At 66.7% G+C, this 103,519-nt stretch carries 102 protein-coding genes and 1 pseudogene; 58 read left to right on the forward strand and 45 right to left on the reverse strand.

From position 1 onward, the window contains the following. Positions 1-60: 60 nt before the first annotated feature. The gene (locus ACI8U3_RS10590; protein WP_415014841.1) at positions 61-357 is read right to left on the reverse strand and encodes a DUF736 domain-containing protein; all 297 of its coding nucleotides are present in this window, start codon (positions 355-357) and stop codon (positions 61-63) included. Between the two features lie 583 nt (positions 358-940). Between ACI8U3_RS10590 and ACI8U3_RS10595 the strand changes: the two genes are divergently transcribed. The 8 genes from ACI8U3_RS10595 (at position 941) to ACI8U3_RS10630 (ending at position 13,444) form a co-directional block, all read left to right on the forward strand. Continuing rightward, the gene (locus ACI8U3_RS10595) at positions 941-2,146 is read left to right on the forward strand and encodes a hypothetical protein (protein WP_415014842.1); all 1,206 of its coding nucleotides are present in this window, start codon (positions 941-943) and stop codon (positions 2,144-2,146) included. Positions 2,147-2,150: 4 nt separating this feature from the next. Further along, entirely contained in the window at positions 2,151-4,490 is a 2,340-nt protein-coding gene (locus ACI8U3_RS10600; RefSeq protein ID WP_415014843.1) for a hypothetical protein, read from the forward strand. A gap of 318 nt (positions 4,491-4,808) precedes the next feature. Further along, on the forward strand, positions 4,809-5,828 hold the full coding sequence (locus ACI8U3_RS10605; RefSeq protein ID WP_415014844.1) for a hypothetical protein: 1,020 nt from the start codon (positions 4,809-4,811) through the stop codon (positions 5,826-5,828). Between the two features lie 527 nt (positions 5,829-6,355). Further along, positions 6,356-7,480 (forward strand): hypothetical protein, encoded by a 1,125-nt coding sequence (locus ACI8U3_RS10610; RefSeq protein WP_415014845.1) that lies wholly within the window; start codon positions 6,356-6,358, stop codon positions 7,478-7,480. 6 nt (positions 7,481-7,486) lie between these two features. After that, positions 7,487-9,391: a hypothetical protein gene (locus ACI8U3_RS10615; protein WP_415014846.1), complete on the forward strand. Its 1,905-nt coding sequence runs from the start codon at positions 7,487-7,489 to the stop codon at positions 9,389-9,391. A gap of 2 nt (positions 9,392-9,393) precedes the next feature. Further along, positions 9,394-10,497 (forward strand): hypothetical protein, encoded by a 1,104-nt coding sequence (locus ACI8U3_RS10620; RefSeq protein WP_415014847.1) that lies wholly within the window; start codon positions 9,394-9,396, stop codon positions 10,495-10,497. A 20-nt stretch (positions 10,498-10,517) separates the two neighbouring features. Continuing rightward, complete coding sequence (locus ACI8U3_RS10625) at positions 10,518-12,467, forward strand: hypothetical protein (RefSeq protein ID WP_415014848.1); 1,950 nt, start codon at positions 10,518-10,520, stop codon at positions 12,465-12,467. A gap of 32 nt (positions 12,468-12,499) precedes the next feature. Further along, a complete protein-coding gene (locus tag ACI8U3_RS10630) occupies positions 12,500-13,444 on the forward strand; it encodes a PfkB family carbohydrate kinase (protein WP_415014849.1) in 945 nt (314 codons plus the stop codon). A 3-nt stretch (positions 13,445-13,447) separates the two neighbouring features. On the opposite strand, the gene ACI8U3_RS10635 is transcribed toward ACI8U3_RS10630, so the two are convergent. Then, a complete protein-coding gene (locus ACI8U3_RS10635) occupies positions 13,448-13,933 on the reverse strand; it encodes an NADAR family protein (protein ID WP_415014850.1) in 486 nt (161 codons plus the stop codon). Positions 13,934-13,968: 35 nt separating this feature from the next. On the opposite strand from ACI8U3_RS10635, the gene ACI8U3_RS10640 reads away from it, so the two are divergent. The 6 genes from ACI8U3_RS10640 to ACI8U3_RS10665 all read left to right on the forward strand — a co-directional run bounded on the left by ACI8U3_RS10640 (position 13,969) and on the right by ACI8U3_RS10665 (position 25,153). Continuing rightward, on the forward strand, positions 13,969-14,328 hold the full coding sequence (locus ACI8U3_RS10640) for a helix-turn-helix domain-containing protein (RefSeq protein WP_415014851.1): 360 nt from the start codon (positions 13,969-13,971) through the stop codon (positions 14,326-14,328). Positions 14,329-14,669: 341 nt separating this feature from the next. Next, positions 14,670-15,578 carry a hypothetical protein gene (locus ACI8U3_RS10645; RefSeq protein ID WP_415014852.1) on the forward strand — a complete coding sequence of 303 codons (909 nt, stop codon included), beginning with the start codon at positions 14,670-14,672 and terminating at the stop codon, positions 15,576-15,578. Between the two features lie 220 nt (positions 15,579-15,798). Then, a complete protein-coding gene (locus tag ACI8U3_RS10650) occupies positions 15,799-19,530 on the forward strand; it encodes an SIR2 family protein (RefSeq protein WP_415014853.1) in 3,732 nt (1,243 codons plus the stop codon). A gap of 147 nt (positions 19,531-19,677) precedes the next feature. Continuing rightward, the gene (locus ACI8U3_RS10655; protein WP_415014854.1) at positions 19,678-23,622 is read left to right on the forward strand and encodes a PIN domain-containing protein; all 3,945 of its coding nucleotides are present in this window, start codon (positions 19,678-19,680) and stop codon (positions 23,620-23,622) included. A 315-nt stretch (positions 23,623-23,937) separates the two neighbouring features. Next, complete coding sequence (locus tag ACI8U3_RS10660) at positions 23,938-24,849, forward strand: HEPN domain-containing protein (RefSeq protein ID WP_415014855.1); 912 nt, start codon at positions 23,938-23,940, stop codon at positions 24,847-24,849. A 25-nt stretch (positions 24,850-24,874) separates the two neighbouring features. Then, on the forward strand, positions 24,875-25,153 hold the full coding sequence (locus ACI8U3_RS10665; RefSeq protein ID WP_415014856.1) for a hypothetical protein: 279 nt from the start codon (positions 24,875-24,877) through the stop codon (positions 25,151-25,153). Positions 25,154-25,324: 171 nt separating this feature from the next. Here the strand turns inward: ACI8U3_RS10665 and ACI8U3_RS10670 are convergent, their stop codons facing one another. Then, positions 25,325-27,382 (reverse strand): ParB/RepB/Spo0J family partition protein, encoded by a 2,058-nt coding sequence (locus ACI8U3_RS10670; protein WP_415014857.1) that lies wholly within the window; start codon positions 27,380-27,382, stop codon positions 25,325-25,327. Positions 27,383-27,766: 384 nt separating this feature from the next. Between ACI8U3_RS10670 and ACI8U3_RS10675 the strand changes: the two genes are divergently transcribed. Beyond that, complete coding sequence (locus tag ACI8U3_RS10675; protein ID WP_415014858.1) at positions 27,767-28,021, forward strand: hypothetical protein; 255 nt, start codon at positions 27,767-27,769, stop codon at positions 28,019-28,021. 221 nt (positions 28,022-28,242) lie between these two features. Here the strand turns inward: ACI8U3_RS10675 and ACI8U3_RS10680 are convergent, their stop codons facing one another. The 6 genes from ACI8U3_RS10680 to ACI8U3_RS10705 all read right to left on the reverse strand — a co-directional run bounded on the left by ACI8U3_RS10680 (position 28,243) and on the right by ACI8U3_RS10705 (position 34,106). Further along, positions 28,243-28,860: a hypothetical protein gene (locus ACI8U3_RS10680; protein ID WP_415014859.1), complete on the reverse strand. Its 618-nt coding sequence runs from the start codon at positions 28,858-28,860 to the stop codon at positions 28,243-28,245. After that, positions 28,857-29,567 (reverse strand): DNA-processing protein DprA, encoded by a 711-nt coding sequence (locus ACI8U3_RS10685; RefSeq protein ID WP_415014860.1) that lies wholly within the window; start codon positions 29,565-29,567, stop codon positions 28,857-28,859. Before ACI8U3_RS10685 ends, ACI8U3_RS10680 begins: the two co-directional genes overlap by 4 nt. A gap of 282 nt (positions 29,568-29,849) precedes the next feature. Further along, complete coding sequence (locus ACI8U3_RS10690) at positions 29,850-30,296, reverse strand: hypothetical protein (RefSeq protein ID WP_415014861.1); 447 nt, start codon at positions 30,294-30,296, stop codon at positions 29,850-29,852. After that, positions 30,293-31,537, reverse strand: coding sequence for a hypothetical protein (locus ACI8U3_RS10695; protein ID WP_415014862.1), 1,245 nt, complete (start codon positions 31,535-31,537; stop codon positions 30,293-30,295). Before ACI8U3_RS10695 ends, ACI8U3_RS10690 begins: the two co-directional genes overlap by 4 nt. Position 31,538: 1 nt before the next feature. Beyond that, complete coding sequence (locus ACI8U3_RS10700; RefSeq protein WP_415014863.1) at positions 31,539-32,198, reverse strand: hypothetical protein; 660 nt, start codon at positions 32,196-32,198, stop codon at positions 31,539-31,541. Between the two features lie 606 nt (positions 32,199-32,804). Next, complete coding sequence (locus ACI8U3_RS10705) at positions 32,805-34,106, reverse strand: tyrosine-type recombinase/integrase (protein WP_415014864.1); 1,302 nt, start codon at positions 34,104-34,106, stop codon at positions 32,805-32,807. A gap of 348 nt (positions 34,107-34,454) precedes the next feature. On the opposite strand from ACI8U3_RS10705, the gene ACI8U3_RS10710 reads away from it, so the two are divergent. After that, on the forward strand, positions 34,455-34,664 hold the full coding sequence (locus ACI8U3_RS10710) for a cold-shock protein (protein WP_415014865.1): 210 nt from the start codon (positions 34,455-34,457) through the stop codon (positions 34,662-34,664). A gap of 64 nt (positions 34,665-34,728) precedes the next feature. On the opposite strand, the gene ACI8U3_RS10715 is transcribed toward ACI8U3_RS10710, so the two are convergent. Further along, entirely contained in the window at positions 34,729-36,141 is a 1,413-nt protein-coding gene (locus tag ACI8U3_RS10715) for a M28 family peptidase (RefSeq protein WP_415014866.1), read from the reverse strand. A 139-nt stretch (positions 36,142-36,280) separates the two neighbouring features. On the opposite strand from ACI8U3_RS10715, the gene ACI8U3_RS10720 reads away from it, so the two are divergent. From ACI8U3_RS10720 to ACI8U3_RS10730, 3 genes are read left to right on the forward strand one after another with little or no spacing between them, the layout of a single operon-like run. After that, positions 36,281-37,357, forward strand: coding sequence for a site-specific DNA-methyltransferase (locus tag ACI8U3_RS10720; protein ID WP_415014867.1), 1,077 nt, complete (start codon positions 36,281-36,283; stop codon positions 37,355-37,357). A gap of 57 nt (positions 37,358-37,414) precedes the next feature. Further along, positions 37,415-38,167, forward strand: coding sequence for an ABC transporter ATP-binding protein (locus tag ACI8U3_RS10725; protein WP_415014868.1), 753 nt, complete (start codon positions 37,415-37,417; stop codon positions 38,165-38,167). Next, entirely contained in the window at positions 38,164-39,738 is a 1,575-nt protein-coding gene (locus ACI8U3_RS10730) for a putative ABC transporter permease subunit (RefSeq protein ID WP_415014869.1), read from the forward strand. The genes ACI8U3_RS10725 and ACI8U3_RS10730 overlap by 4 nt, the downstream gene beginning before the upstream one ends. Here the strand turns inward: ACI8U3_RS10730 and mutY are convergent. Then, on the reverse strand, positions 39,680-40,753 hold the full coding sequence (mutY, locus tag ACI8U3_RS10735; protein ID WP_415014870.1) for an A/G-specific adenine glycosylase: 1,074 nt from the start codon (positions 40,751-40,753) through the stop codon (positions 39,680-39,682). The two genes, ACI8U3_RS10730 and mutY, sit on opposite strands and share 59 nt — an antisense overlap. A 20-nt stretch (positions 40,754-40,773) precedes the next feature. Here mutY and ACI8U3_RS10740 point away from each other — a divergent pair, with 20 nt between their 5' ends. From ACI8U3_RS10740 to ACI8U3_RS10765, 6 genes are all read left to right on the forward strand, one after another. Next, positions 40,774-41,328 (forward strand): DUF721 domain-containing protein, encoded by a 555-nt coding sequence (locus tag ACI8U3_RS10740; protein ID WP_415014871.1) that lies wholly within the window; start codon positions 40,774-40,776, stop codon positions 41,326-41,328. 96 nt (positions 41,329-41,424) lie between these two features. Continuing rightward, positions 41,425-42,051, forward strand: coding sequence for a DsbA family protein (locus ACI8U3_RS10745; RefSeq protein ID WP_415014872.1), 627 nt, complete (start codon positions 41,425-41,427; stop codon positions 42,049-42,051). A 2-nt stretch (positions 42,052-42,053) separates the two neighbouring features. After that, entirely contained in the window at positions 42,054-42,716 is a 663-nt protein-coding gene (locus tag ACI8U3_RS10750; RefSeq protein WP_415014873.1) for a DsbA family protein, read from the forward strand. A 6-nt stretch (positions 42,717-42,722) separates the two neighbouring features. Beyond that, positions 42,723-46,163 carry an AAA family ATPase gene (locus ACI8U3_RS10755; protein ID WP_415014874.1) on the forward strand — a complete coding sequence of 1,147 codons (3,441 nt, stop codon included), beginning with the start codon at positions 42,723-42,725 and terminating at the stop codon, positions 46,161-46,163. Positions 46,164-46,378: 215 nt separating this feature from the next. Beyond that, entirely contained in the window at positions 46,379-46,807 is a 429-nt protein-coding gene (locus ACI8U3_RS10760) for a hypothetical protein (protein ID WP_415014875.1), read from the forward strand. A 166-nt stretch (positions 46,808-46,973) separates the two neighbouring features. After that, on the forward strand, positions 46,974-47,465 hold the full coding sequence (locus tag ACI8U3_RS10765) for a DUF6789 family protein (RefSeq protein ID WP_415014876.1): 492 nt from the start codon (positions 46,974-46,976) through the stop codon (positions 47,463-47,465). A 77-nt stretch (positions 47,466-47,542) separates the two neighbouring features. On the opposite strand, the gene ACI8U3_RS10770 is transcribed toward ACI8U3_RS10765, so the two are convergent. From ACI8U3_RS10770 to ACI8U3_RS10800, 7 genes are all read right to left on the reverse strand, one after another. Then, on the reverse strand, positions 47,543-48,058 hold the full coding sequence (locus ACI8U3_RS10770; RefSeq protein ID WP_415014877.1) for a F0F1 ATP synthase subunit B: 516 nt from the start codon (positions 48,056-48,058) through the stop codon (positions 47,543-47,545). Further along, positions 48,058-48,603 carry a hypothetical protein gene (locus ACI8U3_RS10775; RefSeq protein ID WP_415014878.1) on the reverse strand — a complete coding sequence of 182 codons (546 nt, stop codon included), beginning with the start codon at positions 48,601-48,603 and terminating at the stop codon, positions 48,058-48,060. The genes ACI8U3_RS10770 and ACI8U3_RS10775 overlap by 1 nt, the downstream gene beginning before the upstream one ends. A gap of 83 nt (positions 48,604-48,686) precedes the next feature. Beyond that, complete coding sequence (locus tag ACI8U3_RS10780; protein ID WP_029416762.1) at positions 48,687-48,911, reverse strand: F0F1 ATP synthase subunit C; 225 nt, start codon at positions 48,909-48,911, stop codon at positions 48,687-48,689. A 58-nt stretch (positions 48,912-48,969) separates the two neighbouring features. Then, positions 48,970-49,764 carry a F0F1 ATP synthase subunit A gene (locus ACI8U3_RS10785; RefSeq protein ID WP_415014879.1) on the reverse strand — a complete coding sequence of 265 codons (795 nt, stop codon included), beginning with the start codon at positions 49,762-49,764 and terminating at the stop codon, positions 48,970-48,972. A gap of 3 nt (positions 49,765-49,767) precedes the next feature. Then, the gene (locus tag ACI8U3_RS10790) at positions 49,768-50,217 is read right to left on the reverse strand and encodes an AtpZ/AtpI family protein (RefSeq protein ID WP_415014880.1); all 450 of its coding nucleotides are present in this window, start codon (positions 50,215-50,217) and stop codon (positions 49,768-49,770) included. 57 nt (positions 50,218-50,274) lie between these two features. Beyond that, complete coding sequence (locus tag ACI8U3_RS10795; protein WP_415014881.1) at positions 50,275-51,549, reverse strand: DUF418 domain-containing protein; 1,275 nt, start codon at positions 51,547-51,549, stop codon at positions 50,275-50,277. A gap of 28 nt (positions 51,550-51,577) precedes the next feature. Further along, positions 51,578-52,327, reverse strand: coding sequence for a competence/damage-inducible protein A (locus tag ACI8U3_RS10800; protein WP_415014882.1), 750 nt, complete (start codon positions 52,325-52,327; stop codon positions 51,578-51,580). A gap of 218 nt (positions 52,328-52,545) precedes the next feature. On the opposite strand from ACI8U3_RS10800, the gene sfsA reads away from it, so the two are divergent. Next, entirely contained in the window at positions 52,546-53,256 is a 711-nt protein-coding gene (gene sfsA / locus ACI8U3_RS10805; protein WP_415014883.1) for a DNA/RNA nuclease SfsA, read from the forward strand. A gap of 8 nt (positions 53,257-53,264) precedes the next feature. After that, the gene (gene map, locus ACI8U3_RS10810) at positions 53,265-54,083 is read left to right on the forward strand and encodes a type I methionyl aminopeptidase (RefSeq protein WP_415014938.1); all 819 of its coding nucleotides are present in this window, start codon (positions 53,265-53,267) and stop codon (positions 54,081-54,083) included. Positions 54,084-54,248: 165 nt separating this feature from the next. Here the strand turns inward: map and ACI8U3_RS10815 are convergent, their stop codons facing one another. Then, positions 54,249-55,532: a hypothetical protein gene (locus ACI8U3_RS10815; protein WP_415014884.1), complete on the reverse strand. Its 1,284-nt coding sequence runs from the start codon at positions 55,530-55,532 to the stop codon at positions 54,249-54,251. 70 nt (positions 55,533-55,602) lie between these two features. Here ACI8U3_RS10815 and radC point away from each other — a divergent pair, with 70 nt between their 5' ends. Together radC and ACI8U3_RS10825 are read left to right on the forward strand one after the other, a co-directional pair. Continuing rightward, complete coding sequence (radC, locus tag ACI8U3_RS10820) at positions 55,603-56,328, forward strand: RadC family protein (protein ID WP_415014885.1); 726 nt, start codon at positions 55,603-55,605, stop codon at positions 56,326-56,328. After that, the gene (locus ACI8U3_RS10825) at positions 56,328-56,882 is read left to right on the forward strand and encodes a GNAT family N-acetyltransferase (RefSeq protein WP_415014886.1); all 555 of its coding nucleotides are present in this window, start codon (positions 56,328-56,330) and stop codon (positions 56,880-56,882) included. The genes radC and ACI8U3_RS10825 overlap by 1 nt, the downstream gene beginning before the upstream one ends. Here the strand turns inward: ACI8U3_RS10825 and ACI8U3_RS10830 are convergent, their stop codons facing one another. Next, the gene (locus ACI8U3_RS10830) at positions 56,883-57,539 is read right to left on the reverse strand and encodes a glutathione S-transferase family protein (protein ID WP_415014887.1); all 657 of its coding nucleotides are present in this window, start codon (positions 57,537-57,539) and stop codon (positions 56,883-56,885) included. A 92-nt stretch (positions 57,540-57,631) separates the two neighbouring features. Here ACI8U3_RS10830 and purB point away from each other — a divergent pair, with 92 nt between their 5' ends. Further along, positions 57,632-58,933, forward strand: coding sequence for an adenylosuccinate lyase (gene purB / locus ACI8U3_RS10835; protein ID WP_415014888.1), 1,302 nt, complete (start codon positions 57,632-57,634; stop codon positions 58,931-58,933). 107 nt (positions 58,934-59,040) lie between these two features. Continuing rightward, a complete protein-coding gene (locus ACI8U3_RS10840) occupies positions 59,041-59,622 on the forward strand; it encodes a fasciclin domain-containing protein (RefSeq protein ID WP_415014889.1) in 582 nt (193 codons plus the stop codon). Between the two features lie 154 nt (positions 59,623-59,776). Here ACI8U3_RS10840 and ACI8U3_RS10845 read toward each other — a convergent pair whose 3' ends face one another. Next, positions 59,777-60,100 carry a DUF1476 domain-containing protein gene (locus ACI8U3_RS10845; protein ID WP_415014890.1) on the reverse strand — a complete coding sequence of 108 codons (324 nt, stop codon included), beginning with the start codon at positions 60,098-60,100 and terminating at the stop codon, positions 59,777-59,779. A 297-nt stretch (positions 60,101-60,397) separates the two neighbouring features. Between ACI8U3_RS10845 and purC the strand changes: the two genes are divergently transcribed. Then, positions 60,398-61,156 (forward strand): phosphoribosylaminoimidazolesuccinocarboxamide synthase, encoded by a 759-nt coding sequence (gene purC, locus ACI8U3_RS10850; RefSeq protein WP_415014891.1) that lies wholly within the window; start codon positions 60,398-60,400, stop codon positions 61,154-61,156. After that, positions 61,156-61,398 (forward strand): phosphoribosylformylglycinamidine synthase subunit PurS, encoded by a 243-nt coding sequence (gene purS, locus ACI8U3_RS10855; protein WP_415014892.1) that lies wholly within the window; start codon positions 61,156-61,158, stop codon positions 61,396-61,398. The genes purC and purS overlap by 1 nt, the downstream gene beginning before the upstream one ends. Before the next feature lie 12 nt (positions 61,399-61,410). Here the strand turns inward: purS and ACI8U3_RS10860 are convergent, their stop codons facing one another. The 8 genes from ACI8U3_RS10860 to ACI8U3_RS10895 form a co-directional block, all read right to left on the reverse strand. Further along, on the reverse strand, positions 61,411-61,848 hold the full coding sequence (locus ACI8U3_RS10860; protein ID WP_415014893.1) for a DUF6173 family protein: 438 nt from the start codon (positions 61,846-61,848) through the stop codon (positions 61,411-61,413). 40 nt (positions 61,849-61,888) lie between these two features. Further along, positions 61,889-63,046, reverse strand: a complete 1,158-nt coding sequence (gene rodA / locus ACI8U3_RS10865; RefSeq protein ID WP_415014894.1) for a rod shape-determining protein RodA — start codon at positions 63,044-63,046, stop codon at positions 61,889-61,891. Next, positions 63,043-65,091 (reverse strand): penicillin-binding protein 2, encoded by a 2,049-nt coding sequence (gene mrdA, locus ACI8U3_RS10870; RefSeq protein WP_415014895.1) that lies wholly within the window; start codon positions 65,089-65,091, stop codon positions 63,043-63,045. Before mrdA ends, rodA begins: the two co-directional genes overlap by 4 nt. Then, positions 65,088-65,594 carry a hypothetical protein gene (locus ACI8U3_RS10875; protein WP_415014896.1) on the reverse strand — a complete coding sequence of 169 codons (507 nt, stop codon included), beginning with the start codon at positions 65,592-65,594 and terminating at the stop codon, positions 65,088-65,090. The genes mrdA and ACI8U3_RS10875 overlap by 4 nt, the downstream gene beginning before the upstream one ends. A gap of 8 nt (positions 65,595-65,602) precedes the next feature. After that, entirely contained in the window at positions 65,603-66,670 is a 1,068-nt protein-coding gene (gene mreC / locus ACI8U3_RS10880) for a rod shape-determining protein MreC (RefSeq protein ID WP_415014897.1), read from the reverse strand. 140 nt (positions 66,671-66,810) lie between these two features. Further along, positions 66,811-67,851 carry a rod shape-determining protein gene (locus ACI8U3_RS10885; protein WP_415014898.1) on the reverse strand — a complete coding sequence of 347 codons (1,041 nt, stop codon included), beginning with the start codon at positions 67,849-67,851 and terminating at the stop codon, positions 66,811-66,813. A 206-nt stretch (positions 67,852-68,057) separates the two neighbouring features. After that, positions 68,058-68,678 carry a glutathione S-transferase family protein gene (locus tag ACI8U3_RS10890; protein WP_415014899.1) on the reverse strand — a complete coding sequence of 207 codons (621 nt, stop codon included), beginning with the start codon at positions 68,676-68,678 and terminating at the stop codon, positions 68,058-68,060. 64 nt (positions 68,679-68,742) lie between these two features. After that, a complete protein-coding gene (locus ACI8U3_RS10895) occupies positions 68,743-68,973 on the reverse strand; it encodes a hypothetical protein (RefSeq protein WP_415014900.1) in 231 nt (76 codons plus the stop codon). 195 nt (positions 68,974-69,168) lie between these two features. Between ACI8U3_RS10895 and ACI8U3_RS10900 the strand changes: the two genes are divergently transcribed. Next, a complete protein-coding gene (locus ACI8U3_RS10900; protein ID WP_415014901.1) occupies positions 69,169-69,843 on the forward strand; it encodes a DUF1028 domain-containing protein in 675 nt (224 codons plus the stop codon). A gap of 9 nt (positions 69,844-69,852) precedes the next feature. Here the strand turns inward: ACI8U3_RS10900 and ACI8U3_RS10905 are convergent, their stop codons facing one another. Further along, positions 69,853-70,467: a hypothetical protein gene (locus tag ACI8U3_RS10905; protein WP_415014902.1), complete on the reverse strand. Its 615-nt coding sequence runs from the start codon at positions 70,465-70,467 to the stop codon at positions 69,853-69,855. 69 nt (positions 70,468-70,536) lie between these two features. Continuing rightward, positions 70,537-71,064, reverse strand: coding sequence for a GNAT family N-acetyltransferase (locus ACI8U3_RS10910; protein WP_415014903.1), 528 nt, complete (start codon positions 71,062-71,064; stop codon positions 70,537-70,539). A 63-nt stretch (positions 71,065-71,127) separates the two neighbouring features. Here ACI8U3_RS10910 and ACI8U3_RS10915 point away from each other — a divergent pair, with 63 nt between their 5' ends. From ACI8U3_RS10915 to ACI8U3_RS10960, 10 genes are all read left to right on the forward strand, one after another. Beyond that, on the forward strand, positions 71,128-72,045 hold the full coding sequence (locus ACI8U3_RS10915; protein ID WP_415014904.1) for a histone deacetylase family protein: 918 nt from the start codon (positions 71,128-71,130) through the stop codon (positions 72,043-72,045). Positions 72,046-72,086: 41 nt separating this feature from the next. Continuing rightward, a complete protein-coding gene (locus ACI8U3_RS10920) occupies positions 72,087-72,731 on the forward strand; it encodes a histidine phosphatase family protein (RefSeq protein WP_415014905.1) in 645 nt (214 codons plus the stop codon). A gap of 270 nt (positions 72,732-73,001) precedes the next feature. After that, the gene (locus ACI8U3_RS10925; RefSeq protein ID WP_415014906.1) at positions 73,002-73,625 is read left to right on the forward strand and encodes a glutathione S-transferase family protein; all 624 of its coding nucleotides are present in this window, start codon (positions 73,002-73,004) and stop codon (positions 73,623-73,625) included. A gap of 81 nt (positions 73,626-73,706) precedes the next feature. Continuing rightward, entirely contained in the window at positions 73,707-73,958 is a 252-nt protein-coding gene (locus ACI8U3_RS10930; protein WP_292104434.1) for an exodeoxyribonuclease VII small subunit, read from the forward strand. Then, positions 73,958-74,311: a tRNA-binding protein gene (locus tag ACI8U3_RS10935; protein ID WP_415014907.1), complete on the forward strand. Its 354-nt coding sequence runs from the start codon at positions 73,958-73,960 to the stop codon at positions 74,309-74,311. Before ACI8U3_RS10930 ends, ACI8U3_RS10935 begins: the two co-directional genes overlap by 1 nt. A 44-nt stretch (positions 74,312-74,355) precedes the next feature. Next, a complete protein-coding gene (locus ACI8U3_RS10940; protein WP_415014939.1) occupies positions 74,356-75,231 on the forward strand; it encodes a polyprenyl synthetase family protein in 876 nt (291 codons plus the stop codon). 102 nt (positions 75,232-75,333) lie between these two features. Next, positions 75,334-75,948, forward strand: coding sequence for a superoxide dismutase (locus tag ACI8U3_RS10945; RefSeq protein ID WP_415014908.1), 615 nt, complete (start codon positions 75,334-75,336; stop codon positions 75,946-75,948). 56 nt (positions 75,949-76,004) lie between these two features. Then, complete coding sequence (locus ACI8U3_RS10950) at positions 76,005-76,937, forward strand: MBL fold metallo-hydrolase (protein WP_415014909.1); 933 nt, start codon at positions 76,005-76,007, stop codon at positions 76,935-76,937. 159 nt (positions 76,938-77,096) lie between these two features. Further along, complete coding sequence (gene rpsD, locus ACI8U3_RS10955; protein WP_415014910.1) at positions 77,097-77,714, forward strand: 30S ribosomal protein S4; 618 nt, start codon at positions 77,097-77,099, stop codon at positions 77,712-77,714. Between the two features lie 119 nt (positions 77,715-77,833). Continuing rightward, a complete protein-coding gene (locus ACI8U3_RS10960; protein WP_415014911.1) occupies positions 77,834-78,250 on the forward strand; it encodes a hypothetical protein in 417 nt (138 codons plus the stop codon). Between the two features lie 4 nt (positions 78,251-78,254). Here ACI8U3_RS10960 and ispH read toward each other — a convergent pair whose 3' ends face one another. Continuing rightward, positions 78,255-79,223, reverse strand: coding sequence for a 4-hydroxy-3-methylbut-2-enyl diphosphate reductase (ispH, locus tag ACI8U3_RS10965; RefSeq protein WP_415014912.1), 969 nt, complete (start codon positions 79,221-79,223; stop codon positions 78,255-78,257). A 143-nt stretch (positions 79,224-79,366) separates the two neighbouring features. Here ispH and ACI8U3_RS10970 point away from each other — a divergent pair, with 143 nt between their 5' ends. The 5 genes from ACI8U3_RS10970 to ACI8U3_RS10990 all read left to right on the forward strand — a co-directional run bounded on the left by ACI8U3_RS10970 (position 79,367) and on the right by ACI8U3_RS10990 (position 84,581). After that, on the forward strand, positions 79,367-79,999 hold the full coding sequence (locus ACI8U3_RS10970) for a Tat pathway signal sequence domain protein (RefSeq protein WP_415014913.1): 633 nt from the start codon (positions 79,367-79,369) through the stop codon (positions 79,997-79,999). Then, positions 79,996-81,759: an arginine--tRNA ligase gene (argS, locus tag ACI8U3_RS10975; protein WP_415014914.1), complete on the forward strand. Its 1,764-nt coding sequence runs from the start codon at positions 79,996-79,998 to the stop codon at positions 81,757-81,759. Before ACI8U3_RS10970 ends, argS begins: the two co-directional genes overlap by 4 nt. Before the next feature lie 33 nt (positions 81,760-81,792). Beyond that, positions 81,793-82,806 carry an adenosine deaminase gene (locus ACI8U3_RS10980; protein ID WP_415014915.1) on the forward strand — a complete coding sequence of 338 codons (1,014 nt, stop codon included), beginning with the start codon at positions 81,793-81,795 and terminating at the stop codon, positions 82,804-82,806. Further along, complete coding sequence (locus ACI8U3_RS10985; protein WP_415014916.1) at positions 82,806-83,984, forward strand: vWA domain-containing protein; 1,179 nt, start codon at positions 82,806-82,808, stop codon at positions 83,982-83,984. Before ACI8U3_RS10980 ends, ACI8U3_RS10985 begins: the two co-directional genes overlap by 1 nt. A 66-nt stretch (positions 83,985-84,050) precedes the next feature. After that, positions 84,051-84,581, forward strand: a complete 531-nt coding sequence (locus tag ACI8U3_RS10990) for a hypothetical protein (RefSeq protein ID WP_415014917.1) — start codon at positions 84,051-84,053, stop codon at positions 84,579-84,581. Between the two features lie 51 nt (positions 84,582-84,632). On the opposite strand, the gene ACI8U3_RS10995 is transcribed toward ACI8U3_RS10990, so the two are convergent. The 5 genes from ACI8U3_RS10995 to ACI8U3_RS11015 all read right to left on the reverse strand — a co-directional run bounded on the left by ACI8U3_RS10995 (position 84,633) and on the right by ACI8U3_RS11015 (position 88,338). Beyond that, a complete protein-coding gene (locus tag ACI8U3_RS10995) occupies positions 84,633-84,806 on the reverse strand; it encodes a CsbD family protein (RefSeq protein WP_415014918.1) in 174 nt (57 codons plus the stop codon). A 93-nt stretch (positions 84,807-84,899) separates the two neighbouring features. Continuing rightward, the gene (locus ACI8U3_RS11000; protein WP_415014919.1) at positions 84,900-85,343 is read right to left on the reverse strand and encodes an NUDIX domain-containing protein; all 444 of its coding nucleotides are present in this window, start codon (positions 85,341-85,343) and stop codon (positions 84,900-84,902) included. Between the two features lie 9 nt (positions 85,344-85,352). Further along, positions 85,353-86,393 (reverse strand): sensor histidine kinase, encoded by a 1,041-nt coding sequence (locus ACI8U3_RS11005; protein WP_415014920.1) that lies wholly within the window; start codon positions 86,391-86,393, stop codon positions 85,353-85,355. Next, a complete protein-coding gene (locus ACI8U3_RS11010) occupies positions 86,393-86,815 on the reverse strand; it encodes a response regulator (protein WP_415014921.1) in 423 nt (140 codons plus the stop codon). Before ACI8U3_RS11010 ends, ACI8U3_RS11005 begins: the two co-directional genes overlap by 1 nt. Beyond that, a complete protein-coding gene (locus ACI8U3_RS11015; RefSeq protein WP_415014922.1) occupies positions 86,812-88,338 on the reverse strand; it encodes a sensor histidine kinase in 1,527 nt (508 codons plus the stop codon). Before ACI8U3_RS11015 ends, ACI8U3_RS11010 begins: the two co-directional genes overlap by 4 nt. A gap of 111 nt (positions 88,339-88,449) precedes the next feature. On the opposite strand from ACI8U3_RS11015, the gene ACI8U3_RS11020 reads away from it, so the two are divergent. Continuing rightward, the gene (locus ACI8U3_RS11020; RefSeq protein ID WP_415014923.1) at positions 88,450-89,154 is read left to right on the forward strand and encodes a hypothetical protein; all 705 of its coding nucleotides are present in this window, start codon (positions 88,450-88,452) and stop codon (positions 89,152-89,154) included. Here the strand turns inward: ACI8U3_RS11020 and ACI8U3_RS11025 are convergent. Both ACI8U3_RS11025 and ACI8U3_RS11030 read right to left on the reverse strand, forming a co-directional pair. Next, positions 89,142-89,789 carry a DUF4126 domain-containing protein gene (locus ACI8U3_RS11025; RefSeq protein WP_415014924.1) on the reverse strand — a complete coding sequence of 216 codons (648 nt, stop codon included), beginning with the start codon at positions 89,787-89,789 and terminating at the stop codon, positions 89,142-89,144. The genes ACI8U3_RS11020 and ACI8U3_RS11025 overlap by 13 nt on opposite strands. Before the next feature lie 53 nt (positions 89,790-89,842). Then, positions 89,843-90,136 carry a GNAT family N-acetyltransferase gene (locus tag ACI8U3_RS11030; protein ID WP_415014925.1) on the reverse strand — a complete coding sequence of 98 codons (294 nt, stop codon included), beginning with the start codon at positions 90,134-90,136 and terminating at the stop codon, positions 89,843-89,845. 97 nt (positions 90,137-90,233) lie between these two features. Between ACI8U3_RS11030 and ACI8U3_RS11035 the strand changes: the two genes are divergently transcribed. Then, positions 90,234-90,833 (forward strand): DUF3617 domain-containing protein, encoded by a 600-nt coding sequence (locus tag ACI8U3_RS11035; RefSeq protein WP_415014926.1) that lies wholly within the window; start codon positions 90,234-90,236, stop codon positions 90,831-90,833. 3 nt (positions 90,834-90,836) lie between these two features. Here the strand turns inward: ACI8U3_RS11035 and ACI8U3_RS11040 are convergent, their stop codons facing one another. The 4 genes from ACI8U3_RS11040 to ACI8U3_RS11055 all read right to left on the reverse strand — a co-directional run bounded on the left by ACI8U3_RS11040 (position 90,837) and on the right by ACI8U3_RS11055 (position 93,106). After that, complete coding sequence (locus ACI8U3_RS11040) at positions 90,837-91,229, reverse strand: hypothetical protein (protein ID WP_415014927.1); 393 nt, start codon at positions 91,227-91,229, stop codon at positions 90,837-90,839. Between the two features lie 10 nt (positions 91,230-91,239). Beyond that, on the reverse strand, positions 91,240-91,875 hold the full coding sequence (locus ACI8U3_RS11045) for a DUF4870 family protein (RefSeq protein WP_415014928.1): 636 nt from the start codon (positions 91,873-91,875) through the stop codon (positions 91,240-91,242). Positions 91,876-91,946: 71 nt separating this feature from the next. Further along, positions 91,947-92,336: a dihydroneopterin aldolase gene (gene folB, locus ACI8U3_RS11050; protein ID WP_415014940.1), complete on the reverse strand. Its 390-nt coding sequence runs from the start codon at positions 92,334-92,336 to the stop codon at positions 91,947-91,949. An 11-nt stretch (positions 92,337-92,347) separates the two neighbouring features. Beyond that, on the reverse strand, positions 92,348-93,106 hold the full coding sequence (locus ACI8U3_RS11055) for an SDR family oxidoreductase (protein ID WP_415014929.1): 759 nt from the start codon (positions 93,104-93,106) through the stop codon (positions 92,348-92,350). A 119-nt stretch (positions 93,107-93,225) separates the two neighbouring features. Between ACI8U3_RS11055 and ACI8U3_RS11060 the strand changes: the two genes are divergently transcribed. From ACI8U3_RS11060 to pgsA, 7 genes are all read left to right on the forward strand, one after another. Continuing rightward, positions 93,226-93,465: a hypothetical protein gene (locus tag ACI8U3_RS11060; RefSeq protein WP_415014930.1), complete on the forward strand. Its 240-nt coding sequence runs from the start codon at positions 93,226-93,228 to the stop codon at positions 93,463-93,465. Continuing rightward, on the forward strand, positions 93,462-93,932 hold the full coding sequence (locus tag ACI8U3_RS11065) for an NUDIX domain-containing protein (RefSeq protein WP_415014931.1): 471 nt from the start codon (positions 93,462-93,464) through the stop codon (positions 93,930-93,932). Before ACI8U3_RS11060 ends, ACI8U3_RS11065 begins: the two co-directional genes overlap by 4 nt. A 10-nt stretch (positions 93,933-93,942) precedes the next feature. Then, positions 93,943-94,389 carry a DMT family transporter gene (locus ACI8U3_RS11070; RefSeq protein ID WP_415014932.1) on the forward strand — a complete coding sequence of 149 codons (447 nt, stop codon included), beginning with the start codon at positions 93,943-93,945 and terminating at the stop codon, positions 94,387-94,389. Positions 94,390-94,594: 205 nt separating this feature from the next. After that, positions 94,595-96,466, forward strand: a complete 1,872-nt coding sequence (gene uvrC / locus ACI8U3_RS11075; RefSeq protein WP_415014933.1) for an excinuclease ABC subunit UvrC — start codon at positions 94,595-94,597, stop codon at positions 96,464-96,466. A gap of 10 nt (positions 96,467-96,476) precedes the next feature. Beyond that, positions 96,477-97,109, forward strand: coding sequence for a carbonic anhydrase (locus tag ACI8U3_RS11080; protein ID WP_415014934.1), 633 nt, complete (start codon positions 96,477-96,479; stop codon positions 97,107-97,109). Next, on the forward strand, positions 97,106-97,939 hold the full coding sequence (locus ACI8U3_RS11085; protein ID WP_415014935.1) for a glycosyltransferase family 2 protein: 834 nt from the start codon (positions 97,106-97,108) through the stop codon (positions 97,937-97,939). Before ACI8U3_RS11080 ends, ACI8U3_RS11085 begins: the two co-directional genes overlap by 4 nt. A 2-nt stretch (positions 97,940-97,941) precedes the next feature. Next, positions 97,942-98,577 carry a CDP-diacylglycerol--glycerol-3-phosphate 3-phosphatidyltransferase gene (pgsA, locus tag ACI8U3_RS11090; protein ID WP_415014936.1) on the forward strand — a complete coding sequence of 212 codons (636 nt, stop codon included), beginning with the start codon at positions 97,942-97,944 and terminating at the stop codon, positions 98,575-98,577. A gap of 125 nt (positions 98,578-98,702) precedes the next feature. On the opposite strand, the gene rpoC is transcribed toward pgsA, so the two are convergent. Both rpoC and ACI8U3_RS11100 read right to left on the reverse strand, forming a co-directional pair. Continuing rightward, positions 98,703-102,905 carry a DNA-directed RNA polymerase subunit beta' gene (rpoC, locus tag ACI8U3_RS11095; RefSeq protein WP_415014937.1) on the reverse strand — a complete coding sequence of 1,401 codons (4,203 nt, stop codon included), beginning with the start codon at positions 102,903-102,905 and terminating at the stop codon, positions 98,703-98,705. 98 nt (positions 102,906-103,003) lie between these two features. After that, positions 103,004-103,519 (reverse strand): annotated as a pseudogene (locus tag ACI8U3_RS11100) (DNA-directed RNA polymerase subunit beta); the annotation flags it as partial.

A 103,519-nucleotide genomic window follows, 5' to 3' on the forward strand; every position in this document is an offset into this window, starting at 1 on the left:
CCACTAATGGCTCTGCGGTACGACGGGCGCGGCGGGGGGTCGCGCGCGCCGCCGCGGGGGTCATCGGGACCAGATCAGGCTGTGCCCTCCATCGATCTCCACCAGGGAGGCGTAGATCGGAGCAGGGAAGCTGGGATCGTCGAGCTTGACCGAGAGGTACTCGCGGTTCTGCTGGCTCGTTCTCTTCCAGGCGGCGCCGAACTCGGTCTGACCCGCGAAGATGCGGAAGTCGGGGGCCTTGTCGTCGGTCTTCTCGTTCGGCCGGAGGGCCGCCGCCTTGACGTTGAGAGTCAGGGTCTTGATCGAACCGCTGTAGCTGCCGTCCGTTTGGGGGGTGAAAGCGCCGATGGTGGCCATGTCAGTCTCTCCTGTGTTTCGGGCCACGCCAATCGCGGCCTCGATGGCGATCGGACGACCGGGGACCGGACGGCGCGCAGGGGAGCGAAGCGAGCCCCGCAGCGAAGCGAAGGACCGCAAGAGAGGCTTTCTTGTCGCGCGAGGAAGGCCGCCAGGCCGGGGATGAAAGCCGAGCGCGCGGTTGCGCCCAGCCGTCCGGGCTTCGATCAGATCCGCCCCTCGAGAGGCCGCGAAGGCTGGCGAAACCACAGCGAGACACACCGCCTCCACGGCGGTTTACTCCCTCGTGCCAAGCATCAGGGATCGATCATACTTACCCCCGCGTACAGAAAAGCTTCATGCCCGGGCGGGAGAGTGAACTGACCGCGAGCGCTCCCCCAGCAGCGCCCGAAGCAACTCGAACAGCGCAGCCCCAGCCTGACCAGAAGCCCTCACCCGACCTGTCGCTCGACGCCATCAGGGGGCTGCAGCCGGTTCCTGCAACCTGGCTGGAGGTCAGCCAAGGGTCACATCCCTAGGCTGTACTCTCGATTGACGAGAACACCGTTCCGCGCGACGGTTCGCAGGAACGCCTGGAGGGGCCATGACGCATCTATTTTTCGCCCACGGCACAGGTGTGCGCCAGAGCGGCTATGAGCAGACACTCGCAGATATCGAGAAGGGCCTCGCGAACGCCGGTCGCCGCGATATCGCCGTGTCGGGCGTCGCCTGGGGAGAGCGGCACGGGGTCAAGGTGACCCCTGGCCACATCGCCGATATGCTGCCGCCGGAAGGCGCCGCCAAGGGCGCGACGCCGACCGACCCGGAAGTCGAGGCGGCCATCTGGGCGGAACTTATGAGTGATCCGGTCTTCGAACTCCGGGTCGTGGCGGCGCGCGTGGGCGGCCCCCCCTCGCCCCAACCGCCGGGACAGGTGCAACCCAGCGAACGGTTCAAGGCGCGGCTTCGCTCGATCAACATCCCGGACCCCGCTGGCGGCGTGACCCTTGAAGCGGTCCGGAACGCTGCGGCCAGTCTGGCCGATGGAGACTATGCACGGGTGGTGGTGGACGCGGTGCGCTCGGCCAGCTCGGCAGCCGACCCTACGCTCGTCTCCGCCACCGCTCGAGCCATCGTCGCCATCGCGCTCATCGACGCCCGGGGTCAGCCGGGCGAAGGTCCGGACGCTCTCTTCGTGCTTTCGGCTCGCGCCGACCTTGTGGCGCAGGTGGAAGACAGCTTGACCGAAGGGGTCAAGGGCGCAGTGGGTGACTGGTTCAGGTCCAGGATCCGGGGTTGGGCTCTCGGGCGCGCGACGGGCTACGGGCGTGATCGCCGCGACGGGCTTATGGGGTCGGTCAGTCCAGGCATGGGCGACATCCTGCTTACCCAGCGCAGAGGTCAGGATGTTCTGGGCATGCTCCGCGACGCCATCAACGCCCTCGAAGGGGACGTCGTGGTGATTGGCCATAGCCTGGGGGGCGAACACCTGGTCAATCTGATCTCCGGACCCGACCGGCCGTCGAACATTTCCAAACTGATCACCGTCGGCTCGCAGATTTCGTTCTTCACCGCCTGCGACGCCATGGCGGACCTCAGGCTCGGGGCGCCCCTGCCCGCCGACTTCCCCCCGTGGCTCAACGTCTATGATCGTAACGACTTCCTGTCATTCTGCGCCGAGCGCAGCTTCAAGGGCGGCCAGGGCGTGAGGGACATCGAAATAACGTCCGGCATGCCCTTCCCCGACGCCCACGGCGCCTACTGGCGTCAACCGCGGCTTTACGACAGTCTCGTAGACTTCATCGGCTGACGCGATGAACGCCGCCGCCATAATCGTCGGAATCGACGACTATCCGCACCTCGACAAGCTCGACGGCAGCGTCGCCGACGCCCTTGAGACCGTAGACTGGCTGTTGGGCATCGGGGTCGCCCCCGAACGCATTCGCCTGCATCTGGCGCCGAGAACGCAGCCGGTCGTGCCTGCCGGCGTCATCGTCCGGGACGCGAACCGGGACGCGATCTGGGCCTCCATGCGGCACCTGCAAAACAACGAGACAGGCGACATACTGTACGTCTTCCTTTCGGGACACGGCTACTATCTCGCCAGGTCAGGCCCGATCTTCCTTGCCCAGGATTGGTCGGCCGACGCGAGCAGCCGCAATCTCGACATAGGCGCCTACGCCGATTATCTGCGCGGGCTTCGGTTCCGCAATGTCCTGTTCGTGGTAGACGCCTGCCAGAACCGGGACGTGGATTCCGTCTACGTCAGCCAAATTCGCGGGTCGCCGCCCGACGACGCATCCGTCGATCCACGAGCCGAGAACGGCCTGCTTCTGTGCTGCGCCACAGAGCAGGATCAATATGCCCCCATCGTGCAGGGCCGCGGTCTTCTTACGCGAACGCTTCTGGCCGCGCTGAGGGACGCGCACATGAACCTGCCGGCCACGGCGGGCGACGCCCTCGTCTTCAACTGGACCAGCGGTGAAGCCGAGATCGATCTCATGCCCCTTTATCAGCACGTGGTGACGCCGAGGATAAGGCTCGCGGCGCAGAACGAAGGCCACGATCAGCGCCCCACCATGACGCCCTTTGGCAGCATTTCTCACCTCTGGCGCTTCGTCGCCTGTGCGGCTCCGGCCATGGACACGGTGCCCTTCGAGGTCGACGCCGAACCGCTGGAAGGACTGGACACGATCCGCATCGAGACCACACCGCCAATAGCGCCGCTCGATCTCCCATTGAGCACGACGCCGCCAATGCCCTTCAAGGGTGTGGCGCCCAAGGGACGGTTCATCCTTGCTCGCTGCAACCCTGCCACGGGGTGGGAAGCCGACCCGAGAAACCTGGATCAACCCTCAGCGCAAAGTGCGGTGAAATTCCTTTTCAACCTCCGTAAAACGCCGCCCGACCCGGATCGCGATGGCTACAAGGTTCGCGTCATCGATGTGGATGGAGCGGTCGACGAGACGCTGGCCTCTGAGGATCTTTCAGATTCTACCGGAATTGGTGAAGCGGGTGCGGGCTCGCCGCGCGTCGTCTTCAACAAGGGCGGCTTCGATGTTCTCGGCAACGGCGCGGGGGAGCCCGCCCTTGACCGCGCGGTGCGCGAGGCGCGGGCTCGGCTGCGGACCTCGCTTCAAAGACAAGGGCGTACAGCCGACCTTGTGATGGCAGCCCCGGGAGAACGCCTGGCGGATCGCATCCCGAATCTACGGGTGGACCTGCCGGAAGGGGGCGTCCCCGCGATCGCTGGCCTCCTCTCCGATGAGCCGCTTGTACATGTGGAGCGCCTCGGCGCCGGCAAGATCGACGACGAGCACGCCATCCGCTGGTCGATAAAGGAGCTATCGGCTCACCCATTTCTCCGGCTGGATCCGGGCGCGTACCGGATCGTGGTTCGCCCCCCCTGGGGTGAGGCAGCGGCAGCCTGCACCGTGACGGATGGCGCTGTAGCTGCCGTTCAACTGCCGATCCCGGTCGGGCGACCTCCCTTGCGGAACCGAGGCGTCGACGAGGATGTGCGCCTGATCCCTTCCCAACCCACACTCCTCGGCGTCGCGATCATCGAGCTGGGCGACAGCGTCGCTGTCGGCCCGCCAGGCCTCCCGTTGCTGGTCAAGGACGCTCCGGAGGCGCTGCGGGTTGAACCCTATTCCAATCTTCCCTGGTCTGAATGGGACATGCTGATCGGAGCCGGTCGTCTTCAGGCCGTCGATCTTCCCTTTGCCCTTCGCCGGCTGGAGCTGGCGTCAGAGACGCCCGAGATCCAGCTGCTCCGACTTGCGCTCGGTTATGCGGCCTGGGCCCAAAAGGATCTGCCCGCGCTCAGCGCGTTCATCGCGCCCCTGTCCGGAGGGCCTTACGCCGACTCAATGGATCTACAGCTGCTCTCGGCTGCACGCACGGACCGTCGGCTCGCAACCTTGTCGGGCGTTCCGTATCTGCGCTGGGCCTATCGGCTGGCGCAGTGTTACGCCCCCGGAGCCTGGCCCTTGAACCCACCGTCCGCAGCGTCTTCCTGGGCTGTCTACACGGAAGGAGCTCGGGACAGTGAGACCCTTGCAAGATTGGGCGCGGATGCGTTCGCAGAAGCCGTAAGCCAACGGGCAGACCTTCACGCCGCTCTGAGGTCCGACGAGGATCCTGTATCGTGACGGCGTCGGGCCCTGCCACGTCGACAACATCTAACGACAGGTCGGTAGACCGCCTGGCCCTTCTATCGCCTGGCGACTCTGCGTTCGCGTCTCTCAAGCGCCGGAACCGGAGTTGGGCACACGCGCGAAAAGCCGGCGCGTTCAGGGACAATCGTTACGAGGCGTGCCTCGCAGGGACGGCAGCGCCGGGCCCATGCTGAGCCGTCCTTGCCGACTCCAGCCTCGTGCGAAGTCCCAGACCGCGCCGGGGCTTTCCGCCCTTGGCGAACCGGCGGCGTCTGATCGCCACGGTCGCCCCGCCGCTCGGGGCGATAGCCGATGAGAGCCATCGAGAAACGCGCCGAGGTCCGGAGCGCCGGCGCCAGACTGAAAGCCGCCTTTTCTGATGGCGCAGAACGGATCGGTCGTCTGTCAGGCCTGGACGTCTACTGGCACGAAAGGCTCGGCATCTGGGGCGCGTTTGGAGCCACGCCGGGGCGGGGCGGCGTGCCGCGAGCCTGGAACCCGTTCGGGCAGAAGCCGCATGATTTCCGCAGCAACATGATCGTCGAGATCAATCCACCCAATCGAGGCATCGACCAGAACCTTCAAGGTCTGTTCGCCGTCACCGATGACGGCCAGCGCTGGCTCCTTCACCAGGGGCGCATGAGCGTGGCCGGAAGCCGGGTGACGGAGGCCGACTTCATCGCCGCCACCGGACTCCAGCCGGTCGCCGTCGATTTCAGCGAAGGTCCGAAAGGCCAATACCATCCCGTGGCTGCGCTCGACGCTCCGCCCATGGCGGTTCAGGAAAGCATCGCCGCCTTCGTAGCGCGATGCGCCCAGGCGCGGCTGTACAAGATGGGCGGAGCGGCGAGGCTCGCGACGCCAGACGCTTTGAGCGCCTGGGAGCATGGTCTCCGTCCCGAGGCGACCGGGGACATCATCATCCCGCCGCGCGAAGCCGCCCTCCGGCGGCGAAGGCATGCGCACGTCTGGAAGGCCTTGGCCGCAGAGCTGAAGAGGCGCAAGACGCCTCATTCCAACGACCGCCTAGGCCAGTACGGGCCTGATCTTTTTACGTACGGCGCGGGCCCGGCCGTGCTGTTCGAGATCAAATGCTATCCGGGGGCCCAGGACGTGTTCGCGGCCGTCGGTCAGCTTCAGATCTACGAAAGACTCTCCGGCAAGTCCTATCGCAAGGTCCTGGTCGTACCCAGAGGCGTCAGCAAAAACCTGCAGGGACCGCTCCGCGCCCTCGATATCCGGCTCCTGGAGTATGACCGCGTCGGCGTTCGCGTCAGGTTCGACGCTCGCGCTCTCGCCGCATGCCTGAAGGACAATTCAGATGCTGGCTGATCCGGGGACGCTTGAGTCTTTCGAGCTAACTGCGGGCCAATCTCCCAGAGGGCCGCGATAAACCGATGGCAGTTTTGTCGACTATTTGGGGGAGAAGGTCTACTTGGAATTGCTCGGCTCCGATCCGGCCGCCCTCAGCCGATATAGGTCGGCACTGCGCCAAAAGCCGACCTTGGCTCTCCTCTAGGAACCGGAAGGCCCTTTCTGCCAGCTTCCGGGTGACGATGCGCTTTGTTACCAGTGCGGCTTGGCTCGGCCGTCGGCGGCGACAAAGAACCGGTATAAACCCTAGGGTCCTCCAGCTTCGGCTGGCGCGGTGAACCATACGTTCATCGGGTATCTTCGACTGAGCGACCTTCGTCCTTCGGTCGGATCAGGTCTGATCCCCCATCAAGGCACCTGGCAGATTGGAATAACAGTGGTGCCTTTCATGCACGAGAATCGCTTGCTACTCTAAGCTGTTAGGGAGATCGTTCAGGATCGGCCGGTCGAGGGCCATCGAACGTCGAGCGCGTCGAGGATCAAGATTGAACGACCAAATGGCGCTTCAGCTCATCGCCAAGGTAATGGGCTGGCCGGAGGAAGATGACGGGACCGCCACACGCGAATACGCGTGGTTGCGATTCATGGCCTCCGCCAAATACGACGGCTATGCAGACTTCCGCGCCGGCTCCCGCTTCATCGAGAGTTTCGCCACTTGGTTGAAACAGTTCAATCCCGCGGACCGGCCGGCGGCCTATGACTTCGTGCGGCACCGGCTGGTTTATGTGTCGCCGCGCGAGTTGCAGTGCCTGATCGAAGCCTTCGTCCCGGAAGTGGTAACCCCCTATCTTCGGAACGTTGTGGCCGCTGAGCTGAACTGCGCGCCTTATGAAATCTGGAGCACCGCGAAGGGTAACGCGCGCTTTAACGCGCGGCTGAGACGCACCCTGTTCGTCGGCATGAGCGATGGGAGCCGGATCGACGTGCTGCGACGGGCGAACCCGAAGCGGGTGTCACAGGAGCAGGTCCTACCCATGCTCAACGTCGATGATGAAAAGTGGGAGGATCTCAACAAGACACTTCAGGAAGAGCAGCCCGGCGAGAAGTTCGACAGCGTCTATCTCATCGATGATTTCACGGCCTCTGGAACAACTTTCATCCGGCAGAAGGACGGGGTTTGGAAAGGCAAGCTGGCCAAGTTCAACGACCTGGTGAACAAGGCGCGCCAACGTCTGACAGACCGGTTCCCGATTAGCGAAGGATATGCGCTTCACATCCATCACTACATCTCAAGCCAAAAGGCGCACGAGACTTTGATGAAGCGACTCAGAGCCGCCGAGTCGATGGTCTCAAGGACCTTTGGCGACTGGCGAGTGACCTGTGGAACCCGCCTTCCCGCCGACCTTGAATTGCATCGGCCGCAGGACACCGGGATTCTGGACCTCTGCGAGCGCTATTACGATCACGATCTATTTGTCCGGCTCGAGAAGCATTGCCGCGAGGCGGGCCAAACGGACATGAAACTGGGCTATGCTAACTGCGCCCTTCCGATCGTGATGGACCACAACACCCCTAATAACAGCATCCCGCTATTGTGGGCGGAGACCGAAGGGAAGAACGACGCTCATCGCGTTCGCCCGCTGTTCCACCGTCGTGATCGGCATGGATGATCCGGCATGAATAACCCCTTCCTGCGCCGGGCCACCGAATACATCCGGGACGATTCCGCGTTTCTCGCCATCGTCAGTCCGGAAGCCTTGACCGCCTTCATCGGCGGACACCCCCGACGATCAGCTATCTTCGATCTGCCAGTCCGCGTGATCGGAAGCCCCGGCAGCGGCAAGACCATGATGGCCAGCATGGTGGAGTTCCGCCGGGTGGAGGCCATCCTCCGCGATCAGCGAAACCCCAACCACCGCACCCTTGCCGCCGCGCTCGCCGCCACCGGCTTCGTGCAGGACGGCAGGCCGGCGGTCGCGGCGGTGCGGCTGCCGATGGAGGCCGAGTATCGCGAGTTCTGGGAATTGCCCTACGACGCCGGGCTGAAGACGCGACTGGTCCTCTCCTTGATCCAAGCCCGATTTGTACAGGGCCTGATCCGCAACCTGACCGGCGCGGGACGACGCCACTCCAAGGACATCCGGTTCGTCGCGCGCGAGGACTCCGAAGCCTTGCTGGCCCAGATCGGGGGTCTCGACGCCGAGGCCATGCTCGATCGGGCGCTGGAGGTCGAACAGGCGGTCTACCGGGTCGGCGCCAGCCTGCTTCCGCCGGGCTTGGATGAAATTCCTGATGTGGTGCGGGAACCCTATCAGCCGTTCGAGGCGCTGCGGCATGTCGAAATCGAGTGGCAGGGCGAGACGCTAGCGCTGAAGCCCTTGGTCATCCTTGATGACGCCCACACACTCCATCCAGACCAGTTCGACGGCCTATTCCGAATCCTCCTGCGCCGGGAAATGCGCATCGCGCGATGGGTGATGATGCGGTTGGACGCTTTGTCGCCGAGCGCGGTGTTCAGGTCGCGTGATGAGGAGACCCTGCCTGGGGTCAAGCGGGACCGGGACTATCTCGACATCTTCATGCAGAGCGACGGCGAGCGGGATCTCGATCGCCGTCGGTTCCGCAGCATGGCGGCCGACATGGCCGATCGCTACCTGCCGCTCGTAAAAACGCTGCGGGACCGGAACTATGTGAAGTTCAGCCCCCTGCTGATCGAAGAGCCGCCGATGCTCAGCGACGCCAAACTGCGCGAGCTCGAGAAGGACGTGGACCGGGCCCAGAAGATGCTAGAGCTCACACCGGAGCGTCGCGAGAAGATCGACGCCTTGGTCAAACGGTATGTCAGAAGCGCCAAGGGGACGGACCTCGGCGTCGACGTACGACTGGCCATGGTGCGCGTCCTGATGCATCGCCACGCCGGGCGCGCCGCCAGACAGCCCTCGCTCTTTGGAGACGATCCGGATCCCAAACAGCCGATGAAGGTCAAAAGCGACGTTGCCGAAGCCGCCCGGCTCTTCCTTCATGAAGGGTATGGCCGCCCCCTGCACTACGGACTGGAGACTATCTGCGACGCCGCAGACGAGAATGCCGAACTGTTTCTGCAACTAGCCGGCGGACTGGTGGAACGCATGGAGACGCGCGCCATTCGGAATCAAGATCCGGCGCTCAGCGCAGCCCAACAGCAGGCGGTCCTCAAGGAGCGCGGCGATGAGATCATCGAGTCCTGGGCCTTCCCTTATGTCCGGAAGGTCCGAACACTGGTTGATGCGATCGCCGACGCCTGTCTGGAGGTATCGCTCAAACCGAACGCCAGCCTCGGCGCCGGAGCCAAGGCGGTTGGCATACCAGAGGACGACATGGAGCTTCTGCTCGGCAGCAAGACGGAGCTCGCCGAAGTCCTAAAATATGCCATCGCCTACAGCGGCCTGGTCGCCGTTCGGAACTACAATCAGGGCAACAAGCGGTGGTGCCTCCTCGAACTGCCCGGACCGGCCTGCCTGAAGTTCGGCCTGACGCTCAAGCGTGGCGGCTTTCTGGAATGGCAGGTCGAGGAACTCGCGGCCATCGTGGACCACAGCTGACCATGGCCCGTCCGCACTGGAACAACTGCATCATGCACGACGATGAGGCTGTCGACGGCTTCATTCGCGATTATTTCGGCGCGGCATACCGCAAATGCTTATTCGTGGGCGGTGCCGGCTTCGATCCGCGCGCGCGCAAAGTAGCCGAACAACTGGGTGCCGTGATGCAGGATCGCCTCTCCGGCATCCTTATCCGTGAGGAGCGCTCCGACGCGGTGGAAACCTTGCGCGATCGCGCCGACGAGAATGAAGCGGCCATGCGCCGGCTCACCGACACCTTCAAGGCCCTGAGCGTGCGCATCTTCGATCCAGCGGACAATGCGCCCGTGGGCGGCCAGAGGATCGTGGAAGCCTTGCGCCTACTCGACCTGCCCGGCGACGCGACCGACATCGTGCTGGACATGAGCGCGCTCTCGACCGGCATCGCCTTCCCGATCGCGCGATACCTGCTCGCCCTATGCGAGGCGCGAGACGACCTCAACTTCCACTTGATGATCTCCTCGAATCCCGAGCTCGATGCGCGCATCCTCGGGGAGCCCTATGCGACGCCGTCCATGGTCCGCGGTTTCTCGGGGCCGGGGAGGCAAGGCCGCCTTCCTGTCGCCCGGGTCTGGCTACCGCAGCTGGCGGCGGGGAGAATGCCAACCCTGCAGAAGATCATCGCAGCTCAGGACAGCCCGTACCGCATCTGTCCCATTCTCCCCTTCCCGTCGCGCAATCCGCGCCGCGCCGACGACTTGCTATCGGAGTTTAGAGAGTTGCTCGACGAGGGCACGGTCGACGCCCGGGACTTTCTCTATGTCTCGGAACGAAACCCGTTGGATACCTATCGCAAGCTATCGATGCTGAAGCGGCGTTACGACCAGACCATGGATCAGATCTACCAGCCCGAGCTCCTACTCTCGCCCCTAGGCAGCAAGGTAATGGCCGTCGGCGCGATGATGGCCGCCATCGAGCATGACCTGCCGGTCCAGCACGTCGAGAATGTGCGCTACGACTACGATCCGACCAGGTCTTCGACGGAGGAGGAGCCGGCCGACGTCACGGTGCACATCTGGCTTCACGGCCCGATCTACGCCGGCTACGCCGCTCCGGACCGGGTCTAGGCCACAAGACAGGAGCGATGATGACGGTCTTCGCGGACAAACTCGATGATCTGCCCCGATCCATCGAGGCGGCCGGGACCGGGACGGACCTGGGTCAACTCGGCGAGGCGCTCCGCACCGGGCTGAAGCACACTGCCGTGGCCGTGGGGTCCGGCGGCTCGGCTATCGCCGCCCACTATCTGGCGCTCTGCCGACAGACTCTGCAGGCGGAGCCGACTCTCGTTCAGACGCCGCTGCAGTTCGCCATCGACGAACAGTCACTCGAGACGACCGATATCTGGCTGTTCAGCGCGGGCGGCTCCAACCCTGACATCCTCGCCGCGTTTGAAGGCGCGCTGGCGCGCGGGGCCCGCAGCATCCAGCTGGTGACGGCATCCACCGAATCGCCGCTGGCGCGGCGCTGCAAAGGCGTCGGCCAAGCCCAGGTTCACTGGACGCCAACCTGCGGCGCTCGCGACGGCTTTCTGGCGACCCACTCCCTGATCTCCGCCGTCACAGCTCTTCTTCTGGCCAGCGACTACAGCAGTCCGGCTCCGGATCCCCCCCGCGTTTTGCAAGAGTGGCGCGATCAGGCCGGCGATCGGCTCGCCCCGGCGCGTCGAGCCGAGGCCACCGAGCGCTATCGATCGCTTCGCCGCACCGACACCCTGTTCCTGCTTCAGGATCCCCGACTCGACGCGGCGGGTGTGCTGATCGAGACCTGCGCTTGGGAAGCGGGCCTCTGCGCCGTCCAGCGAACCGACTTTCGCAACTTCGCCCACGGTCGCCACGTCTGGCTCGCGCACCGAGGTGCGGAAGCCTTTGTCCTGGCCCTGACCGGACGCGAGACCCGCGCGATCTGGGCCGACATCGACACCGCCATTCCAGACGACATCCGACGCGATGGGCTGGACGCCGGAGGGTGTGGCCGGTTCGAGAATGCGGCCCTGATTCTTGACGGCCTCGTTCTGGTCGAAGCGATGGGCGCTGCCGTCGGCATCGATCCGGGACGGCCGGGCGCGGGTGCCTTCGCCGAAGCGCTTTACGAATCCGACGCCCTGTATCGAGCCGTCGCGGCGCGGGAGCCGGCGGTGCGGCTCAAGACTGCCGCCACGCGCCTGAGCGATCAGCCTGACCGACGAGATCTCGACCTCGATGCCGCTTGGGTCGCGTTCCGCAACCGATTGGCGGAGGCCGAGTTCAGGGGTCTGGTCGTGGATTACGACGGGACCTTGGTCGCCGATGGCAAGGTCGAGGATCCTGTCTCCGGAGAGTTGGTGACCGAACTGGTGAGGCTGCTGGACGAAGGTCTGGCTGTAGCGGTGGCGACGGGGCGCGGCGGATCCGGCGGCGACGCCCTGCGTGGGGTCGTTCCGAAGGCCTATTGGGACTCCGTGATCATCAGCTACTACAATGGTGCTTACACCCAGCCGCTGACCACGAACATCGAGCAGGATCGGCCCGTCCGAGAAGCACGTCTGGATCCCGCGCGCGATTGGCTAACCGCGGTGGCGGCAGGCGGCGAACGCCTCGACTACAAGGACAGTCTCGTCCAGCTGACCCTCAAGGTCGCCAGCTTGGCCGACACCGATCTGTTCAGGCGGAGGTTCGACTCCGAGGCAAACAGCGCCGGACTACTGCGGATTGCCCGTTCCTCGCACACCCTGGACATCTGCTTGGCCGAGACCTGCAAGACGACCGTGGCCGGGGTTCTCGCCACGCGCCTGTCGTCTGGAATGGACAGCATCTTGTGTCTGGGCGACAGTGGCGCTGTCGCCGGTAATGACTATGCCCTGCTTGGCTTGCCCGCGGGCGTGAGCGTTGGTCGCGTCTGTGACCGTCCGGACCGAGGGTGGAACCTGTTCGGCTCGCGTATTCGCGGTCCGGACGCCGTTCTGCGGATTCTGCGCGCATTGCGGCCGGTGAACGGGGCCCATCGACTAGACGTTGAGACGCTGTTCAATCTCGACCTGAGCGCCGGAAGCGCGTAGCAAGGGCTGACACTGAAGGGACGGAGTCCGGCATGTCGATGAGCCTGCACGTGGCGGGTACAGGGTTCACCGTGATGGACCGTGTCTACGCCACCGGCGAGCCCCGTTACCAAGCGCTCGGCGGATCGTGCGGCAACGTCCTGCTGTCCCTGGCCATGCTGTCGCGCAAGGTGGCTCCGGTACTTCGCCTGGGAGACGACGCGGTGGGAGATGAACTCGTCCTGGAGTTCGCCCAGGCCGGGGCATGGACCCAGTTCATCCGACGCTGGCCTGGCCGGTCCTCGCCAGTTCTGGCTCAGCATCTGGATACCCGCTCCGGCCAGCACAGCTTCAGCTTCGTCTGTCCAGAAACCGAGCGCGACTTCCCTCGCTATGAGCCGATCGACGGCGTTGAGGTCGACGAGGCGCGCAGCGCCCTAGATGCCTGCCAAGTCTTCTACACCGACCGGGTGTCCCCGGGGATCGTGCAGGCCATGGAGACGGCTGCGGACGCCGGCGCAATGATCTATTTCGAGCCCTCCGCCATCGGCGACCGCGATCTTTTCTCGCGCGCTGTGGCCCTGTCGGACATCATCAAGAGTTCCTCCGACAGGCTCGACGATCTCTTGGCTTCGGCGGCGCTACGGGTGGGCGCGGTGGCGATCGTCACCCGGGGCGCGGACGGACTTGATCTCTGGCGCGATGGCGACCGGGTTCATTGCGCCGCGAGACGGGCACCGGTCATACGAGACACCTGCGGGTCCGGCGACATGGTGACTGTGGGCCTGATCGACCATATCCTGGATCAGGTCACGTCGCACCGGTTACCTGCGTTCGAGCACATCCTGGAAGGCGTCATTGCGGGACAACGTCTGGCTGCGGCGAACTGCGCCTACCCCGGTGCCAGAGGCCTGTTCCGGATGCATGGTGCAGAGACGGTCCGACGCTTACTGGACGATCCCGAATGGGACCTGGACATCCAGCTCGACCTCTTCTGATCGTCAGGCGGCCTCGCTGTCCGGGCGCGCCTCGCGAAGCTCGGTCCTCAGTTCCATCAGCATCTTGCCGAGCATGTTCTCGCCGACGCCGTTCACCTCGCCCCAGAGGCGATTGACGGGATTGTCTACCGTGGCGCTTTCGACCAGCCGGATGTCGCCGGTCGAGAGCAGCAGTTCCTGCAAGTCAGGATGTTGGGTAAATTTTGCCCTGAGCACGCCCCTCATCCGATCAAATTTGGTCTTCGACCAAGCGGGTGCGACATCCCAATAATAGAGGCCGTGCGCCGCCATCGCGAGCAATGCAGGAGAAGGTGCCGCCATGAGCCAAGCCTTCACCTCCGGCTTGCGGGGCTTCCCGGCTTGGTAGGCATGCTCGGAAGTCGGGTAGGTCTCGCCTTCGTACACGACCGGGCACCGATAGAGGTTGCTGAACGGACCGTAGGGCTTCTCGCTGGCGCGATAGAACCGAACCTCATCCTGCGCAGACATTCAGACCTCCTTGCGACGCTGTGATGCAAAGTGTAATGCAAATCCACATGAATGTCACCTTGGAATCAAGGCGCGCCCTCGTCGCGGAATTGACGAAATGTCGAGCCCATCTCGGGCTGACATATGCTGATATCGCTAGAGAAACAGGCGTTGATCCCGCGCAGGTCAGTCGAATCTGCAGAGGAGAGTTCAAAACACTGTCAGCAAATGTCATGCAGATTTGCATGTTTTTGGGCGTCCCCGAGCCTCATCACACACTGCCTGGAATGGACGTCAACCAACATCGGCGGCGGCTGGAGGCCGGCGTGCTGGAGATGTGGGATCGCACACCCCAAGATGCTGAACGCATCCTGCGCCTTCTGCGCCAATTGACCGAGCTACGTCGCACGGCCTGACGAGCACGGACACGTCTTTCAGGAAGCCCGCTTCGTTCGGTTGGAGCTGTTGATCGCTCGGATCGGCTGGGGGGGGGGGATTCGCGAGCTCGGCGTGCCGCTTAAAGCTAACGTCGTCGACATACACTTTGAGTCAGTTCCCGCCAGTATGGGTGGTGCTCACGCTCCGCGCCTAGAGCGGACGTTCCGAGCACCCGTAATGAGCCCTCTGCCTACGGGATCAGGGTCTGGATTGCGCCAGAAGCGGAAGTTGGCCTCGCTCCAACTTCAGGGCGATCACGTAGGCTCGATCGCGCCCCAAGCTTCGCCATAAGCTGCTATTATGCGTTGAGCGAGAGACTGTGAAGCACCACAACGAGTTGACGCGCATGACCTTGGCGATGGCTTGGATTCGAACTGTCGGCTCCCATGAGGAAATGGTCTTTGCCAGCGACAGCCGGCTCAGCGGTGGCTCCGACTGGGACTGTTGCCCTAAGTTATTGAGCTTGCCGCGAGGCGACAGCCTCCTCGCCTTCGCAGGCTCTACGTATGACGCCTATCCGATGATGTTGCAGTTTCGGAACTGGGTCGAGAACAACCCAGGGGCCCTAAACCGCGCCCGCGATATCACTGACCTCAAGAAGCGGATGCGCATGGTGTTCAACGATATGCGCAAGTTCATCAGCGACCTTCCCCACGGTCAGACACAACCTGATCCTCCCGACTGCGAGCTGATATTTGGCGGCTGGTCATGGAAAAAACTCAGCTTTCAAGCTTGGCGCTTTCATTACGTGCCATCTCGCGGAATCCTAGATTTCGAACCTGTCCAAAGCGGTCTCATCGTCGGCCGTGACCATCCAATCGTCTTTGCTGGTACGCGTGCGGCGGTGGAGGCGGCCCGGACCCAGATCGTCGAAATGCTGAAGGCGGGCGGCAACTTCAGGCCGGGCAAGCGCTACTTCGACATGGAGCCGTTCGAAGCGCTCCGCGACATAATCCGCAGCAATGTATACGCGGACGTGGGCGGGCCGCCGCAGGTTATAAAAGTGTACCAACATGGCAACAGTCAGCCCTTTGCGGTGAAATGGAAGATGCCTGGCGGACGCTACACAACGGTGCTTGGCCGCCCTCTGTTTCCCGGTGAGCAAACTCGACTGCCGCTTATCGACCCCGATGCCATCAACTTCGTACCTGCGAAGACGCTTGAGAAGCGCGCACGGTCTGCTGCGGCAGGGGCACGTGATTTACCGCAAGTCGACTCGGCCGGGTAGCGCCATCATCAGCAGACGTTGGCGTCTAGCCTGAAAACAGAAGTTCGCGTCCTAGCGAGCTACGTGCACGACTGCGGCAACAGCTATCCGTCGCAAGCTGTGCGCCGTTGCCCGAACACCGCTTCGTTCCGCGAATCCCCGAGGCGCGATAAGGTCACGCGCGCAGGGACAGGCGCATGAGCGCCGACCAGTCCCGCGCCCATAACCCGGAGAGGGCGCAATGAGATTTTCAGCCGACACCCCGAACCTGCCCGACGATTTGCTGCTCTCGCGCGATCTGGGGGATGTCGTCTTCTTCTGCGGGGCGGGTGTCTCACGGTCCCGGGCCAATCTGCCCGACTTCCGGGATCTGGCGAACAGGGTCATCAACGACCTCGGCTCCGCAACAGACAGCGCGGCGCGCGCCAACGCGGCCCAGCCCACAGGTATGGCGGTGGATCGTGTCTTTCGTCTTCTCGAGCGCGAGTTCGAGGCCGGCGAGGTCCGCGAGGCGGTGGCCCGCCATCTCGACGCCGGGGCGACGCCGGACCTCGCGGCCCACCGTATCCTGCTGGATCTCTCAACCTCGCGCTCGGGCGTCACGCGCCTAGTCACGACGAACTTCGATACGTTGTTCGAGCAATCGCGAGCCGGGCTCGCCTGGTCGGCGCCGCCGCGACTTCCCGATCCGCATAATGATCTCGACTTCAGGGGGGTCGTCCACATCCACGGCCGTATCGGTCAGGACAGGGGCGCGCCGCCAGAGCTGGTCCTGTCGAGCGCCGACTTCGGCCGGGCCTATATGTCGGACGGCTGGGCGACCCGCTTCATTCGCCGGCTTCTTGAACGATTTCAGGTCGTTTTCGTCGGCTATTCGGCCGAGGACGCGCCCGTCCAGTATCTGCTGGAGGCGCTGGACCTGCCTGCGGGCGCGCGCAATAAACTTTATACCCTGGAGAACGCCGACGACAGCGAGGCCATCGCCCTGTGGGAGCACAAGGGGGTCGAGGCCATTCCCTACGGCGGCGGGTTCCCGGTTCTCTGGGAGACTCTCGAGCTCTGGGCGGAGCGCGCCCGGGACCCTGACGTCTGGCTGGATCGCGTGCTCGCCACGGCCGCCGACGGTCCCTGCCGTCTTACGCCACATCAACGGGGTCAGGTGGCCCATATTCTCGGATCGGCGGAAGGCGTCCGGCGCATGGTGGGGCGTGGCGCTCCGCTTCCCGCCTCGTGGCTGAATGTGCTCGATCCGTCCGGACGCTATGAAACACCCGAGACACGCCACGCCGCGCCCGAAGCGGAGGTCTTCGATCCCTTTGAGGCGTTCGGCCTCGATTCCGACGCGCCGCCCCCTCCGGCGGATCCGACGAATTTCCTCAAGCGCCGCGAGGTTCCGGCCGGGGCCTGGAACGGTTTCGTCTCCTCCCGTGCGGATCGCCGCGATCCCCTGACCCAGACCCTCGTAGGCCTAGGCTCCGATTCGGCCCCTCCACTGCCGGCACGCCTCGGCATCCTCGGAGCCTGGATCCGCAATATCGCCCACCAGCCAGAGGTCCTCCTCTGGGCGGTTCGACGCGGCCGTCTCCATCCCGATGTCCTGCAGCGGATCGACTGGGCGCTCAGGGGCGAGGCGGCGCGGTTCGATCCGATCGTGCGCGACGGGTGGCGCTGGTTTCTGATGTCGCTCGCGGACCAGCGCAAGGAAGCAGACCGCGTCAATCACGAATTGCGCGCCCGAGCGGCGGCCGAGGGCTGGTCGCGCCCCCTCGTCCGGGCCTGGTGCGCGATGTTCCGGCCGAAGCTGACCGTGGCGCCGGCGCGCAGCCTCTCCGCCGAATCGATCCAAACCGTGAAGGCGCTCGGCGATCTGATCAGCCTTAGCGTCAGTTTTCCGAGACCACACCAAGTCGTGCCGCCCGATGACGCCTTTATGGGCTATGCGGTCGAATGTTTCCGGGAGAACCTCAATTTAGCCGTGGCGCTTCAAAGCGATGTTTGCAGTCGCTCAAGCCTCTATTTGACGCCGACCCGCGGTCCCGGCGGCGACCTTGTCGGAGGCGACGCCTACGGCGTGACCGGTGTCCTCGCCACTTTCCAGAGGATGTTCATCCGTCTGGCGGAGCTCGATCCGAGCCGGGCCCGGAGCGAGATGGCCACTTGGCCCTTGGACGACGAGCGTCTGTTCGCGAGACTTCGGATCTGGGCGCTGGGACTGCCAAACCTCGTTTCCGGGGAAGACACCGCCGCCGCCTTCTTGGCGCTGAGCGAACGCGTCTTCTGGGACACCACCCACCAGCGCGATCTGCTGTTCGCCCTGCGCGATCGCTGGCCGGACTTCCCGCCGGCCGAACGCAGAGCGCTGGAGACCCGCCTTCTGACCGGAACCTACCCCTATGCCGACGAACGGTATGACCGCGCGGCCGAGTTCGCCGCCTACGATCAGCTGAACCGCATCCACTGGCTGGCCGAGGCTGGCGTCGACTTCGGTTTCGACCTTGCGGCGGAAACCGCCCAGCGTCGGGCGATCAACACCGACTGGACGCCCGAGATCGCCGCCGACGCCGTCGACGCCAACACCGGCGAGGTGTTCTCGATCGAGAGGGACACCAACCCGGCGTCTCTCGTGGGGATACCAATGAACGCCATCCTTGCCGCGTCCCAGCAGGCGAGCGGCTTGCGTATTCGCGACCGGGTCCATCGCGACCCGTTCGCTGGTCTCTCGGACACGGCACCGCTGCGGGCGCTCGGCGCCCTGACCTTGGCCGGTCGGGCGCAAGGCGCGCCGGCTTGGGCGTGGGCTGACTTCCTGCGCAGCGACGCGCGGGCGCGCGACGGAGACCGACTATTGCGCACTATCGCTCTGAGGCTGACGCGACTTCCGGTCGGTCAACTGTCGGGGATCGCCTATCCGGCCTCGGAATGGATGCAGGCCCACGCCGCCCGCCTTCACAGCCTGCCGGAGATCGCCGACCGTCTTTGGACGAGTCTGGTCGAGACGCAGCGCCTTGAACCGGGTGATTCCGATCCGTGTCGGCTGAACAGGGCCTGGGCCGAAGACGCCCTGAACGGCCCCGTGGGGCGGCTCTTCCACTTTCTGATGGCCGACCCGGCCGGAAGTATCGTCGGAGTCGGCGACGGCCTGCCCTCCGATATGAAGAGACGCCTGGAAGAATTGCTGGCCTTGCCTGGCGATCTGCGTGGCCAAGCCGTGGTCATGGCGGCCTTCCAGCTGACCTGGCTGTTCGAGATCGATCCCGACTGGACGACGCGCGAACTGCTGCCGCTGATGGACCGCCCGCGTCCCGAGGCCGAGCCTTTCTGGCAAGGATTTTTGTGGCGGGCGCATGAGCCGCGCCCCGACCTGTTCGCCAGGATGAAAACCGCCCTGATCGGCGAAGCGGCCGTCCGGGCCACGACGCGGCGCCACGGCACTATCCTCGGCGACATCCTGCTCCTCGCCTGGGCGCGCGGGCTGCCGCCGGACAACACCGACTCGCACCTAACTTCCGCGGAGCTGCGCGAGATCCTGATCCACGCCGACGACGACCTTCGTCGCGGCATGTTGTGGACGCTGGGCCGCTGGGCCGCGGATGGCGACGGGCCGTGGGCGGATCGCGTGGTCCTCTTCTTGCGCGACGTCTGGCCCCGCCAGCGCGCGCTAAGAACGCCGGCGATGTCCGACCGGTTGGCCGATCTTGTCCTGGCCGTTCCCTCGCGGTTCCCCGAACTGGTCCAGCTGGTTCTCCCACGCCTCGTTCCGGTGCGGAGCTATGGGAGCCCGCTCGACGGTCTGGACGACCCCCTGATCGAGCGCCATCCGGTCGAGGTTCTCGATCTGGTCTGGGCCCTTCTGGGAGAGGACTCCCAGGACTGGCCCTATGGAATCTTCGACACCCTGGATCGTCTGGCGGAGCAGCCTTCTGTCCAGGACGACACCCGGCTTTCAGAGCTTCGCAGTCGCCTGCAATCCTGAAGCCGGAACACTCCATCGGGGATCATCTCTCACGTCCTTTCTGATGCGGATTGAGCATGCCGACTTGCGCGGGCGTTCGAACAAAACGAGAATGTCCCCCGCGACATCCGATTCCACCAGCGATGACGAACGCACGATCGAGTCGGAATGTCCCATCTTGCAGCGACCCAGATCCCCAAACCTGCCGACGAACAGGCGTTCGAGCGCGGCTGTCTCCCGTTGTGGCGCCACATCTTGGGCGACCCCAATGTCCAGAAGGTCGGCCGGCGCGGCCAGGCCCAGGCGGGCGTCGATCTCTGGGGGCGGCGCAACCGCGATCCAAATCACCTGGTCGGCGTGCAATGCAAGCTGAAGGGCCCAGGCGGACAGCTGACGGAGAAGGAGATTCATGAGGAGGTCTACAAAGCTTTAGGCTTCACACCGCCTCTGAAAGAGTTCTTCATCGTCACTACCGCGCCGGACAGCGCGCCGCTGCAGGCCTTGGCGCGCCAGCTCACCCTCGATCAGCAGGCGCTCGGCAGGGACCTGGAAGTCCACGTCTGGGGATGGAACACTCTCGAAGACCGCATTTCCGAAAGCACTGAGGCCCGCCAAGCCTTTGACCCCAGCTTCAGCCCCTTCGGGGCTCAGGTGGTCGCCCAGGTCACCGAGCTCCAGACAACCCATGCGACCTTCGCCGGCGAAGCTCTGGAGGCCTTCGACGAAATGCGTTCGCAACTCGGGCGTCTGGTCAGCGCGGGTCTCGCTGCGCAGGTCGGCGACGACACCCGGCGGAATGCGGTCGAAGCCGCCCTGGACGGGCAGATCGACGACATCCGCGCTCTCCTGTCGGCTGGCGACGCCGCAGTTGCCCAGGCGCAATTCGAACGACTGCTGACCCGCGTCGGCGAAACCGCCTCCGGACGGATCCGGTTCCGGATCGAGGCCAATATCGGGGCCTGTCAGCTGGCCCTCGGCGCCGACGCGGACGCGGCGGCCCGGCTCATCTCTGCCTTTGATCACGCTCCCTCCGAACCCAAGGCCGTCATCAACAAGATTCTCGGCCTGATGCTGCAGGAAGACTGGGCCGCAGCCTTGGCGATGGGAACCAAGGCGCTGGCGGCGGGAAACCACGACCCGACCTTGGGCTCCTACGTCATACAGGCGGCGCATTTCGACAATGCGGTCGAGGATCCATTGTCCCTTGTTCCCGAAGCTCTGTGGGACATGGCCGAGGTTCGAGTCGCCGCCGTCAACTTCATGCGCCAACGCGGCCTCGAGCGTTGGCGCGAAGCCGCCAGGAACCTGGTGGACGCCTTCGCCGACAGTGAGCACGCCCGCCGGATGGCGGCGGAAGCCGACCTCGAAGACGGCCTGAACGATCCCCTTTTCGAGACCCGCCGTCAGTTGCCGCCCGAGGTCCGTAAACGCGTGACGGCCGCCACGCACACGCTCCGAGAGCTATGGGACAAGACGCGGCAGGCCAAGACGCCACCGCGGGAGGAAAACGCCGGTCTGTGCGCCAACTTGATCCTGGGCCTTCACGTCCTGGACGATCTCGCTGCGGCCGTGGAGGTGGCTGGACAAGGCATGGACGCTTTCTCGAACGACGCCGAACTGGCCCGATACGCGGCGATCGTCGGGCTGGACGCCGGATCCGAGGATCTCGTCAACCGCGTCCTCCCCCTGCTGGAGCAGGAACCTGCGGGGCGGCTCGTCGCGTTTCGGCACTACGCCAACGAGGGACGATGGACCGAGGTCGAGCGACTGTTCGCCGACGCCCGCGCCGTCGCGCCGGCGTCGGAGGTCGCGGTCATCGAGGCGCTTGGCGGTCTGGCCGCCCTCAAGACCTCAGGCCAAGATCTCGCCGCCGGTCTCGGCGTGTTGCTGGGTAAGGTGAGCGAAGACCCGCGGGCCGCGATCGTCATCGCGAGCGCCGCACGGACCGCCGACTTCGAGGCCGTGGAAGACGAGGCCTTCGAAAAGGCGCGCCGTCTTCTGACGCCCGACAGCCATATCGCCCGCCGCCTGATGGTCGCGCGCCACGCCGTGCGGCGCGGCGACTGGAGCGTCGTCGCCGACGCCCTCGACGGCTGGGTCGAGACGACGATCGACAGCGAGGAGCTGCGGATCCTCGCTCGCGCCTATACCAACGAGACTCCGGTGCGCCGGCGCGGGACCCGGTTCTTCCAGAATCTCGATCAGGCGCTGAAAGCCCTGCCCGCCTACAGCCAGGCAGAAGGCCTGTTCCACTTTAACCGCGGCGCCCTGGGCCACGCCATCGAGCCTCTACAACGCGCCTGTCAGGCCGGAAAGCTCATAGCCACCCTCGCGCTCCTCGAGGCGCTTCGGCGGCTGGGCCGGGACGAGGAGGTCGCATCGACAGTTCGCGGCATCGATCCCGCGTCCCTGAGAGGGGATCCCGACGACAAGTTGCGCTTCGCCATCGCCATGCGAACCGCAGGCGACGTCGAAGGCGCCGCCCGGTTTGGCTATGAAGTCCTGAGAGCCCACCCGGACGACCCCGATGTCGCTATAGCCTATTTCGGCCTGATGGTTGGCGACAGCGGCGATCGCCTCATCCCCGCGGCGGCTGCCGTGGCTATCGACACCTGGTTCTCGGTGACAGCGGACAATGGAGACAAGGCCGAGTTCCTGATCGTTGCGAGCGGGGCCCGGGCGAGCGACCACGAGGCGACGCCAAGCCACCCGCTCGTGGAGCCCGCGCTCGGCAAGGGCGTGGGCGAAACCTTCGAGATCGACATGGGCCTGACCGGAGTCCGAACCTGGACGATCAAAGAGATCAAACACAAATACCTGCACGCTTTCCACGACATCTGCCAGAATTTCGAGGCCCGCTTTCCGACTGCGCGAGGATTGTGGCGGATCACTGTTCCCGAAGACGACATCACCCCCGCGCTCGATATGGTCAAACGCCTGGGTGAAGCGGATGACCGGAAAGCCGATCTGTACCTCGAACGGGGCCTGCCGCTCAGCATGGTGGGCGTGCATGTCACCGGCGGTAGCATCTCGTTCGCGGACTATGTGCGTAATCGCGATAGGGATATCGCGACCGCTGTGGGCCTCGAACGCGAGCGCGCCGTCGCCCTAGAGGCCATCGAGGAGAAACGAAGCCACGGCTTGGTCCTCGACACCTACGCGGTCTGGACGGTCGCGACGATGGGCGCGCTGGATGTGCTGGCGAAGGTATTCGGTACGCTGACCATCGCCCAGTCGACGATGGACGAACTGCGGCGGCTGGGGGACCGGATCACGCCCCAGAACGGAGAAAGCCTGAGCCTGGGGTGGAGCAACGGAAAGTTCACTGGCCACCGCCTCGACGCCGACCAGGCGGCCGAGCGCCTGAGCGCCTTCAACGAGACTGTCAGCGCGATAGAAGAAGCCTGCGTGATCGCGCCCGTCGATGCGCCGGACGCGCTAACGCCGCTTGAGGAAACCATCGCCAAGGCCTTCGGCCCCGACGTCCTCGATCCTGCTTATCTCGCCGGCGACTGTCTTTTGCTGTCGGAGGATCGCTATTATCGCGACGCGGTGGCGCAGATGCAGGGGGTCGCCTCGGCGTGGCTTCAGCCTGTCCTGATGTGGGCGCGTGAGCACGACCTCCTGTCTGTGAACGAATACGCCCGGCATATGGTCAAGCTCGCAGCGAGAAGACATGGTCATCTGGGTGTCGACGTCCTGACGCTGCGCCTCATCGCCGTGGAAGACAACAGCGAAACCCTGTCCGACTTCACTTCGCTTTGCCGATACCTAGGCGGCCCGCATGCGGAGATGATCTCCCATGTGTCGATCGTCGTGCATTTCATCAACGGAGCCTGGAGCGACCCCGACCTGAGCCCGCTGAAGGCGATGAAGGCGACCAGCATCCTGCTGACGGCGATGACGAGAGAGAAATCCCGGCCCTGGGCACAGGTGCTGGCGGTGCTGCGCCTCGAGCTACAGGCGCGACCGGCCCGCTTCGTCCTGCAGTGGGCGCAAGGGCATTTCCTGCCCCACGCGGAACTCGCAGCGGCGGAAGCGGAGCTGAGATCGCCGGCAGGTCTGGAAATTCGCGCGGCAATCCGCAACTACGGCCGTCGAGAGCCGATCTGAGGCTCCGGCGAACCTATTCAACCCTCCGTGGCCCAACACTACCCGCCCGAAGCCGCCGCTCCCGAGGTCCGCTTCGAGCCCAGAGCAGACATGGAAAAGGTGCGGGCGTTGGAACCTCTGTGGGGAGGCCCGGGACTTTCGGGCTGCGCCGCGACGATTTTCCGGAGAACCGGCCCTACGGCGAACAGACGACGCCCTATGGAACCGGCGCCCGCGACTGCTAGCGTAGCGATTATGAGCGCGGCAGCCTAGTTGTGTGCTGATCGGCTCGTTTCGACTCTTGCGTGTCGGCTCGGCATTTCGGAGACTCCGGGCATGAAACGTCCGCTGAAGAAACTGCCGCTCCCCAAGCAGCGCGAGCTCGACGCCGCCGTCGAGATCATCCAGGAGGGCTTCGCCAAGGCCGTCTCCACGCGGCGGGCTGACCGGCTGAAGAACGGCCGCATCCTCAAGATCGTCCTGTTCGGCAGCTATGCGCGCGGCGACTGGGTCCATGATCCGGTTGGGCGTTATTTCTCGGACTTCGACCTGCTGGTCGTCGTGGACCATGAAGACCTGACCGACTTCGAGTTCTGGGAGGACGTGGAGAAGCGCCTCCTGGCCGAACTGTCGGCGGGCGCCATGCGCACCCCCGTGAGCCTGATCGTCCATAGCCTGAACGACGTGAACTGGAAGCTGGAGCACGGGCGCGGCTTCTTCATCGACATCGCCCGCGACGGCGTGGTCCTGAAGGACACGCCGGGCGTCGCCTTCTCTGAGCCGCAGCCCCTGCCCCCGTCTACGGCGCTGGAAGAGGCTACGGAGTATTTCGAGGAGTGGAAGGAAAGCGAGGCCGGCTTCGCCCGTCTCGCGGCATTCGCGATGACCAACGGCGATCTCAAGCACGCCGCGTTTCTGCTCCACCAAGTGACGGAAACGCTCTATCAGGGCCTCCTGCAGGTCCTGACCTTCTACTCGCCCAAGAGCCACAACCTCATTCGCCTCCGCAACATGACAGAGCCGCTCGAGCCTCGGCTCCGCCAGGTCTGGCCCCACGACACCAAGTTCCAGAAGCGCTGCTTCGAACTCCTTCGCGCCGCCTATGTGAAAGCGCGCTACTCACGCCACTATCGCATCACCGACGAGGAACTGGCCTATCTGACCGAGCGGATTGACGTCTTGCGCGCGGTTGTCACGGAGGCCAGCGAAGAACGCCTCGCCGAGCTCCGGCGAGCGGCGGCACAGTAGGCACTCTCTCTCACACAGGCACCCCATGACGAAATCACGCAAACCAACCGACTGGAGCCGTTTCAGCACGGCGCAGGTGTTTATCCTTTGGGCCACCAACGCTGTGGTGGCGGCATTCTACGGATATGTCGTGGGCTCCACGCTCCCGTCCTATGCGGAAGCGCTCAATGCCGTCTCTAGTCCGGCCGATTTCGGGGGCCTGGGCTTGGCCGTGACGGCCATACTCGCGGTGCTCGTCACGGGGGCCATCGCCAGTGGATTCGTCTCGGAGAAGGCCCGAACCGTCCTCCTGGAGAGAATGTAAGAGCGCCTGCCAAAGGCCGGCGACGGATGCCGCCGTTCCAGCCATTCATCTTTTGCAGGCGAGCCGACTAAACACGCCGACAGTCTGGCCAGTGTTGTTTGAGCTACAAAAAAGAGCCGCGCGGCCCCAAAGGCCGCGCGGCGAGTTTTCCTCTGATCTTCGTCCGGACGGCTATTCCGCCGCGAACGGATAGGCGTCGTCATCCGGCGGCGCGGCGGCGTCGCCCGCCACCGCCCTGCCTTCCCTCCCGGACGCCGCCTCGACCGGCTGTGTGCGCAGCACCGGCGGCAACCATCCCCTGCCCTCCAGCAACCGCTCCGCCGCCTCGGCCATGTCCGCCTTCTTCATCCCGGCGATGCGCCCGGCCTCCTCGGCGCCGACCGCCTCGGTCACCGCCTCCAGAATGTGCGCCTTGGACACCCGCGAGAAATATCCTTTGGCCGTGGCCGACCAAGCCCCGCTCATGTCCAATCCAACCGCTGTCGCCAGCGTCTCGGCCTGCGCCAGCGCGCCGGGCCTGCGGTCGTGGGGGTCGCGCACGGCGTAGAGGCCCACGCCTGTGCACACCGCCAGCAGGTCCAGCAGATCGGCGCCGCCCATGGGCGCCAACACGGCCCACAGGTCTTGCGGGTTCTCCGGAAGTCGAGCGCCCCACGCCTCCAGCCGGTCGGCCACGCGGCGTCCGTCCTGACCGTCGCTGACGCCCGGCGCCAGCCGCTCCAGTTCGGTCACGGTCAGACGCAGCTGCAGGGGCGTCCACTGGCCATAGCCCGGATAGAACACCTGCAGGGCGATGGCGTGGACCATCACCGCCAGCGCGACGGCGGAGTCGGCCTGCACCGCATCACGCAGGCCCATGGTCCTGTGGGCCGTCAGGTCCATCACCAACCGGTCCGACAGAGGCGCTGGCGCGTCTTCCGCCCCGCCGTCCGGACCAGCATCCGCCGAGGACGCCGCCGCATCCTCGTCCGCGTCATCCCCGGCCCAGGGCGGCGGTTCGGGGGCGACGGCGTCCTCGGCCTTGACCAGACCCCGCTCGAAACGGACCTCTCCGTCATGGCCCAGCAGGATCATGACCCCGGCCCGCGCCCTGGCCTCGGGCGCATAGTCAAAGGCGGGACCGAAGGCCTGCAAGGCCCGGTCGATCTCCTCCAGCCGCGCGTCCACCTCCGGCGGCAGGGTTTCCGCCGCGTCGGTGTCGGAGACGAGCCGGTCGTATTCCCCGGACAGGGCCGCAATCTCGGCGGCCTCGGCCTCGGAGCGCACCGTCTCCACCGGATAGACCCGCGCGAGGGCGGCGACCTCGGCGTAGTCCGATCCGGCCTCGGCCCATTTCCAGCCCTCACGGACGCGCACGTCCTCGGCCAGCGCGGCCAGCTTCTCGCTGACCAGCCGGTCCAGCAGGGCCGGGTCCTCCAGCCAGCCGCCGCCGTCCTCGGTGAACAGGTCGCGCAGGATCGACCCGCCCGCCGTCTCATAGGCCTCGACGCCCACGAACACGGCCCGGCGGTCCCCCGCCGACACCTTGGCCTCGGTCATGGCCCGGCGAATGGTATAGGCGGGGGCGTGCGGCCCCGTCTGCGCCAGCACCTGCCGCTGCCGGTCCTGATCCTCACTGACGCAGAAGGCCGTCAGCTGGTCCAGCGCCAGCGCGCCGTCCCGGTACGCCGCCATCAACTCCGGCGCCGCCGCCCCGAGCCGCAGCCGCTGGCGCACCACATGGGCCGAAACGCCGAACCGCGCCCCGATCTCCTCGGGCCCGTAGCTCTTCTCGTCCGCGAGGCGCCTGAAGGCCTCGAACTGGTCGGCGGGATGCATGGCCTCGCGGGTGATGTTCTCATCAAGGCTGATTTCATGGGCGTCATTGTCGGCGTCCACAATCACCCGCACCGGATGGGTCCGCTTGACCGCCTTGCGCCGGACCAGCATGCGCAGCGCCTGCCGCCGCCCCTCGCCGATGGTGACGAGGTAGGCGCCCGTAGGCGCCCCCTCCCCGTCCCGCTCGACCTCCACCACGGGCGGCTGCAACACCCCCTTGGCCTTGATGGACGCGGCCAGCGCCTCCAGCGCCGCCGCCGAATGTTTCACCCTCCGGGCGTTGCGGGGCGACGCCTTGAGCCTGTTCAACGGCACGGTGATCTCCGCACCGTGCGTCAGGTCCGTAAAGGTCTCCGCAGCGGCGGCGCCAGCCGCCGCTGACGAACGGGATTGAGTGGATTGAGCAGTCATGTCTGCCTCCTTGGGTCAGGGTTTGCAGGCGCAAGGCGCGCCTGAAACCCTGCCCGTCGGCGAGACCGGGGTAGCAAGGGCCAGGGCGGACCGGCCGGAGGGGGATCGCCCGGGCTGCACAAGCCTCGCACCCGTGACCCTGGTGATCATCATCGCCGGCGCGGAAGCCCGGGGAGACCGGCCGGTCCGGCGCCGAAGGCGCTTCACCCTGGCCCGCGCGAGGGCGGAGCCCTTAGCCCTTCAGCGCGACCCGTGGCTTCGGCGCCCCCTTCCGAATCGGCGCTAAGGTGACCGCTCACGGGCCAGTTCTGGTCCCCCAATGGAGTCTGCATGACGCCCCCTGCCCCCCCAATTCGCCCGACCTGCTACGCCCGCGTGATCCTCATGGCCGCCAGTACCCAACTCCCGAAACAGCACTATCTGGTCGCCGGCTCCAGTCCGTCCCAGATCAATGGCGTGGCCGTCGGCCTGCGGGACGGACACCCTCAGGCCGACGATTTTCTGACAAAGACCGTTCAGGCGTCGGACGTGCCCGAGCACGTGCTGTTGCAGAACGGCGAGTCCCTTCCGTTGGGCGTGGAGTTGAGCTGGTTCGACAACGACCTGGGGAAGGTTGATTGGTCGAAGCTCAAGCCGTGATTCCTCCCAGCCGTCAGCTGGCGAAGAGCAGGTCGCAAGTGGGCGGACGTCGCGCCGGCTTCCTCACTGAGCGAACGCCGGGGAAGCCATGAGTCTTGTCGAACCGCCTCCCGCGGGACAGGCGGCGCCGTTAGCCGGCAAGTCGCCAGATTTGAAGAATTAATGAGCCCTAAGCCCTGTTCGTCATCCATGACGAATAGTTGGACCCTTCATGGCTGTGGTCACGTCGGAAAGACGCGTCGCGCCACGAAGAGACCGAAGATGGTGGCGGCCGGAAATCTTTGCGCCAATACGGTTCGCATGGCGCAATAGTGTGTTCCCGCCGTGAGGACATCGTCCATGATGCCGATCGTCACCGGCGCGGGTTCCGCGATCGTCTCATCGATCCGATACGCCGCAAGCAGTTCCTCCACGGAGACCCGCTCGCCGTCGCCGACCTCGTGGGAGGCGCGCAGGCTCTGCGTCTGGCGCACGAGAGGCCGGACATCGAGACCAGGCAGGATGGCGCGGGCGACCTGGGTCATGCGGTCGTCAAAGTCCGGATGATCCGCCGCCTTCGATCCCGGAATGGGCACGAGGGTGGCGCGCGCCAGCCAAGCTGGGTCCAGGCCTTCCCTGAAATAGCCCCCACACTGGGCGATGGCCTGGGCCTTGTAGCGGCGCTGGCTTTCCGAGCTAGTCGGCTTCTTCTTGAGATTGTTGATCAAGCTGTTCGTCGCGCTGAACGAATAATCCCGTCCGCTGGTGTACTCGAAGAGATAGAGGCAGCGGTCACCCGGGCCCAGTCGGGTGTGATCGGCGCGATTGCCGTCGTCGATCTCGCTGAACCGGACCGTCACTCGAGGGCGGCCCAGATGTCGTCCATTTTGCGCACCCGGATCGCCCCTTCAGCGGCGAAACGAGCCGGCCAGGTCAGATCGCCTCGGGTGAAGCACGAGTCGAGTATGAACAGCTTGCGGCCCTGATGAAGGGCGGCGCGCGCCTGCGTCAGGGTGCCGGACGTCTCACCGGCCTCGACGATGACCGTTCCTTCGGTCAGGGCGCTCATGGTGACGTTGCGTTCCGGGAAGAACAGCCGGTTCAGATTCGGGTTCTGCTTGCCGTACCGGAGCACGGGAACCTGGGAAATCAGTAGCTGTTCGGCGGCGATCCGTAGTTGGAGGTCGCGGTTGGCCTTGGGATAGAACTGGCCCAGCGGGGTGCCGATGACCGCAATCGTTCGACCGCCGCAGGCGAAGGCGGCGGTATGGGCGGCCCGGTCGATGCCCTCGGCCAGACCGGACACCACGGTGAAATCGCGTTCAACCAATCCCTTGGCGATCTGGGCGGCCCGCTGCTGGCCGTCCTCGCTTGCCTTGCGGCTGCCCACGACCGCGATGGAACGGGTTTCAGTCAGTTCCCAGGCGCCTTGATAGTAGAGCATCTCGACGGGATGGCGGGCGTCTCTCAGCTTCTTCGGATAATCGCCAGCGTGGTTGATGCGGACACCGAACTGATGAACGCCAGACGTTTTCAGGGTCGCCAGCACCTCGTCCGCGGCCGCCATGGCGCTGGCGGGCGACACAAAGTCCGAGGGCATGGCCGATGGATCGCGGGCGAACCGTTCCGCTAGGGTTTTGAAGGTCGCACCCTGCTCCAGCCACAGGGCCTCATAGGCGCCTAGTTCGCGCTTCGGCGAGATCGCCGCGATTGCCGGTCCATCGGTTCTGACGGCCAAATTCATAGAATCGACTTTCCCATCGGATCGAGAATGCGCCAAGGCCGTATGAGCTTCAACGCGTGATGCTCCTGCCTGATGCCGCGTGCTTGCGACAAAATGGGACGTCAATCAGCCGAGTTCGCCCAGGACTTCTTCGATCTTCAGCTCGCGTTCGAACAGACGTTTAAAGGCCTGATCGAGTTCCTTCACCCAGGTCTCGCTCTCCGGGGTGGTGAGGAACCCCAGGATCTTCGGCGAGAACGGATCCTTCTGGAAATGGAAGGTGGCGTTGCGAAAAAGCCTGAGGGTCTGGAGATAGTCGCCCCGACCGAGGAGATCGTCGACAGCGTCATCCCGCAGCTTGAGCGTTTGGTAGCCCTCCACGACCACATAGAGCAAGCTGTACCAGACGCGCAGAACCTCAAAGGCGGACCATTGCTCAGCCAGCGCGGCCAGGGGTTCGGGAAGGTCACCGGCCTCCAGCCGCTCCGAAGACTTCATCGACCGGCGCAGGTGTACATTGACCGCATCAGCTGCCAGCCAGTGTTTGTGCAAAGCCGCGAGTTCGATGCTCATCGTCCGACGTCAGGCAATCGTGGCGACGACGGCCACACCACGCTCTCGAACGCCGCCACCGCCACCTCCAGGGTCTGCCGGCTGATGGAGACAGCGCCGACCGTACCGTCCACCCGGGTCGAACAGAGAAGATCGGGCTCGAAGATGGAGGAGGCGATCAACCCTTGGTCGGCGCGTCTGACCACTCGGTCGTCGATATGCTCCGCGGTATTGCGAACCTGACGGTCGACGACGGCCTTGATCGCCTTCACTGCCTGCTCAGCCTTGGTCTTGATGTGCGGCGGCACACCACGAAGGCTGGCTAACTTCACGAGGCAGTTCTCGACCACGACGAGATTGGCCACGAAGGCCTGGGCGCCGATCAGGCCTTGGGCTGCCAGGGGTCCGCCCAGACTGCGTTCGAGCCGGCGACCGTCGATTACGAAGCCCCTGTCGTCGCCTTGGTGGATCACATCGGGCCTGCGCGCCTCAAACAGGTCCAAGGCGGGTCGACACAGATCGAGCGCGGCTCGGCCAGCCGCCAGCAGACCAAACACTTCCGCTTCGGGAACTGGTTCCGGCTCTCGCGTGCGGCGCCTCCATTCGTGAACCTTGACCAGCCTGGCGTCGAGCCAGTCGCCCAGTTGCTCAACCTCCTCGATCGCCTCGAACAGCCGGTCGCGCGTGATCTTCACCGACGGCGTCAGAAACGAGTTCTGGCCGCCGCTGTCCTGCCATGTCCTGGCCTCTTCAGGACTGGCGAAGAAGGGCTGGGGGTGTTGGCGCAGGGTCCTGGCGTCATGGGACCTATGGAAGGACGTCAAATGTCCGCCGTGCTGGCTGAGATTGCGGGCGAGCACCACCTGCTCGATTACCGCGAACCGGACCGGACAGTCCGACCAGTCGGTCTCGAACACCTCGCCCAACGCCTCCCGGTACGCGGCGACAAATCCCCTCTTCATGAGCGCCTTGCCGCCCTGTTCGAAGGCGAAGCCGATCTCGGACTGCAGGGTATTGAAATAGAGCTTGAGCGTATCGGACAGCAGGGAGACGCAAGTCTGGCCGAGGAGGTCCGCTCCGGTCTCGGCGTCAAGCCATTGGGTCAGGAAGGCCGGCTCTCCGTCCTCGCTGTAAGGCGGGTTGTCGAACGGCGGCGCCTTAGTCTCGATCCGGTGCTGGATGTCGTGGAACGGAGCGACGCCTTGATCGTAGAACCCGCGCACGAAGCGGGTCCGCTCCTTCAGGAAAAAGTTGACGTCCACCTTAGCCCGGGGTCCCTAACGGTTCGGCCTGATGCAGATAGACGCCGACGATTTCGCCCAGTTCGCCCCGAATTGGTTCGCCCCGGAGGCGGTAGGTCTGATTGTCGATCAACCCGTCGCGGACGCCCGAAATCGGCACGAGCACGCCTCGGCCGCGCAGCAGCCGCGCGTACCATTCGCCATGTACGTTGAGCGCCGTCCCGTCCAGTCCGGGACCGGCCAGGGATTGGGACTCGCCTGCGGTCAGGACGTCTGCCGTCCGTCGGGGCTTCGGCGGCCTTGTCGCTTGGGCGAGATTTGCGAGCAGATCGGGAGCATCCTGTTGCCCGATGGTGACGTGAATCTCGCCATTGTTGACGATATTGATCTGCTGGGCGCGGCCCTTGGCGACAGGCTCGACTATCGACTTGACGAACTTCGCCTCCGCCGGTTTCAAAGAGGCGACACCGCCGTAGCGCAGCGCCTGGATCACCTGGCCGATATGGGCGGTGAAGGGCGCAAGCAGAGCAGAGGCGGTCTTGAAGGCGTCCCAGGTGTCGATCGCCCCCAGAATGATTTCAACGCTGCCCGGCTGCACAGCCTCTACGGTCAAGATCGGCTTGACGCCGCTGAACCGCTCGCCGGCAAACTGGACAAACGCTTTGTCGGCCGTGGTCAGCATGGCCGCCACATCGGTCGCGCGTGCGCCCCTGCTATCGATGACAATCCGCAAAGCCGCCCCCTCAAATTCGCCGGAAGCCTCGAAGGCCAGCCCGCGCCAGACTAGTTTCTTGTAGCCTGAGGTTGCAATCGATCCTATCCGGAGCGCGGGAATTGGGAAATGAATGCAACACCCATGGTCGCGAAGAGCCGGAGGCTGCGGCCGCTCTTCGCCGTGTGCGTATTCGAAACGAGAGGAAGACAAGATTGGTGCGGGCGGCCGGACTCGAACCGGCAAGGGCTTTCGCCCGACGGATTTTCGTACCACTTCGACTTTCGCCGCCGCCGCCAGAGCGCTCTGGGGACGTTCGTGGTCTGGACTATCCCTTCGCCATGGCCCTGAGGCTTTAGGCGCCGCCCGTCTAGTCTCTACACCTTCCCGTCCGAAGACGGGCTTGGCTCGGGATCGCCATCTGACAGGGTTCCCCGACTTTGAGCGGTTCTACGTCCGGGGTTTCCCCCGGCGCACTCAATCCTCAGCTTAAGTCCGTTGCGTCTACCAGTTTCGCCACGCCCGCAGGCTGAACCGGCTGTATAGCTTCGTTCAGATCGCAGCGCCAAGACGGGTTCAGTCGACGTCCGTCGCCTGAACCTTCGCCGCCCGCCCTCTGGCGGGCTTAGGCTTGCGAACGTTGATGGCCGAGGCGTCGAGCACGTTCTTGATGTGCGAGGCGTAGTATTTCTCGATCATCTCCACGCTGGTCCGGCAATTCTTGGCGACCTGATAGATGTCGGCCCCCTCCATCAGCCGCATGGAGATGTAGGTGTGGCGCAGACTGTAGGCGGTTCGCGGATTGCCCTCCCGATCCTTCTTCAAGCCGAGCTCGTCCAGCACCGCGTTGAGCAGTTCGCGCTGAACCAGGCCGAACACGAGATCGGTCGGCTGGCCGTTCTTGCGCTTGCGCACCCGCTCAAAGGGAAGCACCGCGCCCGGCATGCTCTTGCAGTAGCCGGTGCCGCGCTTGCCGCGCACCTCGATCTCCAGAATTCGCTCCCCGGTGGCGTCATCCTCGACGATGGAGACATCCCGGAACTCAAGGCGCTGCGCCTCGTCCGGCCGAAGCCCCGTGTTGACCATGAACAGAACGAAGTCGTGGAAATTCTCGCTCTGCGCGCGCCACCGCTCCTTCTTGGGATTCTTCGCCCGCTCGCGCGTGGCCTCATACAGCCGCCGGTACTCCTCGGGCGAGAACCAGGCGCGGTGGCTGACCTTGCCGGAGGCCCGATAGGGGCTCGACATGTCCGGAAGCGCGGCGATCCATGCCTTCCGGTTCGCTGTTTTCAGCACCTGCCGCAGACAGACCATCTCGTTGTGCAGCGTCTGCCGGCTCGGCCGTTTCCATTCGCGGACCTTTCCGATGCGCTCCCGGCCGTTCCTGGAGTATCGGACGCGCTGCGGCTCACTCGGAGGCGTCACCCGATGCACCCGGTACTCCTGAATGCGCCCGGCGGTGACCTGGGAGATCGGCAGGTCTCCGAAATACGGCAGCAGATAGAGCCGCAGGATGCGAGCCTTGCTGGCCACGTACTCGGCGTTGCGCTCGCCCAGAGTCATCGCCTCGAACTCCAGAAGGAACGCCGACGCGGCTTCGCGAAAGGTCTTCTCGCCCGGCTGGGGCTTCGGCGCTTCCACGGGGATCGCAGGCTGTCCGGCTGGAAGGACAATGCCGCCCCGGCGGCGCAGCCGATCCTCGGCGACACGATCCAGATACCACTCGCGGGCGTACTCCAGCGCGTAGGCGAGGCTCTCATGCCGGGTCGATTGGCGATGATTTCGACCGTTCAGGAAGGTCGCGCACTGCCAGAAGCGACTTTTTTCTCTGCGGTAAACATGGACCTTGCCGTCCATGAGCGTGTGGGATTCCGACACAACACCCCCTTGCCTTTCCGGCAGTGTGTAAGGAGTGTGTAAGTCTATAAATCGTACAACCGCTTGTTTTTAATACGTAAATTTACGGTGTTACGGTTTTAAGTCCCTTGCGTCTACCAATTCCGCCACGCTCGCGCGGGACCGTCCCGTAGCGATAAAGCCCGTCGCCGTCGAGATTCGCCTTGCGCCTTGCTTTCGCCCTCGTTTTCCCCCACCTTATGCCGGTCGATCTCTTTGCGTAACGCCCCGTTCTTCTATGCGACGCATTGAGGCCAGCCGTTTCCATTCAGACCCGACAGGCCGAACAGGGATGTCCCCTGCGGCCAATGCCTACTAGGAGGTCATGATATGGCTACCGGCACCGTTAAATGGTTCAACCCCACCAAGGGCTTCGGCTTCATCGAGCCCACCGACGGCGGCAAGGATGTGTTCGTGCACATCTCGGCCGTTGAGCGCGCGGGGATGGCCTCGCTGAACGAAGGCCAGAAGGTTTCCTATGAGCTGGAGCGTGACAATCGCTCGGGCAAGGAATCCGCGGGTCAGCTGCAAAGCGCCTGATCCTTCACGGATCGGATGAAGGGGCCGGTGTCGCAAGACACCGGCCCTTTTTCGTGGCCGAAGCCTATTCGGCGGACCGGAAGTCCACGTCGGAGTCCGCGATCAGCCACAGCAGCGCGGCCCAGGCGGCGACGTTCTGGTCCAGGTTCTCCGGCTCGATCCGGTCGATCACATCGTCCACCGTGTGGTGGGTGTCGAAATAGTCCGTGCCGTCCTGCGCCAGCCGGAAGGCGGGAACGCCCAGGGCCACAGTCGGGCCGGTGTCCGGTCCGCCGCCCCGCGCGGGCGCGCCGTCCCAGACGATGCCCAGCGGCGTCAGCACCCGCATGGCCGCGCGCTGGAACTCTGTCCCGCCCATGCCCGCGGGCAGGCTGAGCGCATAGATCGGCCCGGCGCCGAAATCGCTTTCTGAAATCGCCACATGGTTCGCGGCTTCATCGCTGATGGAGTCCGCATAGGCGCGCGCGCCGGCCAGACCTTGCGCCGGAGCCGGCTGGCTGACTTCCTCGGCGCCCCACCAGACCACGCGGATCGTGCGGCGCGGAGCCTCGGGCAGGTCGGCGATCAGCTTGAGGGCGGCGGTGGTGATGCCGATGCCCGACGCATCGTCGATGGCGCCGGTGCCCAGATCCCAGCTGTCCAGATGGCCGCCGATGGTGATGACTTCCTCGGGCCGCTCGCTGCCCACCACCTCGGCGATGACGTTCTGGGAGCGCGTCGGCTCGGCGAAGGCCGCCGTGGAAAACAGGCGGATGCGGATCGGCTCGTCGGTCATGGCCGCCATGCGGGCCAGCTGGTCCGCGTCCGGCGGGCTGATGGCGAAGGCGGGGACCGCGTCGTCGCTGACGGACGTGGCGCCGGTGTGGGCGAAGCGATGATCGTGGGTGCCCAGCGAGCGCAGCAGGAACCCGACGGCCCCGCGCCGCGCCGCCTCGGTCGGTCCCTGGAAGCGGATCACGGAGGTGGAGCCGTAACCGCGCCCGTCCTGGGCCCGGGGGGTGTCCTGCAGCACCACCGCGATCTTGCCGTCCAGCGCGCCTTCGGGCTGGTCCAGCAGGTCCTGATATGTGCGGAAGATCACGGCCTCGCCGGTGACGCCCTCCGCAGGGGTGGCCATGGCGCCGCCCAGGGCGGTGACAGTCAGCGGCTGCGGGAACGGCGACAGCACCTCGACCTGCTCGACGCCCCGGTTCCAGACTGACAGGGGAAAGTCCTCGATGCGGACGTTGGCGAAGCCCTGGGCGTTCAGAAAGCCCTCGCCCCATTCCGCCGCCGCGCGCTCGGCGTCCGTGCCGGCCATGCGGGGACCGAAGCGGGTGGTGATCTGTTCCACCACGTCATAGGCGATGGTGCCCTCCAGCGCCCGGTCGCGCAGGGTTTCTGCGGTGCGGATCGCCTCGGCGTCCTGGGCCATGGCGGGCGCGGCGATCAGGCAGGCGGCGGCGACGGACGTCGCCAAACGGGAAAGAACGGACAAGGACGCACCCTATGAGAGTCGAAACAGGCCGCGGACCCTAAAGCGTCGGCGCGAGGGCGCAAGCGCGCGGGAATCAACCGGTCCTTAACCGTGATGATTCACCAGTGTCAGCGTTACAGTTCACGCGGGGCCCTTCACCATGAGTATCAAGACCGATGTCGTTCTGAGGGGCGACTGCATCGAGATGTTGAAGGGCCTGCCCGACGCCAGCGTGGACATGGTCTTCGCGGACCCGCCCTATAATCTGCAGCTGGGCGGCGACCTGCTGCGGCCGGACAATTCCAAGGTGGACGCGGTCGACGACGACTGGGACCAGTTCGAGAGCTTCGCCGCCTATGACGCCTTCACCCGCGCCTGGCTGAGCGAATGCCGCCGGGTGCTGAAGCCCGAGGGCTCCATCTGGGTGATTGGCAGCTATCACAATGTGTTCCGGCTGGGGGCGGCGATCCAGGACCTGGGCTTCTGGGTGCTGAACGACATCATCTGGCGCAAGTCCAACCCCATGCCCAACTTCAAGGGCACCCGCTTCACCAATGCACACGAGACCCTGATCTGGGCCGCCCGCAGCCGCGAGCAGAAGCGCTACACCTTCAACTACGACGCCCTGAAGGCCTTCAACGAAGACACCCAGATGCGCTCCGACTGGACCTTCGCCCTGTGCACGGGCGAGGAGCGGATCAAGGATGAGGACGGCAAGAAGGCGCACCCGACCCAGAAGCCCGAGGCCCTGCTGCACCGGGTCATGCTGGCTGCCACCCGGCCGGGCGACGTGGTGCTGGACCCCTTCTTCGGCACCGGCACCACCGGCGCGGCGGCGAAGCGTCTGGGCCGCCACTTCATCGGCATCGAGCGCGAAGAGACCTACGCCAAGGTCGCCGAGAAGCGCATCAAGGCCGTGGTGCCGGCCAATCCCGAAGACCTGGCCGTCATGGGCTCCAAGAAGGCCGAGCCCCGGGTGCCGTTCGGCGCCCTGGTGGAGGCCGGCCTGCTGCGGCCCGGCGACCGCCTGTATTGCCCCAAGGGCGAGCGCGAGGCGCGGGTGCGCGCCGACGGCAGCCTGGCCCACGGCGAGCTGACCGGCTCAATCCACAAGCTGGGCGCCCTGCTGGACAACGCCCCGGCCTGCAACGGCTGGACCTTCTGGCGCTACAAGACCGACCGGGGCTTCCAGCTGATCGACGACCTGCGCACCCAGATGCGGGCGGGAATGCAGTGACGCGTTGACGCCCCGCCCCGCGCGCGCCACCGTGGTCGCGTGACAGGGGATGCGTAAATGAGTTCATCGGACACCGCCGCGCTTGAGTTGCGCGGCCTGAGGAAGGTCTTCAGCCGCCCGGCGGTGGATGATCTGGATCTGACCGTGCGCGCGGGCGAGCTGTACGCCCTGCTCGGCCCCAACGGCGCGGGCAAGACCACGACCCTGCGCATGGTGGCGGGCCTGACTCAGCCCACGGCGGGCTCGATCCGGGTGTTCGGCGTGGACGCCGTGGCCGATCCGGTGGAGGCCAAGCGCATGATCGCCTGGCTGCCCGACGAGCCCATGCTCTACGACAAGCTGACGCCCATGGAGTATCTGGAGTTCGTGGCCGGGCTGTGGGGCGTGGACGCGAAGACGGCGCGCAAGCGGGCGCAGGAACTGCTGGAATGGCTGGCCCTGTGGGAGCATCGCGGCGAGCGGTGCGAGGGCTTTTCGCGCGGCATGAAGCAGAAGGCTGCGCTGGCCGGCGCCCTGATCCACGAGCCGCGCCTGCTGATGCTGGACGAGCCGCTGACTGGTCTGGACGCCGCCATGGCGCGGCAGGTCAAGGACGTGCTGCAGGAAAAGGTGCGCACCGGCGCCACGGTGATCCTGACCACCCACATTCTGGACGTGGCCGAGCGCATGGCCGATCGCATCGGCATCATCCAGCACGGACGCCTTCTGGCCGAGGGCAGCCTGGCGGAACTGAGCACGCGCGCGGGCCGTCAGGGCGGCACGCTGGAGGATGTGTTCCTGGACCTGACCTCAGGCCCCGTGCCCGCATGATCCGGTTTCTGAAGGCGGGCTCGGTCCCCTGGCTGCTGGCGCACGAGGTGCGGCTGGCCTGGCGCGCCATGGACGGCAAGTCCTCCGAGAAGAAAGAGGGCCTGAGCGGCAGCAAGGCGGTGCTGATCCTGCTGGTGGGCGTAGGCCTGCTGGGGCTTGTGGGCGGCGGGGTCGGGCTGGCGTTTCTGGTCTGGCAATTTCCGGTCTCACCCAGCCCCATGGCGGCATTGATCGTCACCGGGGCCATGGGCGCGGTGCTGACCCTGATGCTGACCCATGCCATCAACGCCTCGGTGCAGGCGCTGTATCAGCGCGGCGATCTGGACCTGCTGCTGTCTTCGCCGCTGAAACCGCGCGTGGTGCTGACCGTGCGGCTCGTGGCCATCGCGGCGGCGACGGGGCTGCTCTACTATCTGCTGGTGACGCCGTTCGTGCTGGCGGCCTGGGCGCTGGGCCAGCCGCACTGGCTGACCCTGTACGGCCTGATCGCGGGACTGACCCTGATCGCCACCACCATCGGCCTCGGCCTGACCATGGCCCTGTTCCGCCTGATCGGGCCGCGCCGCACCCGTGTAGTCTCCCAGATAACCGCCGGGATCGTTGGCGCCTCCGCCTTCCTGGCCAGCCAGGTCTATAACTTCACCCGCCCGCGCGACGACGAGGAGGAGAGCGTCAGCGCCCTGGCTGAACTGTTCCAGGGATGGGCCGCGTCGGACGCCTTCCAGGACGGCGGCTGGGGGACATGGGCCCTGCGCGCCCTGGTGGGCGAGGCTTTGCCCCTGATCCTCTTCGTGGCGGCCTCATTGGTCGTGTTCGCCGTGACCATCTCGGCGCTGGCGCGGCGCTTCGCCGAGAATGCCGCCGCAGCCGTCGGTGACAAGGCCGGGCCGAAACCCCGCCGCGTGACCGACCGCGCCTTCGCGGCGGGCCTGACGCGGGTGATGGTGCAGAAGGAGCTGCGCCTGCTGGCGCGGGATCCGCAGTTGCTCAGCCAGGTGCTGCTACGGCTGCTGTACCTGCTGCCGCTGGGGTTCATCCTGTTCCGCAACGCGCAGTCGGGCGTGGGCGTCGCTTTCGGCGCGGGCGCCGTGGTGATCATGGCGGGGCAACTGGCGGGCAGCTTTTCGTGGATCACCATCTCGGCCGAGGACAGCCCGGAGCTGTTGCGCTCCGCGCCGGTTCAGCAAGGCCGCGTGGACCGGGCCAAGCTTTACGCCGCCCTGATCCCGGCCATGTGCCTGACAGCCATAGCGCTGGCGGGACTGGCGGTGATCGCGCCGCTGGCCACCGGGGTGGTGCTGATCGGCTGTCTCGCGGCCTCGGCCTCGGCGGGGCTGATCAATATCTGGCGTCAGAAGCCGGCCCAGCGCCGCGACTTCCAGAAGGGCAGCAAGGGCTCGATTCTGGTGGGCATCGCCGAGTTCGTGGTCGGCGCCCTGTGGGCCACGGCCACCGGCATGGCCGTCGGCGGCATGATCTGGGCCGCCCTGCCGGCGGCGCTGGCGGTGGGCTTCACCCTGATGCTGCGCCGCTCGCCCGAGAAGATCGCGGACGCCGCAGCGCTTTCCTGAATACGCTGGGCAGGGCCTGGGCGGCCTCGCCCTCGTTCGTCCAGATGAAGTCCCCCTGGCCGGTCGCCTCGAACACCGTCAGGGTCAGGGCGAAGTGGGTGAAGACGTGCTCCACCTGGCCGGTGGCGCGCCAGTCCGCCGGAAGCGGCGCGGCCTCGACCCCGGCGCCCGCCTCGTCCCAGGCGCTGGTGGGCAGGCCCAGCATGGCGCCCAGCAGGCCCTTGTCGGGCCGTCGCTCCAGCGCCACGCGCCCCCGCTCGTCCCGCAGCACGAACACCGCGCCCCTGCGTCGGGGCCGCGCGGCCTTCTTGGTCTTGAGCGGATAGCGGCCGGGATCGCCGGTCCGGAGGGCGGCGCAAGTGAACGCCACAGGGCAGCGGTCGCACAGGGGCGCCTTGGGCCGGCAGACAGTCGCGCCAAGATCCATCAGCGCCTGGGCCCAGTCGCCGGGGCGGTCGTCGCGCACCAGCGTGGCGGCCAGACGTTTCAGCTCCGGTTTGGCGGCGGGCAGCGGCGTTTCGACGGCGAACAGGCGGGCCATGACCCGCTCCACATTGCCGTCCACCACATTGGCGGGCCGGTCGAAGGCGATGGCGCCCACGGCGGCGGCGGTGTAGGCGCCCACCCCCGGCAAGGCCAGCAGACCCGCCTCCTGATCCGGAAACACGCCGCCATGGTCGCCCGCCACGGCGCGGGCGCAGGCCAGCAGATTGCGGGCGCGGGCGTAGTAGCCCAGTCCCGCCCACGCGGCCATCAGCTCGCCATCGTCCACCGCCGCCAGATCGGCCACGGTGGGCCAGCGCCGGGTGAATTCGAGGAAATAGGACGTGGCGTGGGGCACGGTGGTCTGCTGCAGCATCACCTCGGACAGCCAGACGCGGTACGGATCGGGCGGCACGCCCGCCGCGCGCTCATGCGGGCCGGTGCGCCACGGCAGGGCGCGGGCGTGGGCGTCGTACCAGTCCAGCAGGGCCGCACGGACCGAATCGACGAATTGGGGTGAGTCCGGCGTCATGATCGGGGCTATATAGGGCCATGCCCCGCCAACTGCCCACAGACGCCGAGGTCCGCGAGATTCTGTCGCGCAAACGGACGCGCCCCGCGCCCCGCCCGGCCCCGCCGGTGGGCCGCTCGCTGGCGCCCTTCATCCGCGAGCTGGACAAGAAATACGGACGCGGGGCCGAGGCGTTGCAGCCCCGCTGGCGCGAGATCGTCGGCGACCGCCTGGCCCGGGTCACCGAGCCGGTGAAGCTGACCAAGGGGCGCGGAAACGCCGGCGGGGCGCTGGAGCTGCGGGTCGCGGGCGCCGCCGCCCTGCTGGTCCAGCACCAGTCCGCCGAGATCATCGAGCGGGTGAACCTGTTCCTGGGCGCCGGGTCGGTGGAGAAATTGCGCATCTCGCAGGGGCCCGTGCGCGGGCTGGTCGATCCCGCTTCGCCCACCCGCCGAAGCCGCCCAGCGCCGCCGCTGGACGCCGCCGCCGAGGCCGAACTGGCTCGCTCGGTGGACGCCGCGCCCGATGCGGTGAAGGCCGCCCTGCTGAAGCTGGGGCGAGCAGTGATGCGGAGCGCGGGCGGCGATCAGCGTTGACAAACCTTCGCCGTCCTTGTTCTCGAATGTGAACCCCGCGCGCGACGCCCGAGAATCGCGCGATCATGCTGAATTCATCTGATTGAGGAGCCGCCCATGCGCCCGACCTTCCTGAACCGCCGCGCCGCAATGATCGCCGCCGTCGGCGCGACCCTGGCCCTGGCCGCGTGCGGCGGCAGCGGCACCGGGGCACCGGCCGAAGGCGACATGGCCAAGGGCGCGGGTGAAGACGCCGCGGTCACGGTGGTGGAATACGCCTCGGTCACCTGCGGCGTCTGTGCCGCCTGGAACGAGCAGGTGAAGCCCGAGTTCGAGGAACGCTACGTGGACAACAACCGCGTACGCTTCGTCTTCCGCGAACTGCCGACCCCGCCCCAGGACATCGCCGTGGCCGGTTTCCTGCTGGCGCGCTGCGCCGGCGACGACCGCTACTTCGAGGTGGTGGACCAGATCATGCGCTCGCAGCGTGAGTGGCAACAGGGCGTGTCGCCCCGCGAAAGCCTGCTGCGCATCGCCGCCAACGCGGGGCTCAGCGAGGAAGAGTTCACCCAGTGCGTCACGGACGAGGACGCCATCCTCGCCATGGACGAGCGGGTCCAGGCGGCCCAGCGCGCCGGCGTGACGGGCACACCCTACTTCACCGTCAACGGCCAGCACGTGTCGGACAGCTCGCTGGAAGGCCTTTCGGCCGTCATCGATCCGCTGCTCGAAGCCGAGGGCTGAGCGTGAGCCGGGCCGCATCCTTCCTCGCGGCCGCGATACTGGCCGCCGCCGCGTCTTCGGGCGCGGCGGCCCAGACGGCGGCCGGCGCGCATGAGGGACACGACCACGCCCCGGCCGAAGCGGTGGGGTCTGTCCCCGAGGTCACAGCCGACGATCGCATCCTGGGCGATCCGGACGCGCCAGTGACGGTGATCGAGTACGCCTCGTTCACCTGTGGCCATTGCGCCAACTGGCACGAGCAGGTCTTTCCCGAGCTGAAGGCGCGGTTCATCGACACGGGCCAGGTGCGCTTCGTCCATCGCGATCTGCCCACCCAGCCGCAGAACCTGTCGCAGACGGCGGCCCTGGTGGCCCGCTGCGCCACGGCTGATCAGTTTCCGGCCGTGGTCGACGCACTGATGTCGGGCCAGGAGCAAATGTACGACAGCCGCGACCCGGAGGCCTGGCTTATGGGCGCCGTGCAAGCTGGAGAACTGGGGCCGGATCAGCTGGAGACCTGCCTCAATGATCCCGGCGCCGGCGCGTATCTGGTCGCTACGGTTCAGGGCGCCAGAGACGCGGGCGTGACCGGCACGCCCAGCTTCTTCGTCAATGGCGAGCGAACTGACGGCGACCTGGCCAGCCTTGAGGCCGCCATCACGACCCTGATCGATCAGGGCGGCTGATCCGCCGTGGAATTCCTCCGCCTTCGCATAGCGGGCTTCAAGTCCTTCGTGGACCCGGTGGAATTCCATATCGAGCCGGGCCTGACGGGCATCGTCGGGCCCAACGGCTGCGGCAAGTCCAATGTGCTGGAGAGCCTGCGTTGGGTCATGGGCGCCAACTCGGCCAAGGCCATGCGCGGCCAGGGCATGGACGACGTGATCTTCGCCGGGGCCTCGGGTCGGCCGAGCCGCAACCACGCCGAGGTGCAGCTGACCATCGACAACGCCCGGCGCCGGGCGCCCCAGCCGTTCACCGACGCGCCCCTGCTGGAGGTGTCGCGCCGGATCGATCGCGGTCAGGGCTCCACCTACAAGGTCAACGGCAAGGAAGTGCGGGCGCGGGACGTGCAGCTGCTGTTCGCCGACGCCTCCACAGGCGCCAACTCCCCCGCCCTCGTTCGTCAGGGCCAGATCTCGGAACTGATCGCGGCGAAGCCCCAGAACCGCCGCCGCATCCTCGAGGAAGCGGGCGGGGTGGCGGGCCTGCACACCCGCAGGCATGAGGCCGAGCTGCGCCTGCGGGCCGCCGAGACCAATCTGGATCGGCTCGACGACATCAGCCGCGAACTGGAGACCACACTCGCCCGGCTGAAGCGGGAGGCGCGTCAGGCGGAGAAGTACAAGAAGATATCCGCCGAGATCCGGGCGCTGCAGGCGGCCCTGCTCTACGTGCGCTGGAACGACGCGCGCACAGCCGCCGAGGCGGCGAAGGCCGAACTGGCCGAGGCGGATCAGGCCGTGGCCGAGGCCACACGCGAGGCGTCCCGCGCGCAGACGGCGGCGCTGGCCGCTCAGGAGGCCCTGAAGCCCGCGCGGGAGGAAGACGCGGTGGCCGCCGCCCTGCTGCACCGCGCGACGCTGGAGCGCGACCGGCTGGACATGGCCGAACAGGCGGCGCGGGACGAGATCGACCGCATCTCCGCCGATCAGACGCGCGTCGCCGCTGACGCCGAGCGCGAACAGGACGCCGCCGCCGACGCGGAACGGGAACTGGCGCGGCTCGCCGCCGATCTGGAAGCCGTGCAGGCCGAGATCGCCGCCGCGCCCCAGCGGGGGCCGGAGCTGGAGGCCGCGCTGAAGACCGCGGAAGAAGCCCGCGCCCGAGCCGACGGCGAAGTGGAGCGTCAGGCCGGGGCGCTGGCCGCCGTCGAGGCTCGGGCCAACGCCGAGACGGCCCGCAAACGCGACGCCGAGGCCCGCGTTACCCGCGCCCGCCAGACTCTGGACAACGCCCGCGGTGAGCGGGAGGCGCTGGGCCCGCTGGAGACGCCCGAGATCGCCGAGGCCCGCGCCGCGCTGGACGCCGCGCTGGAAGACCTGCGCGCCGCCCGCGAGGCGGTGGAGACCGCCGAGACCGCCCGGGGCGACGCCGCCCGCGCCGAGGCCGAGGCGCGGCAGGAGGCCCGCAAGCTGGAGGACCGGCTGGGTCGTCTGCAGACAGAGGCGCGGGGGCTGGCTCAACTGCTGACCGCCGCCAAGCGCGACTTCCCCCCCGCGCTGGATCAGGTGCGGGCCGAACGGGGCTATGAAGCCGCCCTGGCCGCCGCACTGGGCGACGATCTGGACGCGGCGCTGGACGCCCGCGCAGCCGCCCACTGGGCCGGTTCCGACGCGCCCCCGCCCGCATGGCCGGACGGCGTGGAGCCGCTGGCGGGCAAGGTCACGGCGCCGGAGCAGTTGTCCGCCCGGCTGGCTTGGTGCGGTGTCGCTGCGCGGGAGGCCGCGCCTGCGTTGGCCAAGACCCTGCCCGTCGGCGCCCGTCTGGCGACGGTTCAGGGCGACCTGTTTCGCTGGGACGGCTTCGTGACGCGCGCCGAGGCGCCGCGCCCGGCCGCCATCCGGCTGGAGCAGCGCACGCGGCTGTCCGAACTGGAGGCCGAGATCGATCGGGACAAGCCCGCCCTCGACGCCGCCCAGACCGCCCAGAAAGCCGCCGCCGACGCCTTCAAGACCGCCGAGGAGACGCTGAAGACCGCCCGGCGCGGGCCGTTCGATGCGGAAAAGACCGTGGCGTCCGCCCGCGACCGGCACGAGGGCCTGAACCGGGATCAGGCGCGGCGCGAGGCCCGGGCCCAGGCCCTGGACGACACCATCACTCGGCTAGAAGCGGAACTGGCCGACGCTGAAGCCGCCCAGGCCGAGGCCCTGACCGCCGACACGCCGTCGGAGACGCTGGACGCCCTGCGCGCCGACCTGACCGCCGCTCGCGTCGCCGCCGAGGCCGCGCGCACCGCCTCGGCCCAGGCGCGCGCCGACCGGGACGCCGAGGCCCGCGAACGCGCCGCCCGCGAACAACGCCTGACCGCCCTCACCCGCGAGCGGGACAACTGGTCAACGCGGGCCAAGGCCAGCGCCGAGCGGGTCAAGGCGCTCGAGACCGAGGCCGAGCGGGCCGCGACCGCCCTCGCGGGGGCGAAAGCCAAGCCTGAGGCCCTGGAGGCGCAGCGGGCGGGCCTGCTGGACACCCTGACCGCCGCAGAGAAACGCCGCGCCGCAGCCGCCGATGCCATGAGCACGGCCGAGGGCGCCGCCCAGGAAGCCGACCGCGCCGCCCGCGCCGCAGAAAGCGCCGCCTCCGCCGCCCGGGAGCGCCGCGCGGGCCTGTCGGCCCATGCAGAGGCTGCGGCCATTCGTCTGGACGACGCCGACCGCACCCTGCGCGAGACGGCCCAGATGTCGCCCGAGGAGTTGGGCAAGCGCCTGACCGATGACGCGGTGGCCCGCCCCCCGGACGCAGCCGGCGCCGAGTCCCTGCTGTTCGGGCTGGAGCGCGAGCGCGAGGCCCTTGGCGCCGTCAATCTGCGGGCCGAGGAGGAAGCGTCGGAATACGCAGAGCGCCTGACCGCCATGCGCGAGGAGCGGGCCGACCTGACCCAGGCCATCGCCAAGCTGCGCGACGGCATCGACGAACTGAACGCCGAAGGTCGCGAACGGTTGCTGGCCGCGTTCGAGATCATCAACGACAACTTCAAGAGCCTGTTCGAGGCCCTGTTCGGCGGGGGGCAGGCCGAGCTGAAGCTGGTGGAGTCCGACGACCCGCTGGAGGCCGGGCTGGAGATCTACGCCTGCCCGCCCGGCAAGCGCCTCTCGGTCATGAGCCTGATGTCCGGCGGCGAGCAGGCCCTGACGGCGGCCGCCTTGATCTTTGCGGTGTTCCTGGCCAATCCAGCGCCGGTCTGCGTGCTGGACGAGGTGGACGCGCCGCTGGACGACGCCAATGTGGACCGCTTCTGCCGCATGCTGGACGAGATGCGGGGCCGGACGGACACCCGCTTCATCGTCATCACCCACAACCCGGTGACCATGAGCCGGATGGATCGCCTGTACGGCGTCACCATGCCTGAGCGCGGCGTCAGCCAGCTGGTCAGCGTCGACCTGAAACAGGCCGAAGAAATCGTCGCGGCCTGAACCTTCGAATCGTGTCTTGAGGGCCACAGCCCGGCGCGTTCACCATGATCTTTCGAAACGGTAATCGGCGCGCCGCAAATGAGCCGCATGAAACCTTTGTAAATCAAGGTGTGGCAGCTTGATCGCGCCGGTGGCCTCCCCATCTGCCCAATGCAGCCAAACAACCGCTCGTGCGTTTCTCGCTCAGCCCTGTATCTATGGAGCCACGCCCTACCATGACCCAAGCCCTGGCCATCGGGACCCAAGCCGCTTCGGCGCGCCCCGTCGGCCGCGGGCTGTTGAAGGGTCTGGCGCGGCGCATCCTGCGCCTGATGCTGATGGTTCTGGGCGGGTTCCTGGTGCTGCTGGGCATCCTGATCGCCCCCCTGCCCGGCCCGTTCGGCCTGCCGATCTCGGTGGTCGGGATGGTGGTGATCCTGCGCAACTCTTACTGGGCCAAGCGGCAGTTCATCCGCGCCCAGCACGCGCGACCCAAGTATTTCTATCCCTTCCGCCGCCTGATGCGTCGCCGTCCGGAGTTCGCTCCGGTGATCTGGCAACAGGCCCTTCGGATGGAGCGGCTGTTGCTCAAGCGCGGCCGCCGGGTTCTATCGCGCACGCGCCGGTCGTTCCGCGCCTCGTTCCGCCGCGCCGCCCGGGCCTGAAACCCTGCTGAAAGCGGCACTTCCGGGTCCTCACGCCGTTCTCGCGGCCTGAAAGGCTCCCCGCGCGCACGAAATCGTGATCGCCGGGTGCGACGCAACGCCGCACATCGGCGTATGCTGACTGCGTCGTGGGGAATGAAAAACGGCTTTGGGAGGAGCCCCCATCATGAAGTCACGCATACAGAAAGGCATGATCGCCGGGTTCGCGGCCACCGCTGTGGTGGCGATCCTGGAAGTCGCAAAACTCTATCTGACCCAGTCCACCGGCGCGCTCGCGGAAGTGCGGATCTTTCCGCTGATCCTCGCCGCCATGGTGGGCATGCAGGGCAGCTATCTGGTCGGGTGGGCCATTCACTTCGTGTCCGGCACCCTGATTCTGGGCCCCGCCTTCGGGATCCTTTGCCCCCGGATGCCGACGGACACGCCAGCCACCAAGGGCATCGCCTTCGCCGTTGGGGCCTTCATCCTGATGTCCCTGACCGTGGCGCCTGTGGCCGGTATCGGCATGTTCGCCATGGCGGCGGGCTTCCCGACCCTGATGTGGCTGATCTTCACCCACATCGTCTTCGGCATCGTCATGGGCGGGGTGTACGGCACGCTGGTCCAGCGCGAGAAGCGTCACGCCCGGGAAATGGCCGGCGCCCAGCCGGCGCACTGATCATCCATCCTGGCTGAAACGAAGAAGGCCCCGCCAGGCGACTGGCGGGGCCTTTTCTGATTCGCACAGCGCGCCGGTCAGTTCAGGCGCGAACCGATCTGGCTGATGGCTTCGTCGGCCAGCGGGTCCGTGGAGGACGCAGCCAGACGATCCGCCAGAATGCGCTCGGCGGCGGCGGCGGCCAGTTCAACAGCGGCGGCCTTCACCTCGGCGGTGGCCTGGGCCTCGGCCTGGGCGATCTTGCGCTCGGCCATCTGCTGACGGCGAGCCAGGGATTCCTCGAGACGGACGCGGGCGTCAGCCTCCATGCGGCGGGCGTCAGATTCCGCAGCGGCAAGCATTTCGGCGGCCTGGGCCTCGGCCTCGGCCTTTTCCTGACGGATCTGGGCCAGCAGGGCTTCAGCCTCGGCGCGCAGGCGGGCGGCCTCGTCCAGGTCGGTCTGAATCTTGGCGGCCTTGGCGTCCAGCGCGCCGGCGACCAGCTTGGGCACGCCAGCCACGACCAGGATGATGAAGAACAGCACCAGGCCGATTCCGACCCAGAGTTCAGCGCTGCTCCAGTTGTAGAAGTAGGGAGTCAGGAAATAGGGCATCAGGCGGCTCCCTTAAGCGCGGCCTTGATCTCGGCGGCCGACGCCTTGGTCCCGGTCAGGCGCTCGATCATGGCATGCGCAGCGTCGGAGGCGACGGTTGAGACATTGGCCATGGCGGCGTTACGGGACTGGGCGATGACAGCCTCGGCCTCGGCGATGCGGGCGTTGACCTGGGCTTCCTCGGCGGCCTGGCGCGCCTTGGCTTCTTCGGTCACGCGGGCCTTTGCGGCCTCGGCGGTGGCGCGGGCGGAAGCGCGGGCCTGGGCCAGTTCGGCCTTGGCGGCGTCAGCCTGGCTGGCCGCTTGGTCCTGCACCGAACGGGCGGTGGCGATGGCGGTGGCCACCGTCTCGGTCCGTTCGTCGAACACGCGGCGCATGCGCGGCGCGAAGACCTTGGCGATCAGCAGATAGAGAATGAGGAACAGGAACAGCAGATAGCCGGCCTGCCCGGCCCAGTGTTCGGTTTCGAATTGCGGCAGACCTCCGCCGTGGCCTTCGGCCTCCGTCGTGGCGTACGCGCCTTCAATGTCGGTGGGAGCGGCCATGAACCGTCAGCCTGTCCTGTCAGAATGAAAAGCGGACGGAACGGGCCGGGCCCGTTCCGTCTTCAGACACGTCGTGAGCTGGATCAGCCCAGCCAGGCCAGGATGCCCAGCACGAAGGCCAGGATGCCCAGGGCTTCGACCAGGGCAGCGCCCACGAACAGGTTGCCGACCTGCGAGGCCGCGGCCGAGGGGTTGCGCAGGGCGCCGGCCAGGAACTGGCCGAAGATGTTGCCCACGCCGATGCCGGCGCCGAGCATGCCCAGGGTGGCCAGGCCGATACCGAAGTACTTGAAGGATTCGGCTTCCATGTTGAGTTTCCTATTCAGTCAGGGTTGGAAGAGGGGGTGAAGCGGTTGGACCGGTCCGTTAGTGGCCGTGGCCCAGGTTGACGACGTCGTTGAGATAGATGCTGGCCAGCACCGCGAAGACGAAGGCCTGCAGGAAGGCGACCAGAAATTCCAGCGCCGTCAGGCCCACGACCATGCCCAGCGACAGGGCCGCCACAGGCAGACCCAGCAAGCCCAAGGCATCGCCGCCGAAGGCCACGGCGCCCATGGACACCACGAAACCGGCGAAAATCTTGAGGGCGATGTGACCGCCCAGCATGTTGCCGAACAGACGCAGCGCCAGGGTCACCGGACGCAGCAGGAACGACAGGAACTCGATGAGCCCCACGACCGGCCGGATCAGCAGCGGCGCGCTGGTCGGCCAGAACAGCAGGAAGAAGCCCAGGCCGTGCTTGGCAAGGCCCACACCGATCACCAGCAGAATGGTCATCAGCGCCAGGGTGCCGGTCACCGCCAGCTGCGAGGTGGCGGTGAAGGTCAGGAACATGCCCAGCACGTTCATGAACAGGACCGACAGGAAGATCGTGAAGACGAAGGGAAAATACTTGTGGCCGTCGTGGCCGATGATGGAATCGGTGACCCCGTTGATCAGGGTGAACATCTGCTCGCCCGCCGCCTGCATGCGGCCCGGGACCACCTTGGCGTTCGAGGTGACGAGCATGAGGAACATCACCACCAGGCCGAAGGCGATGGTCATGGCCACATGGGAATTGGTCACGGCCAGACGGCTTTCGCCGATCAGCGGCAGCATCACCGTGCCGAAGTCCAGTCCCTCGATGGGCTTGACCTGAAACTGTTCGATCGGATCGGCCAAGGCCTATCGCTCCTCGTCTTCTTCGTCATCGAAGGGAATCGATTTCGGTTCGATCCCGCTCGCCTTCGCCTCCGCCATAAGCCGATTGGCCGTACGGCGCGCCATGTAAATCGACAAGGCGAAACCCAGCAGGGTTCCGCCGATCAGGCCCCACGGCGTCGTCCCGGCGAACCGGTCCACCACAAAGCCCAGACCCAGACCGATCAGAACCCCGCCGACCAGTTCGGCGATGATCCTGTAGGCCTGACTCGTCACCTTGGACGCCAGCGCCGATTCGTCCGCCTTGCTCGCCGTTGCGACCTCCAAGTCTGACGCAGCACGGTTGAGGCGTTCGATCGCCTGACTGCGCGTTTCCTGTTCAGGAGGCATGGCTTTAGTGCTCAGCGGCTCGGCGGGCGCCGATGCGGGTCTGAATTCGGCGCGGAACCTATAGGGGGGGCGGCGTTCGGTCAAGGCGGCGCGACAGAATGTCAAGTCACTGCTTTTATTGACGTTTTATATTGGCGTGACTTAGCGACTGGGCGCGGGCTCGGCGGCGGGCCGAGAACGGCCCTGTCGGGGCCGCAGCAGCGGCGGAATCGTCCAGTAGGCGACGGCGCGGAACGCCCACTCGGCCGGGCCCATGCGGAAGACGCTGAGCCAGGCGGCGCTGAACAGAGCCTGACCGATCCAGATGGCCGCTGTCAGCCCCCACAAAGGCCACCAGCCCAGCCGGTCATACAGGCCGAATCCGTAGAACAGCACCGCGCAGATCAGGGACTGGGCCAGATAGTTGGTCATGGCCATGCGGCCCATACGCTCCAGCCCCGTGCCGATCAGGCCCAGCACATTGGCCTTCCACGCCGCGATGATCGCGCCGAGATAGCCCAGCGCCAGAATCAGCCGCCCCACCTCGCCGGTCAGGGCCGGGGCCCAGACGGCCGGGTCAAACCCCGAGCGCCACAGGGTCGCGGTCTCCCATACATTGATCGCCAGACCGCCGGCGACGCCCAGCACGGCCAGCCGCAGATAGAACCGCATGGACCGCGCCCCCGTCATGACGCCCAGCTTGAACAGGCCCATGCCCAGCATCATGAAGGCCACCGTGCGGCCCACCGACAGCACCGCCCCCTTGGCCAGGGCCCAGTCGGTGAAGGCGCCGGCGCTCCACAGGGCGATGGCCGGATAGCTTCCCGAGGCGCGCACCGCCGCCTCGGCGTTCAGCGCCTCGACAGAGGGCGTCAGGGCGGCGATTGCGGCGGCGTGGGCCGCAGGGTCGGCGTTCAGGGCGGCGGCGGCGCGCCAGTCCCCCAGCGCGTCGGCCAGCGAAAAGATGACGATCAGCATGGCGGACAGGGCGATCAAAACCCGGCCGTCCAGCTTCCTGAACACGAACAGGAACAGGGCCGCCACGCCGTAGATGTAGAGAATGTCGCCGGGCCACAGCAGCACCACCGCATTGCCGATGCCCAGCGCCATCAGCAGCATGGCGCGGCGGAAGTGGACGTCGGCTGTGCCCGGCCGATCGGCGCGCGCGCCCCAGGCGGTCAGCAGCACCACGCCCGCCCCGAACAGCAGGGTGAACAGCGCGCGCATGGAGCCCTCCACGAACAGGGCCTGCAGCGTCCAGGCGGCCCAGTCGGGATTGGTCAGTTGGGCGGGAAAGGCCGGATAGGCCCGCGACCACGGCTGGCCCATGGCCACGATGTTGGCCAGCAGGATGCCGCACAGGGCGAAGCCGCGCAGCAGGTCCAGAACCTGAAACCGCTCGGTCTCGGCGGTGGGATTGATCGCTCGTCCGGTCATCCGGCCCCGCCGGGCGGACCGGCGACTCCTACAGCGGCGTGACGCTCACGCCTGATTCAGTGAGAGCGCGCTGCAAGTCCTGAACCGCGGAGGCGACGGCCGATTCGTCCTGTCCCCGCACAACCAGATTGGTCCCGATCTCACCCTGCGTGCCTGCCCCAAACGGATAGCTGCCAAAGGACAGCGCCCGATTCGCCCGCGCCGCCTCGGCCAGGATCTCGGCCACGGTCCCCTCGCCCACCCCCGACACCTTCAGTGTCCCGGAATGAACCACCGCCCCGGTCTTGAGGCGGGGGGCCACGTCCTGCAGCATGCCCTGCATGATCGCCGGCACCCCGGCCATGACGAAGACATTGTCCAGCTGAAACCCCGGCGCGTCGGTGACGGGATTGGCGATCAGGCTGGCCCCGACCGGGATGCGCGCCATGCGCCGCCGGGCGGCGTTGAAGTCGTCGCCGTAGCGCCGCTCGAGAATCGCCACCGCCTCCGGGTGTTCCGGCAACTCCACGCCGAACGCCCCCGCCACGCAGTCAGCGGTGATGTCGTCATGGGTCGGACCGATGCCGCCGGTGGTGAAGACATAGTCGTAGCCGGTGCGCAGGGCGTTCAGCGCCTCGGTGATCTGTTCGGGCCGGTCCCCCACCACCCGCGCCTCCAGCAGGTCGATGCCCATGGCCGTCAGAAAACGGGCGATGGTGTTGGTATTGGTGTCCTTGGTCCGGCCGGACAGGATTTCATCGCCGATGACGAGCACGGCGGCGGTGGGGTTCTGGGTCATGAGGCGGTGAATACGCCTATCCTTCTCCCGTTGGGAGAGGGCTGTGCGCAGCGGAATGCGAAGCAGGCCGCTTCTTCGCGCACAGGGTGAGGGTCCGGTGTTTCGATCTCCCCCTCCCCGACCCTCATCCCCCGCGCAAGAACCTTCGCGCTTGCGCGCTCCGGTGCGCGGGTTCCCCCTTCTCCCATTGGGAGAAGGTTTGATCTATACGCCGCCCCATGATCTTTCCCGCCCCGCTGGAACGCGGAACCCTGATCCGCCGCTACAAGCGCTTTCTGGCCGATGTGACGCTGGAGGACGGGACCGAGAGCACCGTTCACGTGCCCAATTCCGGCTCCATGCTGGGCATGAACATGCCCGGCCTGCCGGTGTGGCTGTCGCGCTCGGCGGACCCCAAGCGCAAGCTGCCCCTGACGCTGGAGATGGTTCAGCTGCCCACCGGTCTGGTGGGCGTCAACACCATGCGGCCCAACCGGCTGGCCGAGGCGGCGATCAGCGACGGCGTCATCCCCGAACTGACCGGCTACGAGGCGATCCGGCGCGAGGTCCGCTACGATTCGGACAGCCGCATCGACCTGCTGCTCGAACACCCCGACCGGTTCCCGGCCTATGTGGAGGTCAAGAACGTGACCCTGTCGCGCTCGCCGGGCCTGGCCGAGTTCCCCGACTGCGTCACCGCGCGGGGCGCCAAGCATCTGGGCGCGCTGGAGCGGGTGGTGGAGGCGGGCGGCCGGGCCGTCATGCTGTTCATCGCCCAGCGCGGAGACTGCGACCGCTTCGTCACCGCCGACGATCTGGACCCGGCTTACGGCGCGGCGCTGCGCCGGTCAGAGGCGAGCGGGGTTGAGGTTCTGTGCTATGATTGCCATCTGACACCCGAAATGATCCGCCTGAACCGCCCGCTGAGGCGGCCGGGCGCAACAGGTTGAACCGATTGATGTACGAGACCCAGGACGCCGAGCTCTACACCCGCTCGCACACCATCCGCCTCTACCAGCCCGAGGACTTCGAGGGCATGCGCAAGGCTGGCCGTCTGGTGGCCGAGGCGCTGGACATGATCGGCGAGCATGTGAAGCCGGGCGTCACCACCGGCGAGCTGGACGACCTGATCCGCGAGTTCACTCTGGACAACGGCGGCCTGCCCGCGTGCCTGGGCTACAAGGGTTATACGAAGACTGTCTGCACCTCGATCAATCATGTGGTCTGCCACGGCATCCCGGGCGACAAGGCGCTGAAGGACGGCGACATCGTCAACATCGACCACACGGTGATCGTGGACGGCTGGCACGGCGATTCCAGCCGCATGTATCCGGTGGGCGAGATCAACACCCGGGCCAAAAAGCTGATCGACGTGACCTATGAGGCGCTGGACATCGGCCTGAAGCAGGTGAAGCCGGGCAATACGTTCGGCGACATCGGCTTCGCCATCCAGAAATACGTCGAGGCCCAGCGCATGTCGGTGGTGCGCGACTTCTGCGGCCACGGGATCGGGCGGGTGTTCCACGACAACCCCAACGTCCTGCACTTCGGCCGCCGGGGCGAAGGCGCGGTGCTGAAGCCGGGCATGTTCTTCACCGTCGAGCCGATGGTGAACCTGGGCAAGCCGGCGGTGAAGGTGCTGTCCGACGGCTGGACCGCCGTGACCCGCGACAAGTCCCTGTCGTCCCAGTGCGAGCACAGCGTGGGCGTGACCGAAGACGGGCTGGAGATCTTCACCGCCAGTCCGAAGGGGTTGTTCCGGCCGGTGTTCAGCTAGAGGCCCTCCCAGTAATCTGGTCAGCCGTACACACAGCTTCGTCATCGCCGGGCTTGTCCCGGCGATCCATACGATCAGGGGGGCGAGGCTAAGCCCTAAACTCTCTGGATATGGATTCCCGGCACAAGGCCGGGAATGACGGACGTCAATTGGTGAGGTTTGAACCTACTCGCCCGACTCCAGCACGAAATCCCCGTCCCGCGCGCCCGGCGCCACGCGCCAGCCCTCCGTCAGCTCCAGCGACCAGCCGTCGCCGCTGAGCGCATCTCCATCCCCGGGCGCCGTGACCGTCACCGCGCTCCAGTCGCCGTCGATCAGGGCGCCGTCGGTAACCGTCAGCACGCCCCAGACGTCGGTGATGGTCGCGGTGGGATAGACCACACCGTGCGGCGGCAAGGGCTGCAGGGTGTTGGGGTCGAAGCTGACTCTGATGTTTTCCAGCGGCAGACGCAGCACCGGGCCGTCCACCAGCCGGTCGCTCCAGCGCGTGGTCAGGCCGGCCCGTTCCTGATGAGCCGCCAGTTCCTCGTCCGCCACGGCCTGGCCGCCATACAGCGCCGCGGTGCGGGCGAAGACCGCCACCGGGTCGTCCGGCGCCGTGAAGCCCACGGCCTCGCCCAGCAGGGCGCCCAGATCCGATTCCGCCGTCAGCCCCTCGCGCCAACCCGGCGCCGCGTCGTCCAGCAGCAGCCCGTAGGCGGGGCCCGAGGCATAGGCGAACATGCGGGAGAAGGCGTCGGCGCCCTCCGCCGCGCGCAAGGTGGCGGCCACGTCCCGGTGCGGATCGAGCGCGCCCGAAAGCTTCACGCCCGTGTATTCCGCCAGCCCCTCGTTCAGCTCCAACACCCGCTCCTGCTCGGCCCCCGCCTCCCCGGCCTGGGCGTGGCGGGCGGCGCGGAAGATCAGGGCGTTGTGCGTGGCCGTGCGCAGCCCCTCTGCGTTCGGCGCCGACAGGGCGGCGGCCAGGGCCCGCCATTCCAGCCGCATGGCGATGCGCCCCTCGGCGGTGGCCAGATGGTCCGGAGTGGGTGAGGCCATGGGCAGGCCCAGCTGGTCCTGAATGCGGTGCCAGCTTTCGTGGGCGATCAACCCCGCCCGGACTTCGGCTTCGTCCGGAAGCGGCGCCAGCAGCATGGTCCAGCGCACCCCGTCCCAGTCCACCGCCGTATTGGCGATCATGACGTCGTCGGGCAGCACGCCGGTGAAGACGCCGTCGTCCTCGCTCAGGATGTCGCTGTCGCCCGCCTGACTGGCCGTCACCGCTCGCGTCGCCGGATCGACGATCAGGATCGGCCCGCACAGGCTGACGCCCCACAGGGCGCCGTCGTCGGCCTCACAGATGGCCTCGGCCTGATCGAACACCGCCCGGGCGTCCATGACCTCCTGCGCGACGGCGGGAAACGCCAGAGCCATCATCAGCGCGGCGAGCGAGGCGGCGGTGGTTTTCATGGATATCTCCTTGTCGCGCGCATAGGTCCCCGGCACTGTGACGGTCTCAAGGCGGGATCGGGAGGGGCTCTTGACCGACGCGGCGCCGAAAGCGGCGAAACCGCATCATGCGGGGCATCGCGAACGCCTGCGCGAACGGGCGCGTGGCGGGGGCCTGACGCACCTGCCCGACTATGAGCTGCTGGAGCTGTTCCTGTTCCGCAGCCAGCCCCAGGGTGACGTGAAGCCCATCGCCAAGGCCCTGCTGGCGCGCTTCGGCTCCCTGTCCGCCGTGCTGGCCGCGTCCATCGAAGACCTGATGACCGTCCGCGCCGAGGACTCGAAGGGGCGCATGAAGGGCGTCGGCGCCGAGACCGCGCTGGATCTGGCCGCCTTGCACGAGGTCAGCCGCCGGGTGGCGCGCGAACCCGCGGTCAAGCGCACGGTCATCTCGTCCTGGACCGCGCTGGTGGCCTATGTGCGGGTGGCGCTGCAGCACGAACCGCGCGAGCAGTTCCGGGTGCTGTATCTGGACAAGAAGAACCAGCTGATCCTGGACGAAGTCCTCAATCGCGGCACCGTCGATCACGCCCCGGTCTATCCGCGCGAGGTGGTGCGCCGGGCGCTGGAGGTGTCGGCCAGCGCCATCATTCTGGTGCACAACCACCCGTCCGGCGACCCGACGCCCAGCCGGGCCGACATCCAGATGACGAAGCAGATCGTCGAGGCGGCCCGCTCGCTCAGCGTCGAGGTCCATGACCATCTGATCGTCGGCCGCGAAGGCGTGTCCAGCTTCCGTCAGTTGGGGCTGATGTGATGATCGATCTGATCGAACAGCCAGTGCGCTCGACCATTGTGGAGACCGCGCGTCTGATGATGACGCCTGCCTCGCTGGATGATTTGCCGGACGTGGCCGCCCTGTGGCGAGAACCGGATGTCTATCGCCATATCGGCGGCAAGGCCTTCAGCGAGGAGGACTGCTGGAACCGCCTGCTGCGCGACGTGGGCCACTGGCGGTCCCTAGGCTACGGCCTGTGGACCGTGCGCATGAAGGCGACGGGCACCTATGCGGGCGTGGTTGGCTTCGCGGACTTCCGGCGCGAGATGAACCCGTCCTTCGGCGACGCGCCCGAGGGCGGCTGGGTCATGGCGCCCTGGACCCAGCGGCAGGGTCTGGCGTCCGAGGCCGTCGGCGCGGCGCTGGCGTGGGTGGAGGCGGTGCTCGACCCGTCGCGCACCGTCTGCATGATCGCGCCGGATAACCAGCCGTCGCTTCGCCTGGCCGACCGCTTCGGCTACGCTCCCTACGCCGCAACTCAGTATAAGGGGGCCGAGGTCCTGCTGCTGGAGCGGCCGCGCGGAGGCGGTTGATCAGGCGGCCAACTCCGCCCTGCCCGCTTCTTCCCATTCCAGATAGTCCGGCTGACTCAGCAGGGCGTCCATATACGCCGCCGCCGTGCCGTCATCGCCGTGGGCGTTCAGGTCGATGCGGAAATGGCGGAAGCGCGCGGCCACGGGGGTGAAGAAGGCGTCGGCTGCGGACCAGTCGCCGAACAGGAACGGCCCGCCCTGGCCGAAGCGGCCCTTGGCGTCCTTCCACATGGCTATCATGCGGCGGATGTCGGCGGACAGGGCCTCGGACGGCGCGTGAGGCTGATCCTGCACCACATGCATGGGATGGTCGGGCCCCATGCCCAGCTCGCCGCGCAGGGTCCCGAAGGCCGAGTGCATTTCGCACACCGTGGCGCGCGCCACCCAGCGGGCTTTTGCATCGGCGGGCCACAGGGGCGCATCGGGAAACCGCTCCTCTGCCCACAATGTGATGGCCAGGGAATCCCAGATGGTGACGCCGTCCACCTCAAGCGCCGGCACCTTGCCCGCGGGGGCGTGCCGGGCGATGGCCTTGGCCGTGTCGGGACGGTTCAGGCGCACCATGACCTCGTCGAATTCGGCCCCGCACCGCTTCAGCACCAGCCACGGCCGCAGCGACCAGGTGGAATAGGCCTTGTCTCCGAGGATCAGCTTCATGACGGGGCTCCCTTGCTGTGCGCGCCTGAATGGACCCGGCCCGGATTCGCCGCAACCTTGACTCCCCGCCCCCGGCGACCGAAACGGCGGCCATGATCATCCGCTATTCCCGCCCCGAAGCCGTCGCCATCTGGTCCCAGGAGACCAAATATTCGATCTGGTTCGAGATCGAGGCTCACGCCGCAACCAAGATGGCCGAGCTGGGCGTGATCCCGGCAAAGGCCGCCGAGACGCTCTGGGCCAAGGGCAAGGACGTGGTCTGGGACGCCGACCGCATCGACGAGATCGAGCGCACCACCAAGCACGACGTCATCGCTTTCCTGACCCATGTGTCCGAGACGGTGGGCGAGGAAGCCCGCTTCCTGCACCAGGGCATGACGTCCTCTGACGTGCTGGACACCTGTTTCGCGGTCCAGCTGGCCCGGTCCACCGACCTGCTGCTGGCGGGCGTGGACCGGGTGCTGGCGGCGCTCGAGACGCGGGCCAAGGAGCACAAATACACCGTCACCGTGGGTCGTTCGCACGGCATCCACGCCGAGCCGGTGACCTTCGGCCTGAAGCTGGCCGGCTATCACGCCGAGTTCCAGCGGGCGCGCCGCCGTCTGGTGACGGCGCGGGAAGAGATCGCCACCTGCGCCATCTCCGGCGCCGTCGGCACCTTCGCCAATGTGGACCCGGCTGTTGAGGTCTATGTGGCCGAACAGATGGGCCTGTCGGTCGAGCCGGTCTCGACCCAGGTGATCCCCCGCGACCGCCACGCCGCCTATTTCGCGGCCCTGGGCGTGGTCGCCTCGTCCATCGAGCGTCTGGCTGTCGAGATCCGCCACCTGCAGCGCACCGAGGTGCTGGAGGCCGAGGAGTTCTTCGACAAGGGCCAGAAGGGCTCGTCGGCCATGCCGCACAAGCGCAACCCGATCCTGACCGAGAACCTGACCGGCCTGGCCCGTCTGGTGCGATCGGCCGTGACTCCCGCAATGGAAAATGTTGCGCTGTGGCACGAGCGGGACATCAGCCACTCGTCGGTGGAGCGCGGCATCGGCCCGGACGCCACCGTGCATCTGGATTTCGCCCTGCACCGCATGGCCGGCGTGATCGAGCGGCTGAACGTCTACCCCGAGAACATGCAGAAGAATCTGGACCGTCTGGGCGGGCTGGTGTTCTCGCAGCGGGTCATGCTGGCTCTGACCCAGGCGGGCGTCAGCCGCGAGGACGCCTATGCGGCGGTGCAGGAGAACGCCATGAAGGTCTGGCGCGGCGAGGGCCGTTTCCTGGACTTCCTCAAGGCCGACGACCGCGTGACCCTGGGCGACGCCGATCTGGAGGCCCTGTTCGATCTGGGCTACCATACCAAGCACGTGGACACGGTGTTTGATCGGGTGTTCGGCGCCGGCTGATCACGCGCCGCGCACATTTATTTGATCACGAACGCATCCTTTCCGGCGTTCGATCGGTAACTCCCCCATGCCGTCATTTGAGGCGGCGAAGCTGGGAGAGAAACCTGATGCGTACTTTCATGATCGCCGGCGTGTCCGCCGCCGCCCTGCTGGCCCTGGCCGCCTGCAACAGCGAAGAGCCCGCCGAGAACGCCGCCATGACCGCCGATCCCGCCATGGAGCAGGAAGCCGCTCCCGCCGCCGAAGGCACTGTGGTCGAGGTCGCCCAGGGCAACCCCGAGTTCAGCACCCTGGTCGAAGCTGTCACGGCTGCTGACCTGGCCGGCACCCTGAACGGCGCCGGACCGTTCACGGTCTTCGCCCCCACCAATGCGGCGTTCGACAAGATCCCGGAAGCCGATCTGCAGGCGCTTCTGCAGCCCGAGCAGCAGGAAGCCCTTCAGGGCGTGCTGACCTATCACGTGGTGCCCGGCCGCATTATGGCTGCCGACATCGCCAGCCAGGCCGAAGCGGGCGGCGGCGAAGTGGAACTGACCACCGTCGAAGGCGGCATCCTGACCCTGAGCGAAAGCAATGGTCAGTGGGTCATCACTGACGAGAACGGTAACACCTCGACCATCGCCATGGCCGATGTGGCCGCGTCCAACGGCGTGATTCACGCCATCGACACCGTCGTGATGCCGAACTGATTTTTGTCAGAACCAAACTGACAAAGCCGCGTTACTGATCGGCGCGGACAGTTTTGACAGCGCGATATCGGGTCGCCTCTTTCCCCCCAGGCGCCTCGAGCTCAAAGGGCCGCACTTTCCCCCGGGTGCGGCCCTTATTCTGTCTGGAGAAGGCTTATTCGCCGCTTCTGATCTGCTCGCGGGCATGGGACATCAGTTCGTCCATCTTGGAGCGCAGCTCGCCTTCCGAGACCGACAGGCCGGAGCCCTTCAGGTCTCCAGCCACCTTGCGCGCCACATCGTCGTCGCCCGGCTGCTCGAAGTCGGCCCGCACCACGGCGGCGGCGTAGTTTTCGGCGCTTTCAGCTGACAGGCCCATCTTCTCGGCCGCCCACAGGCCCAACAGCTTGTTGCGGCGGGCGACGGCCCTGAATTCCTGGTCCTGTTCGTGGGCGAACTTGTTCTCGAAGCCCTTTTCCCGTTCGTCGAAGGTGGTCATACGCTGCATCAACTCCTGGCGCGCCCCCGGCGGTCGCGGCGCCGTCTATAGCCCGCCCCGGCGCGAACGCAACAGGAACCGGGGACAGGCGGCGCACTTGCGAATCCGACGCAGCCGGGCTGCGGCGTTTGTGCCTTTCACGCCCATGCGATATAGGCGCCCCGCATTCTACCGCCCGGCGCTATAGTGGCGCCAGCCTGATTCCGCCCGCGCAGCCCTTTCGGCCCTCTGACCGGCCCAAGGCGGCGCGGTTTTCGTTTTTTCGGCCATGCGCCGCCGCCTCCCCCTACGGGAACCGTGATGAAGAACCGCAAGAAGATTTACGAAGGCAAGGCCAAGATCCTCTACGAGGGTCCCGAGCCGGGCACCCTGATCCAGTATTTCAAGGACGACGCCACCGCCTTCAACGCCCAGAAAAAGGCCACGCTGGAAGGCAAGGGCGTGCTGAACAACAAGATCAGCGAGTTCATCATGACCCGCCTGGCGGGCATGGGCATCGCCAACCATTTCATCAAGCGGCTGAACCTGCGCGAGCAGCTGATCCGCGAGGTGGAGATCATCCCGCTGGAGGTGGTCTGCCGCAACGTGGTGGCCGGCTCTCTGGCCCAGCGCCTGGGCCAGGAGGAAGGCACGCCCCTGCCCCGCTCGATCATCGAATTCTACTACAAGAAGGATGAGCTGGGCGATCCGATGGTGACCGAAGAGCACATCACCGCCTTCAACTGGGCCACAACCCAGGAGATCGACGACATGCTGACCATGGCCGTGCGCATCAATGACTATCTGTCGGGCATGTTCGGCGCGGTCGGCATCACCCTGGTAGACTTCAAGATCGAGTTCGGCCGGGTTTGGGAGAATGACTTCTCCCGCGTCATCCTGGCTGACGAGATCAGCCCCGATTCCTGCCGCCTGTGGGACACCACCACCGGCGAAAAGATGGACAAGGACCGCTTCCGCCGCGACCTGGGCGACGTGATCGAGAACTATGCCGAGGTGGCCCGCCGGCTCGGCATCATGAAGGACATGCCAACCGTGATTCAGGGAGGCCTGCACTGATGGCCCGCAAGGTTAAGGTTCACGTCTATCTCAAGCCCGGCGTTCTGGACGTGCAGGGCAAGGCCGTCGAAGGCGCCCTGCACAGCCTGGGCTGGCCCGGCGTGACGAACGCCCGCGTCGGCAAGATGATCGAATTCGATCTGGCCGACGAGATGGCCGACCCCGAGGCCGAGGTGAAGCGCATGTGCGAGACGCTGTTGGCCAACACGGTGATCGAGAGCTACCGCATCGAGATGAGCTGAACCGCCTGGCCGTCAGCCTTTCTTCTCGCGCACCATCTCGTCGAGGCGGAAGCCGATGCGGCGGGCGGGCTTTTCAGGCTCGGGCTTGGGCTTGGCGGACAGGACCACATTCAGGCGGCTGACGTGCTGCAGCAAGGTCACGGGCTGGCCGCCAGGGTCCCGGCCGAAGAACATCAGCAGGTCCGGGCCCCAGAAACCCAGATCGTGGATCATCAGCACCCCGTCGCCGGGCATGCCGACGCCGCGCACCCCGACCTCATCGTCCGGGTCTAGACGCGACTCGAACTCCTTGATCAGGCGCGACAGACGTACGAACGCCCATTCGGCGGGGTTGTCGGTCTGGTGCAGACCCTCGGCCAGGGCTGCGGATTCCTCCGGCGTCTTCTCGGAGGTCACCGGCTTCGGACACGGGGCGAACATGGCCGGATCGGCCTTTACGGGCTTTGACATTCACTCAGCCTAGAACAGTCCGCGTTCTCAGGCGACAGCCCTAGAACAGCCCCTGCCCCTTGGGCAGCTCGGCATAGCGGTGAACCCGCGTCGACATGATGAGGCCAAAGCCGATCATCACGGTCATCATGGACGATCCGCCATAGGACAGCAGCGGCATGGGCACCCCGACCACCGGCGCCATGCCCATCACCATCGCGCCGTTGATCAGAACGAAGATGGCGAAGAACGAGATCATCCCCGCCGCCGCGATGCGTCCGAAATGGCTGTGCGACAGGGATGCGATCCTGAGCGAGATGATGATCACAGCCAGATAGCAGGCCAGCAGGGTGAAGGAGCCGACGAAGCCGAACTCCTCGGCCAGGGTGGAGAAGATGAAGTCGGTTTCGCGCTCGGGCAGGAATTCCAGCTGGCTCTGGCTGCCCAGGCCATATCCTCGCCCGAGCAGGCCGCCGGAGCCTAAAGCGATCTTCGACTGGATGATGTTGTAGCCCGTGCCGCTGGGATCCTGGGTCGGGTCCAGAAAAGTCAGGACGCGATTGCGCTGATACTCATGCATGCCGAACATGACGAACGGCGGCACGAAGGCGACAGCCGCCGCCGCGCCGGCGGCGATGACTTTCCAGCTGAGGCCGGCGATGAACATCACGGCGCCGCCCGTCAGGGCGATCACCATGGCCGAGCCCAGGTCCGGCTGGGCGGCGACCACAATGGATGGCACGCCGATCATGGCGATTGGGAAGATCAACTTCCAGGACCAGCGCGCCTCCTTGGCCGTATGAGCGTGGTACCAGCGGGCTAGGGCGAGCACGAGGCCCAGCTTCATGAACTCCGCCGGCTGGATGCGGATGAAGCCCAGATTGAGCCAGTTCCTGGCCCCCCCGGCGGTGTAGCCGAGCGGGGTGAGCTCGATCAGCAGCACCAGGAACAGCACGAACCCGTAAAGGGGATAGGCCCCGTGGAACCACCACTTTGGATGGACCATGGCCAGGACCAGCATCGCGATCAGCAACAGGCCGAAGCGGATCAGGTGATCCGCCGCCCAGGGCTGCCACTGCCCGCCGGCGATAGAATAGAGCATGGCCGCGCCCGTTCCGGCGATGAGGGCCAGCAGGCCCACCAGGCGCCAGTCGATCTCTCCCAGCTTGACCGACAGCCGGTCGCGCTCGCCGGGACGGGTCAGGGCGGAAGCGGTCATTGGGCGCCTCCTCGCGGCTGATACGGCTGGGGACCGGGCAGGGTCGGCGAAGGCTCGGGGCGCGGCGCCGGAGCCGGTTCGGCCGCCACCGGCGCGGGCGGCGCGGCGCCCACATCCTCGGCCGGCCCCGTGGCCTCAGGCGGGAGAGGCCGCTCGATGCGGGCGCGCATGTCAGGATCCTTCAGCAGGGTCGTCTTCATGACCTCGCGGGCGCGGGGCGCGGCATCGGCCGAACCGCCTGACGGCGCGTGCTGGATGATGAGAGCGATGGCGTAGCGGGGCGCATCGTGGGGGGCGAAGGCCACGAACAGGGCGTGGTCGCGGCGGCTCCACACCGCATTGCGCGGCCCCCGGCTTTCGCCCGGACGATAGTCCCGCGACTGGGCCGTGCCGGTCTTGCCCGCCATCAGGATGTCGCCCAGTCCCAGCTGGGAATTGCGATAGGCGGTGCCGGTGACGTCGTTGGCCACGGCGGCCATGCCCGCCCGCACGATATCAAGATGCTCCTGCGAGAAAGGCAGGTCCGGCGCCTCGGCGCCGGACGGCTGATCGACGCCGCCGATGGACTTGACCAGACGGGGCTGCAGAGCCTTGCGGCCGTTGGCCAGACGCGACGTCATGATGGCCAGTTGCAGGGCGTTGACCGTGATCGCGCCCTGTCCGATGGCCACGGACAGGGTCTCGCCCGGGTACCAGACCTGGTCCTCGGCCCGGCGGAAATTCTCGCGCTTCCACTGGGTCGAGGGCATCGTGCCTGCGCGCTGGTTGCCCAGGCCGATCTCGTAGGTCTCGTGAAATCCCAGGGCCTCCGCCGTACGGGCGATCCGGTCCACGCCGGCCCGGTTGCAAAGGTGATAGAAATAGGTGTCGCACGAGTTCTTGATGGCGTCGTGCATGTTCTGAGAGCCGTGCCCGCCCGCGCGCCAGCAGCGGAAGGTGCGCCCGCCGTAGCGATAGCCGCCGGTGCAGGTAACCCGTTCCTCAGGGTCGATGCCGGCGTCGAGCAGGGCCAAGGCCGTGGTCATCTTGAACGTCGAACCGGGCGGGAAGGTGCCGTACACGGTCTTGTCCAGCAACGGACGCCGCTCATAGTCGGCCCAGGCGCGGTAGATGTCGCTGGGCACGCCCGAGACGAACAGGTTGGGATCGAACGACGGCGCCGACACCATGCACAGGATGTCGCCGTTGCGCACGTCCATGACGACGCAGCCGCCGGACTCCTCGCCGAACACCTCCAGCGCGCGGTTCTGGATGTCGGCGTCCAGGGTCAGCACCACGTCATCGCCCGGCGTGGCGGGGATGGAGCCCTCGGCGTCCTCGCCGACCACGCGGCCGCGGGCGTCCACCTCGACCCGCTGACCGCCCTGCTCGCCTCTGAGCTGACGGTCGAAGGTCTGTTCCACGCCCTGTCGGCCGATGCGGAACCCTGGGTGATAAAGCAGGCTTGGAACCTCTTCCCCTGCTTCGCGCAATGCCGCCACGTCGCGGTCCGAGACCTTTGCCACATAGCCCACCGTGTGGGCGAAGGCGCCGCCGTGCGGATAGAACCGCGCTTCGTTCATGTCGGCCATCACGCCGGGGAGCTCGTTGGCGTAAAGATTGACCCGCGAAAACTCCTCCCAGGTCAGGTCGCTCTTGACCGGGACGGGCACGAAGCGCGGCGCGGCGTTCACGTCGCGGATGATGGTGCGGCGCCGCTCCTGCGTGTCCGGCAGCAGCTGGCCCAGCAGATCCAGCGTCTGGTCCAGATCCCGCGTTTCGTCACGAACCACAAGCACGCGGAAGCTGGGACGGTTCCCCGCGATCACCACGCCTTCGCGGTCCAGGATGCGCCCGCGCGGCGGCGGCACGATGCGGAAATTGAACTGGTTGTTGACGGCCAGCGTCGCGTATTCCCCGGCCTGCACCACCTGCAGCTGGCCCAGTCGTCCGCCGAGCGCAAGCACGCCAAGCGCCGTCGCGCCGCCCAGCAGGAAGGTGCGCCGCAGGAAGGACCCTTGCCGCTCGTTGACGTCCGAGAAATAGATCGACGGTTCGCTGCTCATCGGAAACGCACGTCCCCGTCGTCAAAATACTCGATCATCCAGGCCGCTACGGGGAACAGAGCCAGGGTCGGCACGATCTGCCAGAACAGGGCCAGCAGGCTGGGCGCATTGCCCGCCGCCAGGCTGACGATCATGTAGGCGAGAAAGAAGGCTACAATAACGCATGCGGCGTACCAGGCGAACAGCATCAGGTTCTCCTGCCCCGCCAGCAGACTGCGCGCGGCCAGCACCGTCCCGTAAACGGCCAGCAACGACAAGGGCCACAGTCCCAGGGGCGCGTACCAGAACACGTCGAGGAACAGGCCCAGCGCCAACAGGATCAGAGGCGCCAGCACCGAAGGCCGGATGAGGGGCCAGGCGAAGGCCAGGGCCAGCGGCAGGATCGGCTCCGGCAGGCTGAGGCCGAACAGGTGAATGGGCGTGGCCAGAAGCACCGTGCCGGCGATGGCGGCCAGGGCGGGCAGGATCAACCACTGCATCGGCCCCACGACCCGGACACCCATGCCGCGTCTCACTCTGCGACCTCCGTTGCGGCGGGGGTTTCAGGCGCCGCCTGGGCGGCGGCGGCGTCGCGGCGTCGCTGGGATTCCGCCTCGGCCACGCGGCGAACCTCTTCCTCGTCGCGGGCGCGGCGGCGGGCCTCGTCATCAGCGATGCGCGCGGCGGTGGCGGCGTCAGGCGGCGGCGCTGTCTGGAAGGCGGCCAGCGGCGGCGCGTTTAGGGCGTCGGGGTCCGCCAGCTGGGCGAAGTCCTGGAACAGCAGCACCCGTACATAGTCGATGGGACCGCGATCGGTGAACAGTTTGACCCGCCAGGTGCCGTCGATCCCGCGCGCAGCCACGCCCACCGGCAGGCCGCGCGGAATGCCGCCGCCGTCGCCAGACGTCAGGATCCGGTCGCCCTCACGCAGGGCGTCCTCGCCGCGCACATACTCCAGCCGGGGATTGCCGCTGCCGTCGCCGGACAACATCGCCCGAGCGTCCGTGCGGTCCACCAGGATCGGCACACGGCTGGACACGTCGGTGATCAGCAGCACCCGACTGACCCCGCCCGTCGCGCCCACGACCCGCCCGACCAGACCATGCTCGTTGATGACGGGATTGCCGATGCGCACCCCGCTGCCCCGGCCCACGTCGATCAGGCGGGCGTTGACGAAGGGTCCGCGCGATTCCGACACCGAACGGGCCGTGACCATCTCGACAGGCGGCTCGACCCGCAGACCCAGCATGGCCTCGTAGCGGGCGTTGACGTTCTTCAGCGCGATGGCCTGATCCCGCCAAGGCTCCAGCTCGGCCAGTTGCGCCCGCAGGCGGCGATTTTCGGAAACGGCGAAGAAGTAGCCGCGCACATAGTCGCTGGCGTGACCGACCCAGCGTACCGGGGCCGCGAAGACCCCGCCCACCGGCGCGGCCACGGCGTCGGCTCCGGCGCGGGCCGCGCCGTATTCGCCGGAATCCGTGTCGCGGCCATTGACGAGGAGCAGGGCCACGGCCGCGATCATGGCGATGATGACCACGCCCGCGGACGCCCACGCCAGCGGCGCTTTCAGATTGTCGAACGGTCCGTCGCGAAACGCCACGGCGCGCCTTCCTGGGCTGTCGGGCCCGTCATCAGAATGGAATCGGCGTGACGCCCACGCCGATGGGCCAGCCTATGGCAAAAACCGGTCGGATTGAAAACAGCGATCACGCGGGAATGACCCTGCGCTCACCAGAGGCTTTAAAGGGTGGCTTCCAGCACGCCCTTCATCCAGCGCGGATGCTCCAGCACGCGGCCGCAGCCCACGGCCACGCAGGACAGCGGATCATCGGCCACCGAGACGGGCAGACCCGTCTGGTCGCGGATTTCCGAGTCCAGGCCGCGCAGCAGGGCGCCGCCGCCGGTCAGCATGATGCCCTTGTCGGCGATGTCGGCGGCCAGCTCAGGCGGGGTGGCTTCCAGGGCGACCTTGACCGCCTCGATGATCTGGCTGACCGGTTCCGCGAGCGCTTCAGCAGCCTGACGTTCCGAGATGCGCACCTCGCGCGGCACGCCCTGCATCAGGTCGCGGCCCTTGACCTCGATGCCCAGGCCCTCGCCGTCCGGCGGGATGCGGGCGGTGCCGATGTCCTTCTTGATGCGCTCGGCGGTGGTTTCGCCGATCAGCAGGTTGTGGTTGCGGCGCATGTAGCTGATCAGCGCCTCGTCCATCTTGTCCCCGCCCACGCGGACCGAGCGCGAATAGACGATGCCCGACAGGGACAGCACGGCCACCTCGGTGGTGCCGCCGCCGATGTCCACGACCATGGAGCCGGTGGGCTCGTGGATGGGCAGGCCCGCGCCGATGGCGGCGGCCATGGGCTCGTCGATCAGGCCGACGCGGCGGGCGCCGGCGTTCAGGCAGGAATCATTGATGGCGCGGCGCTCGACCGCCGTGGCGCCCGACGGCACGCACACGATCACCTTGGGGTTCACGAAGCCCTTGCGGTTGTGAACCTTGCGGATGAAGTGCTTGATCATCTCCTCGGCCACTTCGAAGTCGGCGATGACGCCGTCGCGCATGGGGCGGATCGCTTCCATGTGTCCGGGCGTGCGGCCCAGCATCTGCTTGGCCTCGATGCCCACGGCGTGGACGATCTTGCGCCCGCCGACGTTTCTCAGCGCCACCACCGAGGGCTCGTTGAGCACGATGCCCTTGCCCTTCTGATAGATCAGGGTGTTGGCGGTGCCGAGATCGATGGCGATATCGTTGGAGATGGCGCCGAAAAGGGAAAAGCTCATGGGCGTAAGGGTACCGTGGCTGCGGCTTCAAAAGGGCTTGTCTGCGGTCGGTCCGCTTCAGCGAAGCCCCGGCGGAGCGCGTATCCCTTCACGCACCGCACCCTGATCGTCTTCGGCCGACCTGACGGCTCGTTTGCCCCTCAACGGGAAGGATTACAAGCCCTCATGCGAGGGCTTGTGGAAAGCCTGCGGTGGGCGACCGGCGGTCAGCCGTCGACCGGCTCGATTCCCTGGGCCTTCAGCGCGCGTTGCACAGCCGGGCGCGCCTGCACCGCATCCAGATGCGCGTTCAGCTTCGGATAATCGCCCGCGTCCAGAATCCCCGCCTGACGGCTCCAGCGGGTGAACACCGACAAATAACCGTCGGCCACCGTGTACTGATCACCCATGACGAACGGGCCTTTCAGCAGATGCTGCTCGGCAAGGGCCAGCTTGTCCTTCACCGTCTTGAGCGCGGCCTCCTTCGCCTCGCCGTCCAGCGGCGGGCGTGAAAACATCAGGCGTCCCAGCGCCGGATGCAGGGACGCCCCCGCCCAGCCGTTGAACGAATCCATCTTCGCCCGCTCGAACGCGTCCTTGGGGACAAGGTTCTTTTCGGGATGCCGATCCGCGATCCACGGCATGATCACGGCGTTCTCGGTCAGCACGCCGTGATCGGTTTCAAGCGCCGGGGTCACGCCCGCCGGATTGACGGCCAGATACTCGGGCGTCTTCTGCTCGCCCTTCTTCAGGTCGATCTTCACCCCTTCATAGTCCGCACCCGCCTCCTCGAAGGCGATGTGCGAGGCCAGGGCGCAGGCGCCGGGGGAATAGTAGAGCTTGAGCATGACGGTCGTCCTCGGTCAGCGGGGGCGAATGGAACCGCCAAGGTGAGGAGGCGCGGCCGCTGTTTCAAGCCACCTGTGCGTGGGGCGTCCAGTTTGAGACAGGGACAAGCCGTTCCGCTTCGCGCTCGAACGCGTCCTCCGCTTCCGCCAGATCGTGCAGGATGCGCGGTCCGCGCGGTCCCGTCAGGCGGTAATAGGCCGTCACCTCGCGCCCGCCCAGATCGATCTCCGCCACCTTGTGCAGCACCACGGGGCCCTGGCTCCGCACGGTGGACGAGAAGGCCGCGCGGGTCATGCCGCGATCGCCTGATGTGATATCCGCAAGGCCTGCGTCCTCTGCAATCATGGTCCGTCTCCGTTTTCGCCAGACGCCAACCCGGTCCGGGTGCGGAAGGTTCCAGCGTCGCCATACGCAAGGCGCGCCGCCGCAACCGCCACGCTCGCCGCCCGTTAGGCCCGGACCTCACTCGCAGCCGGAGTCCCCTGCCCCATGACCTTTTCGCTGGTGGCGCGCTGCGCCCGCACCGGACAGTTCGGCATCGCCGCGGTGACGGCGGTTCCGGCGGTGGGCAAGCTGCTGACCCACGCGGCGGCCGGCGTCGGCGCGGTGGCCACACAGGCGCGGGTGAACCCCTATCTGGGCATCGACGGCCTGAACCTGCTGCGTCAGGGCCTGTCGGCCGAGACGGTGCATGACGCCCTGCTGACCAACGACCCCGCCATCCGCTTTCGCCAGTTCGCGGTGATCGACCGGCAGGGACGCACGGCCGCCTTCACGGGCGACGCCTGTCTGGACTGGTGCGGATCGCTGCAACGGGACGGCTTCAGCGTTCAGGGCAACCGGCTGGCGGGACCTCAGGTCCTGAGCCGCGCCGCCGACCGGTTCGAGGCCCTTGCTCATGAAGCTCTCGCCGACCGTCTGCTGGAAGCGCTTGCCGAAGGCGTGGCGGCGGGCGGCGACGCCAAGGGCGAGGTGTCCGCCACCATCTACGTGATGGACACGGAAGATTACCCGCTGTGGGACATCCGCGTGGACCAGCACCCCGAGCCCATCGCCGAGCTCCGCCGCCTGCACGAGGTGTTCAGGGAGAAGGTGGTGCCCGAAATCCGCGACATGCCCACCCGCGAAAACCCGGCCGGGACCGAGGGCGAGGTTCCGATCTAGCCGCTGCGCCTAGTCCCCGCCGACGGCGCTCAGGGCGTTCATGAACATCATGCTCCCGGTCATGCCGGCCGCCATCACATCTTCGCCCGCCCGCGTGCCTCGCAGCTTGTAGCTCCACTCGCCCTCGTCCTGCACGAGGACGAAGGTCACGTGCGGCACGTTTCCAACCGTGATGCGGAACACCTCATGCTCCGGCGGGTCTTCCCGGTCCGGCTTTGTGAACAGCGGAAAACCGCCTTCGTAGGCCTCCGCGTCCGGCCAACGATGAAGGATCACCGCCGCCGATTCCCGCGCCACTGCGGACGCGGGTTGGCTCCGGGCGTAACGCGTCGCGTAGAGGGTCGCGTCCATGCCCTGCGCACGGGTATTGCAGCCTACATTCTCGCCCCGGACCAATCCGGCCTGATCCGGATAGACCGTGACCGAATTGATCGCCTCGCCCGGCGTGAAGTGACAGGTCAGCCCGCTCTGCACATGCCGAAGAGTCGGCACCGTGTCCGTGGTGACATTCTCGAACACGCCCTGCGCCCCAGCCGCCGCGATCAGGGCGTCCGCTTCGGCGCGCGCGGAGGCCGCCGGATCATCCTGGGCCGCCAGCCCGGCCAGAAGCATCATCCAGATCATCGCGGGCCTCCCGTTTCGTCCTGAACATCAGCAGAGGACATCGCCCCCGTCCATCCACGATCCCTGACGTCAGCCTCGGCGCAGGATGAACTCGTCGTCGCGCCAGGCGCCGACCGGATACTGATACTCGCCCGCCTTCTCGAAGCCGTAGGCGGCATACAGCTTCTGCGCCTTCTCATTGCCACTCCAGACCCCGATCCACAGCGGCCCGTCCGAGTTCGTCTGCATCCACTCCAGCGCCACCTTCAGCAGAGCCGTACCGACCCCCAGCCCCTGCGCCGCCTTCGACACATACAGACGATGCAGTTCCGCATGGCCGGGCCGAGCGTCCGGGTGCGGCAGGCCGCAGCGACCGGTGTTGGCGAAACCCAGAATCTCCCCGTCCCGTTCGGCCACCCAGTACTGGTGATCGGGATCGCTCAGCCGCGCCCGCGTCGTCGCATCGCTGAATGTGTCATCCAGAAACGGCTCCAGATCCTCCGACGGATAGGGAATGCCGAACCCGTTCACGAAGGTCTCGATGAAGGTGGCCCGGCCCAGCGCCGCCAAGGCGGGGGCGTCGTCGGATGTGGCGGTGCGGATGGCGAATTCGGTCATGGCGGGCGGCATAGCTTTCCCGGCGCGTGACGCAAACCCCGCAGCCTCGCTAGAGTGCGACTCATGACCCTGTTCATCACTCACCCCGACATGCTGGCCCACGACACCGGTCAGGGGCACCCCGAGCGGTCGGCCCGACTGGCGGCCGTGCTGGACGCCATCGAGGACGCCGACCTGTCGCTGGACCGTCGCGAGGCCATGGAGGCCGAGGTCGAGGCCCTGATCCGCGTCCATCCCGAGGCGCACGTTCAGCGAATCCTCGACGCGTCGCCTGCCTCCGGCGTCGTGGCGCTGGACCCGGACACGGTGCTGTCGCCCGGCAGCGTGCGGGCCGGACGGCTGGCGGCGGGGGCGGCGCTTCAGGCGGTGCGCGCCGTGGCGGCGGGCGAGACCAGCCGCGCCTTCGCCGCCGTGCGCCCGCCGGGCCACCATGCGGAGCCGGACAAGGCCATGGGCTTCTGCCTGTTCTCGAGCGTCGCGGTCGCCGCCCGCGAGGCGCAGGCCCTGGGCCTGTCGAAGGTGGCGGTGATCGACTTCGACGTGCACCACGGCAACGGCACCCAGGCGGCGTTCGAAAACGACGCCAGCCTGTTCCTCGGCTCCATTCACCAGATGCCGCTTTATCCCGGCACGGGCGCGGCGGACGAGACCGGCGTGGGCAACATCGTCAACGCCCCGGTGCCGCCCCACGCGGCGCGCGAGGCGTGGCGGGCCACCTTCTCCGGCGGCTTGATGCCGGCGCTGGACGCCTTTGCTCCCGACCTTGTGATCATCTCCGCCGGCTTCGACGCCCACCGCCGCGATCCGCTGGCGCACCAGTCTCTGGAGGCCGAGGATTTCGCCTGGGCCACAAGGGCGGTGATCGAGGTGGCCCGCGCCCGCTGCGGCGGCAAGGTTGTGTCGTCGCTGGAGGGCGGCTACGACCTGAACGGACTGGGCCTGTCGGCCGTCGCCCATCTGCGGGCGCTAGGGGAGGTATAGACGCGCGAACCCTTTGATGCCAAAGGCGTCCGTCTCCCGTCATGACGATCCATGCTCCTCCAACCGAGTCGGAATCGATACGCCCCCCGGCGGCGCCTGCGTCCGTGCGCGCGCCCGGCGCCATCACCCTTGCGCGTCACGGTCGACCAGCGCTGTCGCGCAAGGTGCTGCTGACGTCACAGGGCTACCGGGACTGGTGGGCGACCTATGAGGTGGGCGGGCTGTGCAAGAAGCAGACGCCGCCGCCGGGCCTGCTGCAGACCGCCGCCCGCGCCGACGCCATCTTCGTCTCCACCCGCCCGCGGGCCCTGGAGACCGCCGGCCATGTGGCGGGCGAGCGCGACCTGAACATCGATCCGGTGTTCATCGAGGCCCCCCTGCCCCCGCCCGCCTTCCCGGCCTGGATGAAGCTGTCGCCCCGCTGGTGGGGCGTGGTGTCGCGCATCTGGTGGTGGGCCTTCGACTTCCACGACGAGGGCGAGGAAAGCCGCGACATGGCCCGCGCCCGGGCGGTCAAGGCCGCCGACATCCTGATCGCCCGCGCCGAACAGGGCGAAGAGGTTCTGGTGCTGGCCCACGGCTTCTTCAACGCCATGATCGGCCACCGACTGAAGGCGCTGGGCTGGCGCTGCACCCGCGATCAGGGCTTCAAATACTGGTCCAGCCGCAGGTTCGAGAAGCGCTGAACTTTTGTCATCCCCGCCAAAGCGAAGCGGAGAGCGGGGACGTCAATGGCCGCCTTTTTCCAGGCCCGGACGGCGCGGCGCGACGATCCGGGCCAAGGTTTCCGCCTTTCGCCCGGCTCAGCCTCGCGGCTGTCCGGGCGGGGGGACCATTGATTTCGACCGTCCCGGCTCGTCGCTTCGCTCCGGCCGGGATGACAAGCGTCAAGTTTCACATGACTCGGGGCGGTCGTTCTGCTTATGTTCCAATTTGGCCGTATGGAGAACCTCCCGATGACAGCCGAACTGATGTTCTACACCAACCCCATGTCGCGGGGCCGCATCGTCCGCTGGATGCTGGAAGAGACGGGCGCCGACTACGCCGAGACGGTGCTGGACTACGGCACGACCATGAAGGGCGCCGACTATCTGGCGATCAATCCCATGGGCAAGGTGCCGGCCATTCGGCACGGCGATCAGCTGGTCACCGAATGCGCCGCCATCTGCGCCTATCTGGCCGACGCTTTCCCTGAGGCGGGTCTGGCGCCCGCGCTGGACCAGCGCGGCGCCTATTACCGCTGGATGTTCTTCGCCGCCGGTCCGCTGGAAGCCGCCGTCACCAATCAGGCGCTGCAGGTTCAGGTGCCGGCCGACAAGCAAGGCTTCGTGGGCTACGGCTCCATGGCGGCGGTGCTGGACGCCGTGTCCGGCGCGGTGAAGGCGAACCCCTACATCGCAGGCGACCGGTTCAGCGCGGCGGACGTCTATGTGGGCGCCCAGATCGGCTGGGGCCTGCAGTTCGGCACCATCGAGAAGCGGCCCGAGTTCGCCGACTACGCCCACCGGGTCATGGACCGCGACGCCTGGCGCCGCGCCACTGAAAAGGACGACGCCCTGACGCCCAAGCAGGACGGCTGACTCTTTTTCTGGAGCGGGCCGTTCCGAGATGCCCTCCATATGGTCTAGGGTCCGCCCGACTCTCCGGATGCACGAAACACCATGGCCGACGACCCCAAGACCATTCCCGCCGATCTCAGCTTCGAGGACGCCCTGGCTCAGCTGGAGCAGATCGTCTCCGAGCTGGAATCCGGCCAGGCCCCGCTTGAACGGTCCATCGCCATCTATGAGCGGGGCGCCGCGCTCAAGGCCCACTGCGAGGCCCGTCTGAAGGCCGCCCAGCTGCGGGTCGAGAAGATCGTGGTCGGCGCCGATGGTCAGGCCAGGGGCGCCGAGCCCGCCGAGTTCTCGTGATGAGCGGCCCGGCGGCCGATCAGATCGCCTTCGAGGACTTCATGAAGGTGGACGTCCGCGTGGGCCAAGTCGTGAAGGCTGAACCCTTCCCCGAAGCGCGCAAGCCCGCGTATCGCCTGACCATCGATTTCGGCCCGGACATCGGCGTGAAGCGCTCCTCCGCCCAGATCACGAAGCACTACACCCTCGACGACCTGCACGGCCGCAAGGTCGCCGCCGTGGTCAACTTCCCGCCCCGCCAGATCGGACCCATGATGTCCGAGGTCCTGACCCTGGGCTTTCCTGACGCCGAGGGCGAGGTGGTTCTGGTCGGCGTGGACCGCGAGGTGCCGGTGGGAGGACGCCTGTTTTGAGCCGCTCCGACCCCTATCCCGCCGCCAACTCGCCGGAACAGGCCGTGGCCGATCGCGTGGCCGAGGTGGCCGATCTGGTCACCGTGGCGCTGGACGAACTGTTGCCCCGCGCGGACGGTCCCGAAGCCCGCCTGACCGAGGCCATGCGCTACGCCGCCCTGGGACCCGGCAAGCGGCTGCGTCCTTTCTTCGCCCTGGAGTCTGCCCGCCTGTTCGACATCGAGGAGCGGCCGGTGCTGCGCGCCGCCTGCGCACTGGAGTGCGTCCACGCCTATTCCCTGATCCACGACGACCTGCCGTGCATGGACGACGACGACATGCGCCGGGGCCGCCCCACCCTGCACCGGGCCTACGATGAGGCCACCGCGGTTCTGGCCGGCGACGCGCTGCAGACCGCTGCCTTCGACATCATTCTGGATGAGGACACTCACGACGACCCGGGCGTACGCTGTGAACTGGCCATGCGCCTGTCCTATGCCTCAGGCGCGCGGGGCATGGCGGGCGGCCAGATGATTGACCTGATGGGCGTGCGCGACGATCTGGGCGGGGTGGCCCGCATGCAGCGTCTCAAGACCGGCGCCCTGATCACCTACGCCTTCGAGATTCCCCTGATCATCGCCCATGCGCGCGAGGAGCACCGGGGCGCCCTGCTCGCCTTCGCCCATGATCTGGGTCTGGCCTATCAGATCGTGGACGACCTGCTGGACGCCGAGGGGGACGAGGATCTGCTGGGCAAGGCCGCGGGCGGCAAGGACGCGGCCCGAGGCAAGACCAATTTCGTCACCCTGCTGGGCGTCGACGCCGCGCGCGAGCGGGTCACCCACCTGGCCCAGCAGGCGCGGGACCATCTGGCCCCCTTCGGCCACGACGCCGACATGCTGAAGGCCAGCGTCGACCACGTCCTGCACCGCCGAAGCTGAGCCGTAATCCCCAGAATTCGGGCCTGCATGGCTTGGGTCCGGCATCGCTTCACCTACATGAAGCGTTGAGACCGAACGATCGCCGACAAAAGGAGATACACCATGGCCTTCACCCTGCCCGACCTGCCCTACGCCTATGACGCGCTTGAGCCGGCGATCGACAAGGAGACGATGACCTTCCACCACGACAAGCACCACAAGACCTATGTGGACAAGCTGAACGAGGCCGTGGACGCGGACTCCAGCCTGCAGGGCAAGTCGCTGGAAGAGTTGTTCGCCAACATCTCCAAGACCCCCAAGGCCGTGCGCAACAATGGCGGCGGTCACTGGAACCACAGCCTGTTCTGGGAGCTGCTGGCTCCGCAGGGTGAAACCGGCGAGCCGTCGGCCGAGCTGAAGGCCCAAATCGACAAGGACCTGGGCGGCATGGACAAGTTCCAGGAAGCCTTCAACGCCGCCGGCGCCGGCCAGTTCGGTTCGGGCTGGGCCTGGCTGATCTGGCAGGACGGCAAGCTGAAGGTCACCTCCACGCCGAACCAGGATAACCCGCTGATGGACGTGGCCGATGAGCGCGGCGCCGTCGTCCTGGGCGCCGACGTGTGGGAGCACGCCTATTACCTGAAGTACCAGAACCGCCGCCCCGACTACCTCAAGGCCTTCTGGACCGTGGTGAACTGGAACAAGGCCAACCAGCTGTTCGCGGCCGCCAAGGGCTGATCACAATCAACGCCCCGCCGGACCGGCGGGGCGTTTTCATTCCGGGGACACGATCCATGACGCCTTCCATCAAGCTGGCTTCCGCCGCACTGACCCTCGCCGCCCTGCTGGGCGCCGCTGCCTGCAGCCAACCTGCCGAAGCGCCCGCTGAAGCCGAGGCCGCCGCAGACGCCATGCCCGCCAGCACAGACGTGCATCCCTTCTCGGTTGGGGACCTGCAACTGGCCGCGCTCAGGGACGGGACCATCGTCCTGCCGGTGGACCAGAGCCCGTGGGGCGACCCTGCGGTTGTGGCCTCCATCCTTTCGGAAGCAGGCGAAGAGGGCGACGCCGTGCACCTGTCGGTCCAGCCCTTGCTGGTGCGCCAGGGCGACCGTGTGGTGCTGATCGACACCGGGGCGGGCGGCCAGATGGGCACGCAGAACGGGCTGCCGGGCGCGCTGTCAGCCGCCGGTGTGGACCCGGCGGAAGTGACCGACATTCTGATCTCCCACGCCCACGGCGACCACATCGGCGGGCTGGCCAACGCCGAGGGCGCCCTGGCCTTCCCCAACGCCGTCATCCGCATGAGCGCCCCGGAATGGCGCGCCATGCAGGCCGGCGCCGAAGAACAGGGCCTCGCCGACCTCGTGACCGCCATCACGCCGCAGGTTCAGACGTTTGAACCCGGCGCCGCGATCATGCCGTTCCTCACTGCCGTATCGCTGGACGGGCATACGCCGGGTCATTCCGGCTTCTCGATCACCTCCGGTGACGAGCGCCTGCTCTATATCGGCGACGCCCTGCACAGCGCGGTGATCTCGGTGCAGCGTCCCGAGCTCGTCAACGCCTGGGACAGCGACAGTGATACCGCCATCGCGACGCGCCAGGGCCTGCTCGAGCGCGGCGCAAACGAGGAACAGCGCTACTACGGGGTGCACTTCCCCTACCCCGGCCTGGGCCGGATCGAGCAGCGCGACGGGGGCTTCGTCTGGTCGCCGGAATCCTGATCTGACTTGACGTAACGCGGGCGGGCCGTCATAAGCCCGCCCTTCTCGCACCCGGCTCGCGCCGGAGGCGGGATTCATCACGGACGATGCGTGGACCGCCGTTGAGATCGCATTCCCATTCGGGGGGATGCCGGGCCGCATCAGCATAGAGAGTGACATATGTCCAAGCGCCACAGCGCCAAGTACAAGATCGACCGCGCCATGGGTGAAAACCTGTGGGGTCGCGCCAAGTCTCCGGTCAACAAGCGCTCCTACGGTCCCGGCCAGCACGGCCAGCGCCGCAAGAACAAGGTGTCCGACTTCGGCATCCAGCTGAAGGCCAAGCAGAAGCTCAAGGGCTACTACGGCAACATCACCGAGAAGCAGTTCGCCCGGACCTATGACGAGGCCGCCCGCCGCAAGGGCAACACCTCGGAAAACCTGATCGGCCTGCTGGAATCCCGCCTGGACGCCATCGTCTACCGCGCCAAGTTCGTGCCCACCGTCTGGGCCGCCCGTCAGTTCGTCAGCCACGGCCACGTGACCGTCAACGGCAAGAAGGTGGACATCCCCTCCTACCGCGTGAAGGCCGGCGACGTGGTCGAGGTCAAGGAAAAGTCCCGTTCCATGGCGCTGGTGCTGGAAGCCCAGCAGTCGTCGGAGCGCGACGTGCCCGACTATCTGGAGCTGGGCGACCGCGGCTTCTCGGCCCGCTACGTGCGGATCCCCGAGCTGGCCGACGTGCCCTACGCCGTGAAGATGGAGCCGAACCTGGTGGTCGAGTTCTACTCGTCCTAAGGCTTTATCGGACGCCTTCGGGCGCCCGGCTGTGAACAACAAGGCCCCGGAGCGATCCGGGGCCTTTCGCTTTTGGCCCAATCAGGCGATCATGGGCCACGCCATCGGGGGAGAGCGCCTTGCTCCGCACCATCGCCGCCACCCTGACCGTCTGCGTCCTTACCGGCGGCTGCGCGATGCTGGACCGCGTTCTGCCGGGGGGCGGCGGAGCACCGGATTACAGCGAGACGGCCGTCAGCACCGACGGCATGCCCGGCGCTCTGGAACCGATCCACGCCGCCGCCATCATCGGGGACCGCGCCATTTTCCGGGTCACCTCAGGCGGCTGCACCGAGCGTGATGACATCCAGCCGATCATCACCGTCGTCGAGGACGAGGCCGTGGTCACCCTTCGCCGCATGCAGGACGACTATTGCGAAGCCTACGACGAGGACGGCGTCGAGATGGTCTGGACCTTCGAGGAACTGGGCCTGACACCTGGTCAGAGGGTGCGGGTCAACAACCCCTATCTGGGCGATTCACAAGGCGATACTTGAAAACCTACGCCGTCAGGGCGCGGGGCAGCTTGAAGGTCACGGTCTCGCGCGCGCCGTCGTCTTCTCGCAGGGTGACATCGAAACGCTCACCGAGCGCCGAGATAAGGCCCTGAATCAGCTCTTCCGGCGCCGAGGCGCCGGCGGTCACCCCGACGGTCTGCACGCCGTCAAACCACGACCAGTCGATGCGCGAGGCGTCATCGACCAGACGGGCGTCTCGCGCGCCGGCCCGCAACGCCACCTCCACCAGTCGCACCGAATTGGACGAGTTCGCGGAGCCCACAACCAGCACCAGATCCGATCCTTCCGCCAGCCGCTTGACGGCCTCCTGCCGATTGGTGGTGGCGTAGCAGATGTCTTCCTTGTGCGGGTCAGGCAGGTCGGGAAAACGTTCCTTGAGCGTGCGAACGATCTCGGCGGTGTCATCCAGAGACAGGGTCGTCTGGGTGACATAGGCCAGCGGGGAGTCATCCGGAGGGGCGAAGGTGCGTGCGTCCTCCACCGTCTCCACCAGACTGATAGCGCCGGAGGGGAGCTGCCCCATGGTGCCGACCACCTCCGGATGGCCGGCATGGCCGATCAGCAGGATGTGGCGCCCGGCCGCGTGATGGCGTTCGGCCTCCACGTGCACTTTGGAGACCAGCGGACAGGTCGCATCCAGAAAGAACATCTCGCGGGAACGAGCGGCCTCGGGCACCGCCTTGGGGACGCCGTGGGCGCTGAAAACCACCGGCCGGTCATCGGGGCATTCGTCCAGCTCCTTGACGAACACCGCGCCGAGGGCCCGCAAACGCTCGACCACGTGGCGATTGTGGACGATCTCATGGCGCACATAGACGGGCGCGCCGTATTTCTCGAGCGCGCGCTCGACGATCTGGATGGCGCGATCCACGCCGGCGCAGAAACCGCGCGGGGTGGCCAGGCGCACGGTGAGAGCGCGGCCTTCGGAGTCATTGGGAACCACATCGGTCATGGGCACTACCTAGGCCCTCCCCGCGGCGGGCGCCAGCGTGGCCACGCGTTGCGGCGCCTCGCTTTAGCCGCTATCAGCGATGAGCTTCAGCCTTGCTCGCGCCACGACCGGCGCAGGGCTTCATCTGCTCGCCGGGATTTCTCATGCGCCGTATCGTTCCGATCCTCTTCGCCACGACCGTCCTGGCCGTCACCCCCGGGGTCAGCGACGCCCAGACCCGTCCTGCGGGCGGGAACAGCCAGGAGGACAGCAGCTGGAACGCGCCCCGCCTGCGTCTGAACGATCCCGTCAACGCCGGACCGTGCCCCTTCGTCAAGATTCTCTATGACGCCGCCCGCTACGTGGAGATGCCCTTTGACCAGCCGACTGCGGCCAATGTGGGCTATACTGGCGAAATCCAGGGCGTGACGGCGAACTGCGCCTATCGGGATGACGATCCGATCACGGTCAACATGAACATCCTGTTCGAGTTGGGACGCGGGCCTCAGGCGACGAACGACAGCCGGACCTATCGTTACTGGATCGCCGTCACCGACCGAAACACCGCCGTTCTGGCGAAGGAGTATTTCGATCTTCCGGTGGACTTCAGGGGGCAATCCGAGGTCAGCGTCGAGGAAGAAATCCGAAGCATCGTCATTCCCCGCGCCGAGGCCACCACCAGCGGGTCGAATTTCGAAATCCTCGTCGGCTTCGAGGTCACGCCTGAAATGGCCGAGTTCAACCGCACCGGCAGCCGCTTCCGCATCAACGCCGGCACGGCTCAACCGCAACAATGACCGACCTCAAGTCTGTTCTGGGCGAAGCGGTCGGGGCCGCCTTCGCCGCCGAAGGCGTGGACGCGGCGCTGGCGCGCGTCACCGCCTCGGACCGGCCCGATCTGGCCGACTTCCAGTCCAACGGCGCCCTGGCCGCCGCCAAGGCGCTGAAGGCGAATCCGCGGGAGCTCGCCGCTCGTGTGGCCGAGCGGCTGACCGCGGACCCCCGGCTGGAGTCCGTCGACGTGGCCGGGCCGGGCTTCATCAATCTGAAGGTCGCCGCCGCGACGCTGGCCGAGCGGGCCGAGGCGGTGGCGGGCGACAGCGACCGGACCGGCGCCAGCGGCGTGGACGCCGCCCGCAAGGTCATCATCGACTACGCCGGCCCGAACGTGGCCAAGCCCATGCACGTGGGCCACCTGCGCTCGTCCATCATCGGCGAGAGCCTGAAGCGGCTGTTCCGCTTCCGGGGCGACACCGTGTGGGGCGACGCCCATTTCGGCGACTGGGGCTTCCAGATGGGCCTGCTCATCGTGGCCTGCGCTGATGAGGGCCTGGCGAGCGCCTTCATGGCCGAGGGCGACGGTCCTTTCCCGGCCGACAGCCCGGTATCGCTGGCGGACCTGGAGCGTCTCTATCCGCTGGCCGCCGGCAAGGCCAAGGAAGACGAGGCGTTCCGCGACCGCGCACGGAAGGCCACCGCGGAGCTGCAGTCCGGCCGGGCCGGATACCGCGCCCTGTGGGCCCATTTCGTCACCGTCAGCCGCTCGGCGCTGGAGCGCGAGTTTTCGGCGCTGGGCGTGGATTTCGATCTTTGGAACGGAGAGTCCGACGCCGACGCCTTCGTGCCCGGCATGGTGGCGGACCTGGAGAAACAGGGCCTGCTGATCGAGGATCAGGGCGCGCGCATCGTGCGGGTGGCGAAGGAGGGCGACAAGCGCGACCTGCCGCCGCTGCTGGTCGTATCGTCCGAAGGCTCGGCCATGTACGGGACCACCGATCTGGCGACCATCGTGGGGCGGCGCGAGGACCCCGGCTTCGACCTGATCCTGTATGTGGTGGACCAGCGTCAGGCGGACCATTTCGAGCAGGTTTTCCGGGCGGCCTATCTGGCCGGCTACGCCGAAGAAGGCGCGTTGGAGCATCTGGGCTTCGGCACCATGAACGGGCCGGACGGCAAGCCCTTCAAGACCCGCGCGGGCGGGGTGCTGAAGCTGCACGACCTGATCACCATGGCTACCGACAAGGCGCGCGAACGCCTTAAGGAGGCCGAACTGGGCGCCGATCTGCCCGAAGCGGAGTTCGAGGACATCGCCCGCAAGGTCGCCGTGGCCGCGCTGAAATTCGCCGACCTGTCGAACAACCGCACCACCAGCTACGTCTTCGACCTCGACCGCTTCATGAGCTTCGAGGGCAAGACCGGGCCGTACCTGCTGTATCAGGCCGTCCGCATCAAATCCCTGCTGCGCAAGGCGGCGGATCAGGGCGCGGCGGCCGGCGCCATCGCGGTGGCTGAACCAGCCGAGCGAGATCTGGTCCTGACGCTGGACGCCTTCGATCAGGCCGCCGCCGACGCCTATGACAAGCGCAGCCCGCACCTGATCGCCGAGCACGCGTACCGGCTGGCCCAGTCTTTCTCGAAATTCTACGCCGCCTGCCCCGTGCTGGCCGCGCCGGACGAAGCGACCCGCGCCTCGCGCCTGGCCCTGGCGGCCGCCGCGCTTCGTCAGCTGGAACTCGCCCTGGACCTTCTGGGCATTGCGACGCCGGAGCGGATGTAGGCACAATCCCCGCGACGTATCAGAGGATCGATCATGTCGCTGACCCCCTTCATCGCCGGCCTGCCCAAGGCCGAACTGCACCTGCACATCGAGGGCAGTTTGGAGCCCGAGCAGATGTTCGAATTCGCCCGGCGCAACCGGGTCGCGCTGCCGTTCGCCTCGGTGGAGGAGATCAAGGCGGCCTACGACTTCTCGAACCTGCAGGACTTCCTCGACATCTATTACGCCGGGGCCGACGTCCTGCGCACCGAGGACGACTTCCGCGACATGGCGCTGGCCTATTTCCGGCGCGCGGCGGCCGACAGCGTGCGGCACGCGGAAATCTTCTTCGACCCCCAGACCCACACCCATCGGGGCATTCCCTTCCAGGTGGTCGCCGACGGGCTGCTAGCCGGCATGGATCAGGCGGAGCGGGAGCTGGGCGTCACCTCGAAGCTGATCCTCTGCTTCCTGCGCCATCTGGACGAGGACGCGGCCTTCGCCACCCTGAAGGCCGCCGAGCCCTGGCTGGACCGGATCGAGGGCGTGGGGCTGGATTCGTCGGAGGTCGGCCATCCGCCCTCCAAGTTCGAGCGGGTGTTCACCGCCGCCGGATCGCTGAGCCTCAAGCGCGTGGCCCACGCGGGCGAGGAAGGGCCGCCGGAGTACGTCTGGGAAGCGCTGGACCTGCTGAAGATCGACCGCATGGACCACGGCAACCGGTCGCTGGAGGATCCGGCCCTGATCCGCCGGCTGGCGGCCGAGGGCATGACCCTGACCGTCTGCCCCCTGTCGAACCACAAGCTGTGCGTCATCGACGACCTGACCAAACACCCCGTGCCAGAGATGCTGAAACAGGGCCTGCACGTGACCCTGAACTCGGACGATCCGGCCTATTTCGGCGGCTATGTGAACAGGAACTATGAGGCCATGGCCGAGCATGCGGGCGTCACTCGCGAACAGTTGATTCAGATCGCGAAGAACAGCTTCGAGGGCTCGTTCCTGCCGGACGAGGACAAGGCCCGCCACATCGCCGCGGTGGACGCTTACGCCGCGAAGACGGCCTGATGCTGCTGCCCTTCTTCACCGCCTTGCGGGACGCCCGCGTGCCCGTCTCCATGAAGGAATGGTTGCATCTGATGCAGGCCATGGACGCGGGCGTGGCCGACGGGAAGGTGGAGGACTTCTACCACCTGTCGCGCGCGGTGCTGGTGAAGGACGAGAAGCATTACGACCGCTTCGACCAGGTGTTCGGCAAGGTGTTCAAGGGCGTCGAGACCGTCGGTGCGGGCGACGAGGTCACCGCCGATGTGCCGGCGGACTGGCTCAAGCTGCTGAACGAGAAATACCTGACCGACGAGGAGAAGGCGCAGATCGAGGCGCTGGGCGGCTTCGACGCGCTGATGGAGACGCTGAAGCAGCGGCTTGAGGAACAGACCGAACGGCACGAGGGCGGCAATCGCTGGATCGGCACGGGCGGGACCAGCCCGTTCGGTCACGGCGGCTACAATCCCGAGGGCGTGCGCATCGGCGGCGAGGGCCGTCAGGGCCGGGCGGTGAAGGTCTGGGAGAAGCGGGAATACAAGAACCTGGACGACACGGTCGAGCTGGGCACCCGCAACATCAAGGTGGCCCTGCGCCGCCTGCGCCGGTTCGCCCGCGAGGGCGCGCCGGACGAGCTGGACATGGACGCCACCATCGACGGCACGGCGCGTCAGGGCTGGCTGGACATCCACATGCGGCCCGAGCGGCGCAACACCATCAAGGTGCTGCTGTTCCTGGACGTGGGCGGTTCGATGGATGCCCACGTGAAGCTGTGCGAGGAGCTGTTCTCGGCGGCCAAGACCGAGTTCCGGAATCTAGAGTTCTTCTACTTTCACAACTGCCTTTACGAGGGCGTGTGGAAGGACAACCGGCGGCGGCAGTCGGAACAGACGGCCACATGGGATCTGCTGCACAAATATCCCGGCGACTGGCGCGCGGTGTTCGTGGGGGACGCCACCATGAGCCCGTACGAGGTGACGGTTCCGGGCGGCTCGGTGGAACACTGGAACGAAGAGGCCGGCGCCGTCTGGCTGAAGCGGGCGCGCCAGCAGTGGGAGAAATCCGTCTGGCTGAACCCCGTGCCCGAGCGGTTCTGGGGCTACACGCCGTCAGTCAGCCTGATCCGCGAGGTCATGGACGAGCGCATGTTCCCCCTGACGCTGGAGGGGCTGGAGGGGGCCATGCGGACGCTCGCACGCTGACGTCAGGACGCGTCAGTCGTCTGACGGGGATTTTCGCCGCAGCCTGCGAGAAACCCGGAGGCGGCCATGTGGGTATCAGGTGTGTTGATCATCGCGGCCACTTTGGCGGTTCAGGAAGCGCCCGCTCAAACTGAACCCGCGCACCGATATGGCCAACTCCGCGCCGCTGTGCAGGTGGAAATGGAGCGGCGTGACGCCGACAATGTCGAGACTCCAGCCGGGACGGATGACTGGGGCTTTGAGTTGTATGCGGCGAGGCCTCGTCTGTCCCTTGCCCAGCGGCTCGAGAATGAATGCAGCCAAGAAAACCGTGACCCCTTGGAAACCGAGAGCGCTTGCCGGGAGCGCGTGACGGAAGTGGTAATTCAGGAGTCCCTGTCGCGGGGCGATGCCGCAAGGACCGAGACCGACTGGAGCGAGGCCGACGAGCAGCGCCAGGTCAGAGCGCAGCACCGCAATCCCATGGACAGACTGCGAGACTGTCGCCGTTCATCGACCCGCAGCCAGGACGGAGCGTCCTCGTCATGGTCTATCCGCTGCGGCGATCAGGATGGTCCAGCCGCTCAGGCTCTGGACGCCGTGTTGCGTGGGGACTGAAATTGAAAAGGCCCGCCAAATGGCGGGCCCGTCCAAAGCGTTGAAGAACGATCAGTCCTTCAGGCTGTCCTTCATGCCGCCGACGGCGTTCTGGACCTTGCCTTCGGCCTGCTTGGCCTTGCCTTCGGCTTCCAGCTTCTGGTCGCCAGTCATCTTGCCGGCGCCTTCCTTGAGCTTGCCTTCGGCCTGCTTCATGGAGCCTTCGATGCGATCATTGTCAGCCATGATGTATCCCTTCGTTTGACGCCTGCCGAAACGGCGGCGCTTCATAAGGGACAACAAGCGGGCGCCCATCGTTGTTCCGTCACGCTTTTGGGATCAGCGCCGACGCAACCATATGGCCACCGCCCACGCGTGGGCGTCGTGACGTAGATCGGTCAGCGCGCGATGGGGCGCCAGCCAGTGTAATTCGTGGTCATCCTCGACCTTGGCGCCGGGATCTTCACGGGCCGCTTCGGCGGTCCAGAAGCCGGCCAGATTATTCACGGCCCGGCCGTCTGATTTCAGGAAGTACTGCGCCGCTTCTCCCAGTCGTTCGCCCGGGCGGACGGTGAGGCCGGTCTCTTCCACGAACTCGCGCACCAGGGCTTCTTGCTCGGTTTCATCCCCGTCGATCGCGCCGCCAGGAAGGTCGTAGTAGCTCCCCTCCCCGCGATCCACGCGCACGCAGGCCAGCAGCCCATCGCGAAACACGAGGCCGAAGGCGGTAGGGCGGTCTTCATAGGTGTGGCCGGGCTCGGCCCGACCGAATTGCAGGTTCATGGCGCGCCTTTAAAGGTCGAAGACCATACGCGCCCGCACGCCCGTGTGTTCCGGGTCGATCTCCAGCTTGGACCGGAGGCCATGCGCCATGGCGGAGATGATCTTGCCGCCCAGGCCGGTGCCCTTGGGCGTGCCGTCTCCCATGCCGGGGCCGTCATCCTCGACGGTCAGCACGGCGCCCGTCTCGTCCTGGCGTTCCAGCAGCACACGGATGTCGCCGCCGTTGCCGGGCAGATAGGCGTATTTGACGGCATTGGTGACCAGCTCGGTCACCACCACGCCCAGCGAGACAGCCTGATCGGTGTCGACGCGGATCGGCTCTGCCTTCAGGGTGATGCAGGGGCCGCCCTCGTCCGGGCAAAGGGACTGGACCAGTTCTTCCACCAAGCCTTCGAGGTATTCATCCAGCGCCACGCTGGCCATGTCGGCAGAGGTGTAGAGCCGCCGGTGGACCTGGGCGACGGCCTCGATGCGCACCTGGGCGTCCTGAAGGGCCAGACGCCCGGCGTCGTTCTTCATCTGACGCAGCTGCAGCGATATGAAACTGGACACCAGCTGCAGGCTGTTGCCCACCCGATGATTGACCTCGCGCAGCATGGCCTCGGCCCGGTCGCGGGCCATGCGGACCTCTTCCTGCGCCTCTTCGTTTGCGCGGCTCAGCCGGCGGCGCTCCAGAGCGTCATCTAGCGCCGCCCGCAGCAGGGCGGTGAAGTCTTCGGAGACGTCCTTGATGACATAATCCGCCGCGCCGGCGCGCAGGGCGGCCACCGCGATCCGCCCGTCCTGGGCGCCGGTCACATAGACTACCGGCGGCGCATCCGGCACAGCGAGAAGTTCCGGCAGCACGTCCAGTCCGTCACGGGCCGGCATATAGTGATCCAGGGCGACGACGTCGAAAGCGCCTTCGCGCAGCCGCTCAAGTCCCGCATCCCCGTCCAGGGCGCAGGTCACGTCATAGCCGTGCCGGGTCAGTTCCTTCTCGACCAGCCGGGAAAGTCCCCGGTCGTCGTCGATGTAGAGCAGCCGAACTCCGTTCCCGGCCGCCCCCATCAGATGTCGGGCGCCTGCATCACCGACAGGAAGAGGCCCAGTTGCCGGATCGCGCCGGCGAAGGCCTCATAATCCACGGGCTTGGTGATGTAGACATTGCAGCCCAGGTCATAGCAACGCTGGATCTCGACCTTGTCATCGGTGGTGGTCAGAACCACGACGGGCGCGCGTTTCAGGCGTTCATCCGCCTTGATCTTCGCCAGGATATCGGTGCCCTGCATATCGGGCAGGTTCAGGTCCAGCAGCACCAGCATCGGGCCGTTGGCCTTCACTTCCTCGCTGAACAGATAGTCGATCGCCGACGATCCGTCCGCGAAATGCCTGATCTCGTTCGAGATGTTGGCGCGGCGGATGTTCTTCTCGATCAGCTTGGCATGCCCATGGTCGTCCTCGACCATGACGATGGTTACGGCTGTACTCATACTGTGTCTCCCGCCCCTGCGATGAGACGTTTCGGAAATTTCAAACGGAAAGTCGAGCCTTTTCCGAGTTCTGATTCAATGTCGATGGTCCCGCCCAGGCGGCGAACGCTGTTGCGGACGAAAGCGAGACCGAGCCCCTCTCCAGTCCGATCCTGACGACCGGAACGGCGGAACAGCTCGAAGATGCGTTCGTGGTCGCGATCAGAGATGCCGCGGCCATTGTCGACGATCTCATACTCGACCCAGCCGCCCAGCATGTCTCGTCCGCTGATTTCGATGCGGCCGGGCCGACCGTCGTCCAGGTACTTGACGGCATTGTCGATCAGGTTGCCGAAGATCTGTTCGACGGACAGGCGGTCGCTTTCCAGTTCAGGCAGATCCTGGACGACGATCTCGGCGTCCGCTTCCTCGGTCTGGTGCCGCACACTGTCGGCGATCTGCTGAACCATGCCCGTCATGTCCAGACGCTCGGGAACCAGGGCCCGGCGGCCTTCGCGGGACAGTTTCAGAATGGCGTTGATCAACCGGTCCATCTTGGCGGTGGAGGCGCGGATGAAGCCGATGGCTTCCGGCACATCCTCCTCGACGGCCTGAACCGCGTCCTGCTCGATCGAATCCGGATCGTCCGACCGGGTCCGCTCCATGTGGGCGGACAGGGCCTTGCCCGCCTGCTCCAGTTCGGATGTGTAACCCATCACGTTGACCAGCGGCGCGCGCAGGTCGTGGCTGACGATGTAGGCGAAACGCTGGATTTCCTCATTGGCGCGGGTCAGATCGGCGGTGCGCTCCATGACGGTCGCTTCCAGCCCCCTGTTGAGCTCATCCAGATTATCGCGCGCAGACTGCACCTCGGCCACATAGCGCCGGATCAGCATCAGGCTGATCACCGCCAGGGCGATGATCAGCACGGCCGAAATTCCGTTGACCCCTATGGCGGCCCAGGTGGCGATGCGCGCCGCCTCCTTGCGGCGATCGATGCGAGCCTGTTCGATGGCGTCAATGTCCGCCACCACTTGCCGCATCTCGTCCATGAACGCCTTGCCTTCGCCGCGGCGCAAGACCTGAACCGCCTCCCCGATCCGGCCGGCGCGGGCCATCTGGATGGTCTCGTTCATCACCTCCAGACGTCGCCGTTTGAGCTCGCGCAGGGTCTCGACCCGTTCCGTTTCCTCGGGGGTGTCAGCCAGTCGGGTCAATTCATCGCCGACCTGCGGCAGGCGCAGTTGCGCCTCGTCATGAACGGCGAGGAAGTCCTGTCGACCGGTCAACAGAAAGCCGCGCTGCCCCGTCTCGGCGTCCACCATCAGCAGCATGAGCTCACGCGCCGCGAGCTGCATCTGCTGACTGCGCTCGGCGGTGGCGTTGTTCTCCGACATCCGCTGCACCATTACGAAGGTGGCGATGTTGATGAGCAGCAGAAGCACGATCGCCAGGCTCAAAAGCCCCACGATTGTCCGACTGATGGTCGGGGTCCTCAGGAACACCCGAAGGCCCTGAATTGTCGAACGGAAGTCTGGCGCCATGGGCGGCAGCTTTAGCGGGCCCACGCCCCCTGTCCAGCCTCGACCGGAACCATAACGTGACGGGGGCCATTTCCTTGGTTAACGTGGCAAAGCTTTGGGGGAGCGCGTGTAATGGTCTGGTGGTGGTGGATTCTTCCTGGCGCGGCGGCTCTGGTCGGCGCGCTGTTGTTGCTTTCGGGACTGGGCAGCCTGTTCCGGGGTCGGTTTCTGGGCGCCTTCGGGGGCGTGCTGTTCGGCGGCGGGTTCCTGGCCGTCGGGGTGGCGGCGATCCTGCTGGGCCTGAATGTCCAGAGCTACGCCCGCCTGACCTATGAACGACCCGTCGCCACAATCAGCCTCAGCCAGATCGAGACCCAGTTCTTCGAGGCGACCCTGACCCAGCCGGAAAGCGCCGCCGCGCCGGCGTCCACGACGGTCTATCCCGTGCACGGCGATGAATGGCGCATCGAGGCGCAGGTGCTGCGCTGGAAGCCGTGGGCCAACATCCTGGGACTCGACGCCCAGTACCGTCTGGACCGCCTCTCCGGCCGTTATCAGGACACCCAGCAGGAACTGACCGCGGTGCGCAGCGTGCACGACCTGCGCGGCGGCGATGTGGCGTCTGAGCGGCGCTGGACGCTGGACATCTGGGACGTCTCGCAGCGCTACCGGGACTATGTGGACGCCGTGGACACCCTGTACGGCTCGGCCGCGTACATGCCCATGGCGGACGGCGCCCAGTACGAGGTCTGGATCACCCAGTCGGGGCTGATCGCCCGACCGGCCAACGACCAGGCGCGCGAGGCGTCGGCCGGCGGATGGGTTCAGGCGGACTGACGTTCAGGCAATCTTCTAAGCCGCCGCGCCGTGCGGAATACGACCACTGCGAGGATAACGAGAAACACCGGAACCAGCACCGGAGCCAGCAGGGCCAGAAGGGCTGTGAGGAACGCCAGCACGTCCTCGGACAGCGACACGACCGGATTGCCCAGGCCGCCGGTCGTGGCCGTGGACGCCAGCCGCAGCCCGCCCTGGGCTGCGTTGAAGGCCAGGGCCGTGGGCGCGCCGACGATGATCCCCGCCACTGCGGCCAGCAGCGGATCGACACCGACAAACAGCGAGCCGGCGGCGAGCGCCGCCGCCAGGGGCCGAACCACTAGCCCGATGCCGCTCAGCGCATTGTCGACGACGGGTATCTTGTCCGCCGTGAACTCCACCGCCGCCGCCACACCCAGCGCCGCCACGGCCGCGTCGGAATGCAGCCACTGCATCTGTTCGTTCAGCTCCACGCCGAACCAGCCGAAACGCGCCGCCAACGCCAGCATCAGCAAGGGCAAGAAGGTGCGCAGCCCCGTCGAGGCGGCCAGCCCAAGCCCCAGCAAGGCGGGAACCACCCAGACCTGAAACGGCGCGCCCAGCCCGTCGACCGCCGCCGTGCCGCCGCCCAGCACCTCGCCCGCCTGTTCGATCATGGCTGTTCCTCCCGCTCCGAGCAGAGCGCCCGGACCGGCATCAGGTCAAGCCGTCACCATTCGGCCACCACGTCGGCGGCCTCCGGATGTCGCTTGTGCCAGGCGACCGCATAGCTGCATCGCGGGATCAGCTTGAAGCCTTCGGCCCGCGCGTGGTCCGTCAGACGCTTCATGAAGTCGCCGGCGGCGCCCGACCCTCGCAACGCCTGGTCAGCCTCCACGTGCAGGATGACCCGGCTGTCGCCTCGCCGGGCGTAGTCGGCCCACACCCGTCGCAGTTCACCGTGAGCGTCGGTGAATCCCTGTTCAAAGCGGTTCTCGGCCGCCACATCGCGAAAATCGGTCATGCGAAGACTCCTTCAGGCACGCTATAAAGGCCTTAATCGCGTCGAGACGGGGGCGTTCCACCACCGTTTCTGACGATCACGTGTGGAGGGCTGAACCATGAAGACGAAGATGTCGGGCGCCGTTGTGGCCGTCGCGATCCTGGGTATGGCGGCTTGTAATCGGGAAGACCCCGCACCCTCGGAACCTGCGGCGGGCGAGCCCGCCGACGCACCCGAAACAGCTGAGGCCGCGCCCTCTGGACAGCCGGAACTGCGCGAGGGCCTGTGGGTGGTGACCAGCCAGATGGAGGATCTGAGCACCACCATGCGCATGTGCGTGGACGCCGACGTCCAGCGCCGCATGAGCGTTCTGGGCAGCCAGATGGCGGGCGGCGCCTGCGAGGAGGCGGAGGTGTCGCCCCGAGCCGGCGGAGGCTGGAGCGTGCGCTCAGTCTGCGACATGGGCTCCGGCGGCCGCACGGTCAGCGAAGGAACCCTGACCGGCGATCTGCGCACCGCCTACCGCAACGAGATGACGTCCACGACAACCGGCGCGGCCGTGCCGCACATGAACCGGTCGGTCACCCAGGTGGTCGAAGGCGAGCACCAGGGCGCCTGCCCGGAAGGCATGGCGCCCGGCGATCTGGAAGGCCCCGGCGGCGTTCGTCTCAACATGCTGGACATGGCCGAGCTGGCCGGTCAGGCCGGGACGCCGTAGGCCTTACGGCGTTCGCCCCTGAACCACCCCGATCAGACCCAGCACGCTCTTCACCGTGAACCAGATGAACAGCACCAGCATGGCGATGCCGGCTGCGATCAGGAACGGTATGCCGATCAGGATGACCGACAGCACCGCTGACACGAACAGCAGGATGCATAGCAGGATGAACCACACGATCACGGCCCAGAACAGGCGGATCTGATCGTCGAAATGGGCGCGGACCCAGCCCGTCGCGTTGCCGCGCATGGCGTAGGCCACGACGACGCCGACCACGGCCAACAGATTGGCGCTGGGGATGGCCAGCAGATACAGCAACCAGACCACCCCTGCGGCGGCGCGGCCTTCTTCCGGATCGCCGGATGCGTAGCGGGGCTCGGGGGCGGCGTCGGCCATCAGAAGTCTCCTAGAAAAACCAGGTTCGGGGATTGGATATGGGCCGGGCGTTCTTCAGGCGCCAGACGCCCGCCACCCCACGCGCCAGGGTCCAGACCGCCAGCACGAACAGCACGAAGACGCCCAGACCCACCGGGATCAGGATCAGCGCCAGCAGGGCGCCGATGGCGGCGATCCACAGCGTGCGCTGTTGATAGACGTAATGGCTGAACAGAAACGGCGAGGCGTTCACCGTCCGGCCCGTCACCGCCAGCAGGCCGATGATGGCCGAGAACCCCAGCGTCGGGACCGCGAACAGGATCAGGGCGTAAATGGTCAGGGCCCAGGTGAGCCGATCCCTCGGCTCTTCGTCCAGCGCACGCCGCCGTTCGGCGCGCGAGACGAAGGCCGGAGCAGCCGCGGCCGGTGCGGGATCAGGGTCGGGCTCTGACATCGGCGGCGTTTCGGGTTCGGGCGACGGCTCTTCGCTAACGGGCAGGTCGGCCGCCTCGGGTTCAGGACGGGGGGCCGGCTCAGGCGCCTGATGAACAGCCTCGGACTTCGGCGCACGCTCGACCGGCCGGCCCGCCACCGATTCAGGCGAACAGAAGCCGATCTGGTCGTCGAATTCGTCTTCGGGTTTCTTGGGATCGCCCGGTTCGGCCATCTGCATCCTCGAATGCGCGTTCGCGCGCCTGCTTCAGACAATGGCGGCGCCCGCCCGCTTAGGCAACCGGTCTAGCGGCGCCAGACCACTTCGCAACCCGGCGCGGCGGCGTCGGCCAGGGCGCCCGGTTTCTCGACCCGCACCCGGGCCGCCATGACCCGGTGGTCCTCAAGACACGCCAGGGCGAGACGATCCGCGAACGTTTCCACCAGCCCCACGTGGCCGGCGGCGATGATGGCGCGGGTGGCCTCGCTGACCGTCTCATAGTTGAGGGTATCGGCCAGACGCTCCACGTCGACGGGCGCGAGAGTCAGCTCCACATCAATCACCAGCGGCTGCAACCGGCCCTGCTCATGATCATGCACGCCGATGCCGGCCTCGACCCGCAGGCCGCGCACGAACACGGTCAGGGCCTCGCGCCGCGGCTCGGGTGCCTGGAACGGCAGGGGGCTGGGGGCCAGGGACAAGACGCCTACTCCACAATATCCGGGGTCAGCCACGCCAGATGCTGGCCGCCGTCCACGGCGATCATCTGGCCCGTGACCATGGGCGCGTCAACGAGATAGAGCACGGCCTTCGCCACCTCCGCCGGATCGCCCGGCCGTTGCAGCAGGGTGTTCTCGGCCTCGGCCGCGAATTCCTCGGCCGTCTGGTGAATGGACTGCAGCGTGGGCCCGGGCCCGACGCCATTGACGCGAATCCGCGGCGCCAGGGCCTGCGCCAGGGTCCGCGTGGCCCACCACAGGCCGGCGCGCGACAGGCTGTAGGAGAAGAAGCGGGGATCGGGCTTCCGCACCCGTTGGTCCAGCAGATTGATGATGCACGACCCATCGGACGCCCGGGCGGCGAATTCCTCCGCCAGCACAACGGGCGCGCGCAGGTTGGTCTCGATGTGCTTGTCCCAACTGTCGCGGGTCAGGCCGCCCACGCGGTCGTCCTCGAACACCGAGGCGTTGTTGACCAGCAGGGTCAGCGGCCCCAGCGCAGCGACCGCTTCGGGAATCAGGCGGCGGGCGGCGGCCTCGTCTGTCAGATCGGCCTGAAGCGCCACCGCGCGGCAGCCCAGCGCCTCGATCTCGCGCACCGTATCGGCGGCGTCCGCCTCGGAATTATTGTGATGGACGGCGACGTCGAACCCGGCCTTCGCCAGCTCAAGCGCAATGGTCCGGCCGATGCGGCGGGCCGCGCCGGTGACCAGCGCCCCGCCGCGAGGCGCGCGGGTGTCAGTCAATCCGGCCGAACTCGAACCAATTGAAGGCGGCCAGAACGGCGGCGAGACCCACAACGGCGGCGATGACGATCATGGAAAGCTCCTGAAAACAGTGTGCATCGCTTATCGTGCGCCGTCCTATGGTTCAAGATATCACTCCTGCGAAAGCAATCATCAGCCCCGGCTTCCGAATGAACCTGACAATCAAGGGATGGTCCGTCATTTCCATCTGGCTGGCGCTCTGCGCGCTGGCTGCCTGGTACTACACCGGACACCTTGGCGCAGCGATCCTCACGTTTTTTATCGTGGCCATTCCACTGGTGTTATGGATCCGAGCGAAAACAAAAACGCCTCAGAATCGGGATCGGGCAAACAAGTGACCTGGCGAGTCCGCGTCGAGCCTTTCACCCGCCCGCTGTTCTTCACCGTCTCGCGCCTGACGCGGGGCATGACCCTGGGCGTGCGTGTTGCCGCGCGGGATGAAGCGGGACGGATCATGCTGGTGCGGCACACCTATCTGGACGGCTGGTGGTTGCCCGGCGGCGGTGTGGACCGGGGGGAGACGGTTCAGGACGCGGCGGTGCGTGAACTGCGCGAGGAGACCGGGCTGATCGCCTTGGGGCCCCCTCGCCTGCTGTCGGTGCATTCCAACCACCGGTTCTTTCCCAACGACCATGTGCTGGTGTTCGCGGTGGACGCTTTCGAGGTCGGCGAGCGAACGTCCCATGGGGAGATCTCGGACGCCGAATGGTTCGCGCCGGGCGCCCTGCCGGGCGGCGTGACGGCGGCGACGCGGCGGCGGCTGGATGAAATCTTCACGGGCGCGGCGCCCGATCCGCTGTGGTAGGAGGCCGCCCATGAACCCGACCCTCCTCGCCATCCTGGCCGTCATCGTCGGCGGCGCCCTGACCGCCCTGCAAGGCCCCACAAACGCACGGCTGGCCGGGGCGGTGGCCTCGCCGGTCAATGCGGCGCTGATCTCCTTCGCGGTGGGCACCGTGGCGCTGATGATTCTGGCGGCGGCCCTCCACACCAAGCCGGACATGGCCGCCACACGCGCCCTGCCCCCCGCCGCCTGGCTGGGCGGCCTTTACGGCGCGGTCTTCGTCGTGGCTGCGGCCTATGCGGTTCCCAAGCTGGGCGTGGCGACCACCATCGTCTTGATGGTGGCGGGCCAGATGATGTTGAGCCTGATCCTGGACCATTTCGGCTTCATGGGCGTGCCGAAGCAGCCCATCACCCTGACCCGACTGGCGGGCGTGGCCATGCTGATCGGCGGGGTCCTTCTGGTCCGTAAGCCCTGAGCCGTGATCCTTCTCCCGATAGGAGAAGGGGGAACCCGCGCACGAAGGCGCGTCAGCGGCTTCGTTCTATGCGCGGGGGATGAGGGTCGTCCGGTTGTAGCTTGGAAAAATCCGCCCCTCACCTTGCGCGCGAAGGACGGATGCTGAACGCATCCGTGCGCGCAACCCTCTCCCAATGGGAGAGGGATAATCCCATATTCACCCCGTGACCGAATCTCCGCCCATCGAAACGCCGTCCCTGGCCGCCGCGGAGCTGATCCGCGACGAGGCGCGGCGCGCGCCGGACAAGCCGGGCGTCTATCGCATGTATGGCGAGGATGGGACGTGCCTGTACGTGGGCAAGGCGCGGTCGCTGAAGAAGCGGGTCATGCAGTACGCGCAAGGCCGGTTCCATACCCAGCGCATCGCCCTGATGGTGTCCCTGACCCGGTCCATGGAGATGGTGGTCACGGCCTCGGAGACCGAGGCCCTGCTGCTGGAATCCAACTTCATCAAGAAGCTCAAGCCGCGCTTCAACGTGGTGATGCGCGACGACAAGTCGTTCGCCGAGCTGATGATCCGCCGCGACCACCGCGCGCCCCAGGTCCGCAAGCACCGGGGCGCCCACACCATTCCCGGCGACTATTTCGGGCCCTTCGCCTCCACCTGGGCGGTGAACCGGACCCTGAACACCCTGCAGAAGGCGTTCCTGCTGCGCTCATGCTCCGACAGCGTGTACGAGAGCCGCACCCGCCCCTGCATGCTGCACCAGATCAAGCGCTGCTCGGCGCCCTGCACCGGCCTGATCAGTCTGGAGGACTACAGCGAACTGGTCAGCGAGGCGGAACAGTTCCTGCGCGGCAAGTCGCGGTCCGTGATCAGCCGGCTGTCCGGCGAGATGCAGGCCGCCTCCGACGATCTGGACTTCGAGCGCGCCGCCCGGGTCCGCGACCGCATTCGCGCCCTGTCGGCCATCACCATGGAGCAATCCATCAACGCCGAGACGGTGGAGGAGGCCGACGTCTTCGCCCTGTTCTCGGACGGCGGTCAGGCGTGCATCCAGGCGTTCTTTTTCCGCGCGGGCCAGAACTGGGGGGGGCGCGCCTATTTCCCGCGCATCGACAAGACTGACAGCGACCCGGAAATCCTCGGCGCATTTCTGGGCCAGTTCTATGAGGACAAGCCGGTCCCGCGCCTGATCCTGACCAATGTCTCGCCGCACGAGATCGAGCTGCTGGCCGAGGCCTTCTCCATGAAGGCGGAGCGCCGGGTCGAGATCGCCATCCCCCGGCGGGGGGAGAAGGTCGATCTGGTCAGCCACGCCCTGACCAACGCCCGCGAGGCGCTGGGCCGCAAGTTGGCCGAGAACTCGGCCCAGACGAAGATTCTGGACGAGGTCTGCGACGCCTTCGGGCTGGACGCGCGGCCCGAGCGCATCGAGGTCTATGACAACGCCCACATCCAGGGCTCCAACGCCGTGGGCGGCATGATCGTCGCCGGCCCCGACGGCTTCCGGAAGAACCAGTACCGCAAGTTCAACATCCGCGACGAGGAGCTCAGCCCCGGCGACGACTACGGCATGATGCGCGAGGTGATGCGCCGCCGCTTCGGCCGTCTGGTGAAGGAAGAGGAAGCCGGCGAGCCGGTGGAGCGGCCCGATCTGTTGCTCATCGACGGCGGCGCCGGGCAACTGGCCGAGGTCATGGCGGTGTTGGCCGATCTGGGTGTGGACGACATCCCCGTGGTGGGCGTGGCCAAGGGGCCGGATCGGGACGCGGGGATGGAGAAGTTCTTCATGCCCGGCAAGGCGCCCTTCATGCTGCCGCTGAAGTCCCCGGCGCTGTATTATTTGCAACGCCTGCGCGACGAGGCGCACCGCTTCGCCAACGGCGCCCACGCCAAGCGCCGCTCCATGGACATCAAGCGCAACCCGCTGGACGAGATCGAAGGCGTCGGCCCGGGTCGCAAGAAGGCCCTGCTGCACGCCTTCGGCTCGGCGCGCGGCGTGTCGCGAGCGTCCGTCAGCGATCTTGAGAAGGTTGACGGCATCAGTCGCGCCCTCGCAGAGCGTATTCACGCCAACTTCCGAAAGGCCTAAAGGAGATTGCATGATCGATGAATCCGACCCCCTCCTGTCCGGCTACAGCCGGTTTCGTGAAGACGGCTGGCTGCAGGCCCGGGCCGAGTATGAGGCGCTGGCCGCTGACGGTCAGAAGCCGCACACTCTGGTGGTGGCCTGTTCCGACAGCCGCGCCGATCCGGCCCTGATCTTCGACGCCGCGCCCGGCCAGTTGTTCGTGGTGCGGAACGTGGCCAACATCGTTCCGCCCTATCAGCCCGACGGAAAGCAGCACGGCGTCTCCGCCGCGCTGGAGTTCGGGGTGCGGGTTCTGGGCGTGGAACGCATCGCCGTCATGGGCCACGCCCTGTGCGGCGGGGTGAACGCCATGATCAACGGGGCCCCCGACGTCTGCAACGACTTCGTGCGGCCGTGGGTGGCCCAGGCAGAGCCGGTGGTGCGAAAGGCGGTCGAAGGCCTGTCCGAGCCCGACAAACAGGCGGCGGGCGAACATGCGGTGGTGCGCATGTCCATCGAGAATCTGCGCACCTTCCCCTGGATCGCGGAAAAGGAAGCGGCGGGCCAGCTGGAATTGCTGGGCCTGCACTTCGGCATCGCCGACGGGGTGTTGAAGCGCATGCAGACCGACGGCGTCTTCAATCCCTTGGAAACCGGCGCTTGAGCGCACGCCTGCCGCTGTCGGCCTTCGTCATCTGCCTCAACGAGGCCGAGACCATTGAGGCGTGCATCCGGTCGCTGGACCAGTGCGCCGAGATCGTCATCGTGGATTCCGGCTCCATCGACGCCACGGCAGAGGTGGTGGCGCGGCTGACGGCGGAGGGCTTCCCGATCCGGTTCATGCATCAGGACTGGCTGGGCTTCGCCCGCCAGAAGCAATTCGCCCTGGAGCAGGCGACCCAGCCCTGGCTGCTCAGCATCGACGCGGACGAGCGGCTGGACCAGGATCTGCGCGACGCCCTGCCCGGTCTTCTGGCCGCACCGGATCAGGTGGTCGGCTGGCGTCTGCGGCGGCGGCCTTATCTCGTCGGTTACGGCTATACGCCCAAGGGCGTCGGCGACGGGGCCAATCTGCGCCTGTTCCGCCGGGGCAAGGCGGTCTTCGACATCAAGAAGACCGTTCACGAAGGCCTGGTCCCCGACGGCGAGGTCCGCGTCGCCGAGCGCGGAGCCCTGCTGCATTATCGCCCGCTCACGGTGGGCGAGGTCGTGGTCAAGGAAGAACGCTACGCCAACCTCAAGGCCGGGATGCGCGCGGCGGGAAAGAAGCGGTTCACGCCCTGGCGCATGCTGCTGAACCCGCCGATCTACTTCCTGCGCGTGATGTACGGTCGAAAGCTGTACCGCGCGGGCTGGGCCGGGGTCATCTTCGCCATGCAGGCGGCCATCTATTCCTTCCTGACCGAAGCCAAGACATGGGAGGCCGAGGCGATGAAACGCCGTCCCTCCGCAGATCACGACCCGGATGTCGTCTCACGCGTTCAGGAACCCTGACCATGCTCCAGAGAACCCCCATGACCTCGCCGCTGCGCAACATCCCGAACATCCTGACCGGCGCCCGTCTGGCGGCGGGGGTGATCATGTTCCTGATCCTGGCGGGGGCGACGGCGACGCCGATTCTATCGGCCTATCTGAGCCCCGACGACCAGTTCGCCCTTTACCGCGCCGCCTTCTTTATTTTCGTGGTCGCCGCCTCAACCGACTGGGTGGACGGGTTCCTGGCCAGGCGCTGGAAGGTGGAGAGCCGCTGGGGCGCCATTCTGGATCCCATCGCCGACAAGATTCTGGTGACCGGCGCCATTCTGGGTCTGCTGACCTCCGGATCCCTGACCCAGATCGCCATCCCCTGCGGCCTGATCCTGTTCCGCGAGTTCGCGGTGTCGGCCCTGCGCGAGACCCTGGCGGGCGAGGTCAAGCTGCCGGTCACCCTGCTGGCCAAGTGGAAGACGACGCTGCAGCTGTTCTCGCTGGGCCTTCAACTCCTGGCCCTGAACTGGGGCGTGTTCGGCTGGGATCTGCAGCTGCTGCCGAACTTCCAGACCTTCGCCGATGTGATGCTCTGGATCGCCGCCGTCGTCACGGTCTGGACCGGTTGGCAGTACTTCAGCAAGGCGCGCGAACAGATGAACTGAGGGCCGCACCTCACGCGGCCTTGAGCGAGGCTCCCCTGCGAACCGAGGTTCGGGGCGACCGGCCTGCCAAAGAAAAAGGGCGGCGTCCGTGGACGCCGCCCTGATTGTTTGAGGTCTGAGGTTTATCAGCCCTCGGTCTTTTCGCCTTCCAGCTCCAGGGCCAGATCGGCCGGCAGAGGCTCCACCGCATCCTCGCGCTGTTGCGTGAGAACGGCGTCGCGCTCGTTGGCGATCTTCTGAAGCGACCGCAGATAGGCGCCCGTGCCCGCCGGGATCAGGCGGCCCACGATCACGTTCTCCTTCAGGCCTTCCAGGGTGTCGACCTTGCCGTTGACCGAGGCGTCGGTCAGCACGCGGGTCGTCTCCTGGAAGGAGGCGGCCGAGATGAAGCTCTTGGTCTGCAGCGAGGCCTTGGTGATGCCCAGCAGAACCGGCTGGGTCGTCGCGAGACGGCCCTTGCGCTTCTCGGTCTTGGCCTGTTCGACGTCGAACTCGACCTTGTCCATGTGGTCGCCCTTGATCAGGCCGGTTTCGCCCGGATCGAGGATTTCCACCTTCTGCAGCATCTGGCGAACGATCACCTCGATGTGCTTGTCGTTGATCGGCACGCCCTGCAGTCGGTAGACCTCCTGCACCTCGTTCACCAGATACTCGGCCAGCGCCTCGACGCCCTGGATACGCAGCAGATCGTGCGGATCGGGGTTTCCGTCGATGATGTAGTCGCCCTTCTGGATCAGATCGCCGTCGTGGACGGAGATGTGCTTGCCCTTCGGGATCAGGAACTCGACCGCCTCGCCCTGGTTGCCGTCCGCGTCCGGCTCCGGGGTGATCTTGATGCGGCGCTTGTTCTTGTAATCGCGACCGAACTCGACGCGGCCGTCCATCTCGGCGATGACCGCACAGTCCTTGGGACGACGGGCCTCGAACAGCTCGGCCACCCGCGGCAGACCGCCGGTGATGTCGCGGGTCTTGGCGCCCTCGGTCGGGATACGGGCGATGACCTCACCCGGCTTGACCTCGTCGCCGTTGTTGACCGAGAGGATCGCCCCCACGGGCAGCAGGTAGCGGGCGTCGGAGCCCGAAGCCAGCTTGGCGTAGGTTTCGCCCTTGATGACGCCCAGGGCCGGACGCAGGTCCGAGCCGCGCGGGCTGGCGCGCCAGTCGGAGACGACGCGCTGGGTGATGCCCGTGGCCTCGTCCGTCTCTTCCTTGACCGACAGGCCGTCCGCCAGATCCTCGAAGCGGACAGATCCGCCCACCTCGGTGATGATCGGCGTGGTGTACGGATCCCACTCGGCCATGCGCTGGCCGCGCTTGACCTCGGCGCCGTCCTTGACCCGGATGCGGGCGCCGTAGGGCGCCTTGTGGCTTTCGCGGTCCTTGCCGTCCACGACCACGGTGATGACCACGTTGCGGCTCATGGCCACCAGATCGCCGTGAGCCGCCTTGACGGTCGGTCCGACGATCTTGACGGTACCGGCGTTGGTCGCCTCCACGAACGAAGTCTCGGCCACCTGGGCGGTGCCGCCGATGTGGAACGTCCGCATGGTCAGCTGGGTGCCCGGCTCGCCGATGGACTGGGCCGCGATGACCCCGACCGCCTCGCCGATGTTGACGTTGGTGCCGCGCGCCAGGTCACGACCGTAGCACATGCCGCAGATGCCGGCGTCGGCTTCACAGGTCAGCGCCGAGCGCACCTTCACCGACTGGACGCCGGCGGCCTCGATCTCCTCGATGACCTCCTCGACCAGATAGGTGTCGGCGGGGAACAGCACGTTGTCGGTGCCCGGCTCCTTGATATCCTCGGCCGCATAACGGCCCAGAACGCGCTGGCCCAGCGAGACCAGGACGTCGCCGCCCTCGACCACCGCGCGCAAGGTGATGCCGCGGGTCGAACCGCAGTCTTCCTCGGTGACGATGGAGTCCTGCGCCACGTCCACCAGACGGCGGGTCAGATAACCCGAGTTGGCGGTCTTCAGCGCGGTGTCGGCCAGACCCTTACGGGCGCCGTGGGTGGAGTTGAAGTACTCCAGAACGGTCAGGCCTTCCTTGAAGTTCGAGACGATCGGGGTCTCGATGATCTCGCCGGAGGGCTTGGCCATCAGGCCGCGCATGCCGCCCAGCTGCTTCATCTGGGCCTGCGAACCACGGGCGCCGGAGTTGGCCATCATGAACACCGAGTTGATCTCGGCGGTACGACCGTCCTCGAGCTGCACGGGCGCGGCGATCTCGCCCATCATCTCGTCGGCCACCTTGTCCGTGGCCTTGGCCCAGGCGTCGACGACCTTGTTGTATTTCTCGCCCTTGGTGATCAGGCCGTCGGCGTACTGCTGCTCGTATTCCTCGACCAGGGTGCGGGTGGCGTCGACGATCTCGGTCTTTTTGGCCGGGATCACGATGTCGTCCTTGCCGAACGAGATGCCCGCCTTGGCCGCCTCGCGGAAGCCCAGCTGCATCATGCGGTCGGCGAAGATCACCGTCGCCTTCTGACCGCAGTGGCGATAGACCACGTCGATCAGATTGCCGATTTCCTTCTTGGTGAGGTTCTTCTCCAGAAGGCGATAGCCCACGTTGGGGTTGCGCGGCAGCAGCACGCCCAGCTTCATGCGGCCCGGGGTGGTGTCGATGACCTTGGTCACCTCATTGCCCTCGGCGTCCTGCTCGGTCCAGCGGGCCTTGATCTTGGTGTGCAAGGTCACGACGCCGGCGTCGAGCGCCGCGTCGATCTCGCCGATGTTGGCGAACAGCTTGCCCTCGCCCGGCTCGCCGTCCTTGACCAGCGACAGGTAGTACAGGCCCAGGACAATGTCCTGCGACGGCACGATGATGGGCTTGCCGTTGGCGGGCGACAGAATGTTGTTCGTCGACATCATCAGCACGCGCGCTTCCAGCTGGGCCTCGAGGCTCAGCGGGACGTGCACGGCCATCTGGTCGCCGTCGAAGTCAGCGTTGAAGGCGGCGCAGACCAGCGGGTGCAGCTGGATGGCCTTGCCCTCGATCAGCTTGGGCTCGAACGCCTGGATGCCCAGACGGTGAAGCGTCGGCGCGCGGTTCAGCAGGACCGGATGCTCGCGGATCACCTCGTCCAGAATGTCCCAGACCTGGGGCTGCTCACGCTCCACCATGCGCTTGGACTGCTTGACGGTGCCCGACAGGCCCTTGGCGTCCAGGCGCGCGTAGATAAACGGCTTGAACAGCTCCAGCGCCATCTTCTTGGGCAGGCCGCACTCGTGCAGCTTGAGCTCGGGCCCCACCACGATGACCGAACGGCCCGAGTAGTCCACGCGCTTGCCCAGCAGGTTCTGGCGGAAGCGGCCCTGTTTGCCCTTCAGCATGTCGGCCAGCGACTTCAGGGGCCGCTTGTTGGCGCCGGTGATGACCCGGCCGCGACGGCCGTTGTCGAACAGGGCGTCCACGGATTCCTGCAGCATCCGCTTTTCGTTACGGATGATGATGTCCGGCGCGCGAAGCTCCATCAGGCGCTTCAGGCGGTTGTTCCGGTTGATGACCCTGCGGTACAGGTCGTTCAGGTCGGACGTGGCGAAACGGCCGCCGTCCAGCGGCACCAGCGGACGCAGCTCGGGCGGGATGACCGGCACGATGGTCAGGATCATCCATTCGGGCTTGTTGCCGGACTCAAGGAAGGCCTCGATCAGCTTCAGGCGCTTGGAGGCCTTCTTGGCCTTCAGCTCGCTGGTGGGTTCCGACAGCTCGGCGCGGTGCTTCTCGGCCTCGGCCTGCAGATCGATGCCCATGAGCAGGCCGCGCACGGCCTCGGCGCCGATCTCGGCGGTGAAGCCGTCATCGCCGTACTCTTCCTGGAACTGGTAGTACTCGTCCTCGGTCAGAAGCTGGTTCAGCTTCAGCGGGGTCAGACCCGGCTCGGTGACGATGTAGTTCTCGAAATACAGGACGCGCTCCACGTCCTTCAGCGCCATGTCCAGCATCAGGGCGATGCGGCTGGGCAGGGACTTCAGGAACCAGATGTGGGCGACGGGCGCGGCCAGCTCGATGTGGCCCATGCGCTCGCGGCGGACGCGGGCCAGGGTGACCTCAACGCCGCACTTTTCGCAGATGATGCCCTTGTACTTCATGCGCTTGTACTTGCCGCACAGGCACTCGTAGTCCTTGGTCGGACCGAAGATGCGCGCGCAGAACAGGCCATCACGCTCGGGCTTAAACGTGCGGTAGTTGATCGTTTCCGGCTTCTTGATCTCGCCGAACGACCAGGACTTGATCTTCTCCGGCGAGGCCAGGGCGATCTTGATCTGGTCGAAGGTCGGGGTGACCGGGACCGGGTTGAAGATGTTCAGGACTTCCTGGTTCATCTTGGTTCCTTCTGCGGGGCTACCCGCCAAAATTCATTGAGGGAGAAGAGCGAGAGACCGTCCCTCCCCGCTTGCGCGAGGAGGGATCATCCGGTCGGTCAGCTGTTCTCCAGCTCCACATTCAGACCCAGCGAGCGCATTTCCTTGACGAGCACGTTGAAGCTCTCGGGAATGCCCGCCTCGAAGCTGTCGTCGCCGCGGACGATAGCCTCGTACACCTTGGTCCGGCCGGCCACGTCGTCGGACTTCACCGTCAGCATTTCCTGCAGGGTGTAGGCGGCGCCGTAGGCTTCCAGCGCCCACACCTCCATCTCGCCGAAGCGCTGTCCGCCGAACTGGGCCTTGCCGCCCAGAGGCTGCTGGGTGACCAGGCTGTACGGACCGATGGAACGGGCGTGGATCTTGTCGTCCACCAGGTGGTGCAGCTTCAGCATGTAGATGTAGCCGACCGTGACCGGACGCTTGAAGCGATCGCCCGTCTGGCCGTCGTACAGCCAGGACTGACCGGACTTGTCCAGACCACCCGCGGTGAGCAGGTCCTCGATGTCCGAGATGTGCGCGCCGTCGAACACCGGGGTGGCGAAGGGCACGCCCTTGGACAGGTTGGTGGCCAG

This window comes from Brevundimonas sp. (assembly GCF_047617075.1).
Classification (GTDB): Bacteria; Pseudomonadota; Alphaproteobacteria; order Caulobacterales; family Caulobacteraceae; genus Brevundimonas.

Excerpts from the sequence above, each read along its gene's own strand:
- ACI8U3_RS10590 (WP_415014841.1), bottom strand. The coding sequence starts at position 357 with ATGGCCACCATCGGCGCTTTCACCCCCCAAACGGACGGCAGCTACAGC.
- ACI8U3_RS10595 (WP_415014842.1), top strand. The coding sequence starts at position 941 with ATGACGCATCTATTTTTCGCCCACGGCACAGGTGTGCGCCAGAGCGGC.
- ACI8U3_RS10600 (WP_415014843.1), top strand. The coding sequence starts at position 2,151 with ATGAACGCCGCCGCCATAATCGTCGGAATCGACGACTATCCGCACCTC.
- ACI8U3_RS10605 (WP_415014844.1), top strand. The coding sequence starts at position 4,809 with ATGAGAGCCATCGAGAAACGCGCCGAGGTCCGGAGCGCCGGCGCCAGA.
- ACI8U3_RS10615 (WP_415014846.1), top strand. The coding sequence starts at position 7,487 with ATGAATAACCCCTTCCTGCGCCGGGCCACCGAATACATCCGGGACGAT.
- ACI8U3_RS10620 (WP_415014847.1), top strand. The coding sequence starts at position 9,394 with ATGGCCCGTCCGCACTGGAACAACTGCATCATGCACGACGATGAGGCT.
- ACI8U3_RS10625 (WP_415014848.1), top strand. The coding sequence starts at position 10,518 with ATGACGGTCTTCGCGGACAAACTCGATGATCTGCCCCGATCCATCGAG.
- ACI8U3_RS10630 (WP_415014849.1), top strand. The coding sequence starts at position 12,500 with ATGTCGATGAGCCTGCACGTGGCGGGTACAGGGTTCACCGTGATGGAC.
- ACI8U3_RS10635 (WP_415014850.1), bottom strand. The coding sequence starts at position 13,933 with ATGTCTGCGCAGGATGAGGTTCGGTTCTATCGCGCCAGCGAGAAGCCC.
- ACI8U3_RS10640 (WP_415014851.1), top strand. The coding sequence starts at position 13,969 with ATGCAAATCCACATGAATGTCACCTTGGAATCAAGGCGCGCCCTCGTC.
- ACI8U3_RS10650 (WP_415014853.1), top strand. The coding sequence starts at position 15,799 with ATGAGATTTTCAGCCGACACCCCGAACCTGCCCGACGATTTGCTGCTC.
- ACI8U3_RS10655 (WP_415014854.1), top strand. The coding sequence starts at position 19,678 with ATGTCCCATCTTGCAGCGACCCAGATCCCCAAACCTGCCGACGAACAG.
- ACI8U3_RS10660 (WP_415014855.1), top strand. The coding sequence starts at position 23,938 with ATGAAACGTCCGCTGAAGAAACTGCCGCTCCCCAAGCAGCGCGAGCTC.
- ACI8U3_RS10665 (WP_415014856.1), top strand. The coding sequence starts at position 24,875 with ATGACGAAATCACGCAAACCAACCGACTGGAGCCGTTTCAGCACGGCG.
- ACI8U3_RS10670 (WP_415014857.1), bottom strand. The coding sequence starts at position 27,382 with ATGACTGCTCAATCCACTCAATCCCGTTCGTCAGCGGCGGCTGGCGCC.
- ACI8U3_RS10675 (WP_415014858.1), top strand. The coding sequence starts at position 27,767 with ATGGCCGCCAGTACCCAACTCCCGAAACAGCACTATCTGGTCGCCGGC.
- ACI8U3_RS10685 (WP_415014860.1), bottom strand. The coding sequence starts at position 29,567 with ATGGCGGCCGCGGACGAGGTGCTGGCGACCCTGAAAACGTCTGGCGTT.
- ACI8U3_RS10690 (WP_415014861.1), bottom strand. The coding sequence starts at position 30,296 with ATGAGCATCGAACTCGCGGCTTTGCACAAACACTGGCTGGCAGCTGAT.
- ACI8U3_RS10700 (WP_415014863.1), bottom strand. The coding sequence starts at position 32,198 with ATGCTGACCACGGCCGACAAAGCGTTTGTCCAGTTTGCCGGCGAGCGG.
- ACI8U3_RS10710 (WP_415014865.1), top strand. The coding sequence starts at position 34,455 with ATGGCTACCGGCACCGTTAAATGGTTCAACCCCACCAAGGGCTTCGGC.
- ACI8U3_RS10720 (WP_415014867.1), top strand. The coding sequence starts at position 36,281 with ATGAGTATCAAGACCGATGTCGTTCTGAGGGGCGACTGCATCGAGATG.
- ACI8U3_RS10725 (WP_415014868.1), top strand. The coding sequence starts at position 37,415 with ATGAGTTCATCGGACACCGCCGCGCTTGAGTTGCGCGGCCTGAGGAAG.
- ACI8U3_RS10730 (WP_415014869.1), top strand. The coding sequence starts at position 38,164 with ATGATCCGGTTTCTGAAGGCGGGCTCGGTCCCCTGGCTGCTGGCGCAC.
- mutY (WP_415014870.1), bottom strand. The coding sequence starts at position 40,753 with ATGACGCCGGACTCACCCCAATTCGTCGATTCGGTCCGTGCGGCCCTG.
- ACI8U3_RS10740 (WP_415014871.1), top strand. The coding sequence starts at position 40,774 with ATGCCCCGCCAACTGCCCACAGACGCCGAGGTCCGCGAGATTCTGTCG.
- ACI8U3_RS10745 (WP_415014872.1), top strand. The coding sequence starts at position 41,425 with ATGCGCCCGACCTTCCTGAACCGCCGCGCCGCAATGATCGCCGCCGTC.
- ACI8U3_RS10760 (WP_415014875.1), top strand. The coding sequence starts at position 46,379 with ATGACCCAAGCCCTGGCCATCGGGACCCAAGCCGCTTCGGCGCGCCCC.
- ACI8U3_RS10765 (WP_415014876.1), top strand. The coding sequence starts at position 46,974 with ATGAAGTCACGCATACAGAAAGGCATGATCGCCGGGTTCGCGGCCACC.
- ACI8U3_RS10770 (WP_415014877.1), bottom strand. The coding sequence starts at position 48,058 with ATGCCCTATTTCCTGACTCCCTACTTCTACAACTGGAGCAGCGCTGAA.
- ACI8U3_RS10775 (WP_415014878.1), bottom strand. The coding sequence starts at position 48,603 with ATGGCCGCTCCCACCGACATTGAAGGCGCGTACGCCACGACGGAGGCC.
- ACI8U3_RS10780 (WP_029416762.1), bottom strand. The coding sequence starts at position 48,911 with ATGGAAGCCGAATCCTTCAAGTACTTCGGTATCGGCCTGGCCACCCTG.
- ACI8U3_RS10795 (WP_415014881.1), bottom strand. The coding sequence starts at position 51,549 with ATGACCGGACGAGCGATCAATCCCACCGCCGAGACCGAGCGGTTTCAG.
- ACI8U3_RS10800 (WP_415014882.1), bottom strand. The coding sequence starts at position 52,327 with ATGACCCAGAACCCCACCGCCGCCGTGCTCGTCATCGGCGATGAAATC.
- sfsA (WP_415014883.1), top strand. The coding sequence starts at position 52,546 with ATGATCTTTCCCGCCCCGCTGGAACGCGGAACCCTGATCCGCCGCTAC.
- map (WP_415014938.1), top strand. The coding sequence starts at position 53,265 with ATGTACGAGACCCAGGACGCCGAGCTCTACACCCGCTCGCACACCATC.
- ACI8U3_RS10815 (WP_415014884.1), bottom strand. The coding sequence starts at position 55,532 with ATGAAAACCACCGCCGCCTCGCTCGCCGCGCTGATGATGGCTCTGGCG.
- ACI8U3_RS10825 (WP_415014886.1), top strand. The coding sequence starts at position 56,328 with ATGATCGATCTGATCGAACAGCCAGTGCGCTCGACCATTGTGGAGACC.
- ACI8U3_RS10830 (WP_415014887.1), bottom strand. The coding sequence starts at position 57,539 with ATGAAGCTGATCCTCGGAGACAAGGCCTATTCCACCTGGTCGCTGCGG.
- purB (WP_415014888.1), top strand. The coding sequence starts at position 57,632 with ATGATCATCCGCTATTCCCGCCCCGAAGCCGTCGCCATCTGGTCCCAG.
- ACI8U3_RS10840 (WP_415014889.1), top strand. The coding sequence starts at position 59,041 with ATGCGTACTTTCATGATCGCCGGCGTGTCCGCCGCCGCCCTGCTGGCC.
- ACI8U3_RS10845 (WP_415014890.1), bottom strand. The coding sequence starts at position 60,100 with ATGACCACCTTCGACGAACGGGAAAAGGGCTTCGAGAACAAGTTCGCC.
- purS (WP_415014892.1), top strand. The coding sequence starts at position 61,156 with ATGGCCCGCAAGGTTAAGGTTCACGTCTATCTCAAGCCCGGCGTTCTG.
- ACI8U3_RS10860 (WP_415014893.1), bottom strand. The coding sequence starts at position 61,848 with ATGTCAAAGCCCGTAAAGGCCGATCCGGCCATGTTCGCCCCGTGTCCG.
- rodA (WP_415014894.1), bottom strand. The coding sequence starts at position 63,046 with ATGACCGCTTCCGCCCTGACCCGTCCCGGCGAGCGCGACCGGCTGTCG.
- mrdA (WP_415014895.1), bottom strand. The coding sequence starts at position 65,091 with ATGAGCAGCGAACCGTCGATCTATTTCTCGGACGTCAACGAGCGGCAA.
- ACI8U3_RS10875 (WP_415014896.1), bottom strand. The coding sequence starts at position 65,594 with ATGGGTGTCCGGGTCGTGGGGCCGATGCAGTGGTTGATCCTGCCCGCC.
- ACI8U3_RS10885 (WP_415014898.1), bottom strand. The coding sequence starts at position 67,851 with ATGAGCTTTTCCCTTTTCGGCGCCATCTCCAACGATATCGCCATCGAT.
- ACI8U3_RS10890 (WP_415014899.1), bottom strand. The coding sequence starts at position 68,678 with ATGCTCAAGCTCTACTATTCCCCCGGCGCCTGCGCCCTGGCCTCGCAC.
- ACI8U3_RS10895 (WP_415014900.1), bottom strand. The coding sequence starts at position 68,973 with ATGACCCGCGCGGCCTTCTCGTCCACCGTGCGGAGCCAGGGCCCCGTG.
- ACI8U3_RS10900 (WP_415014901.1), top strand. The coding sequence starts at position 69,169 with ATGACCTTTTCGCTGGTGGCGCGCTGCGCCCGCACCGGACAGTTCGGC.
- ACI8U3_RS10905 (WP_415014902.1), bottom strand. The coding sequence starts at position 70,467 with ATGATCTGGATGATGCTTCTGGCCGGGCTGGCGGCCCAGGATGATCCG.
- ACI8U3_RS10910 (WP_415014903.1), bottom strand. The coding sequence starts at position 71,064 with ATGACCGAATTCGCCATCCGCACCGCCACATCCGACGACGCCCCCGCC.
- ACI8U3_RS10915 (WP_415014904.1), top strand. The coding sequence starts at position 71,128 with ATGACCCTGTTCATCACTCACCCCGACATGCTGGCCCACGACACCGGT.
- ACI8U3_RS10920 (WP_415014905.1), top strand. The coding sequence starts at position 72,087 with ATGACGATCCATGCTCCTCCAACCGAGTCGGAATCGATACGCCCCCCG.
- ACI8U3_RS10925 (WP_415014906.1), top strand. The coding sequence starts at position 73,002 with ATGACAGCCGAACTGATGTTCTACACCAACCCCATGTCGCGGGGCCGC.
- ACI8U3_RS10930 (WP_292104434.1), top strand. The coding sequence starts at position 73,707 with ATGGCCGACGACCCCAAGACCATTCCCGCCGATCTCAGCTTCGAGGAC.
- ACI8U3_RS10935 (WP_415014907.1), top strand. The coding sequence starts at position 73,958 with ATGAGCGGCCCGGCGGCCGATCAGATCGCCTTCGAGGACTTCATGAAG.
- ACI8U3_RS10945 (WP_415014908.1), top strand. The coding sequence starts at position 75,334 with ATGGCCTTCACCCTGCCCGACCTGCCCTACGCCTATGACGCGCTTGAG.
- ACI8U3_RS10950 (WP_415014909.1), top strand. The coding sequence starts at position 76,005 with ATGACGCCTTCCATCAAGCTGGCTTCCGCCGCACTGACCCTCGCCGCC.
- rpsD (WP_415014910.1), top strand. The coding sequence starts at position 77,097 with ATGTCCAAGCGCCACAGCGCCAAGTACAAGATCGACCGCGCCATGGGT.
- ispH (WP_415014912.1), bottom strand. The coding sequence starts at position 79,223 with ATGACCGATGTGGTTCCCAATGACTCCGAAGGCCGCGCTCTCACCGTG.
- ACI8U3_RS10970 (WP_415014913.1), top strand. The coding sequence starts at position 79,367 with ATGCGCCGTATCGTTCCGATCCTCTTCGCCACGACCGTCCTGGCCGTC.
- argS (WP_415014914.1), top strand. The coding sequence starts at position 79,996 with ATGACCGACCTCAAGTCTGTTCTGGGCGAAGCGGTCGGGGCCGCCTTC.
- ACI8U3_RS10980 (WP_415014915.1), top strand. The coding sequence starts at position 81,793 with ATGTCGCTGACCCCCTTCATCGCCGGCCTGCCCAAGGCCGAACTGCAC.
- ACI8U3_RS10985 (WP_415014916.1), top strand. The coding sequence starts at position 82,806 with ATGCTGCTGCCCTTCTTCACCGCCTTGCGGGACGCCCGCGTGCCCGTC.
- ACI8U3_RS10990 (WP_415014917.1), top strand. The coding sequence starts at position 84,051 with ATGTGGGTATCAGGTGTGTTGATCATCGCGGCCACTTTGGCGGTTCAG.
- ACI8U3_RS10995 (WP_415014918.1), bottom strand. The coding sequence starts at position 84,806 with ATGGCTGACAATGATCGCATCGAAGGCTCCATGAAGCAGGCCGAAGGC.
- ACI8U3_RS11000 (WP_415014919.1), bottom strand. The coding sequence starts at position 85,343 with ATGAACCTGCAATTCGGTCGGGCCGAGCCCGGCCACACCTATGAAGAC.
- ACI8U3_RS11005 (WP_415014920.1), bottom strand. The coding sequence starts at position 86,393 with ATGGGGGCGGCCGGGAACGGAGTTCGGCTGCTCTACATCGACGACGAC.
- ACI8U3_RS11010 (WP_415014921.1), bottom strand. The coding sequence starts at position 86,815 with ATGAGTACAGCCGTAACCATCGTCATGGTCGAGGACGACCATGGGCAT.
- ACI8U3_RS11015 (WP_415014922.1), bottom strand. The coding sequence starts at position 88,338 with ATGGCGCCAGACTTCCGTTCGACAATTCAGGGCCTTCGGGTGTTCCTG.
- ACI8U3_RS11020 (WP_415014923.1), top strand. The coding sequence starts at position 88,450 with ATGGTCTGGTGGTGGTGGATTCTTCCTGGCGCGGCGGCTCTGGTCGGC.
- ACI8U3_RS11025 (WP_415014924.1), bottom strand. The coding sequence starts at position 89,789 with ATGATCGAACAGGCGGGCGAGGTGCTGGGCGGCGGCACGGCGGCGGTC.
- ACI8U3_RS11030 (WP_415014925.1), bottom strand. The coding sequence starts at position 90,136 with ATGACCGATTTTCGCGATGTGGCGGCCGAGAACCGCTTTGAACAGGGA.
- ACI8U3_RS11035 (WP_415014926.1), top strand. The coding sequence starts at position 90,234 with ATGAAGACGAAGATGTCGGGCGCCGTTGTGGCCGTCGCGATCCTGGGT.
- ACI8U3_RS11040 (WP_415014927.1), bottom strand. The coding sequence starts at position 91,229 with ATGGCCGACGCCGCCCCCGAGCCCCGCTACGCATCCGGCGATCCGGAA.
- ACI8U3_RS11045 (WP_415014928.1), bottom strand. The coding sequence starts at position 91,875 with ATGGCCGAACCGGGCGATCCCAAGAAACCCGAAGACGAATTCGACGAC.
- ACI8U3_RS11060 (WP_415014930.1), top strand. The coding sequence starts at position 93,226 with ATGGTTCAAGATATCACTCCTGCGAAAGCAATCATCAGCCCCGGCTTC.
- ACI8U3_RS11070 (WP_415014932.1), top strand. The coding sequence starts at position 93,943 with ATGAACCCGACCCTCCTCGCCATCCTGGCCGTCATCGTCGGCGGCGCC.
- ACI8U3_RS11080 (WP_415014934.1), top strand. The coding sequence starts at position 96,477 with ATGATCGATGAATCCGACCCCCTCCTGTCCGGCTACAGCCGGTTTCGT.
- pgsA (WP_415014936.1), top strand. The coding sequence starts at position 97,942 with ATGCTCCAGAGAACCCCCATGACCTCGCCGCTGCGCAACATCCCGAAC.
- rpoC (WP_415014937.1), bottom strand. The coding sequence starts at position 102,905 with ATGAACCAGGAAGTCCTGAACATCTTCAACCCGGTCCCGGTCACCCCG.